The following is a 115,343-nucleotide window of genomic DNA, read 5'->3' as shown; positions in this document are numbered from 1 at the left end:
CTTGAATTGAAATTTGAGCGCCCGGAAAAGCGGTCAGAAACGCATTAATGCTTTCTCCGTTCGTGAGGTACCGTTCCAGCCTTTGCATATTCCCGTCTACGCTTTATCTATAATTACTCACGGCCTGTTTATGAAAACAGGCTTAACTTTGCCGACGCTTCTTAAAACCGAACGCGTCAGCAAATTTCAACCTTACAGCCCTTACCCGCAAAATGGCGATCCCCGTCACATTGTCTATACTTACTGACCGATGTCGATAAACCTGTTTAGGTTTTAATCAATTCTGGCATTTAATTAACCGGTAAGGAGGAGCGCCAAAGTGACAGTAGTAGCATCCGTTCCCCCCCTTAGCCCTGGCAGATACGCATTTTTCTTCGATCTTGACGGCACGCTGGCTGAAATTCAGCCCCATCCTGATAGCGTTTTAATACCTGATACCGTTAAGAAAACTTTAAAAAAACTGGTGGATTACTGCGATGGTGCGGTAGCGCTGGTGTCAGGGCGATCGATGACTGAACTCGACCACCTTTCTGCACCGCTGCATTTACCGCTGGCGGGGGTGCATGGCGCAGAAAGACGCGATGCCGCGGGAATATCGCACGCTACTCAATTCGATGCCGATCTTAAACGGCGGATAGCCAGCGCGCTGGCCACTGAACTCCAGCCTCTGAAAGGCGCGCATCTGGAAAAAAAGAGCGCGGCGTTCGCATTACATTATCGTCAGGCGCCTCAGTACGAGAAGGCTATCTGGCAAATTGCTGAATCACTGGCAGCAATTCATGAAGAGATTGACCTGCAACCCGGCAAATGTGTGATTGAGGTGAAGTTAAAGGGGAGTGACAAAGGTACGGCGATTGATGCCTTTATGCAGGAGGCGCCATTTATCGGGCGCATCCCGGTATTTTTAGGTGACGATCTTACGGATGAACTCGGATTTGACGCTGTAAACCGTCGGCAAGGGATTAGCATCAAAGTCGGTGACGGCGAAACCCGGGCGCAGCGGCGCCTGGAGGACGTTAGCGACGTCTGGAAATGGCTGGACAACACTGTTCGCCAGTTTAAAGAAATAGACGCAGGCAATCCTGAGGAGAACCGACAATGAGCCGTTTAATCGTGATCTCAAATAGGGTCGCTCCCCCTGATGATAAAAAAAGCGGGGCCGGCGGGCTGGCCGTGGGCATTCTCGGCGCGTTAAAAAGCGCGGGAGGCCTCTGGTTCGGCTGGAGCGGTGATACCGGTGATGAGACCGCCCCGCTAAATACAGTGACCCAGGACAATATTAGCTGGGCAACGTTTGATTTAAGTGAGCGGCATTACCAGGACTATTATTGCCAATTTTCAAATGCGGTGCTTTGGCCCGCCTTTCATTACCGATTGGATCTGGTGAATTATCAGCGCGAAGCGTGGGAAGGTTATCAGCAGGTGAATGCGCTACTGGCAGAAAAGCTCCTGCCGCTCATCGAGCCGGATGACGTACTGTGGGTGCATGATTATCATTTACTGCCGTTCGCTCATGAATTGAGGAAACGCGGCGTCAGCAACCGCATTGGCTTCTTTTTACATATCCCTTTTCCTACGCCGGAAATTTTTAGCGCACTGCCGCCGCACGCAGAACTATTGGAACAACTGTGCGACTATGATTTGCTCGGCTTTCAAACCCAAAGCGACAGCGCTGCCTTTTTGGATGGCGTAGCGATGAAAACCCGGCTTACAGGCAATGATGCCCGGGGGTATAGCGCCTGGGGTAAAAACTTCCGCACCGCGGTGTATCCGATAGGGGTTGAACCGCGTGACATTGCTGAGCAGGCCGCTGAGTCGCTTCCTCCTAAACTTGCGCAGATGAAGCAGGAGTTGATCAGCCTGAAAAATATCTTCTCCGTAGAGCGTCTTGACTACTCTAAGGGGCTGCCGGAGCGCTTCCTGGCCTTTGAATCATTACTGGAGCGTTACCCGGAGCATCACGGTAATATTCGCTATACGCAGATTGCGCCGACTTCACGCGGCGATGTACAGGCTTATCAGGATATTCGCCATCAACTGGAAACCGAAGCCGGGCGTATTAACGGTAAATACGGGCAATTGGGCTGGACGCCGCTTTACTACCTGAATCAGCATTTTGATCGACGTTTACTCATGAAAGTATACCGTCATGCGGATGTAGGGCTGGTAACGCCGCTGCGCGATGGGATGAATTTGGTCGCGAAAGAATATGTAGCGGCGCAGAATCCGGAAAACCCCGGCGTGCTGGTACTGTCGAAATTTGCCGGCGCGGCGCACGAGCTGACTTCCGCGCTTATCGTCAATCCTTACGATCGTGATGAAGTGGCCGATGCGCTGCATCGTGCGCTGACGATGCCGCTGGCAGAACGGCTGTCGCGTTACAGCGAAATGATGAAAATCATTGAACAAAACGATATTGACTGCTGGCAGCGCGCGTTTATACGCGACCTGAACGCGGTAATACCGCGCAGCCCGGAAAGCCAGTTACAGCAAAAAGTCGCGACATTTCCTCGCCTGGCATAATACTTAACCGCAACACAAGTCAGCCCGCCCTGGGCTGACTTCATGCATCCGGCGCGTTAATGAATAGCGTCTTTCCTACTTTAACCCCAGTCGCTTTGCAAGCCTGTGCAAATTGGCAACATTAACGTCTAGCTGCCGGGCCGATGCTGCCCAATTATTGTGATTTTCTGCCAGTGTATTTTGTAGCATCCTGCGCTGAAACTCATCCGTAGCGTGGCGTAGTGTGTCATTTGCCGACGTAGAGACTTCGGCTGTTTGCAGAGGACTTTCAGACCCGATGACGGTAGAGCTTTCTTCTGCCTGTAAAGCAAAGTGCGAAGGAAGTAAGCGAAGCTCGTCTCCGGCCTGCGCCGCGCGAGCGAGAACCACCGCCCGGTATAGCGTATGCGCCAGTTCGCGAACATTCCCGGGCCACGAATACCGTTTTAACAGGGTCAGCGTTTCCGCAGCCAGCGCGACGCGGGCCAATCCCAGCCGCGTGCGGCTGCGCTCACAAAAGAAGCCCGCCAGTAGCGCAATGTCTTCGCCACGCTCACGTAATGAAGGCACGCTAACCGGAAATACGCTCAAACGATGAAACAAATCGGCGCGGAAATTTCCGGCCAGGACCTCCTGCTTGAGGTCCCGATTGGTAGCGGCCAGGACGCGTACATCAACGTGCAGGCTTCTGTCATCTCCAACGCGCTGCAAATCGCCATATTGTAGTACGCGCAGCAGTTTGGCCTGAAGCGGCAGAGAAAGTTCACCGATTTCGTCGAGAAAAAGCGTGCCTTCATGTGCCATCTCAAATTTGCCACTGCGGTGGCTAATTGCGCCGGTAAAAGCCCCTTTGATATGACCAAACAGCTCACTTTCTGCGACGCTTTCCGGCAGCGCCGCGCAATTTAAATAGACCAGTGGTTTGTGCGCTCGCGTCGAGCCCAAATGGATGGCGCGCGCCACCAGCTCTTTGCCGGTACCCGTTTCCCCGCTGATTAACACATTCAAATCGGTGGGAGCGACCACATCAATCTCTTTTTTTAATTGCTGGATACCGGCCGAGAGGCCGATCATTTCATTAATTTCATTCTCCGGCCCGTCATCTCGTGCCGCGAGCGGTGCGGGCAGCCCGTTATAGTGCTCTAGTTTTTCCATTAATAGCGCATTGTGCAGCGCCCCGGCGGCCAGCACGCTAATCAAACGAAGCTCTTCATCGCTGAAGTTATCAAATTGATCGGGGCGTAATCCATCCAGCGTCAGGGCGCCAATAAGCGTGTGGCTATTAAAAAGCGGCAGCCCGACGCAGGCGTGCACTTTCAGGCTATCCTGCCCGGGAATTAGCCCGTCATAAGGATCGGGAAGAGTGCTATCGGCCGGGAAGCGCACTACGTCTCCCGCACGGGCAATGGCCTCCAGGCGAGGGTGGGCTTCCAGTCTGAAGCGACGCCCGAGTACATCGGGAGAGAGGCCGTCAATCGCGAGTGGCCGAAACTGCCGCTGCTCATAGCGAAGCAAAGCGGAAGCATCGCAATCTAATATCTCACGCAGTGTACTGATAAGACGCTGAAAACGGTCTTGATGAGAAATTCCGGTTTGTAGCTGAATGGCAATTCTTGCAAGGAGTGCGACGGAGAGACTCATAGTTTAAACTCGTAGTCATTTTGACAAAACGCAGTGTCATTAAGACTACCATAAAAATAGTCATTATGACTTAATATTTATATATGATTTTAAATAAATTCATTTTAAACAATAAGTTAATAAGTTGGCACGCATTTTGATATCTCATTAGCAACGTATTGATATTTCTACCATGCTACTGAGGTTAACGATGGCCATTCACGTAAAAAATAATATTCATTGGGTTGGGCAGCGCGATTGGGAAGTGCGTAACTTTCACGGAACAGAATATAAAACCTTAAAAGGCAGCAGTTACAACAGTTACTTGATCCGTGAAGAAAAAAATGTGCTGATTGATACGGTTGACCACAGGTTTGCGCGTGATTATGTGCAAAATCTACGGGCAGAAATCGACCTGAATGACATCGATTATATCATCATTAACCATGCAGAAGAGGATCACGCGGGCGCGCTTTCCGAACTGATGTCATACATTCCGAACACCCCGATTTACTGCACCGCTAACGGCGTAGATTCAATTAATGGGCACCACCATCACCCGGAATGGAATTTCAACATAGTGAAAACCGGCGACTCGCTGGATATTGGCAATGGAAAACAGCTCATTTTTGTTGAAACCCCAATGCTGCACTGGCCCGATAGCATGATGACCTATCTGACCGGTGATGCGGTATTGTTCAGTAATGACGCCTTCGGCCAGCACTACTGCGATGAACGCCTGTTCAACGATGAAGTCGATCAAAATGAATTATTTGAGCAGTGTCAGCGCTATTACGCGAATATCCTCACGCCATTTAGCCGCCTGGTCACGCCGAAGATTCAGGAAATTCTTGGGTTTAACCTACCGGTCGATATGATTGCGACGTCTCACGGCGTAATTTGGCGCGATAATCCCACGCAAATCGTTGAACTGTATCTGAAATGGGCGGCGGATTATCAGGAAGATCGTATCACCATTTTCTACGATACCATGTCAAATAATACCCGCATGATGGCCGATGCCATTGCCCAGGGGATCAACGAGGTTGATTCCCGAGTAGCGGTGAAGATCTTTAATATTTCACACAGCGATAAAAACGAAATCCTGACCAATGTATTCCGCTCTAAAGGCGTACTCGCGGGAACGTCAACCATGAATAACGTCATGATGCCGAAAGTCGCCGGGCTGCTGGAAGAGCTAACCGGGCTGCGCTTTCGTAATAAACGCGCCAGTGCGTTCGGCTCCCACGGCTGGAGCGGCGGGGCGGTTGATCGTTTGTCGACGCGCTTGCAGGACGCCGGATTTGAAATGTCCCTGAGCCTGAAGGCAAAATGGCGCCCGGATTTTGATGCGCTGGAAGTTTGCCGCCAGCACGGGCGCGATATTGCTCGCCAGTGGGCGCTGGCGCCGTTGCCCGATACTGCCCCCAGCGCCCAGCCCTCATCGCCCGCAGCTGCTGCAGATAAGGCTCCGCAAACGCGCGATTTAGGACCCTGCATGCAGTGTAGCGTATGCCAGTGGATTTATGACCCGCTAAAAGGGGAGCCGATGCAGGGCGTTGAGCCGAATACGCCGTGGACAGAAGTACCTGAAGGATTCCTGTGTCCGGAGTGCTCTCTCGGTAAAGAGGTCTTCGATGAACTGGCGCGGGAGGCGAAATGAATCACGGAATTGTGATTATTGGTTCGGGCTTCGCCGCCCGCCAATTGGTGAAAAATATCCGCAAACGCGACGGGGAAACGCCGATCGCGCTTATCGCTTCGGACAGCGCGGATGACTATAACAAGCCAGAGCTCAGCCACGCTATCAGCCAGGCGCAAACCGCTGCAGCGATGACGCGACAGCGCGCCGCAGAGTTTGCAAAGCAGTGTAATGTGCAACTATTCCCCCATACGGCGGTGACGAAGATAGACGCACAGGCTAAGCGAATCTTCAGTGAAGATAATCACTGGCAGTATGACAGCCTGGTGCTGGCTACCGGAGCCTGCGCTATTCGCCCGCCAATTCCGGGCGCGGATCGCCTGCTGACATTAAATAGCCTGTGCGAATACCAGGCGTGTGAACCGCGTCTTAGAAATTCCCGGCGCATTGTTATCATCGGCGGCGGCCTTATTGGCTGTGAATTGGCCATGGATTTTCGCCGGGCGGGAAAACAGGTAACGCTGATAGACCGCACTTCTTCTCTATTGGCTTCACTATTACCGGTTGAGATTAGCGCTCGTCTGATGCGGCGCTTGACGGAAACCGGAGTTGAGGTTCTGCTTAATCAAAGCGTGACTGAACTCACGCGGGATAGCGCGGCACTGCGCCTTTCTCTCGCTAGCGGGCGCGTTATCGAGGCGGATGAGGCGGTTGCCGCAGTGGGGCTGCGCCCGTGCGTAACGCTGGCGCAAAATGCGGGCCTGACCGTGAAGCGCGGTATTGTTGTAGATGAATCACTGTGCACCAGCCATGCAGGCATTTATGCGCTAGGCGACTGCGCGGAGATTAACGGCGCGGTGCGGCCTTTTTTACAACCGGCGCAGTTTGCGGCGATGGCGCTGGCAAAAACCCTGACCGGCGAGCCAACCCCACTGCGGCTGCCGGCGATGCTCGTCAAAGTGAAAACGCCTGAGCTACCGCTGCAGCTTGCGGGGGAAACGCAGCGCGAAGATTTGCACTGGCAGATAGCCACCGATGCCCATGGGCTGATAGCCAAAGGTTTCGATGCGATGAAAAGCCTGCGCGCATTTGTCGTCAGCGAAGATAATATGCCGGCGGCCTTTACGCTGCTGCGGGAGCTATCCGTTTAATCAAAAAGCTAACTGCAGACGCAGCGACGCAGGAGGCTTGGGTTAGGCGTCCTGCGCCTTGCTGCATTTAAGCGTGAATTTATCCGCTCCGAAAGAAGTATGGTGAAAATAAAAGCGCGTATTGCCAGACACAAAGCCGAGTTACGGCAAGATAAGGTTAAATTCCATTGATGCGGCGCGGAATGGCTGCATCGGGCATCCCACATTGCGACAGCATTAATGTGCAGAACGTAGGGGTGATTAATTTTGTTCTACGCGCGGGCTTGCAGCGCCTGTGAATCAAAGCCGCGCCTCGGCCCGCTTGAGGGGGGAAAGATATCAGGGGGAGCCGATTGGCTCCCCCTATGTCGATAGTTTCACGCCAGAAGCGCAGCGTGCGGTCAGGCGCCGGCAGGCACTGCGTGAGCGGTATTTTTCGGCGCGCTGGCCTGATATTTTTCAATCTCTAGCTGCGCCATATGGCCGCAGTTGCCCTGCGCCAGGCTTGAAGAGCCAATGTCAAATGTCAGACAGTTGACGTTGCCGTTTTTACACAGAGAGCCGGGCGTTGCCGGATTGATAGGATCGTACCACGCGCCTTCGCTAATACGCACCACGCCCTCGCGTACATCTTCGGTCACTACGGCACCGACCAGGATTTGCCCTCGTCCATTAAAGGCGCGAATAAGATCGCCGCTGGCGATACCGCGACGCTTCGCATCCTGCGGGTTGATCCAGATTGCTTCACGGTCTGCCACGGCGTATTTTTTGCGCAGCGGCGTATTATCTAACTGCGAATGCAGGCGGTTAACCGGATGTGCGGTATTAAGCGATAGTGGGTAAGACTGCGCTTCCGGCCCTTTGTACCATTCGTGCGGCGGCATCCAGGTGGGAATGCCTGGACAATCGGCGTAGCCCATTTTTGCCACCGCGTCGGAGTAGATCTCGATTTTGCCGGACGGCGTTCCCAGCGGATTAAGCAGCGGATTTTCACGGAAATCAGCGAAGCGTACCCACTGTTTATTCGCATCAGGAACCGGGAAACGGATGTAATTATTCGACGCCCAGAACATATCAAACGGCGGGAGCGCTACGTGCGCGTTTCTCGCCTGCGCTTTCATATCGTCATACATTCCCTTCAGCCACATCATCTCATCTTTGCCTTCGGTAAAGGCATCGCGAACGCCGAGTTTTTCCGCCAGGCCGATGAAGATATCAAGGTCATTACGAGATTCATGCTGCGGCGGAACGCACTGATGCATCGGGAATACATAAAGTTGGGAATAATCACCGCCCATTTCCAGATCGTTACGCTCATAGCTGGTGGTCGCTGGTAGTACGATATCCGCGAATTTGGCGGTTGCGGTCCAGTAAGGTTCGTTGACGACGATCGTTTCAGGATGCTGCCAGGCTTTCACCAGGTTATTGGTATCCTGATGCTGGTGGAAGGTATTTCCTCCCGCCACGTACACCATTTTTACATCCGGGTAAGTTACCTTCGCACCGTTAAAGTCGATAGTTTTGCCCGGATTTGCCAGGCAATCGGCAATGCGAGCGACGGGGATTGGCGACGGGCCATTTGCCGGCGCGTTGCCTGCGGAAATGCCGGCCAGGATACCGCCTCGCGCGGTTGGACTGCCGCCGGAAGAGTAATGGTAGCTAAAGCCGAATCCGCCGCCGGGCAGGCCAATCTGGCCAAGCATGGAGGCAACGGTCACCAGCAGCCAGTGGGGCTGTTCGCCGTGATGCTGACGCTGAATCCCCCAGCCGGCCATAATCATGGTGCGGCGTTTTGCCATATCTCTTGCGAGCCTGCGAATAGTTTCAGCGTCTACGCCGCAGATATCGGCGGCCCACTGTGCGTCTTTCACGACACCGTCGTCTTCGCCGTTTATATAGGCGGCAAATTTGTCAAACCCAACGGTCCAGTTTTGCAGAAAGTCGGCATTATGTAATTTTTCGGCCATCAGCGTATGCGCGATACCGATGAGCATTGCGCTATCGGTATAAGGGCGCGGTGCAATCCATTCGGCGTTCATGTATTTAGCGCTGTCTGAATGCACCGGGTCGATGCAGATAGCGCGAATACCTTTTTCTTTCAGCGCCTGGAAGCCGGATGGTCCGACATGGTCGGGAATATTCCAGCTATTTTTCAGCGTGACCATTGGATTGCAGCCCCAGAGAATGATTTGTTCGCTGTGTTCAATGACATTTGGCCAGGCGGTTTGCTGTTCATAAACCTCCATTGAGCCTACCACGTGCGACATGATCACCTGCGCCGCGCCGGTTGAGTAGTCGCCCGAATAATCTAAACACCCGCCGCACAGGTTCATCAGCCGCTGCAGCAGAGTGCGGCTATTGTGCAGCATGCCAACGCTTTTCCAGCCGTAAGAGCCGGCGTAGATAGACTGCGGGCCGTGCTCTTTTTGCAGCCGACCGATTTGTTGACTTACCAGGGTCAGCGCCTTATCCCAGCTCACGCGTACCCATTCATCTCTGCCGCGCAGTTCCGGGCGGCAATTCAGCGGGCCGCCTTCCAGCCAGCTTTTACGCACCATAGGATATTTCACGCGGTTCGGCGCATGCACCTGATGGGGCGCCATGGTTATCAAATCATTAGGGAAAGGGTCATCCTGAATAGGCTTAGTGTCGATCATTCGTCCGTTCTGGACGATGGCTTCAAACGCGCCCCAGTGGGCGCCGGTCAGGATACCGCGCTGGGCCTGCCGCAGCGCGGTGAATTGCGGCAATGCTTCCCCAATCGCCTGCGCCAGTACTGATTTTGGCCACAGACCGGACATTAGTGACATGCCCGCCAATGCGGCGGTTCCGGTCAGGAAGCGGCGGCGGCTCATCGATATAGCGCTCTGCGTCAGTTTTTTATTATTGTTCATTTTGATGGCTCCTTATTTATTCTCTGACGAAGTTTTAGGCATATCGCTGGCGTGTTGCTGGACATACTGCGTCAGCACGCGCAATTGTTCCTGACTCAGCGATGTGCGCGGAGCCATACCTTTTACTACGCCGATCCACTGGTTGGCATTAAAGCGATCGAGCGCCGTTAGCCCGTGGCAACCGGTACAGTTGGCAGACATCATATCGGCGGCGTAACGCCAGATTTTGTCGCGATCGCTGATGAGTTGCTGCTGTGGAACCCAAATTGTCAGCGCCACCTTATGCCAGATAAGCCCGGTGTCATCATCCTTACTGGTTTCCTGTGTTTTAAGCCGGGCGCGCGCTTTTTCATCTAATAGCGCGCTCAGGATGCGTTTCCCTTTTGCCGCATAAAAGACTTCTTTGACGCCGTCCTGCTGCCAGCCGCTAACTTCGGCCTGCACCATTTCACCATCACGCGTAATGACGCGCAGTGACGTTGAAGGCATCAGATTGCCGTCATTGTGCTCAGTTTTATCTTTCGTGAGCCAGAAAGGCTGCGTAGAAATCGCGTAGAGCGTAGTGGCCGTTTTCGGCGTATGGGCCGCTGCGGAAGAGAGCTCGCTGGCACCCGCGGCGGCCAGATTGCTCATATCGGGCAGAATATGTGCGACGCCTTTATGGCAGTCAATACACGTTTGGCCTTCTTTAATCGCGACGGGATGCTGCTGACGCGCTTCTGCACTCTGCGCCAGGATGTCCATAGCCTGAAAGCTGTGACATGAGCGGCAGGTTGCCGAATCGCTAGCTTTTAATGTTTTCCAGACGCTTTGCGCCATCTCCAGCTTGTGCGCTTCATATTTTTCCGGGGTATCAATTTTCCCGGTCATTTCGCCCCAGACATCTTTCACGGCCATTATTTTTGTTTTCATGTAATCGAGTGGCTGATGCGGGACGTGGCAATCGGCGCATTCAGCGCGTATGCCGCGGGGGTTTTGAAAATGGATGCTGCCCTGATATTCCGCCAGCGGGCGCTCCATGGTATGGCAGGACACGCAAAATTCGGTATCGCTGGTTTTGTGCATAACGGTAGCCCCGCCTGCCAGCAGTGCGGCTCCCAGCAGAATTCCGACCACCAGAATCCATAGCCATCCCAATCGACGGCCAGATGAAAATTTACTCTTGCTCATAAGTTATCCCTTAAAAAATAACGGCTGCGGAAGGTCACGTTGAGTCTGGCGCAGACCAAAAAATCCATACCATTGTAAAGTATTATTATTTTATCTCCCATAGGGAGTAGATGGTTTTTTGGGGATTATCTGATTTTTTTATTCAGAAATGCCGATCCGGACAGAAATGCGCCATGAGGAATACGCAATGTTGCCCCACAGTTTGATTTCTTTGAAAAAACGGCGTTATGTAAGAATTAATAACGGTTAAATTGCGCCCGTAAGCGATAGCGGGAGTGCGCGTTGTATCAGAGGGAATATCGGGGATTAAACCTGCATATGCTCTAAAGAGAAGGTGAATCTGAGGATCTATACGCGGCGGCGTATCACACAGGCGGGGCGGTGATTTAGCTCTGGCGTGTTAGATGTAGCTCGCCGGGCGCAAATTATGCATTGGGCAAGTATCCAGAAACTGGCCCTGCGAGTGCAGGGCCGATTAATGTGAGTTATCGGGTATACATTACATCCGTTCAACGGTTTCGATGCCCAGAGTATCTAACCCTAACTTCAGCGTCTTAGCGGTCAAATGCGCCAGTTTCAGGCGGCTTTGACGAACGGCATCGTTTTCTGCGCTTAAAATAGGGCAGTGTTCATAAAAACCGGAGAACAGACCCGCCAGATCGTATAGATAAGCGCACATCACGTGCGGCGTACCGTCGCGTGCCACAATTTGTAGCGTTTCTTCAAACTGCAGCAGGCGGGCAGCCAGCGCCGCTTCACGATCGTCGCTGATATGCACCGGCGACGTTAAATCGCCTTCACTCACGCCGGCTTTACGAAATACGGAAAGCACGCGCGTATAGGCATACTGCATGTACGGTGCCGTATTCCCTTCAAAGGCCAGCATATTGTCCCAGTCAAAAATGTAATCTGTGGTACGGCTTTTTGAGAGGTCGGCATATTTGACGGCACCGATGCCGACGGTATTGGCCAGCCGTTCAAGCTCTTCAGTCGGCATATCCGGGTTCTTTTCCGCAACCAGGCGACGAGCGCGCTCCAGCGCCTCGTCCAGTAAATCGGCAAGCTTAATTGTGCCGCCGCTGCGGGTTTTAAAAGGGCGCCCGTCTTTACCCAGCATCATACCGAACATATGGTGTTCCAGCGGCACGCTTTCAGGGACATAACCGGCTTTGCGTACGATGGCCCAGGCCTGAAGTAGATGCTGGTGCTGACGTGAATCGATGTAATACAGCACCCGATCGGCATGCAATGTTTCATAACGATATTTGGCACAGGCGATATCGGTAGTCGTGTAAAGGTAACCGCCGTCTTTTTTACGTACGATAACCCCCATAGCGTCGCCTTCCTTGTTTTTAAATTCATCAAGGTAGACCACCAGCGCGCCTTCACTTTCTACCGCCAGCCCCTTAGCCTGCAGATCGGCGACGATTTCGGGCAGCATTGGGTTATAGAGGCTTTCGCCCATCACATCGTCCTGAGTCAGCGTCACATTCAGGCGGCGATAGGTGAGCTGGTTCTGCTCCATAGTGATATCTACCAGCCTGCGCCACATTTTCAGGCAATATTCGTCGCCGCCCTGTAACTTCACCACATAGCCGCGGGCGCGCTCAGCGAAGGCGGGATCTTCGTCGTAATTTTTCTTCGCTTCACGGTAAAAATTTTCCAGATCGGCAAGCGCCATATCGCCAGCATTTTCATTTTGCTGCTTTTCCAGATAGGCGATAAGCATACCAAACTGCGTCCCCCAGTCGCCGACGTGATTCGCTCGAATAACGTGATGGCCCAGAAAGGAGAGCGTCCGCACAGCGGCATCGCCAATAATAGTGGAGCGTAAATGCCCGACATGCATCTCTTTGGCTACATTCGGCGCTGAATAGTCAATCACGATGGTTTGCGGTGCTTCAACGCTGGCAACGCCGGCACGCTCGTTGGCGAAAGCGGTTTCGATATGCCCGGCGATAAAGCCTCTGTCGAGAAAAATATTAATAAATCCGGGCCCGGCGATTTCAACTTTGGCGGCAATCCCGTCTAAATCCAGATGCGCAATCGCCTGCTCAGCTAACTGTCGCGGCGCCATGCCAAGCTGTTTAGCAATCGCCATAACGCCATTTGCCTGATAGTCACCAAACTGAGGCCTGGCCGATTGCCGAACCTGAGGTTCGCAATCGGCATCAGCGCCTGCGCTTATCAAAGCCTGACGGACTTTATCTGAGAGAAGAGCCTGAATATTCACCGGGTTACCTTACTTTTAGCACGCCTTGCGCCGCTGTGCGCAGGCGTGCGCGCGTGGAAAAAACAAAGGCGAAAGTATACTGTATTTCGCGCTCAGCGTCAGCATTCGCGGCGCCTGGCGTTGGGAGAAGAAAATGGGTAGATTAAGCGGCGGATCGGCGATACCCATCGTTTAACCGCACCGGTTATATGCGGGGGCCTGGCCTGCAACGTGCGATGTCGGGTTACCGTCACCGCGTATTGGCCTATGGCTGCGGCGTTTGCCGATAAAAACCACGAGCATCACCTAATGTCATGAAAGGAGCGTGTTATGCGCTGGGATAGTTGTCCGGAACTCCAGGATTTAGCGGTTGATTTGCCGCATTTTGAACGCGCACTTTTATCTCTAACGCGCCGTATTGGTCTCAATATCACGCCGCTATACGCCGATCATATTTCGCTGCGCTGTCATCAAAATAGTACCGCTGAGCGCTGGCGTGCGGGCCTGCTACGCTGCGGCGAATTAATGAATGAAAGCACGATCAACGGCCGGTTGATTTGTCTATTTCGCCTGCGGGAGCCGCTGTGCGTGGCGCACTGGCGCTTTACGCTAATCGAATTGCCCTGGCCGGGAGAAAAACGCTATCCACACGAAGGCTGGGAACACATTGAGATTGTACTGGAGGGCGAGCCGGGTGCATTAAATACGCGCGCGCTGAATTTGCTCAGCGATGAGGGGCTGCGCGAACCCGGTATTAGCGTGAAAATCAGCGCGCCGAAAGGGGCCGGAGAACGGCTGGAAAACCCTACATTTGCGGTTACGGACGGTAAAGTGACGATAAAATTTCATCCGTATGCGCTGGAGGATATTGTCGCCAGCGAACGTGTCCTTTCGGATGACGCATAAACTGTGTTTGTAACATTTAACTAAAACCTGCCAGATAGCGCGCGCGAGTGAGGTTACTATGGTGTTGCTGGAAATTTGTTGTTATGGCCTGGAATGTGCGGTCAACGCAGAGCGGGCCGGTGCCGACCGTATTGAATTATGTAGTGCCCCGAAAGAGGGGGGGTTAACCCCCTCCGTTGGTGTCTTACGCGGCGTGCGCCAGCGTGTATCGATTCCCGTTCATCCAATTATTCGACCGCGAGGCGGCGATTTTTGTTACACCCGCGATGAGTTTAGCGTGATGTTGGATGATATCGCTTTTGTGCGTGATGCAGGGTTCCCGGGGCTGGTTGTCGGCGCGCTTTCCGTAGACGGCGAGATTGATGTTCCACGCATGAAGCGCATTATGCAGGCGGCATCCGGAATGGCGGTGACTTTTCATCGCGCGTTCGATATGTGTCGCGATCCCCGTGCAGCAAGCGATTGTCTCGGAGAATTAGGGATTGCGCGTATTTTGACCTCCGGCCAGCAGCAGAACGCCAGCGCCGGTCTTGAATTAATCAGGGAACTAAATAAGCATTCCGGTGCTCCAATCATTATGGCCGGTGCGGGCGTGCGTCTGGCAAACCTGTCTGAGTTTATCGAAGCAGGTGTCAAAGAAGTCCACAGTTCAGCGGGGATGCAGGAACCTTCCCCAATGCGCTGGCGCCAGAGCGCTGTGTCAATGGCCTCTGGCGAAGTTGCCGACGAATACATGCGCTATCGTGTAGATCCTTCTGCGGTAGCCGCAATGAAAACCGCCCTCGCTGCGAAGTAGCGCGCAGCGACTGACCACACAGCCATTATCGCGCATCCTGTTGCCCAACAATGATGTTTGCAAGTACCAGGCCCCGGGTTTTCCGGGGCTTTTTTCTTTAATCTATTGATTCGCACCGGCTAAGCCCATTCACCCGGCAGCCGCAGCGTTTGGTGGCGCAGTGGCTCATTGAGCACCGCTCTGCTCAATTCGCAGCGATCCCTGGCCGCATCTTCGATATACCGTTTCTCATAAACTGGATTATTCGATAACACCACCGGTCGTTCATCCTGCATCTGTAATCGTTTAACGTGAAAGATACCCGTTAATCCAAAAATAGAGATGCCAGCGATGCTGAGTGGAACACTGAAATATCAACAAACGCTCTGCCGATGATATTTAGCGTGGGCGATATCTTATTGCCGATCGTGACCATTACTTTGCATATTCACTGCAGCCCAGCCAAACAGGGTTTATGCGTGCTGCGGCATAAATTCAATAGCACGTAAAACATGGCTATAAATCGGAAGCTTCATGGGCAGTGAAGGTTACTCCGGCAGAAGGCGCCTCAATCTGAAAGCATTCATTACCAGCAGAGTGCAAATACGGCGCTGTAATACCGTCACCAGTGGGGCACAGCAGGGATGGCGCGAGTGTTTCAATTATTATCACCGGTTTTAATAATTTCTCGCGCCTCAAAATTAATTCGTCATTCACGTATTTGCTTAATGCCTGCGGGGCAAAACCATATATGTTTGGCTATTGCCGCCAGGCGGCGATTGCTTTGCAAAATTTTTTTTCATAAGCCCGGTAAAATGTAATGAAAAGGCTTTACGTACATCCTTCGCCAGAACTATAGCGTTTAATCATATTTCTGCTTAACTGTACTTTCAGTGCTATCTTATAATGTACTAATTATACAATAATGTGATATAAGAACGGGGCGTGAAGCAAATTCTACTGGTTGACGCTTTGTTTTAATTCTGCAATTTCTTACATTTTATTTCGGATAAATGGCCGATGTATAACAATGTATATTAGTAATTTGATTTTACTTGTATAACGAATAACTGTGCCTTTCTACTTTTGTAATACATAAAATACAATAAAGGAGTTAATAATGAAGTTAAAACTGTTCACCGTAGTGATGGTTTGTATTGTACTTGCCGGTTGCACAACGCTGTATTATCGCTAAGGCATAAATAATGCGTAATGTATTAATTACTTTATGCGCGGTGAGTCTCGCAGGATGTATTAATGTGTACGGGCCAGTGAAAACCGGGATGCAAGATGCACCATCGGATATGCCCTCTGCTGGCATGAGTGCAGGCGCTCAGGCTGCCAAAATCGGTAACCGCAAACCTGATGAACTGTTTAATGCAGTAACTCAGCATTATCGGGAAAAAGGGCTGAATAGTACCGTTGAAGATAGCGGCACCGGGATTATCGCCGCCGCTGGCGATGATCCGGAGTTGAGCGCGCAGTATCTGGATTGTTCAATGTTAAGTCAGACGCAAAATATTCAGGAACACTATCGTATTGTGACGCAGGTATGGTCGGCCGGCGAGGGAAGCAATATCGCGGTTAGCGTTACGGGCGTAGCTGGCCTGACCGCGCCCGATGGAAATGACAAAGTAAAACCGGTTGAATGCAAATCTACCGGTGTTTTTGAAAGAGACTTGCTGGAGCGTCTTAAGAAATAAAGTGGATGAATATTCTACATCTGCAAATATAACTTTCATTAGGAACATACAAGGGAGTGCGATTGTGGTTATTTAATAATGAGCAATTTTCTTAATTACAATTAAGATTCCTTTATGGCTGCTATTTAATGCCGTTATTATAAATGGAATGACATGGCCATTTTGTATGACCATGTCATTTTCATGCTATTGGTTTAGAAATATTACCCGCTTTAATTGTTATAGCTGTGCATACATTAATCAGAATATTATGCATCGGACATCCTATTAAATATATACATTAGGCGCACTTATTCCGCGTGTCACTATAGTGTAGTGACCAATAATCGCGCATAAATTATCGGGATACTAACAACCGGATATTCCACTAAGCCTGGTCTATCCGGGAGGTGCTATTATTCTGGTTTTTTGGCGATAATAATGGCGCGCTGGGGGGCCGGGTATCCTTCTCGCGTAAGGGTTGGGTCCTGGGGATTAAGAAACTCCGCCAGCGATTCGGTTTCCATCCATGTGGTACGCCGCTGCTCCTGCGTTGTTGTTACGCTGCAGTCAACGATGCGCACATCGATAAAGCCGCATTTCTCCAGCCATAATTTAATGGCCGGCGCAGAGGGAATAAACCAGACATTCCGCATTGCGGCGTAGCGCTCGCCCGGCACCAGCACGGTTTGTTCATCGCCTTCCACAACCAGCGTTTCCAGAACTAATTCGCCGCCGCTGACAAGCTGATCTTTGAGTTGCCAGAGATGATCCAGCGGGGAGCGTCGATGGTAGAGCACGCCCATTGAAAAGACAGTATCAAACGCGGCCACCGGCGGAAGTTGCTCGATACCTAAAGGCAACAAATGCGCGCGGTCGTCGCTGCCCAACAGTTTACGCACCGCTTCAAACTGACATAAAAAAAGCGGCGTGGGGTCGATACCGACGGCAAAATGCGCGCCGGCGCCAATCATTCGCCACAGGTGATAGCCGCTGCCGCAGCCCACGTCCAGAATCGTGCGCCCCGCGAGCGGCGAGAGGTGCGGCAGCACGCGCTCCCATTTCATATCCGAGCGCCATTCAGTATCAATGTCGATACCGTAAAGGGAAAATGGCCCTTTGCGCCAGGGCTTGAGGCCGTGCAGCAGGCGCGTAATGCCGGTTTTTTGGCCTTCAGATAACGGCGATGCACTTTCAGCAATAACGCCGTGCAGTAAATCCAGCCTGTATGGCGTCATCAGCGGCAGATGCTCAATGGTGTTTTGCCAGGCTTTGAACTGGCCGTGACGTGTTTCACGCTGCCACTGCGCAATTAGTGCAGGGACGGTTTCAAGCCAGGGGGCCAGAGGCGTAACGGTGATTTGCTGCCAGAAGCGGGCGAATTCAGTCATGCCGTTTCCTCAGGTTTTAGGGCGACCAGCGAAGCAAAATTAAAGCACTGAAACCACAGCCCGGAGTGGGCAAATCCTGCGAGGCGCAGCCGCCGCTGATGGGCTTCGATGGAATCCGTCAGCATTACATTTTCCAGCATGCTGCGCTTTTGGCTAATTTCGAGTTCGCTGTAACCGTTCGCACGCTTAAAGTCGTGATGCATATCGAACAGAAGATCGCCAATGGTTTGATCCTCAAAACTTAATTTTTCTGAAAGCACCAGCGCACCGCCGGGTCGTAGCCCCTGATAAATGTTGTTCAAAAGTTGCTGGCGATCTTCTGGCTCTAAAAATTGAAGCGTGAAGTTAAGTACCACCAGCGACGCATTCTTAATTTCAATGTGGCGGATATCAGCTTCGATAACCTCTACCGGCGTATTGGCCTTAAATGCGCTTAAATGCCGGCGGCAGCGTTCAACCATGGCCGGAGAATTATCCACGGCGATTATCCGGCAGCCGTCATGTGCAATATTGCGACGAATGGAAAGCGTAGCTGCACCTAACGAACAGCCAAGATCGTAGATATTGCTGGCAGGCTGAACAAAGCGTTCGGTGAGCATGCCTATCATAGAAATAATGCTGGAATAACCAGGCACCGAACGTTGGATCATATCAGGAAAGACTTCTGCGACGCGTTCGTCGAACGTCCAGTCTCCCAGTTTATCTATCGGCGCTGAGAATAGCGTATCGCGGTTAGACATAGCGTAATCCGGAATATCGAAAGGGCGATATTGTGCGTTAATGGAGGACGAAAACCAACTCCCATGGCATAAACCTAAGGTTTGCAACGATCATGAGCAGCAGAGCGCCCCAGGTTGCATTCATGCCAAGCCGCCGCCAGCGGACCAGGCGATTATGAAAACCGTAATAGTGCATCAGGCGCCCGGCGATCATTAGGCCACCGCAAATATGCACCATCCAGGTTTCCGCGCCGTTCATTTCCATTAATAGCAGTAATAGAATTGCGACGGGAATATATTCTACGGCGTTGCCGTGAACGCGAATTGCGCTTTGCAATTCGGTAAATCCGCCGTCGCCGTAAGAGACGCGGTACACTCTGCGCAGGCGAACGACGTCGTAGGAAAATTTAATTAACAGTAACGCACCTAATACGGCATATAGCGCGCTAACCATAGCGTCTCCATGAAAAATCTTAATGATAGCAGCCCCATAATAGACTGCCGGGCGACAACTGTCGCTATTGCTATTCCTAAAATAGCGATGCCTGAATAGGAAATTTGGGGGCAGGCCCAAGCGAGGGAAATTGGGAAAGCAAGAGCGGCCATAGCGCATCAATTAAAGCAGGCGCGTGGGCGATATCCGGAGTATGCACGAACAGCCACGGTGAGCCTGCGCTTTCCCATTGCGCAAGTTTCTCAAGCCAGGAAGAAAAAAGTTGGGTATTCAGTGCCACATCTTCGCCACCGATAAAGCGTATTAACGGCGCACCCGCGGTGGCAATTGCATGAACCGGCAGCCGGGGCTTTTTACGCTGGGCTTCCCGCAGGGCGATGCTGGAAGGAGGTGATGTGTGTACAGGGCGGCTATCCAGTATCACGCGGTTAACTTTTCTGTCACGCAGCCCGCGATTAAGCGCGCGTTCCGCTTCGCCCTTCGCGAAAAAGTCGGGATGACGCACCTCCACGCCATAGCTAAATGCCGCGGGCAGGCTATCCAGGAATTGAAACAGCGCCGGAAGATTATCGGGAGCGAACGTTGCCGGAAGCTGAAGCCAGTATTGCCCAATACGGTGCGCCAGCGGCGATAAACGGGTAAAAAACTGCTGTACTAGCGCATCGCAGTCGCGCAGCCCGGCCTGATGAGAAATAGTCGCCGGGAATTTAAAACAGAAACGAAAATTATCGCTGGTCATATCGCGCCAGCGCGCGACATGCTCTGGCGAAGGGAGTGCGTACAGCGTCGTGTTCCCTTCAACGCAGTTAAAATAACGCGCGTAGTCTGCCAGGCTGTTTATTCCCAGGCGACCCCATCCGGGGTGAGACCACTGCGGCAGGCCGAGATAAAGCACGGATTATAATGCGTTCACAATTTCATCGACGCGGCTTATCCGGGCGATGCGGGGGAAAATATGCGTCATACTGTTTTGGTGCTGTTCGGCGCTGGCGGCGCTGCAGGCATCTTCGGCAATAATCAGATTAAAACCGAGTTCCCAGGCGTGACGAGCGGTAGACTCGACGCCAATATTAGTGGAAATACCACACAAAATAATAGTTTCTATGCCCCGGCGGCGAAGCTGTAGCTCAAGTTCCGTACCGTAAAATGCGCCCCACTGGCGTTTAGTTATTTCAATATCGCTTTCGCGTGCGCCAAGCGCGACGGGATAATGCCACCACTCTTCGGGCAGCGCTTTCGCAGGGGCGGGGGCGTCTACCGGCTGTTTTAACGCATCGGCAAAGTCGGTTGACCAACCCACACGCACCAGCGCGACCGGTGAACCGATGCTGCGACATTTCTCTGCCAGACGCGCTGCGCGTGCAACCACATCTTCGGCCGCGTGCGGGCCGCCTGCGAAGGGTAAAATACCTTCCTGCAAATCGATAACAACCAGTGCGGTTTTCTGTGCATTGAGCTGTAGCATAATGACTCCGTAGACACTTTTTCTTTTGATTTAACGGCGCTACCTTACCGGTAAAACCGATAGTGTGGTTTACACTTTTTGTTAATTTTTGTGTGAATAATGCGCTGAATAGATGAAACCTGGGCCAATAAAAGAGGCGAACGCAGGCAAATTTGGAAAAAACACGCGCCGCGAACGCGCGGCTGGCGGCTTCGGGCTTATCTCAACGTTGAAATTCCAGTATAATGCCCGCCTTTTTATATCAAATGTGACAATCGACATAAAGCCGCGTCGCGGTGCCTGTTAGCAGGCTGCCAGCCCCTGCGGCAAGTTAAAGGATATCTCATGCGTACAGAATATTGCGGGCAGCTACGGTTGTCCCACGTGGGGCAGCAAGTGACGCTTTGCGGTTGGGTGAACCGCCGTCGCGATCTCGGGAGTCTCATTTTCATCGATATGCGCGATCGTGAAGGGATTGTGCAGGTATTCTTCGATCCGGATCGGGAAGAGGCATTTCAACTGGCATCCGAGCTGCGTAATGAGTTCTGTATTCAAATAACCGGCACGGTACGCGCGCGCGAGGGGCGTAACGTCAACGGCGATATGGCGACCGGCGAAGTAGAAGTGTTTGCCACTGAACTGACCATTATTAATCGTGCGGAACCGCTGCCGCTGGACTCGAATCAGGTTAATACAGAAGAAGCGCGCCTCAAGTATCGTTATCTCGACCTGCGTCGCCCTGAAATGGCCCAGCGTTTGAAAACGCGCGCGCGTATTACCAGTTTCGTTCGTCGTTTTATGGATGACCACGGCTTCCTGGATATTGAAACGCCGATGCTGACCAAAGCGACGCCGGAGGGCGCTCGTGATTACCTGGTGCCAAGCCGGGTACATAAAGGTAAATTTTATGCCTTGCCGCAGTCTCCGCAGTTATTCAAACAATTGCTGATGATGTCCGGCTTCGATCGCTATTACCAAATCGTGAAGTGTTTTCGCGATGAAGATTTGCGCGCCGACCGTCAGCCGGAATTTACCCAAATTGATGTGGAAACCTCTTTCCTGACGGCGCCGCAGGTGCGCGCAGTGATGGAAAGCATGGTGCGTCAATTATGGCAGGAAATTAAAGGCGTAGATTTAGGCCCGTTCCCCGTCATGACCTTCGCCGAAGCAGACCGCCGCTACGGCTCTGATAAACCCGATTTGCGTAACCCGATGGAATTAGTCGATGTCGCCGATCTTCTGGCGCAGATTGAATTTAAGGTTTTCTCCGGGCCGGCTAACGACCCGAAGGGGCGCGTTGCCGCGCTGCGCGTGCCCGGCGGCGCTCAACTGAGTCGTAAGCAAATTGATGATTACGGCAAGTTCGTGGAAATCTACGGCGCGAAAGGGTTAGCGTATATTAAAGTCAATCAGCGCAGTGCGGGCATTGAAGGCATTACCAGCCCGGTGGCGAAGTTTTTAGATGCAAATATCGTTGAAGCGATTCTGGTGCGCACTCAGGCAGAAGATGGCGATATTATATTCTTCGGCGCCGATAAAGCGCGCGTGGTTTCCGATGCGCTAGGCGCGCTGCGTTTGAAGCTCGGCAAGGAATTGCAACTGACCGATGAAAGCGCCTGGGCGCCGCTGTGGGTTGTCGATTTCCCCATGTTTGAAGAAGACGGCGAAGGCGGCCTGGCCGCAATGCACCATCCGTTCACCTCGCCGCGCGATATGACGGCGGCGGAGCTGCACGCCCAGCCGGAAACCGCCATTGCCAACGCTTACGATATGGTAATCAACGGTTATGAGGTGGGCGGTGGCTCCGTACGTATTCATAATACTGAGATGCAACAGACGGTATTCGCTATTCTCGGCATTAATGAACAAGAACAGCGTGAAAAATTTGGCTTTCTGTTAGATGCGCTGAAATTCGGCACGCCGCCGCACGCCGGTTTGGCCTTCGGCCTCGATCGGCTGGTAATGCTATTAACCGGCACCGATAACATTCGTGACGTTATCGCGTTCCCGAAAACCACGGCGGCCGCCTGTCTGATGACTGAAGCGCCAAGCTTTGCAAACGATGCGGCGCTGAAAGAGCTAAGTATCACCGTGGTGAAAAAAGGCGAGAACGGCTGATATGCCTTATAAGCGCCCCGTTTCGGTATTGGTAGTTATTTATGCTCAGGATACCGGGCGGGTGCTGATGCTGCAGCGGCGCGATGATCCTGCTTTCTGGCAGTCGGTTACCGGCAGCCTGGAGGCAGGCGAAAGCCCGCGGCAAACCGCGCTGCGTGAAGTCATGGAAGAGGTGGCTATCGATATTAACGGCGAGCACTTGCCGCTTATCGATTGCCAGCGCCGCGTGGATTTTGAAATCTTTGCGCATTTGCGCCATCGCTACGCGCCGGGAGTGCAGCGAAATACCGAATCCTGGTTTTTGCTGGCATTACCCCACGAGCGCCCGGTTACCCTTAGTGAACACCTGGCGTGGAGGTGGCTCGATGCCCGGGAAGCCGCAGCGCTTACCCGTTCATGGAGTAACCGGCAGGCGATAGAAGAATATGTGATTAATTGCGCCTGTAATGGCGATTCTGGAGAGAAATATGGCAGGCCACAGTAAATGGGCTAACACCAAACATCGTAAAGCGGCGCAGGATGCTAAGCGCGGCAAGATCTTTACCAAAATTATTCGTGAACTGGTGACCGCCGCGCGTTTGGGCGGCGGTGACATCGCGTCCAATCCCAGGCTGCGGGCAGCCGTAGATAAAGCGCTGTCTAACAATATGACGCGTGATACCCTTAATCGTGCGATTCAGCGCGGGGTGGGCGGTGATGACGATGCGAATATGGAAACCATCATCTATGAAGGCTACGGCCCTGGCGGTACGGCGGTGATGGTTGAGTGCCTGAGCGATAACCGTAATCGCACCGTTGCTGAAGTGCGCCATGCGTTTAGCAAATGCGGCGGCAATCTTGGCACAGACGGCTCGGTCGCCTATCTGTTTAGTAAAAAAGGTGTGATCTCCTTTGCGCCAGGTGCTGCGGATGAAGATGCCGTAATGGAAGCGGCGCTGGAAGCCGGCGCGGAAGACGTTATCTCTTACGACGATGGTGCTATTGATGTTTACACCGCGTGGGAAGAGATGGGCGCGGTTAAAGACGCGCTGGACGCTGCGGGGCTGAAGGCCGAAGCGGCGGAAGTGGCGATGATCCCTTCAACCAAGGCGGACATGGATGCGGAAACTGCGCCTAAACTGCTGCGGCTGATTGATATGCTGGAAGACTGCGATGATGTTCAGGAAGTTTACCACAACGGCGAAATCTCCGATGAGGTAGCGGCCACGCTGGAATAATGGTGGCTGTCATCGTTATTAGCCGTAGTGAGGATATTTGCTTCGGCGCGAAACGGGGTCCGGAGAATAAATGGCAATAATCCTTGGCATTGACCCCGGCTCCCGTATTACCGGTTATGGCGTGATTCGCCAGGAAGGGCGCCAGCTACAGTATCTGGGCAGCGGCTGCATTCGTACTCGGGTGGATGATTTACCTGCGCGGCTCAAGTTGATTTATGCAGGCGTTACGGAAATTATCACTCAGTTTCAGCCCGATTTCTTCGCCATAGAACAAGTGTTTATGGCGAAGAATGCGGATTCGGCGCTTAAACTGGGGCAGGCGCGAGGAGTGGCGATTGTCGCCGCCGTTAACGGCAGCCTGCCGGTATTCGAGTACGCAGCCCGGCAGGTGAAGCAGACCGTTGTTGGCACCGGTGCCGCGGAAAAAAGCCAGGTCCAGCATATGGTGCGCAATCTGTTGCGATTACCGTCTAATCCGCAGGCAGATGCCGCAGATGCGCTGGCGATTGCGATTACACACTGTCACCTCAGCCAGAACGTTGTGCAACTGGGGGCAGGGCGTTTGAATCTGGCGCGCGGCAGGTTACGATAAGAAAAGGCTGGATATGCGTCCAGCCTTTTTTATATGATAAGCGCTGGCATTAGCCGTATTACCGGGGAAGCCCGTCGAAATGTACTGACGCAGGAGCAAAACGTGATTGGTAGACTCAGGGGCATTGTCCTGGAAAAACAGCCGCCGTTAGTGTTACTGGAGGCGGGCGGTGTAGGATATGAAGTCCATATGCCTATGACCTGCTTTTATGAATTGCCGGATGTCGGTAGCGAAGCGGTGGTATTCACGCATTTTGTTGTGCGTGAAGATGCGCAATTACTGTTTGGCTTTAATAATAAGCAAGAGCGCACGCTGTTCCGTGAATTAATAAAAGTGAACGGCGTAGGGCCAAAGCTTGCGCTGGCGATACTGTCTGGCATGTCCGCCCAGCAGTTTGTGAATGCGGTGGAGCGGGAAGAGCCGGCATCGCTGGTTAAATTACCGGGCATCGGTAAGAAAACCGCAGAGCGTTTAGTTGTCGAGATGAAGGATCGCTTCAAAGGTATGCACGGTGACTTGTTCACGCCGGCCGCGGACCTCACGCTTAGCGCCCCGGCAAGCCCGGTGAAAGATGACGCTGAAGCAGAAGCCGTTGCGGCGCTGGTGGCATTAGGCTATAAGCCACAGGAAGCCAGCCGTATGATAAGTAAAGTCGCCCGCGGTGACGCCGATAGTGAAACGATGATTCGCGATGCCCTACGCGCAGCGCTATGAGGTAAACAATGATTGAAGCCGACCGCCTGGTCTCTCCGGACATTAGCGTGCAGGAAGATGTGGCTGACCGTGCAATACGCCCGAAACTACTGTCTGAATATGTGGGGCAGCCGCAGGTGCGTTCACAGATGGAAATCTTTATCCAGGCGGCAAAACTGCGCGGCGATGCGCTCGATCATTTATTGATTTTTGGCCCTCCTGGTTTGGGTAAAACAACGCTTGCGAATATTGTCGCTAATGAAATGGGCGTTAATTTGCGCACAACGTCCGGGCCGGTGCTGGAAAAGGCGGGTGATTTGGCTGCAATGCTTACCAATCTTGAACCGCACGATGTTTTATTCATTGACGAAATTCACCGCCTTTCGCCCGTTGTGGAAGAGGTTTTATATCCGGCGATGGAAGACTATCAGTTGGATATCATGATAGGTGAGGGGCCAGCGGCCCGATCTATCAAGATAGATTTGCCTCCTTTTACGCTGGTCGGTGCTACTACCCGGGCAGGTTCTTTGACGTCTCCACTGCGCGACCGCTTTGGCATTGTGCAGCGGCTGGAGTTTTATCAGGTCGCGGATTTGCATCATATCGTGCAGCGCAGCGCGGGCTGCCTGGGGCTGGATATGGATGATGAAGGCGCCCTCGAAGTGGCGCGTCGCGCGCGGGGAACGCCGCGTATTGCGAACCGCCTGTTGCGGCGCGTGCGAGATTTTGCCGAGGTGCGACATAATGGCGCGATTAACGGTGACATTGCCGCGCAGGCCCTGGATATGCTTAACGTTGACGCGGAGGGTTTCGATTATATGGACCGTAAACTTTTGCTGGCAGTATTGGATAAGTTTATGGGCGGGCCGGTTGGGTTAGATAATCTGGCAGCCGCTATTGGCGAAGAGCGTGAGACTATTGAGGACGTTCTGGAACCTTATTTAATCCAACAAGGTTTTTTACAGCGCACACCGCGCGGGCGCATGGCGACGCCTCGCGCCTGGACACACTTCGGCATAGTTCCGCCTTCGGCCTGATTTAAGCGAAGCGCGCAAAAGCGAAAAGCCCATATAGCAAACTCCTGGCTATCAGCGATGAAACCCTTCCAACGTTCACGACTTTAGTGACGGACAGTAAGATTAATGAGTTAGCATTCGCGCGTTGAGCCCGATAGGTCACCGCTATTTTTATTTTCGCTAGTACGCTGCTGCCCCGTAAGCGGTGAGAAGTGGCTGTTGTTATCTGCCGGGTTAGTAAATGCGATTTGCCGGCAGGATATGCTGTCGAAAATGATACTTTGGTGGCCGGCTGAGCCGCTCTTTGCGATAGATCTGACGCCAGATATACTCACGGCGACGCCGTCGCCGCATACATGTACATCCTTAGGGGCCATTCCATTTAATTAACGTCAGAATACGTAATAAATACACCTGAAATAGCCCTAAAGCTGCTGCTCCGCTCGGCCTATGCTGTTTGCAAGGCTGAGCAGAGAATAAATGATGTCCTTCAGATTTTTTGAGGGCGAATGAGGCTAATAATAAAAAGCAGCGCGGCAACCAGAACGACAGATGGCCCTGCCGGTGTGTCCCATTGCGCAGAAAATGCCAACCCCCCCGTGACCGCGAGCATGCCAATAATTACAGCATTGCCTGCCATTTGTTCCGGCGTGCGAGCAAAGCGGCGCGCGGCGGCAGCGGGAATAATCAACAAGGAGGTAATAATTAACGCCCCAACAAACTTCATGGCGACGCCAATAGTTAGTGCGGTGACCAGCATTAAAAGCAATTTTACTCGCTGCAATTTTACCCCGTCGACAAAGGCCAGTTCGGGGCTGATGGTCATTGACAGAAGGTTACGCCACTGCCAGATAAGAATGCCAACCACCGCCGTGACGCCAATAGCAATAGCGATAAGATCGTCCGGGGTAACAGCCAGCAAATCACCGAATAAATAAGCCATCAAATCAATACGAATATTGGCCATTAGACTGACCACGACTAACCCTAGCGAAAGTGCGCTGTGCGCCATAATGCCGAGAAGTGTATCGATGGCGAGGTGCGGCCGCTTTTCCAGCCAGACCAGCCCTAACGCCAGTAACAGAGTTACAATAATCACTGCCCAAAATGGATTCACGTCGAGCATAAGGCCGAATGCGACGCCAAGGAGCGAGGCGTGAGCCAGAGTGTCGCCGAAATAAGACATGCGACGCCAGACGACAAAAGCACCCAGCGGGCCGGCTGCGCAGGCGATCAGGATTCCGGCCAGCCAGCCGGGAAGCAGTAGTTCAATCATGGCTGTTCGCCTCTTTACGCAAAATTATTTTTCCTTGTAAATCATGGCGATGATTATGATGATGCCGATAGAGTCCGATTTGTTCCGCTCCGCGTTGCCCAAACATCTCAATAAATTGCGGATGCGTTGAGACCACTTCCGGCGCGCCGCTGCAACAAATATGGTGATTCAGGCACATGACTTCGTCTGTTTTAGCCATCACCAAATGTAAATCGTGTGAAATCATAAGCACCGCACATCCCAGCTCCTGGCGTAAAGCATTAATCAGGTCGTATAACGCAAGCTGTCCGGTTACATCAACTCCCTGAGTAGGCTCATCCAGTACCAGCAACTGCGGCGCGTTGAGCAGCGCGCGGGCCAGTAATACGCGTTGATTTTCACCACCGGAAAGTTTTTGCATGGGAGCGCCGAGTAGATGCTCTGCGTGTACCCGTCGCAGCGCTGGTAAAATATCTGTGCGTTTTACGCCCGGTCGAAGTCGCATAAAGCGCTCTACGGTCAAGGGAAGCGTTGCATCTAAATAGAGTTTTTGTGGCACGTAGCCGATGCGTAAATTTCCGCTGCGTTGAATGCTTCCTTTATCGGGTGCAATTAACCCTAATACTACCCGTACCAGCGTTGATTTCCCTGCGCCATTTGGACCCAGTAGCGTCAATATTTTGCCCGGAGTCAGGGTAAGAGAAATATTCGACAATACGCTGCGGGTACCAAAAGAGACCGAAATGTTTTCCAGTGTGACCAGATTTTTCATAATAAATTTCTGATTGCAGAACGTAGCGAATGTTATAATATCACATTTCTTCGAACCGCTACGATGGATGGTTGCATTATGTTACATAAAAATACGCTTCTTTGCGCTGGTATTCTGACGGCGTTTGGGGGAGGTTTTTGCGTTACGGCTCAGGCAGACGTTGTTACCTCAATAAAGCCTTTAGGTTTCATCGCTGCGGCAATTGCCGATGGCGTCACCGACACCCAAGTGTTACTGCCGGATGGCGCTTCAGAACATGACTATGCGCTGCGACCGTCGGATATAAAACGCTTGCAAAACGCGGAGTTAGTGGTATGGGTTGGGCCGGAAATGGAAGCATTCATGCAAAAACCCGTCGCCCGACTTGAAGGCAAAAAAACATTGGCTATCTCAATGCTAAATGATGTTCATCCTCTACTCATGAAAGGCGATACGCATCATGAGAGTATCCCGAACGCCGATAAAAAAAATGACGAACACCACCACCACGGTGAGTATAACCTGCATATTTGGCTCTCCCCAGAGATAGCAAGGCTTGCAGCGGTTGCAATCCATGAAAAATTAGTGGAACTTATGCCGAAAAGTAAGACCAAACTGGATGCAAATCTGCTGCACTTTGAGACAGAATTAGCGCAAACGGATAAACATGTCGCCAGTGTGCTGTCACCGCTTAAGGGGAAGGGGTATTACGTTTTTCATGATGCCTATGGATATTACGAAAAACAGTATGGTTTAACGCCGCTCGGTCATTTTACCGTTAACCCTGAAATCCAGCCTGGCGCGCAGCGTTTACATGAAATTAGAACACAGTTGGTTGAGCATAAAGCGCAATGCGTTTTTGCTGAGCCACAATTCAGGCCGGCGGTCATTGAAGCAGTGGCCAGAGGAACACAGGTACGCATGGGTACGCTGGATCCTCTAGGGACGACCATCCCGGTAGGCAAGAGCGGCTATATGCAGTTCTTGACCCATCTAGCAGGGCAATATGCCGACTGCCTGAAAGGAGATTAATGAGGAAGTGAATACGTGCAACAGATAGCCCGCTCTGTCGCTCTGGCATTTAATAATTTGCCGCGACCCCACCGCGTGATGCTAGGGTCGCTTACCGTTCTTACCCTGGCAGTCGCCGTATGGCGACCCTACGTTTATCACCCTGAAGCTTCGCCGATTGTGAAGAGTATTGAGCTTGGGAAAAATGATATGCGTTCCTTGCTTCCTGAGGCCAGTGAGCCAATCGATCAGGGTGTTCAGGAAGACGAAGCGATTCCCCAGGACGAACTTGATGATAAAGTTGCTCCTGACACTGGCCTACACGAATATATCGTGTCCACTGGCGATACGCTTAGCAGTATCCTGAATCAGTATGGTATCGATATGGGCGAAATTGGGCTGCTTGCCCAGGTCGACAGGGATTTGCGTAACCTAAAAATAGGGCAACAGCTCTCCTGGACGCTGACTAATGATGGCGATTTAAAAAGCCTGACCTGGGAAATGTCTCGCCGTGAAACCCGCTCCTATGTTCGTGCGGGAGATACTTTTCGGATGACGCGGGAAACGCAGCAGGGTGACTGGGTGAATAGCCTGATTAAAGGCACTGTCGGCGGAAGTTTTGTTTCCAGCGCTCGCGACGTTGGCCTGACGCGTACAGAAATTAACGCGGTAATTAAAGCTATGCAGTGGCAAATGGATTTCCGCAAACTTAAAAAAGGCGATGAATTTGCGGTACTGATGTCCCGCGAAATGTTGGATGGCAAGCGCGAGCAAAGCCAGTTACTGGGTGTACGTATTCGTGCCAGTGGCAAAAATTACTATGGAATACGCGCCGAAGATGGTAAATTTTACGATCGCAGTGGCTCCGGGCTGGCAAAAGGCTTTTTACGTTTTCCAACCCAGCGTCAGTTTCGGGTATCGTCAAACTTTAACCCGCGCCGGCAGAATCCAGTTACAGGGCGTATCGCGCCGCATCGCGGCGTAGATTTTGCCATGCCTCAGGGAACGCCTGTTATGGCGGTGGGCGATGGCGAGGTTGTTATCGCTAAACGTAGCGGTGCAGCGGGATATTACATTGCAATCCGCCACGGACGTTCTTATACAACGCGCTATATGCATTTGAAAAAACTGTTAGTTAAGCCGGGGCAGAAAGTGAAACGGGGTGAACGTATTGCGCTTTCCGGCAATACAGGGCGCTCTACCGGCCCGCATTTGCATTATGAAGTGTGGATTAACCAGCAGGCGGTAAACCCATTAACAGCCAAACTTCCGCGTTCTGAAGGCTTAGCCGGTAAAGATCGCCGTGAATATCTGGCTCAGGTGAAGGACGTTATGCCGCAGCTGCGTTTGGACTAACCTTTGATAAATGAAAAGCCGGTCTTCAAGGCCGGCTTTTCTTTTTCTTAGATTGGGTAAACGCTAAAATAATAACGAAGAAGTAATAACCTTTGGCGGTGGCTTATACTGCATGGAAAAAGAAACAACCTCAAAAAGCGAATTTATCCCCAGGTTTCAAAACGCCTTTTTACATCCTCGTTATTGGGGTTCCTGGCTAGGAGTTATTGCATTTGCCGGGCTGGCGCTCACGCCGCCCGCGGTGAGGGATCCTTTGCTTGGCGCTATTGGCCGTGTTGCAGGTAAAGTAGCGAAAAGCGCGCGTCGTCGGGCGCGTATTAACTTATTGTATTGCTTCCCTGAGATGGCGGAACCGCAGCGTGAAGCGATCATTGATGGAATGTTTACTACGGCGCCGCAGGCGATGGCATTGATGGCTGAGCTTGGCGTGCGAAACCCACAGCGGGTGATGAAACGCGTGCGCTGGCACGGTAAGCCTATCATTGATGAGCTCTGTGCCCAAAACGAGCGCGTAATTTTCCTTGTGCCTCACGGTTGGGCTGTCGATATCCCTGCTATGCTGATGGCCGCTGGCGGTCAGAAAATGGCAGCGATGTTTCACAATCAGGGTAACATGCTATTTGATTATATCTGGAACCGCGTTCGCCGCCGCTTTGGTGGTCGTATGCATGCCCGTAATGATGGTATCAAGCCGTTTATTAGCTCGGTGCGACAGGGCTACTGGGGATATTATCTCCCGGATCAGGATCACGGCGCTGAGCATAGCGAGTTTGTGGATTTTTTCGGCACCTATAAAGCGACGCTGCCCGCTATTGGGCGCCTTATGAAAGTCTGCCGGGCGCGCGTGGTGCCTCTTTTTCCTGTCTATAATGGAAAAACACACTGTCTGGATATTTATGTACGCCCGCCGATGGATGATTTAGCGCAGGCGGATGATAATACTATTGCGCGCCGAATGAATGAAGAGGTTGAGATTTTCGTGGGGCCGCATCCTGAGCAATACACATGGATTTTGAAGCTATTGAAAACGCGGCTTAAGGGAGAAATACAGCCTTATAAGCGAAATGATTTGTGGCCTAAGGATAAATAACCAGAACGCGCCTCATATGAGGCGCGCTAATTTAATTCTCAAGCGCAGAGAAATATAGAATAAAACGGCGCTGGTTTATTTATAATAATCAGACAAGATGTCTGTCTACTTAGAGATTCTGTTAAAGAAGGGGAATAATAAATATTTTTTCCTAAATTCTCTTTTCTGGAAAGTCTTAGGGTTGCTAATTATTTAAAATAACCACTGGCAGATGTTTTAAGCTGAAACGTTTTCTCTTCCCGGTGAAGAAGACGGCGGCAACTGCATAGATGTCATTCAAAATGACACTTTGTTCATGCAGTCATATCTATGGCTGCGTTTTAAGCAGTGATTCGCGTTGAATGTCCCATGAAAGAAGATGTTATGAGAAAATTAGTTAATAATATATTTGAAATACAGAGTGTAAAATACTGGAATACCTTCTCCATGCGGGAGAAATAAACGTTTTAGCGCTGAGGTAATAACGTAAAAGATAACTTATGCGCGTAACATTTTATATATTTCGAATTCTTTCAGACTGATTAACCTATCATTTATCAGGTAAGCATTTTGAGCTGTATTAATGTACGCTAAGCATTAATGAGTGAGAGTTTAAATAAGAGAGTTTTACTTGGTATTTTCGCCTGCATTAAGAGGGTGAACTCAGCTTTTCGCTTCAGTATGCGAGGCAGAATTTAGGAGAAATAATGGTTTTATATATCAGTTTTATCTGTAGATATAAAATTTACCATGCGTGCCAACAATGGGATTAAAAACCGTCTGACATTTCAGACGGCGGATTACGCATGAACGTTATTAGTTTCTATTCAACGGTTAATAAACGGACTGTATTGGTACTGCCAATGGTGCTCATTACATCTCCCTGAGTCACGATAACACGATCGCCTGGCATCAGGTAGCCCTTGTCGCGCAGGCGGTTTACTGCATCCTGGGCCGCTGCAACGCCATCGTTTTCGCTATCGAAATAAACGGGGGTGACACCGCGGTATAGCGCAGTAAGATTCAGAGTGCGTTCATGTCGTGACATCGCGAAAATCGGGAGGCCGGAACTGATACGCGAAGTCATTAAAGCGGTACGTCCGGATTCTGTCATCGTAATAATCGCGGTAACGTCTCGCGTATGATTTGCAGCATACATGGCAGACATTGCAATCGCCTCTTCTACATTATCGAACTGGATATCAAGGCGGTGCTTAGAGACATTAAGACTGGGGATTTTTTCTGCGCCCAGACAAACGCGCGCCATTGCTGAGACGGTTTCTGAAGGATATTGTCCGGCGGCAGTTTCCGCTGAAAGCATGACGGCATCTGAACCATCAAGTACGGCGTTGGCCACGTCCATGACCTCTGCGCGCGTGGGCATTGGGTTGGTAATCATTGACTCCATCATCTGCGTGGCGGTAATCACTGCGCGGTTCAGGCGTCTTGCGCGCCGGATAAGGTTTTTTTGTATACCCACCAGTTCTGGATCGCCAATTTCTACGCCCAGGTCGCCGCGGGCGACCATCACCACATCCGATGCGAGAATAATATCGTCCATAGCCTCATCGCTGGCGACGGCTTCAGCTCGTTCAACCTTGGCGACAATATGCGCATCGCAGCCGGCATCGCGGGCGAGTTGGCGAGCGTAATTAAGATCTTCACCACAGCGTGGGAAGGAAACGGCCAGATAGTCCACGCCTATTTTCGCTGCAGTAAGAATATCGGCTTTATCTTTTTCAGTCAGCGCCTCGGCAGAAAGACCGCCGCCAAGTTTATTAATCCCTTTATTATTAGAAAGCGGACCGCCGACGGTGACTTCGGTAAATACCTTCATCCCCTGAACGTCAAGCACCTTTAACTGAACGCGCCCATCGTCAAGGAGTAAAATATCGCCGGGTACGACATCTGCAGGTAACCCTTTGTAATCAATACCAACCTTTTCTTTATCGCCTTCACCTTTTTCAAGATTGGCATCCAGCAAAAATTTATCGCCAATGTTTAAAAAGACTTTCCCTTCTTTAAATGTGGATACCCGAATTTTTGGTCCTTGAAGATCGCCTAAGATAGCAACGTGGCGACCTAATTTTGCCGCGATTTCACGAACTTTGTTTGCCCGAGCGAGATGGTCTTCGGCTGAACCGTGTGAAAAGTTCATACGAACCACATTAGCGCCTGCGGCAATAACCTTTTCAAGGTTATTATCGCGATCGGTCGCCGGGCCGAGGGTGGTTACGATTTTCGTTCTGCGTAGCCGTCTTGACATTGAATACTCCATTGGCTGAAACATTTCAGGCGTGTGGGAAGAGGCGTATATGAATAGTGCCCCACGACTTACTGACAAGGTAACTTAACGTATGCATGAGTTACAGTTTTTCTATCAAAGCGCGATTCAGCAAGCGCTTCTTTGACTCGCTTCAAGTTATTCCTGAATTATTATCAGTGCGTCTTACGAGACGTGATCGAGCTAATATTCTTGCCCGGTATCGTGGCTAAGTGAAAGGGCCGATCGTTTCATTAAAGGTAAACTGGGCAGGGCAGATATTAACGAAATCGCTACAAAGACGGTATTATGCGCGAGCATAATGACGGGTGGAAACACGTTATAAAGTATACAAAGACGGCGCCCGTGCGCCAGAATCTCGGTTTCTCTACCAAACGGCACGCGCTGTATTCCGATTCTGATACAAAATGAAGTACAGTGCTGCCAACAAAATGATAATTCAGCCCGGGGAATCGGGGCTGTGGCAACGAGGAGAATAACATGGCGCAAACGCAAACCTCGCAGGCGTGCGATCTGGTCATTTTTGGCGCAAAGGGCGATCTTGCGCGTCGGAAATTGCTGCCTTCATTGTACCAGCTTGAAAAAGCCGGCCAAATCCATCCTGACACGCGCATCATTGGCGTCGGGCGCGCCGAATGGGATAAAAAAACGTACACCGGCGTAATACGGGAAGCGTTGGAAACCTTTATGAAGGAGGAAATTGACGAAGCGCTGTGGGATAAACTTAGCGCACGGCTTGATTTCTGTAATCTGGATGTAAACGACAAAGCGGGTTTTGTTCGCCTTGGAAAACTGTTAGATCAAAAAAATCGCGTAACAATCAACTACTTTGCTATGCCGCCCAGCACCTTTGGAGCCATTTGCAAAGGGCTGGGGAGTGCGAAATTAAATACCAAACCCGCGCGGGTGGTTATGGAAAAACCGCTGGGTACTTCGCTTGAAACCTCACAAGAAATTAACGATCAGGTAGGGGAGTTTTTTGACGAAACTCAGGTGTACCGCATCGATCACTATTTGGGTAAAGAAACGGTATTGAATCTCCTGGCGCTGCGGTTTGCAAACTCACTGTTTGTCAATAATTGGGACAATCGCACAATCGATCACGTTGAGATTACCGTTGCGGAAGAAGTCGGTATTGAAGGGCGGTGGGGCTATTTCGACCAGGCGGGCCAAATGCGCGATATGGTACAGAACCACTTGCTACAAATACTTTGTATGATTGCTATGGCACCGCCGTCAGATTTAACCGCCGATCATATCCGCGATGAGAAGGTTAAAGTGCTACAGGCATTACGGCGCATTGATCGCGCTAATGTGCGGGAAAAAACGGTTCGTGGTCAATATACTTCCGGCTTTGCGCAGGGGAAAAAAGTGCCGGGCTATCTTGAAGAGGAAGGGGCAAATAAGAGCAGTAGTACGGAAACATTTGTCGCGATTCGCGTCGATATTGATAATTGGCGCTGGGCCGGAGTTCCATTCTATTTGCGCACGGGAAAACGCCTGCCCGCTAAATGTTCGGAAGTCGTGGTGTATTTTAAAAGCCCGGCGTTAAACCTGTTTAAAGAATCATGGACCGATTTGCCGAATAATAAGTTGACTATTCGTCTGCAGCCAGATGAAGGCGTGGATATTCAGATCCTGAACAAAGTGCCAGGCCTTGACCATAAACATAATTTGCAAACTACAAAGCTCGATCTGAGCTATTCAGAAACCTTTAATCAAACGCATCTGGCTGATGCATACGAGCGCCTGCTGCTGGAAACAATGCGCGGTATTCAGGCGCTATTCGTGCGCCGGGATGAAGTAGAGGCCGCGTGGAAATGGGTTGATTCTATTACCGAAGCCTGGGCGGCCGATAACGATGCGCCTAAACCTTACCAGGCTGGCACCTGGGGGCCGGTTGCTTCTGTGGCGATGATTACCCGTGACGGACGCTCGTGGAATGAATTTGAGTAACAGATAACCCTCTGGTATGTGATTTAATAATCATTATTTTACCGGTAACATGATCTGATTCACCCATTCGCTAATTTTTTTCTATTAAAGCCTCGCATTGATTCACCGGCGAGGTTTTTTTTATTACACTAGCTGAAGCGATTCTGCTTCTGGTATAAAAGCATTCAGAGGTAGGTGGTAAGATTTTTATAACCTGGATTTTTGGCGGGTAGCATAAATTATAAGGAGCTTTTATGAACTCAATATTGTTACGCGTAACAAACCGTATTATTGAACGTTCGCGCGCAACGCGGAAAGCCTACCTGGCAAGAATTGAGGCGGCCAAGGGTAATACCGTACACCGTGCGGAACTGGCCTGCGGCAATTTGGCTCACGGTTTTGCCGCCTGCCAGCAGGAAGATAAAGCGGGGCTGAAAAGCATGCTGCGCAATAATATCGGTATCATTACGGCTTATAACGATATGCTATCTGCGCATCAGCCTTATGAAAACTATCCCGGCTTAATCCGTGAAGCGCTGCATTCAGTTGGCGCAATTGGTCAGGTGGCCGGGGGAGTGCCGGCAATGTGCGACGGCGTGACGCAGGGGCAAGACGGCATGGAGCTATCGCTGCTGAGCCGTGAAGTGATTGCCATGTCTGCGGCCATTGGACTATCTCATAATATGTTTGACGGCGCGCTTTATCTCGGCGTATGCGACAAAATAGTCCCTGGGCTCATGATGGCGGCGCTTTCTTTTGGCCATCTTCCCGCCGTGTTTATTCCATCTGGCCCCATGACCAGCGGATTGCCAAACAAAGAAAAAGTACGTATCCGACAACTTTATGCCGAGGGCAAAGTTGACCGACGGGCGCTACTGGACGCAGAAGCCGCCTCCTATCATGAACCCGGTACCTGTACGTTTTACGGCACTGCGAATACCAATCAAATGGTGATTGAGTTTATGGGAATGCAGCTTCCCGGCTCCTCATTCATACATCCGGGAACCCCGTTACGCGAAGCCTTAACCGCCGCCGCGGCGCGTCAGGTTACCCGTCTAACGGGGAATGGCACAGAATGGATGCCATCCGGTAAGCTGTTTGACGAGAAGGTCGTTGTCAATGGCATGGTGGCTTTACTGGCAACCGGCGGGTCGACGAACCATACGATGCATTTGGTCGCGATGGCGCGGGCGGCCGGCATTGTGATTAATTGGGATGACTTTTCTGAACTGTCAGAGGCAGTGCCGCTATTAGCGCGTCTGTACCCGAACGGACCAGCGGATATCAATTACTTCCAGGCGGCTGGTGGCGTACCGATATTAATGCGCGAACTGCTGCAAGGCGGCCTGTTGCATGAAGACGTGAATACCGTTGTTGGTTTTGGTTTACGGCGTTATACCAAAGAGCCGTGGTTAAATAACGGTGTACTGGACTGGCGCGAAGGCTCAGAAAAATCGCTGGATGAAGACGTTATTGCATCACTGAAGACGCCGTTTTCACCGCATGGGGGAACAAAAGTACTCAGTGGTAATCTGGGGCGTGCAGTGATGAAAACGTCTGCGGTGCCAGTGGAGAACCAGATTATCGAGGCGCCCGCCGTCGTATTTGAAAGCCAGCATGATGTGGTACCTGCGTTCGAAGCCGGTCTGCTCGACCGTGACTGTGTGGTGGTAGTGCGTCATCAAGGACCAAAAGCGAACGGTATGCCGGAATTGCATAAACTGATGCCGCCGCTTGGTGTATTATTGGACCGTTGTTTCAAAATTGCATTAGTTACCGATGGCCGCCTGTCTGGCGCTTCGGGCAAAGTGCCTTCCGCTATTCACGTCACGCCGGAGGCCTATGATAATGGGCTGCTGGCGAAAGTACGCGATGGCGATATTATTCGCGTTAACGGGCAGACCGGAGAGCTGGCGTTACTGGTTGATGACGCTGAACTTGCCGCGCGTGACGCTTATCATCCGGATCTGAGCGCGCAGCGCTCGGGAACGGGGCGAGAGTTGTTCAGCGCGCTGCGTGAAGAACTGTCCGGCGCGGAGCAGGGGGCGACCTGTATTACTTTTTAAATTTCGTCCAGGCGAAATGACGGATATATTGTTACGGGAGAACATCTCTGATGAAAAACTGGAAAACAAGCGCAGAACAGATCCTGAAATCCGGCCCGGTAGTACCGGTTATCGTGGTAAAAAAACTGGAACATGCGGTGCCGATGGCAAAAGCGCTGATCGCTGGTGGAGTCCGAGTGCTGGAGGTGACATTGCGCACCGATTGCGCGCTGGAGGCGATTCGGCTGATCGCTAAAGAGGTGCCTGAAGCTATTGTTGGCGCAGGCACGGTCATTAACCCGCAGCAACTTGCACAAGTGGCCGAAGCGGGGGCACAGTTCGCTATTAGCCCTGGGTTGACTGAACCGCTGCTAAAAGCGGCGGTTGAGGGAAGCATTCCACTGATCCCCGGCATTAGCACCGTGTCAGAGCTGATGACCGGGATGGATTATGGGCTGCGCGAATTTAAGTTTTTCCCTGCGGAGGCTAATGGCGGTGTGAAAGCGCTGCAGGCAATTGCCGGGCCATTCCCGCAGGTTCGCTTCTGCCCGACAGGTGGGATTTCACCTGCCAACTATCGCGACTACCTGGCACTGAGCAGCGTACTGTGCATTGGCGGCTCCTGGCTAGTGCCAGTGGATGCTCTGGAATCCGGGGATTACAGCCGTATTACGCAGTTAGCTAAAGAAGCAGTTGAACGCGCTGAAAATTAATGTCTTTTAAGGGCAGATAACTCTTCGCTGTTGATAACGGAAATGGCGTTTAGCGAGCGATAGGCCAAACGCCATTTTACTTTGTAAAAGCTGTCCGTAAGCTTAGATTCGGTTAGCGAGAAGGCAGTAGAGCGTGCCTTGTAAAACATCATACCCGCAGGCGTCGACCCGCGCCGCCCTCTGAGGCGCTCTATCGCTAACTAAAAAACACGCGCAGTGAGCGTGACGCTGGATACCAATATCCTAATATGAATCGGATTTTATTTGTCCTTATACGACACAATCATTCCGACTTCTGTCTCAGTGAATATAGACCCTTCCCATATCGCGCCAGCCGGCTCCCTGTCTGACATAAGATATTTTAACCAGCCGTTTGCTGATGAGGCCGCGCACTGTGAGTGCGCGGCTAGAGTGACGGGAATGGCTCAGTCAGCGCACAGGTATAACCTCACCCTGCCAACCATTTCGTGAATGACGCCTGCCAATGACCAATAACTCCCCGGCTTCAGCGCGCACTACCAGCTGCCCAAATTCATCCCAGCAGGCGCTTCGCCCGACGCAGCGCGGTGAATCGCTTTCATTAATCTGATTTGCCATTAACACGGGCATATTGTATTTGTGCGCCCAATGTTGCAGATACATAACGTCATTTTGCCAGCTAGTTTCAGAAATGCGATGTCCGGTGACGTACAGATCTGCGCCCAAAAGCGCCGCGCTACGCGGCAGCGATTCATCGTTGCAGGCCGTATGCACTGCCATTGCAAAACTTCGCCCACGCTGACCTAAAACCGAGGTGCCGGGAATGGGGGAGCACCAGTCAGCGTGTGCCCCTCGGGGGCTTAAACAGGAAATACGCTTATTGTCAGGCATAAAACTGAGCGCGCCGGCGGGTTGGCCGCAGGCATCTTTGTGCACCAGCCCGACGACAATAGTCATTGCGTGCTTAACCGCTGCCTGCTGTAGCGGTGCCAGTAGAGGGGAGTGGAGTACATTCTCACAGCATTCCCGCATATCGTCGCCGTGTAATGACGCTTCAGGAAAGATGGGTAAGTCGACGCTCTCGCTGGCAGCACGCTCAATAAAATCGAGGTGGGGAACGATATTGGCACCTATCCCCCCAGAACGAGTGGCGTATTGTGCAGCAGCAATATTCCATAACAACATAACGACGTCCTTCTATCTTACACGTTGTGCGCGCATAAATGCCCAAAGCATGAATGGGTCGCTTTGGTGTGATGGTTTTAAAATGAGGAATTGCTTATTCCTGTCGTCGGTGATGAAACCTGCTGTTGTTATTTTGACTTTGGCTCATAGGGAAGACGAGACAAACTCACGGACACTAGCCGATGCTCGGCGAGCCGTTCCCGAAACCATGACCGCAGCGCTTCTGGTTGTTCTCGCTCAACCGCTTCAGCGACGACGGGCATATTATAGCGTTCTTTGAAAGCAACGCCTGCGGCGGCCAGATCAACATTGATTTTATCCATTTCGTCCTGGGGTAATAATGCAAGATTATGATTCATTCTGGCCTCCGTAATTCAGTAGCAAAACGTTACTGTTTACCATCAAAAATAACAAGTGTTTATGTCATCGAACGCCGTGATATCGCTGGATTTGTACTGTTTGACGGAGTTATGCTTTGTGGGTGATTGATAATAAAAAGGAATGTTTTAGATGAAAATGTGTAAAAAAGCGCTACTTGCTTTTAGCCTGTTTTTGGGGGGAATTCCGAGTGTGGCGCTGGCGCATGCCCATTTAGTAACTCAGCGGCCGGCGGCCGATAGCGTAGTAACCTCGGAAACTGATCGTCTGACATTAATTTTCTCCGAAGGTGTAGAGCGCGCTTTTAGCGGGGTCATTATTACAGGGGCCGGGCAGAAAGAAATTAGTACTGGAGCGTTAATCGTTTCCGGGGAACATCATACGCACGTTCAGGTACCTCTAAAGGCGAAGCTTGCGCCTGGTCAGTATCAGGTTGCCTGGCGCGTGGTGTCCGTGGACGGACATAAAACCCAGGGGCAGTACCACTTCAGTATAAAATAATATGCTCGCGCTGAGTTATGTAGTTCTCAGATTTCTCCATTTTGGTGCATTGATGCTGACCACCGGCGCGGCAGCGAGTGTGATTTTCCTGACGTATGGGCAGTTCGCTAAAGTGATGCAAGGCCGCTTACTCCGTTTTGGCAGGCCCGTTATAGGCATGAGCGCGCTGGCGGCAACCCTGATGCTATTCATTCAGGGGGGGCTTATGGGGCAAGGATGGCCAGATACCATTAACCCTGCAATTTGGCGCGCTGTCGTGGGCACTCACTTTGGGCAAATATGGATATGGCAAATTCTGCTGGCCTGGATATCGGTCGTTATTAGCATTATTTCATTACGCTATTTATCGCTATTGCTACTATGGATTGGCATCGTTCAGATAATACTATTGGCAGATATCGGGCATTCCGGCGCGCACGGTGGAATTTTGGTACTCACGGATATCCTGCACCTTTTGGCCGCTACCTGGTGGATTGGCGGATTACTGCCGCTACTGATCGGTATGCAGATGGCGAATAAGCCACGCTGGCGCCGGGCTGCGGTGCATGCCATGTTACGTTTTTCCCAATATGGCCATTTGGCGGTGGTTATGGTCATTATTGCCGGCATCGCCAACGCGGTATTGATTGCTGGCTGGCCGCCGGCGTGGGGAAGCGGCTATGTGCAGTTGCTTCTCTTTAAGTGTGGACTGGTGGCGTTGATGGTTTTCATCGCGCTGGTTAACCGATATTGGTTGGTCCCGCGCTTCTCTAAATGTGCGGATATGGCTCATCGCTATTTTATTCGAATGACAATACTGGAGTTTGCGCTGGGCATGGGCGCTATTGCATGTGTTAGTCTATTTGCCACGTGGCAACCTTTTTAATAATAGAAAAAGATATGATGAAGATAAGATGCGCGCTGGCGGTACTTTTATTAACTGTCGCAGGGTCTGCGTTCGCGAAGCCGCAGATCATTACCGTTAGCCGATTTGAAATCGGAAAGGATAATTGGCCATTTAACCGGGAAGAAGTGATGTTAGCCTGTCGACCAGGGAATGTGGTGTTTGTGATAAACCCTGCGACGTTAATGCAATATCCTCTTAATGCCGAGGCGGAAAAAGAGGTGGCGTCGGGAAAAACACGCGGTGAACCTATCGTGACAATTCAGGCTGACGATCCGCAGGTTAAAGGGCAGAAAAAGGATCTTCAGCCATTTATGGCGCGCGCGCAGCGGCTGTGCCAGTGACTTTATTGGATTCGATAAATAAATGGCCCCAAATGGGGCTGTTTTTTTATTGCCAACTAAAAACCACGTCCTATGGGCGTCGTCATCAACAGATTTTTGCTCTGCCTTATTGTTTTGGGATTTAAATCTCACCAGACTGGCAGAGACTTTTTTAAGAAATTTGGTATGCCCCACTGGGGCATCAAAGCAATACCGCCTTCTATGAAGGCGGATTTTTATTTATCGTAGCCTTGCAGGCTGGCAAAGCCTGGAGACTCATCTATGCTTATAAGGCAGGGCGATTAGCCTGCATTAATGCCAACTTTTAGCGCACGGCTCTCTCCCAAGAGCCATTTCCCTGGACCGAATACAGGAATCGTATTCGGTCTCTTTTTGTTATTTCTCCGCATATCTGTAACGGTAAGGAATGCAGACTGTTCTGTTACAATAATGTAAACTTTTTATTTTATGTGTCCAGGCATTTTTAACTTCGTCAGGTGAAAACAGATAGCCGCCGCGGCCATTTACTGGAAACAGAAGCTTAAGAGCTATTAACGACGACAAAAGAGCGGGAGTGGGAACCCCCGCCGCTTTCAATCATTCTTTTGTTAGAGCGTCAAAGCTTACCATCAGGTTGCGATAATCAGGAATATGCTTGCTAAACAGCGCGCCCAGGCCTTCGACATCGTTGCGCCAGTCGCGATGTAGTTCACAGGCAACGCCGAACCAGGTCATTAATTGTGCTCCTGCCTGAGTCATACGCTGCCAGGCAGCATTACGCGTAATTTCATTGAATGTGCCAGACGCATCGGTAACCACAAATACCTCATAGCCGGCTTCAATGGCAGAGAGTGCAGGAAAGGCAACGCACACTTCTGTCACTACCCCGGCGATAATAAGCTGCTTTTTCCCGGTTGCTTTTACCGCATTGACAAAATCTTCATTGTCCCAGGCGTTAATATTGCCGGGGCGGGCGATATAAGGCGCCTTCGGGAATTGCGCTTTTAATTCTGGGACCAGCGGGCCGTTAGGGCCGGTTTCAAAGCTGGTAGTCAGAATCGTGGGTAATTTAAAATATTCGGCTAAATCAGCCAGTGCCAGCACATTATTTTTGAATTTATCCGGATCGATGTCGCGCACCAGAGACAGCAGGCCCGTTTGATGATCGACCATTAATACTGCGGCATCATTTTTATCAAGGCGAACATAAGGTTTACTCATAGCGTATTTCTCCAGCCAGATGTGATTCAAGGTGAGTGTCGGTCACCGGCGGTGACCGACGTTTTTTAGACCGGCATGATGCCAAAGCGTCCCTGAGTGACATCATCAATTGCCTGTTCAATTTCCCGTTGGCTATTCATCACGAACGGGCCGTGACCGACAATAGGCTCATCGATAGGCTCACCGTTGAGCAGTAATACAATGGCCTCATTGTTTGCTTCCAGCGATAAGGCTTCCGCGCTGTTATCCAGAATGGCCAGCTGGCTTTCACGTATTACGGTCTCTTCGTTAAGCAACAGCGTTCCTTTCACAACAACCAGCGCGGTGGTCCAGCCTTGTGGCAAAGTAAAGGTGGTTTTACCTCCTTGCGCCAGTCGAATATCCCAAATATTCATCGGCGTATAAGTATGAGCCGGGCCAGAGTGGCCTTCACAGGTACCGGCAATAATCCGGATTTTCCCCGCCGCGTCGGGGAGCAAAATGTCCGGTATATCGCCGTTGGTAATGCTTTGGTAATTGGGCGGTGCCAGTTTATTTTTAGCCGGCAGGTTTACCCATAGCTGTATCATTTCCAGTTCACCGCCTGTTTGCGTGAACGCCGGCGAATGAAACTCTTCATGTAAAATACCGGCGCCAGCGGTCATCCACTGCACATCGCCGGGGCCGATTACGCCACCGCGCCCCGTCGAATCACGATGAGCGACTTCACCTTTATAAACAATAGTGACCGTTTCAAAACCGCGGTGCGGGTGCTGTCCAACACCACGCGGGGTCTGTGCCGGCTCAAACTGCGCTGGCCCCGCGTAATCCAGCAGTAAAAAAGGGCTCAATTGTTTACCCTGATTATGGTACGAAAACAGTGAACGTACCGGGAAACCGTTGCCTACCCAATGCGCTCGCGGCGCGTCATAGAGGCCGAGAATTTTTTTCATTGATTTGCTCCTTCGTATTTCTTTCTGTCATTAACGATAAAACAGGAACTATGAGCACATAAGATGGCTAAAATAGATAACAGTGTTCTATTTATGAGACAACAAAGTAATGATGCCTGATTTCAATGATCTGTACTTTTTTGTGAATGTGGTCGACCACGGCGGTTTTGCCCCCGCAGGGCGGGCGCTTGGCCTGCCAAAGTCAAAATTAAGTCGTCGCATTGCCGCACTTGAAGAGCGATTAAAAACCCAATTGATTCAGCGAACCACCCGGCGCTTTTATGTGACTGAAATTGGCCAGCAATACTATGAGCACTGCAAAGCGATGATAATTGAGGCTCAGGCGGCGCAGGATGTTATTGATAAGATGCGCGCGGTGCCGCAGGGGGTTATCCGTCTGTCCTGCCCGATTGCGCTATTACATTTGTACGCAGGCGAAATGCTGGCGGATTTTATGGCGCGTTATCCTCAAATCACTGTTCATCTGGAAGCAACTAACCGCCGCGTGGATATTGTGGGGGAGGGGCTGGATATTGCTATTCGGGTGAGGCCAGCACCTCTTCAGGACAGCAGCCTTATTATGCGCGTATTAGCGGAGCGTAAACAGTGCCTGGTGGCCAGCCCGGCATTAATAAAACAGTACGGTTTTCCGGAACACCCCGATGCGCTCGGTGCGTTGCCTGCAATGGGCAATAGCGACGGAGAGGGTAGTTATCACTGGTTACTTTATGGGCCCGATGATGAAGCGATGACGGTGACCTATCAACCGCGTTTTGTCACTTCGGATATGATTGCGCTATGCGAAGCTGCTACCGCTGGCGTAGGCGTGGTGCAGCTTCCTGCGCCAATGATAGCCGGTCATCTGGCGACAGGGAGATTAATCAGGATAGTTCCCGAATGGGCGCCACGGGTGGAAATAATTCATGCCGTATTTTCAAGCCGGCGGGGGTTGTTGCCTTCGGTACGCAAGCTAATTGATTATTTAGCGCAGCGTTTCGCCACTATATTTACAGAATAAACGATGCCGTCAGCCCCGTATAAGTGCGTGCCAGGAACATAACGTTTTATGGCGCGCGCAGATTTCTGATTTTAGAGATTAGGGTTTTCGGCGCTGGTATAAATAACCGTATGTCATCCATTATTTATAATCCTTGCATACGTTATCATTCCAGCGAAATATAATGTTTATTAACGTTATCTCGGCTGGTTGCTTATTGTCTGGAATGCTATGTTATTGCCATTTTGGGACACAGGAAAAGGTCAAATAATGTGGGTATTACTGGCTATATCATTATTATCGTTGCGCTTTAACCGGCTTATTGCTGTATTAATATTAGCCTGCAGTTGCGTATGGGGTTATATCAACGATGTTATCCAGCCTGTGGGCGCGGGGTTTATCATCGCTCTCGCCGCGCTGGCGCTAGTATCCACGCGTCTACAGCGCCGGCCGACGCTACGCATTGCCGTGGAGATTATCGCTTTGCTGGCGGCAGTGGCGTTAACAATGCATTGGATCCCTGGCTTTAATAACCCTCGCATCGTGGAAAATAGCGTACTGGGCCCGCGTAGCATTCCTTTTGGTTTTAGTTTTAATTTTGATAAGGCGCTGGTGCCGTTTATATTAATGATTGCACTACCGTCGCTGTTTGTCAGTGCGCCACCGGTAAGGGTTGCACGCTGGTGTTGGGGAGCGTTAATACTGTGCGTACCCGGCATTTTATTGATAGCCATGGGGGCCGGCGGGCTAAAACTGGAGCTGCACTGGCCGACATGGCTGCCGGCATTTGTTCTGGCTAACCTATTTTTTGTCTCGCTGGCGGAAGAGGCTTTATTTCGCGGGTATTTACAACAGCGTTTATCATTGATGATGCCGCCCGTCGTCGCTTTATGTCTGACTAGCATACTGTTTGGTGCACTGCATGCGGCTGGTGGGCCATTACTGATGCTATTCGCCGGGATTAGCGGGCTAGTGTATGGTTTGGCCTGGATGTGGAGCGGCAGGCTATGGGTGAGTACGCTGTTTCATTTTGGGTTAAATATGTGCCATTTATTACTTTTTACCTATCCTGCGCTGCGACATGCCATCAGTTAGGCGCCTGAAGTCTACGCGGCGGCTGGCAGATAACAAGCTGGCCGCTTAGCAGTGCGCCCTCAACGATAAATTTTTTATACCGAAAAGTATCTGTGTCATGAATGCGGTGCGGCGTTAATCACTGCCTTTTCTTAGGTGCGTATCCCGGCGCATAAACAGGGATATAGGGGATTAATATCTGCGCGTATAGCTCAGCACATAAAATAAAGCCTCACGCCTAAGGTGCTATTCCAGAAAACCTGAGCGACAGAAAGGCCAGACATTAAACAGCGGAAGTTTTTTTGAATACTCTCCGTATTACAGGTAGCGTTGAGCTATAGGCTAATATTTTCCTTTGGCGATGAGCTAATAATCGGCGGAGGTTTAATATTCGCGATTATACCGAGCGTAGTTATTGGCCGGTAGCTACATAAACAAAACCTATCCAGGAAAAGTAAAGCCGCTAATAATAAGCTGAAAAATAAATAACCGCCTTAATTAAAATATTACGGCCTGACCTATCGGTAAAACGGCGGGAATAGGTGCATCTCGGCGCTTGAAATAGTACTAAAATTAACCACCACTTTTTGAGTCACGCTATTTGTTTCAACCGATGCAGTGAATCTAGCGCCGCCAAATATCACTGTATTGCTGTGCAGGTTGCCAGAACCCACCAAAGGATTTATCCACTGGATAACACCCCCCATGCCGCATACGCTGATCGGCCATAGCGTTCAGGCACTGCTGCTCTGTGTTGTAAACATCGACGACCTTATCGTCACAGCCGCTGTGAAGATAACAAACAAATAATACCAGCGCGAACATGCCGCCCTCTGCCAAATCCATTGTGTGGCTAAGTGTAGGTGAGAATGGCGTTTTGTGTGGGAGAGATATAAAAATACCCGCCTGTTCGACGGGTATTATGGATTAAGCAAAGCGCATAATCCAGGCATCGGTATGGCTGTCATAGTGAGTGCGATAAAGGACGGAATGTTCACCATTTAGAAGCGCGGGAACGCTCGTTTCAGCATCCCATGCGTCCAGTTGCATGCATAAGTCCGGATCGGATTTGCATGGAATACTTAAGATTCTGGCTCCGGGTGGTTCCTGGATTAATTCGGCATCGTCAATTTCAAAGTTGCCGATTCTGACGCTGGTTTTCGTCATAACGTGCTCCGTGATTTGCAGTGATGGCCTGGTATGACCAGTAAAGGGCATACCTTATTTAGCCTAGACGAGCCCGTCGAAATTACCAGTCAGACAATGATGAATTTATTCGTCGGCAGTTTGTATAAGCAACCTGCCATCGCGAACCAGTTCCCGGGGATAATTATTCTTTAGGCGAGTACCTACCTTTTTTGCGATGCCCAGGATAGCGCCATTGTAGCTGAGTAAGGCTTCGCCCTCGGGTACAGGGCTGTCAGGGTAGATATCACGTCCACGGAACCATTCTTCGGCCTGCTCTGCGCTAAGCGCAATAGTGCCAGGCGCGCTGGTATCGCCAAGCGCAATAGCGGCCTCATGCTGCCAGCGATAGCCTTTGTTATGCTGCGTCGCTAAGTGAATACCGATGCGCGAAAAGCGAATCTTGCCCAGTAGTGGAGTAATGGTCTGTGGAAAAAGCCAGAGTTCCTTATCCCTCTGCCAAAGCGTTAGCGCAGAATCCCAGACAAGCCCTGCGCTTTTAGCGGCCTGCTCAACAAGGCGAGCGTCACGCTCGCGCAGCGGGGAGAATGGGAATGCGCCCATTCTGTAACGCGGCGGCTCCGGGGGCGGAACGGAGGCCGTTTTGCGAAATCTGGCGACAAAGAACCCTTCGCAGTCATAGTAATGAGGGAAAATATGTAGGAAACCTTCAGGCGTTAGCGCTTTGTTCGCCTCCGGAAATAAATCCTCCAGCGATTCAATTTCTATCGCCTGGGGGTATCGCTCAATCAGCCAGCGGCAAACCTGCTGATTTTCAAGCATATTTAACGTGCAGGTTGAATAGATTAATACGCCGCCTGGGCAAAGCGCATGAAAGGCGCTCTCAATCAGTTCGCGCTGCGTCTCTGCAATACTCTGATTACTGTCAACGGACCAGTTGCGTAAGGCATTGGGATCTTTACGCACGACGCCTTCGCCGGAGCAGGGAGCATCCAGCAGAATACTATCGAAACTTTCAGGGGCGGCGGCGCCAAATACGCGGCCATCAAAGTGCGTGAGCGCGACATTAGCGACTCCGCAGCGGCTTAAGTTTGCGTGTAACGCTTTTAAGCGGCTGGAAGAGAGTTCATTGGCTAAAATAGCGCCGCGATTATGCATGTTTGCCGCAATCTGCGTCGTTTTCGAGCCGGGGGCTGCGGCAACGTCCATCACACGCTGAGGGGCGTTTCCTCTGGAGAACAGCGCGCTCACTGGCAGCATCGAGCTGGCTTCCTGAATGTAGAATAATCCACACAGATGCTCAGCAACGCTGCCGGGTGGAGCGATATTTTCATCAATGGATTCAACCCAGAAACCTTCGGGGCACCAGGGAATTGGCGTTAGCTGCCAGCCTAAGGGCGCGATGCGAATTAAGAAATCTGCCACGCTGATTTTCAGCGTGTTGACGCGCAGGCTGCGTCTTAATGGCCGCTGGCAGGCAGCAATAAAATCGTTGAATCCGGCGGTGTCCGGAATGGCAGAGCGCATAGCGCTAAGAAATGCGTCGGGGAAAAATACAGCGGAGGTGGTGGCCACGAGTCGTCGGTCTCTGCAAATTAAGAGCGCGCAGTGTAGCATAAACGCCCCGGGTCGGTCGCCGGGGCGTTTATCGCGTCAGTGCGGCAGGGCGGTTCCCCATTCGCGCCACTCTTTGGGTTCATTATCGAGCAGCAGGAAGTGTTTACCCGGCTGCGCATTGGGCGCTAAAGGTGTGCCGGGCGGTGTGGCAAAAGCGATACCGCCGCGAATAAACTGGTTGAATGTACCGGTTTTCACCACGCCGCCTACCAGACCGAAGTCAAGGCTGTAGCCTGAGGCCAGCCAGAATACGGAGTTATTGCGCACCAGATGCTGGTAGCGCTTACTGATGCGCAGGCCAATCATGACCCGATCGGATAAATTGCCGAGATGCATGCCGGTTACTGTGCCCACTTCAATGCCGCGGAATAGCACCGGAGTGCCGATATTGAGCGAGCCGGCATCCGGCACTTCAACGATAATGCTTAGCCCGTCGAGATAGCGGGAGTCGGTAATTGTCGCCTCTTGCAATTCAAAACTGCGCAGCGGTTTCCCTCGTCCAGGTTCAACGTTGATGTAAGGCTGCAGCAGGCTATCAAGATGTTCGACTCCGCCGGCGGAAATTTGCGGGCTAATTACTGAGAAGCGGGTGCCGGCGCGGGAAAACGTATTGACATACTGCGGATATAATACGGCTTTAGCCTGCACTTCGTTGCGTTCCGTTATAAGCTGCAGTGACTCAAGCTGACCAATATCGATGCCTAAATAACGGATAGGCATACCCGGTGCCAGCTTATCCGCATCGAAGGCGTGGAGCGTTATTTGACTGCCGACGGCGCGGGCAGACGTCTCTGATGGATAGAGCATCCGCTTACCGCCTTTAGCCACGTTAGCAGCAGCGCCGGAAAGATTATCGAAGCTAATCGCGCCTTTCAGCGCCCGGGAAAGCGGCGATGCCTGGACTGTAAGCCCGCTGCCGTTAAGCTGCACACGTGCGCCGCCTTCCGCCCAGAATACGCTGTCTTGAGATAAGAGATGGCGATATTGCGGTTTTACATAAACTTCAATATCAAACGCGCTGGTACGTGGTCGAATAGCGATAACTTCGCCGACCTCGAATTTTCGGTACAGAACAACGGAGCCAGCCTGAACATCGGGTAAACTTTGCGCCGTCAACGTTAGTGTAGGGATAGGCACATCGCCCTGGCTATTCTCAATGGCCTTTTCGATATTGGCATATAAGGGATAACTGGTTTTGGCTCCCCCGCTTTTCCCGGGAATAACTCGAATACCGCCGTTAACCCACTCGCTCGCGCTGGCGGCTAAAAACTCAACGCCATCGAACCCCATTTTTACGTCAATGCGGCTATTCACCACAAACTTACTGTCTGCTTTGATGAGTGCCCGATACTGTGGGTCGATGGCGATAGAAAATGTAACGCCGCGCTGGGTGAGTTTGCGCTCAATGACTTGCCCAATCTGGACGCCGTGCAGGCTTACCGGTTGCCCGCCTTCAACCCCAAAACTATCGGGAGCGGTAAGCGTCAGCGTGAGCACATCCGGGCGCTGTAATGGCGTTTTATTCGCGGCCGCAACGACAAAATGGTGCTGCGGCTCACCGGTTCCCGGCACCAGTTCCAGCGTGCTTCCGGTAAGCAGGCGACTTAGCTGAGGATTATCCAGCGCGAGACGCGGATTTTTTAGTTCAATGCGCGTGCCGGTGCGCATAAGCGATACCACGCTGGGATCGACCGTGAGTTCACCCGTGACCGCACCGCCATCATTAAGCGTAATTTTGGTCAGCGTTCCGACTTCAAGCCCTTGATACATTAGCCGCGTAGAGTCTGCCTTAAGGCCATTGCCGTCAGGAAGTTCCAGTGTCACCAGCACGCCGCGCTGGCTATGGGCTAAATCTTCATAGAGCGAATAGGTCTCATCCTGTTTTGCAGCCGGTGCATCGTCCGGTGAGTCGAAGGCGATAGCGCCATTGACCAGCGCGGCTAAACTTTCCAGCTGTACTTTGGCCCCGCCCAGCCCGACATCGGCCTTCATCCCTGATACATTCCAGAAGCGGCTGCTTTTTTTCACAAGAGTGGCAAAACGCCGGTCAATAAGTACATCGATTGTCACGCCCTGTTTATTATTATTTATCGTGTAATCGTAGACATGACCAACCGGTATTTTGCGAAAGTAAACCTGAGAACCGCTATTGAGCGATCCGAGATCGGGCGCATTCAAATGCACCATGAGTTCGCCGCTGTTAATGCGATATTTGGGCTGGGTGTCCAGTGCGGAAAAATGATCCTGAGGTTTACCTTTGCCTGGCATCATTCCAATATAGTTGCCGCCAACCAGCGCATCCAGCCCGGAAACCCCGGCCAGAGATGCTTTTGGGGTAACCAGCCAAAACTGTGTCTCTTCGCGCAGCGCATCTTTCATATCGCTTTTAATACTGACTTTGACTTCGATTTTCCGAAGATCTTCGCTTGGCGTTACGCTCTGGACTGTACCCACCTCGACCCCCTGATAGCGAACTGGCGTGCGGCCCGGCACGATGCCGTCGGCGGAAGTGAAATCGATTCTGATAGTTGAACCGTGTTCCTGCCATGTATTCCAGATAAGCCATAGCGCAATGAGTAGCGCAATAACCGGTAGCAGCCAGAAGGGTGAAATACGGCGTTTTGTTTTAACCTTGGCCTCAGTCGGTGAAGCGTGCATTTCCTGACTCATGTGCGTCCCAAAGTAAGCGGCTGTCCAGCCATTCCACGGCAAGGATAGTCAAAATAACCGCTGCGCCGAAATAAAATGCAGCGGGACCCATAGTAAAAGCTAGCAGTTGATCGCGGTTAACCAGCGTCATAGTGAGTGAGATAACAAAGAGATCGAGCATAGACCAGCGGCCAATCCAGGTGACAAAACGCAGCAGTAATATGCGCGTCTTTAAGCCTTGCTCACATTTAAAGTGAATGCTTAATAGCAGTGTAATCATCACAATAACTTTGGTAAAAGGCACCAAAATACTGGCGATGAATACCACGCCGGCCACGGCAATGTTGCTGGAAGCGAGCGATATTATCCCGGAAAGTATTGTGTCTTCCTGACGTGCGCCGTTAACGTAAATAACTGAAATTGGAAGGAGATTTGCCGGCAGTAACAGAATGAGTGAGGCAATCAGCGCCGCCCAGCTTTTCTGCAAGCTTTGCGGGCGCCGGAAATAGAGCGGGGTGTGGCAACGCGGGCAGCGCCCGTGTTTATCCGCGAGCCCGGTAAAATGGCATCCCAGACAAACGCGCAGCGCCTCGGCGTGATGACGCGCAGCGCGCTGGGGATAGAACCGCTCCCACAGTTCATCAACGTTCAGATGGATTAAAGTCAGAATACTTAACAGCGTCAGTAGGATGAAAGCATATAAGCCAATGCCGGGCTGGAGCCAGGCGTATTCTTTGACTTTAATAGACGCCACGCCGATGCCGATTAGGTAGATATCCAGCATAACCCACTCTTTTAAGCGGTGCAGCATGAGTAATACCGGGCGCAGGTTAGCGCCCAGTGCGCCGCCCAGCCAAAGCCAGAGAATCGCAACCACCAGCGTAACAGGCGCGCCGGCCGCACAAAAAAGTACCATAGCGGCGGTAATAGGATCGCCCTGACGCGCCATTTGCCAAATTCCTTGCAGCATTGAGGCTTCGATATGGCTACCAAGAAGCCAAAAATGCAAAACCGGCTCGTTCTAGGCGATCGGCATAAGTATCAACATCATTACCGCCATTACGCCGAGGCGGGTTAACGACCAGTCGCGCCCGTTGTGGACTTTGGCGTGGCAGCGGGGACAAAACGCATTCTGATTCGATTTCACCGTCGGTAACAGAAAAAGAGTGTCGCATTCCTGGCAGCGCTGATACCGTGCCCGAGGTAGGCTGTTGCCGATAGTGTGGATAATTAAAGGCTGGCCTGTTGGCATGCCTTTGGGTTTCAGTGCCATAGTCGCCTTAAAGGCCAATCCCGTTAGTCTGTTTTTATGTGTTTGCTGGATTCAGAGTATGGGTCATCGTACCGCGTTTGCTCCGAATACTTGTTGCCGTCCGTGTCCACACTGCCAGCAACAATTACGTCTGCCGGGAGAGGCTCTTGATATGATTATTTGGTTAATGAATATTAACTCAGTAAATCTGTCGCTTGAGCATGACAGCATTTAATGTTTATTTAAACTGTTACTGTATTAAAGATAAAAAGACGGATTGTTTTCATGAGTGTAAGTAAAACGCAGTTCTATGCGGAGTTAACGCGGGATTTTCAGGCATTAATGGCGGGTGAAACCAGTTTTTTGGCTATGCTGGCTAATACCAGTGCGCTACTGTTTTCCCGGTTGGATGACGTTAACTGGGCCGGTTTTTATTTGATTGACGGCGATACGCTAGTATTAGGGCCATTTCAGGGGAACATTGCCTGTGTGCGTATTCCCGTTGGCAAAGGCGTGTGCGGGGCAGCCGCCGCCAGCGCTAAAATTCAGCGCGTCGGCGATGTACATACTTTCGATGGCCATATTGCCTGTGATGCAGCCAGTAATGCAGAAATTGTGCTGCCACTACGAGTTGGAAATCAGATAATTGGCGTATTGGACATCGATAGTACCCGTTACGATCGCTTTGATTCGCAGGATGAGTCCGGGCTTAGCGCGCTGGCTGAGGCTCTTCAGGAGGCGATTGTTGCGACCGATTTCAAAAAAATTCTTGCGCCTTGATGCATAAGAAACAACGGTTAACGTAGCATTTGCTGAATGCGTCATTATAATGACGCCTGTTCATGCCTGCGGCCTGGCCGGCAAAGTCCGTTGTAATCAGGAAATTTCATGGAAAATCAACCTAAGTTGAATAGCAGTAAAGAAGTTATCGCTTTTCTTGCCGAACGCTTCCCCCAGTGTTTTAGTGCAGAAGGTGAGGCGCGCCCGCTCAAGATTGGTATCTTTCAGGATCTTGTCGCGCGCGTAGATGGGGAAATGAGCCTCAGTAAAACACAGCTGCGCTCTGCGCTGCGTTCGTATACGTCTAGCTGGCGCTACCTGTATGGTATTAAGCCCGGTGCGACTCGCGTTGATTTAGATGGCAACGCCTGCGGTGAGTTGGAAGAGCAGCACGTTGAGCATGCTCGCAAACAGCTTGAAGAGGCGAAAGCGCGGGTACAGGCGCAGCGCCAGGCGAAAAAACGCGCTTCCGCTGAATCGGCTGGTGGAGAAGAGGCGCCGCGCCGCGAGCGTAAAGCGCGTCCCGCACCGCGTCGCAAGCCTGATGGCGACCGCAAACCGCGCGCGGCTAAACCCACAGCTGCCCGTCAGGAAAGTGAGCATAAGCCAGTAACGGATGTCTCGCAGCTTAAAACAGGCCAGACTGTCAAAGTCAAAGCGGGTAACAATGCAATGAGCGCCGTTGTTCAGGAAATTACCAAAGACGGCGTCCGCGTGCAGTTGGCTTCCGGTATGTCAATGAGTGTACGCGCAGAACATCTGTTGTTCTGAAACGGAGGTCAACCAGGGCATGAACGCTTTTTGTAAACTTACCGCAGTGGCGGCAGCGCTTTTTCTGGCTGTAAGCAGTGCGCAGGCTACTGACGTGATAACGCGCGCCGATCTGCTTCCTGTATTAAAGGAAGAGCCTCAGCATCCCACCGTGAGCGAGCGCGTAACGTCTCGTTTTACTCGCTCTCATTATCGTCAGTTCAGTCTCGATAAAGCTTTCTCCGCTAAAATCTTTGATCGTTATTTGAATCTGCTGGATTACAGTCACAATATTTTACTGGCGTCCGACGTTGAGCAGTTCGCCAGTAAAAAGAATGAGGTGGGTGATGAACTGCGCAGTGGCCGGTTAGACATCTTTTACGAGATGTTTAACTTGGCGCAAAAGCGTCGCTTTGAGCGTTACACCTACGCGCTGCAGACTTTAGAGCATCCCGTGAATTTTAATGGCCAGGATACGTTTAATCTTGACAGAAGCAAGGCGCCCTGGCCGGAAAACGCGGCGGCTTTGAATACGCTATGGGACGCAAAAGTTAAATATGATCGGTTAAGCCTGAAGCTTGCAGGTAAATCGGATAAAGAGATTCATGACACGCTCACTCGTCGCTATAAGTCCGCGATACGACGCCTTGCTCAGACCAAAAGCGAGGATGTGTTTTCGCTGGCGATGACGGCCTTTGCGCATGAGATAGACCCCCATACGAACTATTTATCGCCCCGTAATACCGAGCAGTTTAATACTGAAATGAGCCTGTCGCTTGAGGGGATTGGCGCCGTATTACAGATGGATGATGATTATACCGTAATCAACTCCCTGGTTGCGGGCGGCCCGGCGGGAAAGAGTAAGGCTATTTCCGTCGGCGATCGCATTGTTGGCGTCGGTGAACCGGGTAAACCTGTTCAGGATGTCATCGGCATGCGCCTGGATGATGTCGTCGCCCTGATCAAAGGACCGAAAGGTAGCAAGGTGCGCCTTGAAATTCTGCCTGCCGGTAAAGGAACAAAAACGCGTTTTGTGAGTTTAACGCGCGAGCGCATTCGTCTCGAAGATCGTGCTGTAAAAATGTCGGTTAAGACCCTCGGTAAAGAAAAAGTGGGGATACTTGATATTCCTGGTTTTTATGTAGGCTTGACCGATGATGTGAAAGCACAGCTACAGAAGCTGTCACGCCAGCATGTCAGTAGCATTATCATTGATTTGCGTACCAATGGCGGCGGGGCACTCACCGAAGCCGTTTCGCTCTCCGGTTTGTTTATCCCCGGTGGCCCGATAGTTCAGGTACGGGATAACAATGGTAAGGTACGCTCTGACAGCGATACGGATGGCGTTGTGTATTACAACGGCCCGCTCGTGGTATTGGTCGATCGTTTTAGCGCTTCAGCATCGGAAATTTTTGCTGCGGCAATGCAGGATTATGGTCGGGCGCTGATAGTAGGTGAGCCTACCTTTGGTAAAGGTACGGTACAGCAATACCGTTCGTTAAATAGAATCTATGACCAGATGCTGCGTCCTGAATGGCCGGCGTTAGGTTCGGTGCAATACACCATACAGAAGTTCTATCGCATCAACGGTGGCAGTACGCAGCGTAAGGGCGTGACGCCTGATATCCTGATGCCGACAGGCAGCGAAGAAACGGAGACCGGTGAAAAATTCGAGGACAACGCGCTGCCCTGGGATAGCATTAAGCCGGCCAGTTGGGTGAAAGCAGGGGATCTGAATGCTTTTGAGCCTGATTTATTGCGTTTGCATCAGCAGCGTATTGCGAAAGATCCCGAATTTCAGTACATCATGAAAGACATTGCGCGCTATAACGCGATGAAGGCTAAGCGGGATATCGTTTCGCTCAATTATGCGCAGCGTGAAAAGGATAATGATGAAGAGGATGCGCTTCGATTGCAGCGTATTAATGAACGACTGAAGCGTGCCGGAAAACCCGCCCTGAAAAAACTGGATGATGTTCCCAAAAATTATCAGGAACCGGATCCGTATTTAGACGAAACGGTGCATATAGCAAGCGATTTGGCCCGTCTTGAAAAAAAACGGCCGGCTGAAAACCCTGCTCCGTTAAAGTAGGGTAATTCCGACAAAAAAGGCACAAGGAATTGTGCCTTTTTCTATTTAGCTTTGCCACTGAAGTCAGGATGTCAGTTATAGATTAAAAAATGTAAAGTTGTGTCTTTTTAGCGATTTAGTCGCGTCTGATAGTTGAAAATAAGGGCTTTCCTCCGCACGATATATTTCATCGCACACTGCGTTTGTTAAACAGAGGTAATAAGTACTATGATGCGAATTGCGCTTTTCCTGCTGACCAACCTTGCGGTTATGGTGGTTTTTGGGCTGGTGCTGAGCCTGACAGGGATCCGGTCGAGCAGCGTGCAGGGGCTAATGATTATGGCGCTGCTCTTTGGTTTCGGTGGCTCGTTTGTTTCACTTTTAATGTCCCGATGGATGGCTCTGCGCTCTGTCGGGGGCGAGGTTATCGAACAGCCGCGTAATGATACTGAACGCTGGCTGATGAATACGGTAAGCCTTCAGGCTCGACAGGCCGGGATTGCCATGCCGCAAGTAGCCATTTATCACGCGCCGGATATTAATGCGTTCGCGACCGGCGCCCGCCGGAATGCATCGCTGGTCGCCGTGAGTACTGGCCTGCTTCAGAATATGAGTCAGGATGAAGCTGAAGCCGTTATTGCGCACGAAATAAGTCATGTGGCAAACGGCGATATGGTGACCATGACGTTGATTCAGGGCGTGGTTAATACTTTTGTTATTTTTATTTCGCGAATACTCGCGCAAGTTGCTGCAGGTTTTCTGGGCGGAAATCGAGATGATGGCGAAGAGAGTAACGGCAACCCGATGATTTATTTTGCCGTCGCCACGGTACTGGAGCTGGTATTCGGTATTTTGGCAAGCATCATAACTATGTGGTTCTCGCGCCACCGTGAGTTTCATGCGGATGCTGGCTCAGCAAATCTTGTTGGCCGTGAAAAAATGATCGCAGCGCTGCAAAGACTAAAAACCAGCTACGAACCCCAGGAAACGGGGAGTTTGATGGCTTTTTGTATAAACGGTAAAGGAAAATCGCTTGGTGAGCTTTTTATGACGCACCCGCCGCTGGATAAGCGTATCGAGGCACTTCGCAGCGGGCAATATCTGAAATAGAATAAAATCAATGCATAATAAAAAAACGCGCTTCGGCGCGTTTTTTTACATTTATAAAATCGACGCTGCGCCGGGATTGTCGCTGGTAATCAGGATATTTATACTGCGGGGCACTTGGTTATTCTGGCATTATTGAAAGTGAGGTAAAAATGGCCGCGACTGAGTCACAGAAACAGCCCGATTCCGTGGCGTCCGTAGTGAAAGTATTCACGATACTTCAGATGTTAAGTGCGGAGAAATCCATTGGTATCACTGACCTTTCTCAGAGGATAGTGATGTCCAAAAGTACCGTCTATCGTTTTTTGCAAACGATGAAAACACTGGGGTATGTGGCTCAGGAAGAGGATACGGAAAAATATTCGCTGACGCTAAAGCTCTTTGAATTGGGCGCCAGCGCGTTACAGCATACGGATTTGATCTCTTTGGCGAATACTGAAATGTGTGAGCTAGCGAAATTAACCAAAGAGGCGATACATTTAGGCGCCCTGGATGGTGATAGCTTTATCTATATTCATAAAATTGATGCGCAGTACACGCTGAGGATGTATTCCCGCATCGGTCGCCGTAATCCACTATACAGTACAGCAATAGGAAAAGTATTGTTGGCCTGGCGTGAGTCGGAAGAGGTGCTGGCAATCATGGCCGCTGTTGATTATCAGGGAAGTACGCCGCGTACTGTAAGCAGTACACAGGCACTCTTGCCCATTCTGGCGCACGTCAGGCAGCAAGGGTTCGCAGAAGATAATGAAGAGCAGGAAGAAGGCATTCGTTGCCTTGCAGTACCCGTATTCGATAGATTTGGTGCCGTAGCGGCCGGGTTAAGTATTTCACTTCCAACCCTTCGTTTTTCAGAACAGAAAGCGGAGGAGTATGTCAGGTTATTACACGCTGGCGCGCGACGAGTATCGGCTGCAATGGGCTTTCATCACTATCCGTTTTAAATCAGAATCATGTTTATTGATTACCGTCCGTTATCAATTGTTGTTTCTATTTTGCGCAGAATAGGGCAGTTGGTTACCCCGATAATACCGCTTTCGGTATGCACGTATTCTGCTGCCATTACGCCCCGTGCCGCTAAATATTGGCATTTTAGCCCCAACCCTGCGGCATTTTCTTTGCTTCCAACCAGGAAGCCATAGCCACTGAATAACAGTGCTCCCCAAACTAATGCGAATGCGATCATTGTACGAATGATAATGCGCATAAATTCCTCTAAGGCCTCTCTTATGACTGCGCGCAATATCCCATATTGGATAGGCCATAACAATATGATGATTCCTAAAGGAAAAAGAGGTATGTGAAGATTGGTTTAAGTTTCAAGTGATAGTCTTTGCCGTGTTGGATGTAAATATGGGAGAGTGCAGTGAGAAGATATCGGTGGATTATCCTGATTGTGCTGGTTATCACCTGTTTGCTACTCTGGACGCAGGTGCTTAACGGGTTGTGCGATCAGGATATGCCATTCTTCAGTGGAATATGTGTAGTTAATAAGTTTATTCCGTGGTAACGGGAGCGTCCGGGCGTTTTGTGAGCCAGCCGATGACAAAGAGGGAAACCTCTAAGAGGATGTAATGGTTGATTTGGGGCTGTCATCTTTAAACTTAATATCGCTTGCGGCGTACACGGCTTTTTTTTGTCTGGGTTTATTTATCTGGTTTAGGGTGAATCGCGCCAGCGTTAGAGCAAATCGGCAAATTGCGTTGCTGGAGGCGATACTTGAACAGGAAAAACGGCAAACTGCGTTACTGAAACGCCTGTATGAAGCATCTGGCCATAAAAATGTTGAGCCCAAAGTTACGTTGGCTGCTGAGCAGGAGGACGAATTTATGCGCCTGGTTGCCGAGCGCTAAGTAACGTTTCCTTGAGTATGTTAACAATAAGGGCAGGGGTATGGTCTGGAAAAATCCTTGGTATAATTCTGCAATGCCCCATCATCGCCCAGATGGTTTTTGCAATCCGGCGCCCCAAACTCGGGAGGATGGCGACGTGCAGCGCTGGCGTAAAAATCGGCGTCAGCAGCGGCTTCCTTATCCTCCAAAGGAAGGGTATGCAGCATTTCAGGATAGCTGGTGGCAACCCGTTGATTTTAATGCTCAAGGCGACGGCGTATGGTGGTTGGGGCATGCCTCATTATTGCTGCGCCTGAGCGGGCAATATCTCTTAACCGATCCCGTATTTTCCCGCCGCGCTTCGCCTCTCACGTTTTATGGCCCCGAACGTAAAACGCCGTCGCCCATAACGCTGAGTGAGTTACCGCATCTGGATGCCGTGCTAATTTCTCATAATCATTACGATCACCTTGATAAACATACTATTATGGAAATCTCCCGCCGGTTTCCAGAGGCTTATTATTATGTTCCATTGGGGTTAAAGCCTTGGTTTTTGCGGCTAGGAATAAAGCAGGTCGTTGAGCTTGACTGGTGGGAATCAAAGTTGCACTCGTCTTTGTCCATTTGTGCGGTACCCGCCAGGCACTGGAGTATGCGCACATTGTGGGACCGTAATCGGACATTATGGTGTGGCTGGGTGATTGGACATGCTGGAAAACGGTTTTGGTTTAGCGGTGATACAGGCTATAGCAAGCAATTACTTGAGATTCCTGAGCGGCTCGGTGTAATTGATGCTGCGGCTATCCCCATTGGCGCTTATGCGCCGCGTTGGTTTATGGGCGATAATCATATGGCACCGGAACAGGCCGTGTTACTTTGGCAAAAAATAGGTAAACCGCTGGCTATTCCCATTCACTGGGGCGTATTCGAATTGGGTGACGAATCATTAGACGAACCTCCGCAAGTCTTACTCGATACGTTAATTGCTGCCGGAGAATCATTGACGCGCTTTGCTCCCGTGCGCATTGGCGCATTTATCTCTATGCCGTAAACTATGCTTATGAATAAATAATATGATTTTAAAATGAATTTTTTTCATAATAGTACCGATCTAACTTCATAAAATATCATTAAAACTCATTTCTATGTCTGGGGAAATCAATACCTCGTAACAAAAAAAAACATCTTAACTATTTGCATATTTAATGAATGCCTTTCAAATGAATTGAATTTTTTAATTTTATAAAAAAGAATGATGCTACTTTTTAGTCTTCATCACTGGACGAAATCTGGTTTTTCACCTATTTTACTACAGTCCACATTTGGAAATATCGCTGCCCGCAGTGTGACACAATACCTAGCATTGAGAATATGCTAATGTATGTAATGTGTGCAAACGCGTCAGCGCTTTCCGAAATTGTGCGGCAGATCGAGACGCGCCTAAAAATGGCTTGCCATTCCAGGCGTTGTGTGTGATAACCCTTGCGGGTTAAACGAGGTACCGTTCTGTTTATGTGTGGCGTTTTCAGTAAAGAAGTTTTGAGTAAACACGTTGTCGTTGAATACCGCTTCTCTGCCGAGCCTTATTTCAGTGCCTCATTATGTAACTCTTTTGTTTTATCAAAAATTATGCCTTTTATTGGCATAGAAACACGTTAAGGAATTTGTAAATGGCAAAGATCAAAGGTCAAGTTAAGTGGTTCAACGAATCTAAAGGCTTCGGTTTTATTACTCCCGCTGACGGCAGCAAAGATGTGTTTGTACACTTCTCTGCTATCCAGGGGAATGGTTTTAAAACGCTGGCTGAAGGTCAGAACGTAGAGTTTGAAATTCAAGATGGTCAGAAAGGTCCTGCAGCGGTTAACGTTGTAGCAATCTGATGCATTTAATCACTGACATTAGTCAGTGTGTAATAAGCCTCGTTAACATGCGGGGCTTTTTTTTGTTTTAGAAAAAAGAACGATTGCGTTCCTGAAACAAAATACGAGTTTGTTAAAAGTTGGAATATTTTTCTTTAAACCAGAAACTATGATTCTGTAACTCCTCTCGTTAATTTTAATTTCTGCTGCGTTCCCGTCATTTCTCTCCATACTGCTATCTCTGAAATGAAATTTGTATTTTCTTCTTATTTGGGCTGAAGCCTGAACTATATCTTCAAAACTTCTAGTGCGGAGACGATTTTTTCTTCAATCGACAAAATCTATACAGCAATGACTAGAATAAAGAATAATCCTGACGAACATACGGTATATCAGGATCGAAGTCGCTTTTGACGGCAGTGATTATTATAAATGAGGTAAAGCTAAGCATTTGAGCCGCATGGTAGAGCTTGCCCGCAGCGCCGCCATTTCGTTAACGGTTGATTAGCGGTAAACTTGCGGTCAATCGCCCACGCTCGGAGTTATTATGTCTTTTAGTTGTCCACTATGTCACGCTGCGCTAACTGAACGTTCAGGCGCGTTTTGCTGTCCGCAGGGGCATCAGTTTGACAGAGCGAAAGAGGGTTATGTAAATCTATTGCCCGTCCAGCATAAACGTTCACGAGAGCCGGGAGATAGCATTGAAATGATGCGTGCACGCCGGCATTTTCTTGAGGCGGGACATTATGCGCCACTGAGAGATGAGTTAGTTCAAGTTCTGACGCGTCTGTCCGTAATAAATGCTCCTCAGTACCTGGATATAGGCTGCGGCGAAGGTTATTACACCTCTGCCTTTGCAGCGCTTGCAAAACGGCAGGGGGGGCTTTGTTACGGGCTTGATGTATCAAAAGCGGCAATACGCTATGCGGCACGGCGTTATCCGGAAGCCATGTTTTGTGTGGCCTCCAGTTATCGTTTGCCATTCCACGCGCATACTTTTGATGGTGTTATCCGTATCTATGCCCCCTGTGAGGCTGCTGAATTGGCACGGGTTATTAAACCCAATGGTTTATTACTTACCGTGTCGCCCGGGCCACGCCATTTATACCAGCTTAAATCACTTATTTATCGTGAAGTGCAATTACATGCGGCGCGACAGGAAATGTTAGAGGGGTTTTCTTTAGAAGAAACCTACACTCCCGCATGGACAATGACACTGAGTGGCGATAGCGCTGCGGCATTGCTGCAAATGACACCCTTTGCCTGGCGTGCCCGTCCGGAGGTGCCTGGCAATCTATTACAGCGGGTAGATTTTTCCTGTGAAACTGATTTTCTTATCCACGTCTGGCGGCGCAATGCCTGATTATCCGTAAAAGTGGCTATACAGGATCTGAACCCCAATCCCGATTAACACTATGCCGCCAAGAATCTCGGCGCGTTTTCCCAGCAGCGGGCCGATGAAGCGCCCCAGCATGATACCCAGCGTTGACATCACGAGCGTCGAGCAGCCTATAGCAAATGCGGTAAAAATAATATTCACCTTGAGAAATGCCAGACCGACGCCGACGGCCATCGCATCCAGGCTGGTAGCAATTGCCGTTGTGACCAACAGCCAAAAGCCATGATGCTGCCGCGGCGCGGCGTTTTCATCGGTATTGCCGCGAATACCTTCAATAACCATGCGCAGGCCGAGAAATAAGAGCAGAGTAAAGGCTATCCAGTGATTCCATGCGAGCACAAACTGGCTGGCCAGAAGACCTAATCCCCAGCCGAGTAAGGGAGTTATAGCCTCGATTATGCCAAAAATCAGACCAGTGCGTAGCGCTTCGCGAAAGTGCGGACGTTGGAGCGTAGCGCCTTTACTGATGGATACGGCAAAAGCGTCCATCGACATACCAAGCGCAAGAAGAAGTGTAGAGGAGAGGTTCATATATAAAGCCTGACCGGGGCTATAACCATACGCATATCGCCGCCCCCGATATCGCGACAAATGCGTTATGGTCTCACCAGACTGAAACGTTGTTCAGCCCGTACGCACCACGCTGTAATAACAGCGAGTATGTTGATACGTACCTTTCCGCAAAATACTACGGAATTCGGCTACTCCCCAATAGACGGGCGCCACCTTATCATATTTTTTCAGGAAGTCTCAATTCATGAGAGCCTTATTTTTTCTTTTTGAGAATGCTTTTCATTAAAAAGTAAAAATAAGGTTAAAAGGAAAAAAATGCGTAATCATCATGTTAAATGTAGCAAAGGTTATATTTAAACTTGCCAATCTAATATATTTATTTTGAATTCACGTTATGCCTGCGGGAGGCTAACCAGAAATTGATATATTGATTCTAAATCGTCTATATTTCTGACGCGAATATAAAGTTGACGTTTTTCAAGTGTGATGAGTAAAACACCGTCTTCTGATAAATTCATTTTCCGTATTCGTGAATAATCAACCCATAACCCGGCATAGAAAAAACCGGTGGTTTTAAAACGCAGCATGGATTGGCGAAACCACCCAAGCCAAATTGCCAGCAGCGCTAGTCCGCCAAGTAACCATGCGGTGAGCTGAGGCCCGTGGCGCAAACTGTTCTGATACAGCAGAATCGCAGTGAGCAGTACAAATATAGCGCTATCTATGGGACTGCGGCGTAAAAGAGGGACCTTTAACTGGGTTTTACCTCGCAGTAAGTCGAGAATTATTACGTCATATACGGCCCAGCCGGTGGCGAGTAAAATAAATATAATGAGTAAAGAATGGGTCAGGGGAAGAGACACGGTGGTAAAATTTTCCTATATGGTGCGCATAATAAACCCAAGTTTACTCGTTGGGCTGTATGCGTTTTAAGCCATTATAAGCCAGGTATATGTGCAATATAATTACGTTACTTAATTGGCGATGTCAGTCTAAGCAGGTGGGTGTGTTAGTCAAAAAAACCGGGGCGAGCCCGGTTTTTTTGCGCCGATATTACACGCCGAGCAGGCCCACAGCGTAACCCGCAATCCCGATAACAAAGAAACCGCAGATTATCCACAGTGCGTTGACTTTCTTACGCAATAACCACATGCATGCAAAGGTCAACAGTAGAGGCACCAGACCGGGCATCAATTGATCGAGGATATTTTGTATCGTCGTCACTTTTTCTGCGCCAGTTTGATCGGTGACTTTAGACACTACCAGAGGAATATTTACATGCGTCCATTTATTCACCAGCGCGCCCATGACAAACAGACCGAGAATTGAAGCCCCTTCGGTCAACTTTTGTAAGAAGCCGCCGCCCATGTCTTTCACGATATCTACGCCTTTGCGATAGCCGTATGCTACGCCGTAATAGCGAGTCAGCAGCCGCACCAGATTAAATAACACGAAGAACAATATTGGGCCGAGCAGGCTGCCGCTCATGGCAATCCCTGCGCCAAGCGCGGCAAATACCGGGCGCACCGTTCCCCAAAAAATAGGATCTCCAACCCCTGCGAGCGGCCCCATTAAGCCGACCTTGATGCCGTTTATCGCGCCGTCATCGATTTCTGCACCGTTCGCGCGTTGCTCTTCCATCGCAAGCGTAACGCCAAGCACGGGGGCGGCAACATAAGGATGGGTATTAAAAAATTCGAGATGGCGTTTAATGGCCTGGCGCCGTTCCTCGTTATTTTCCGGATACAGGCGGCGAATTGCCGGAATCATTGAGAAACAGAAACCTAACGCCTGCATGCGTTCGAAGTTCCATGAGCCCTGAAAAATATTAGAGCGTAAAAATACGCTGCGAATATCGCCGGGAGTCAATTTTCTTTCCGTTGAGATTTTAGTCGTATCAACCATGTCGCTCACCTGTTAATCCAGTTCATTATCGAGGTCGTTATTAGCGTCGGCCTGCGCTGGCGCCGCGGCAGAACGGTTATATTTAGGGCTAAGCTGAATATACAGAATTGCCATCACGGCACCGATGACGCCGAGGGCGACCAGGTTAAAATCTGTAAATGCTGCGGTGACGAAACCCAGGTAGAAAAATGGCATCAAATAGCCTGCGCGCATCATATTAATGACCATCGCGTAGCCGACCACGACTATCATACCGCCGGCAATATTTAACCCGTTGGTGACCACTTCCGGAATCGCATTCAGCATATTCTGGACTTCACTGGTACCCACCGAAATAGTGACAATAACCGCGGGTATAGCGATACGCATAGCCTGTAAAAACAGGGAAGAGACGTGAATCCATGACAGCGCGGACAAATTGCCTTTCTCGGCCGCGCTATCCGCGGCGTGCTGAAAACCAACGGTAATGGTGCGGACAATAATAGTTAATACCTGGCCCGCAGCGGCAAGCGGTATTGCCAGCGCAATGCCTGCGCCGATACTTTGGCCATCGGCAATAACCAGAATGGTCGAAATAATAGAGGCGAGGGCGGCATCAGGCGCTACGGCCGCACCGATATTCATCCAGCCGAGTGCTATCATTTCCAGCGTCCCGCCGATGATTATCCCTTTTTGCATATCGCCCAGAACAATACCTACTAATGTACAGGCCACTAACGGGCGATGGAACTGAAACTCATCGAGTATCGACTCCATACCGGCGATACATGCGACAATAAATACCAGTACAATTTGAAGCGTGGTTATCTCCATTGCACTTCTCCTGTCAAATTCTATTGTGTGAAAGCTGAGTAATTAAAATAAAAAACGCACTGCGTTATTTCACCTTACTAATTAGGTCCAGCATTTTCAGTTTCTGATCGCTTGCGACTTTACGAACTTCCAGTTCGATTCCGCGTTTATTAAGCTCGTTAAAAGCCGCGATATCTTTATCATCAACAGAAACGGCGTTATTAACCTGCGTTTTTCCTTGTCGGAAGGCCATGCCACCGATATTTACGCTGGTGATGTTTACACCACCTTCAACCAGACGCAGCACATCGGTCGGATTTGTGAATAACAGCATGACGCGCTGACCCGCATATTTAGGGTTGTTGTATACACGGATCATCTTCGCGATATCAACAACATGTGCCGTAACGCCGGGAGGGGCAACCTGCGTTAGCAGCGTTTTACGCACGGTATCGGCCGCTACCTCATCGCTGACGACAATAATGCGCGTAACGTTGGTATCCTTCGTCCAGCGCGTTGCCACCTGCCCGTGAATAAGGCGATCGTCGATGCGGGCCAGGCCGATTACCATGTAGTCGTTTGGCCCCATCGGTTTCGCCGGGGCGACAGGTGCTGATGGCGTCTTAACTATCGGAGCCGCTGGCGCGGGTGCCGCCGTTTTTGCTTTCAGCGCTTTAACGCCTTCTCGCCCGGTTTCCAGCGCAAGGGCAATCAGCTCATCGAATGAAGGATCGTCGTCACGCGCCATAAAGGTTTCTACCAGCATCGGAATATTAACGCCGGCGATAACCTCATAATGTTCTTTGTCAACGACGATACGGCTAGCCGCATTAAATGGGCTACCTCCCCAAGTATCGACGAGAAATAAGACGCCTTTTGATGTATCAAGTTTTTCCAGTTGAGCGGTATATTTTTCGATAAGGGTTTCTGCGTTCTCCCCCGGCACGAAATCAATCCAGCCCACGTTTTCCTGCTCGCCAAGCAGCATTTCAGCCGTTTTGAGTAACTGCTCGGCTGCCCAACCGTGCGTGCCTATGACAATAGCAATAGTCACTTGCTACCTCCTGTTTTGTCTGTTGACTCCTCTGGCTGGACTGGCAGAGTGAATCGTTTCAGACAGGGTTTATTATAGGAATGCCTTAAGATCGGGATTTATTTTAGATAGTGAAAAAATAATTATTGTGATGGGCTTCCGTAATTTATCCACAAATAGCCAATAATATTTTTTACTGTAAAATATGTCCGCCGAGGTCACAAATATAGTGCAAAGTTTGGAAAAAATTTTTCCAAATGCGAAAACCCTTTGCTATGTTAACGGACTATTTATCAACTGAAGGAGCTTTGGGCAGCCGCCCGCCGTATGGACCGCCACCGACGTTTTTTCTCTTTGCGTCCTAAAGCCGGAAGTATTATTCGGCACATTACGTATCACATCGCTTTTTTCTGTCTCTTTTTTGCGCCTGAGTATCGCCAGGCGGCATTGAATCTTTCTTGTTTCAGGAGCCTGCAATGGAATTCTTAATAGACCCCTCTGTTTGGGCGGGCCTGTTTACGCTCATCGTTCTTGAGATAGTTCTGGGAATCGATAACCTGGTTTTCATTGCGATTCTGGCGGATAAACTGCCGCCGAAGCTGCGCGATAAGGCGCGTATACTTGGACTGTCGCTGGCGCTGATTATGCGGCTTGCTTTACTGTCGCTGATTTCCTGGCTGGTAACCTTAACGCAACCGCTGTTTAGCCTGTGGGCGTTTACCTTTTCCGGGCGCGATCTCATTATGCTGGTGGGGGGGCTATTTCTCTTATTTAAGGCGACAACAGAGCTGCATGAACGCCTGGAGAATCGTCAGCATGATGACGAACACGGTAAGGGATATGCCAGTTTCTGGGTTGTCGTGCTGCAAATTGTCGTGCTGGACGCCGTATTTTCACTGGACGCTGTGATTACAGCGGTCGGTATGGTTAATGATTTACCCATCATGATGGCGGCGGTAGTTATCGCCATGGCGGTGATGCTGCTGGCGTCTAAAGCACTCACGCGTTTTGTTAACGCACATCCTACCGTCGTGGTTTTATGCCTGAGCTTTTTGCTGATGATTGGCCTAAGCCTGGTCGCTGAAGGGTTTGGTTTCCATATACCTAAAGGCTATCTCTATGCGGCTATTGGTTTCTCAATTGTGATTGAATTTTTCAATCAGGTTGCCCGCCGTAATTTTATACGGCATCAGGCCCGGCGTCCGTTACGCACACGTACTGCGGAAGCTATCCTGAAATTAATGGGCAACCACCGCATGCCACGTTCGGAATCCAGTATCGATACGGATAACCCGGTAATGGTTCCCGCCCGCGCCGAAGCTTTTGCAGAAGAAGAGCGTTATATGATAAACGGCGTGCTGACTTTGGCATCTCGCTCCCTGCGCAGCATTATGACGCCGCGCGGGGAAATTAGTTGGGTGGACGCAACGCTGCCGTTAGACGCTATTCGGGAACAATTGCTCTCTTCGCCACACAGTTTATTCCCCGTTTGTCGTGGCGAACTTGATGAGCTGATAGGCATTGTGCGCGCGAAAGAATTATTGATGGGGCTATCTGAAGGCGTCAATGTGGAAGCAATCGCTGCGGCGTCACCGGCCATTGTGGTGCCAGAAACGCTGGACCCCATTAACCTGCTGGGCGTACTGCGCCGCGCGCGCGGCAGTTTTGTTATCGTCACCAATGAATTTGGCGTTGTGCAGGGGCTGGTAACGCCGCTGGACGTGCTGGAGGCGATAGCGGGTGAATTTCCGGATGCCGATGAGACGCCTGAAATCGTGCATGACGGAGATGGCTGGCTGGTTAAAGGTTCGACAGATCTGCATGCTCTACAGCAACAGCTTGGTCTTGAAGACTTGACGGATGAGCATGCCGATATTGCTACGGTCGCCGGGCTGGCGATTGCGCAACATGGGCAAATACCGAAGGTGGGTGATGAAATTGTGCTGCCGGAAATAACAATACGGATTCTGGAAGCGAACGATTATCGTATCGACTTGGTTCGTATCGAAAAGCAGCGCCGGAATCAGGATGAAGAAGAGTAATTAAATTTCTGTAATAAAAAACGGCGCCGGGTGCGCCGTTTTTTACATCCGCTCCGTGAGAAGAAAGAAGCGCCGTGCTCGGTTACAACAGCCGGGTTCCCTTCATGCAGGCGCAGATAATTATGATTAGGGCTTCGGGTCAATGAGAAATCGACTGCCCGGTTTTTAATCATGCCGTCCTGGATATCAGCGCTGCGGCTTAGCTTATACATCATCAAACGGTAAAATAGCCGCATCTGGCGCGAACGCGCCGGATGCATATATCATCTCCACCGCGTTAGCCTTGCATTAATCGCACTGAACTTTAATCGCCAGCCCGCCGCGTGAGGTTTCCCGGTATTTAGCATTCATATCCTTTCCTGTCTCATACATGGTTTCAATCACCTTATCGAGGGAAACACGCGGCTCACTGGTGCGCCGGAGCGCCATTCGGGCAGAGTTAATCGCTTTTACCGATGCGATAGCGTTACGTTCAATGCAGGGAACCTGCACCTGCCCTGCTACAGGATCGCAGGTCAGACCAAGATTATGTTCCATACCGATTTCCGCTGCGACGCATACCTGCTCGGGGCTTCCGCCCTGAAGCTCCGCGAGACCAGCGGCGGCCATAGAACAGGCGACGCCCACTTCCCCCTGACAGCCAACCTCTGCGCCGGAAATTGAAGCATTCATTTTATACAGGATGCCGATAGCGCCGCAGGCCAGGAAATAGCGTAGATAAATATCCGGAGTGACGGTTTCAATAAAGCGATCGTAATAGGCGAGCACCGCAGGAACAATGCCGCAGGCGCCGTTGGTTGGGGCCGTTACTACGCGGCCGCCGGCGGCATTTTCTTCATTGACGGCCAGGGCGAACATATTTACCCAGTCAACCACATTCATTGGATCGCTGGAAAGTTTACCACTGGAGATCAGCATTCGGCGCAGCGCCTGCGCGCGGCGCGGTACGCGCAGCGGGCCAGGCAATACGCCTTCAGTATTGAGCCCCCGATCAATACAGGCGCGCATTGTTGACCAAATATCGGCGAAGTAGGCATCAATTTCCGCTTTGCTATGCAGCGCCAGTTCATTTTGCAGGACGAGCCCGGAGAGCGATAAACCGCTTTCTTTGCAGTGCGCCAGCAATTCCTGGGCGGAATGATAAGGCCAGGGAACTGGAGAATCATCAGACGGAGCCTGACCAAAGTGCTCTTCATCAACGATAAAACCACCGCCTATTGAGTAATAGGTTTTACTGTATATCAGTTCGGGGCCGGCCCAGGCATGGATCTGCATGCCGTTTTCATGAAGCGGCAAATTTTCATTATGAAAACGCATTCCCTCATCATTCGGGAAATCCACTTCCTGCCTGCCGTTAGCCAGCATCAGCCGCTGGCGATGCTGTACATCACGGATAAACAGGGGGATATTATCAATGTCTACATTATCCGGGCGGTTGCCTGCCAGCCCCATAATAATAGCAATATCAGTGTGATGCCCTTTACCGGTCAGTGAAAGTGAGCCATAGACGTCTACTGCGATACGCGTGACGCACTCAAGTAGCCCGTTTTCGGCCAGGTCATCGACAAATTGCTTACCTGCTTTCATCGGGCCGACGGTATGAGAGCTTGAGGGTCCGATGCCTATCTTAAACATGTCGAAGATGCTAATCACAATGACTCCTGCCAAAGGCGTATGCCATAAAATCTTTGAATATTGCCTAGTTTACGGGGAAGGGGCGCGTTACTGGCAACTATTCACATGAATTAAACTAATCAGCAAAGTTAGTTTTTCTTGCCCACCATCGGCGTGAAATGCGGCGCAAACTTTCTATATGGGGGCGGGAGCGGAAGAAATATATGGGCAATCATCTTTTATTAAAAAGATCGTCCGGAACATCGCCGATTTGCAGCGCCAGCGCGCGAATAATGTCTGCCGTCATCCCCCAGATGAAATAATGTTGATACCAGGACAGCCACACGCGTCGCTCATTGCCGCGTCGATAGATGTTTAAGGGATGATAACGGCCAAGCCTGAGTGCCTCATCAAGGGGCATTTCAAAAACGGCGGCGACTTCATCAACGCTGAGGGACCAGGCGATATCGGCGGGGATCAGGCCGACAACCGGCGTAACCTGAAATCCACTTATGCTGTCAACCGGGGGCAGAATACCCATGACTTCCACCCGCTGGGGCAGAATGCCGATTTCTTCATACGTTTCACGCAGAGCGGCAGCAATGAGTGAATCATCGCTTTTATCAACGGCCCCGCCGGGAAACGCTACCTGCCCGGCATGTTTGCGTAAAGTAGAGGCTCGCAGAGTCAGCAATAAGCCGGGCTGAGGGCGCTTTACTATGGGGATAAGTACCGCCGCCTGACGTAAATTATGTGAAGCCTTACGATGAACCGGCTGTAATAATTGAAAACGAGATAAAAAAGTGTCGAGCGATAGCGATAAATGAGGCATTACAGTTTCTCGGTCAGGCGCAGAATGCGATTTACTTTGGCAAGCGTTTCCTGGTACTCAGCCTCTTCGCTACTGTCCGCAACGATGCCGCCTCCGGCGGAGCAATATAGCGAGCCGTCCTGTGCCGTAAGCGTGCGTATAGTGATACTGGTATCCATGCGCCCGCAGCTGCTGATATAACCAATGCTTCCGCACCAGGCGTTGCGACGCTGCGGCTCGAGTGTTTCAATAATTTCCATGGCGCGGATTTTCGGCGCGCCGGTAATAGATCCGCCAGGGAATGCGGCGCGCAATAGCTCAGTCGCGTGGCGATGAGGGGGCAGGCGTGCGGTCACCGTGCTGACCAGATGATGTACAGCAGGAAAAGGCTCCACCGCGAATAGCTCCGGTACGCGTACGCTGCCCGGTTCGGCAACGCGGCCAATATCGTTACGCAGAAGGTCGACAATCATTAAGTTTTCAGCTCGGTCTTTCGATGAGGCAGCCAGCCGACGCGCCTGCTCTGCGTCTTGTGCGGCATCTGCAAGGCGAGGCAGTGTGCCCTTAATCGGGCGAGTTTCTATCTGCGAGCCGCAAAGGTGAATAAAACGCTCCGGCGATACGCTGAGAATCGCACAGCCGTTCAGGCGCAAAAATGCGCTGAACGGCGCCCGGTTATCCGCATTAAGCGCGACGAAGGCCTGCCACTCATCGCCCTGATAAGACGCATTAAAGCGCTGAGCTAAATTTACCTGATAGCAGTCACCGCTGTGTAGCCAGGCCTGAATGCGGCGAAAACGTTCGCCATAGCCCGCTCGGCTCATGTTGGCGTGCCACGAAGTGGTTAACTGGAATCTGGAGCACTGTGCGCTCCGCTGAGTATTGAGCCAGTTAAGCCGTGCCTCCGGGCACCCATAACTGATAAGCGTAAGGCGCTGGAGATGATGATCGGCAATCAGCGCCCAGTCATAAAGCCCTATCGCCATATCCGGCGCATGGAGATCGGCCTCGGCGCGGGTGGGTATTTTCTCAATGCGACGGCCAAGATCATAGCCGAACAGCCCCAACGCGCCGCCCTGAAACGGAATATCAGAGGCTTGTCGGGGAAGCCATCCCATTTTATGCATCTCACGGGTAACCAGATGAAATGGGTCGTCGTTATGATATTCATGATGATCATCCGTATAGGTAATCTGTGTGGTGGCCCCGTGCGTTTGAAGACGCACCTTTGGGTCGGCGACCATGATATCAAAGCGGCTACTGGCATGCTGCGCGTAACCGGAGTGCAGCATCATCGCCCACGGCTGGTGCTGCACTCGGGAAAAATAGTATTCAATCGCATCGCTGCGCCAGGGCAACGTCAAACGGGCCGGACTGATTGAAGCAGTAGATATCATGGATTTAGGGCTTACCTGGGCTGCACGGATAAACGTTAGCATGCCATAATAGATTCTATCTGACATCTGCTATAAAAGACGGTCAGCGCAGCTATTTATCAGGAGTTATCATGTTTACAGGATTACCCGCGTTATCGCATGACCAGCAGCAGCAGGCGGTTGAACGTATCCAGGAGCTAATTTCACAGGGTATGAGTAGTGGAGAAGCGATTACCCGCGTAGCTGAGGAAATCCGCAATACGCATCGCGGGGAACGTATCGTTGCTCGCTTTGACGATGAAGAGGATGAGAGTGAGCGCTAAGCGCGTTGGCTAATTTTACGTGTGAGTTAGTGTAACTTTAGCCGCAATAACCGGACGTTGTTCTTCCGTTGAATTTGGCTCGCTCACCCGCTGTGGGTTTGATTGATAATATCCGCAGCCTATCAACATGCTTTAATAATGTCAGATGGCAGGTATAGTACTTGCCGCGGGCCGACTGTGAGGTGCGGTTCGCGGCATGTTTTACTTCGGCTCGAAGATAAAAGTCAGTCTACGGCGGCGATAATTTTAATTTCGACTTTGTACGTCGGTTTCATCAGCGTGGCCTGTATAGTGCAGCGCACAGGCGCATGGCCAGGCACTACCCAAGCATCCCACGCGCGGTTCATTTCGGCGAAATCATCGGCGTTTGCGAGGATAATAGTCGCGTCCAGAATTTTGCTCTTATCGCTTCCCTGTTCTTTCAGCATATCTTCAATTTGTTGTAGCGTGTTCTGCGTCTGTTCAAAAGCGCCAGCGGTCAGATTTTCTGGCACGCCGGTATAATATAGCGTGTGGTTATGGATTACGGCATCAGACCAGCGGGCTTCCGGTTTTACGCGCACAATAGACATTTTTATTTCCTTTTTAACGGTGGATCGTGGCGTAAGCCTGCCATAAGCGCGACCCGGCGTCACCTGTTCTGGCGTTCGGTAGATGTCCCTGACATAATCTTGCGTAATTCAAAGGGGGATGCGTGACGGACGATTTTGCAACAGACGGGCAGCTTGCTAAAGCAATCCCTGGATTTAAACCGCGCGAGCCACAGCGAGTTATGGCGCAGGCGGTAACTAAAGCTATCGCTCAGGGAACCCCGCTGGTGGTTGAAGCGGGAACCGGAACCGGAAAAACGTTCGCCTATCTGGCACCGGCGCTGCGTGCGGGGAAAAAAGTTATTGTATCCACCGGTTCGAAAGCGTTGCAGGATCAGCTCTTCAGCCGAGATTTGCCTACCGTGCGCCGGGCGCTGGAATATTCGGGGAAACTGGCGTTGCTGAAAGGGCGTTCCAACTATTTATGTCTGGAACGCCTGGAACAACAGGCGCTGGCGGGTGGGAATTTGCCGGTTCAGGTATTAAGCGACGTAATGCGTTTGCGCAGCTGGGCGGTGGAGACGGAGGAGGGGGATATCAGCCACTGCCCTGAAGTGGCGGAGGATGCGGAGGTATGGCCACTGGTCACCAGTACCAATGATAATTGTCTGGGCGCCGACTGCCCACTTTATAAAGAATGTTTTGTCGTTAAAGCGCGTAAAAAGGCGATGGATGCCGATATTGTGGTGGTGAATCATCATCTGTTTCTGGCGGATATGGTAGTGAAAGAGAGCGGCTTTGCTGAGCTTATCCCTGAGGCGGAAGTGACGATTTTTGATGAGGCGCATCAAATTCCTGATATTGCCAGCCAGTATTTCGGCGAATCGCTTTCCAGCCGTCAGTTGCTCGATTTAGCAAAAGATATCTCCATGGCCTATCGCACAGAGCTGAAGGATACCCAGCAGTTACAAAAATGTGCCGATCGTTTGGCACAGAGCGCGCAGGATTTTCGTTTGCAGCTTGGCGAACCCGGTTACCGGGGAAATTTACGCGAGCTCCTGTCCGATGCCAATATACAGCGCGCCTTACTGCTGCTCGATGACGCGCTGGAGCTCTGCTATGACGTGGCAAAACTCTCCCTGGGCCGCTCCGCGCTGTTAGATGTTGCATTTGAGCGCGCTACTCTCTATCGCGCCCGCTTAAAACGACTTAAAGAGATTAACCAGCCCGGCTACAGCTACTGGTATGAATGCACCTCCCGCCATTTTAAACTTGCGCTGACGCCGCTTTCTGTTGCTGACAAATTTCATGAAGCAATGGCGAAAAAGCCGGGTAGCTGGATTTTTACCTCAGCAACGCTCTCTGTTAATGAACAGCTTAGCCATTTTACCACCCGGCTTGGCATTGAGCAGGCCGAAACATTGCTTCTGGCAAGCCCTTTTGATTATTCCCGCCAGGCGCTGCTTTGCGTGCCCCGCGGGCTGCCTCAAACCAATCAGCCCGGCAGCGGCCGCCGGTTGGCGGCAATGCTGCGCCCGCTTATTGTCGCCAATAACGGACGCTGTTTTATGCTGTGCACTTCCCACGCCATGATGCGGGATTTAGCGGCGGAGTTTCGCGCTTCCTTAACGCTGCCGGTATTATTGCAGGGGGAAACCAGCAAAGGGCAGTTATTGCGCCAGTTTGTCGAGGCTGGCAATGCCTTATTAGTAGCCACCAGCAGTTTTTGGGAAGGCGTAGATGTGCGCGGTGACGCACTATCATTGGTGATTATCGATAAACTGCCGTTTACTGCGCCGGACGATCCGCTATTAAAAGCGCGCATGGAAGATTGCCGGTTGCGCGGCACCGATCCGTTCACAGAAGTGCAGTTACCGGAAGCGGTTATTGCATTGAAACAGGGCGTTGGGCGCTTAATCCGCGACGTAGACGATCGCGGTGTGTTAGTTATCTGCGATAATCGCCTGGTCATGCGCCCATATGGCGCCGTATTTTTGAATAGCCTGCCTTTAGCGCCGCGCACGCGTGACCTTGGGAAAGCGGCGGCTTTCCTGACCGCACCTACGCAGTCGTAATGTGTTATTATGCGCGCCGTTTTTTCACCGCACAGTTACCGGGAGCCACTGAGCCATGCAAATCCTCGCGATTGATACCGCTACCGAAGCCTGTTCTGCCGCGCTCTGGCAGAATGGTACGGTCCTGAGCCGTTTTGAGGTCTGCCCGCGCGAGCATACGCAGCGTATTTTGCCGATGGTTCGGGACATTTTGAACCAGGGAAGTATTGCCTTGTCAGAATTACAGGCACTGGCGTTTGGTCGCGGCCCCGGTAGTTTTACCGGTGTGCGCATTGGCATTGGAATGGCGCAGGGGCTTGCCCTGGGGGCGGATTTACCGATGGTCGGCGTTTCGACGCTGGCGACGCTTGCGCAGGGGGCCTGGCGTCAGACCGGCGCAACGCGGATATTAGCGGCAATAGACGCTCGCATGAATGAGGTGTATTGGGCAGAATATCAGCGTGATGCCCACGGTGTCTGGCACGGTGAGGCAACCGAGGCCGTGCTGTCACCACAGGCCGTTGCTCAGCGCCTACAGGCTCTGGATGGTGCATGGGCAACAGCAGGAACGGGCTGGCAGGCCTGGCCCGAACTCGGAAGCGGGAGCGGGTTAACGCTGCAGGACAGCGGCGTACTGTTGCCGGCGGCGGAAGATATGCTGCCGCTGGCGTTAATACAGGTAGCGCATGGCGAAACCGTGGCTGCTGAAGTGGCAGAGCCTGTCTATCTGCGTAATAACGTCGCCTGGAAGAAACTTCCGGGCCGGGAATAGCCTCGGCAGGGCGCGACGAGCGAAAACGCGGCGTAAGGAGAAAGCATGGCGATTCATTGGAAGAGGAATTGTTGGGGCATAGTGGTGCTACTTGCGACAATCGGGCTTAGCGGTTGTGTCACTATACCGGATGCGATTAAAGGCACCTCTGAGCACCCTCAGGATGATTTAGCCCGTGTAATGAATGCGCCTGCGTTATATACCGGCCAGGAGGCGCGCTTTGGTGGAAAAGTGGTTGGAATGCACAATTCGCAGGGTAAAACGCGGCTTGAAATTGCTACGGTGCCGCTGGATGCCGGCGCAGCGCCGGTATTAGGGGCGGCTTCACGCGGGCGAATTTACGCGGATGTGAACGGTTTTCTCGACCCGGTTGATGTTAAAGATCGGTTAATTACCGTAGTTGGCCCAATAACCGGTACTGAAAAAGGCGTTATTGGTAACGCTCCTTATACCTTCATGGTGATGCAGGTTAACGGATTTAAGCGCTGGCGTATCATGCAGCAGGTAGTTATGCCGCCTCAGCCTATAGATCCCTGGATGTGGGGGCCGCCTGGGCGGTGGCATAGGCATTACGGCGGCTGGGGCTGGTATAACCCAATGCCAGCGCAGGTACAGTCCGTTGTTACTGAATAATTCATTATTATACTGGTGATATGGCGGGCGCTGCGAATAACAGCAGCGTCCGTGCAAGCCTCGCAGTTCAATACTGTTTGAGCGAGTACGTATTTACCGGCCATGTCATCCGAATGGCCATTTTGGGATATAAAAATTTAGTGACGCACTTCTCAACCCTATCTCAGCTGAAGCAAGAAACTGGTACGCTGAGTTAATATTATGTTAATTAAAGCGGTGGGTGGGGTTGCGATGACAATAAATAATAATTATAGAGGTGATTCTTTGAATAAGATCTGGCTTAACCGCTACCCAGCCGATGTGCCCGCGGATATTAACCCCGATCGTTATTTGTCTCTGGTTGAGATGTTTGAACACGCAGCGAATCGCTATGCCAACCGGCCCGCGTTTGTCAATATGGGCGAGGTCATGACGTTTCGGCAGCTCGAAGAGCGCAGCCGCGCTTTCGCTGCCTGGTTACAGCATGGATTAGGCTTGCAAAAAGGGGATCGCGTCGCGCTGATGATGCCGAATCTGCTGCAATACCCCGTGGCGCTATTTGGTATTTTACGCGCAGGGTTGGTCGTGGTGAACGTTAACCCACTTTATACGCCGCGTGAACTTGAGCATCAGCTTAATGACAGCGGTGCCAGCGCAATTGTGATTGTGTCGAATTTTGCCCATACGCTGGAAAAGGTCGTTGAGAAAACGGGCGTTCGCCACGTCATTTTGACTCGAATGGGCGATCAGCTTTCGACTGCGAAGGCAACGCTTGTTAACTTCGTCGTAAAATATGTGAAAAGGCTGGTGCCTAAGTATCATCTTCCTGACGCTATTTCGTTTCGCCGCGCGCTGCAAGCCGGCAGCCACATGCAGTATGACAAACCTGCGTTGAACGGCGATGATATCGCATTTTTACAATACACTGGCGGTACGACAGGCGTTGCAAAAGGCGCGATGCTAACGCACAGAAACATGCTGGCCAACCTCGAACAGGTAAAAGCGGCTTATGGGCCGCTATTGAACGCGCGCCGCCAGTTAGTCGTCACCGCATTACCGCTTTACCATATTTTCGCGCTCACCATGAATTGTCTGCTGTTTATCGACCTGGGGGCGCAGAATTTGCTGATAACCAACCCGCGGGATATCCCCGGTATGGTAAAAGAGCTGGCGAAATATCCATTTACGGCCATTACCGGTGTAAACACGCTATTTAATGCTTTACTCAACAACGCTGACTTCAAACGACTGGATTTTTCAACCCTGAGCCTTGCCGCTGGTGGTGGAATGCCGATACATCACGCGGTAGCTGAGCGCTGGGAAAAATTAACCGGCCGCTATTTGCTTGAGGGATATGGCCTGACGGAATGTTCGCCGCTGGTCAGCGTAAATCCTTATGATATTGAATATCATAGCGGAAGCATTGGCCTGCCCATCCCTTCAACTGAAGTGAAGCTGGTCGATGATGAAGGACAAACGGTAGCCGCCGGGAATCCGGGCGAGCTTTGCGTGCGTGGCCCGCAGGTGATGCCGGGATACTGGCAGCGCCCTGAAGAAACCGGTGATGTCCTGAGAGATGGCTGGCTTTACACCGGTGATATTGCCGTGATGGACGAAGAGGGCTTTATGCGCATTGTCGATCGTAAAAAAGATATGATCCTGGTATCCGGCTTCAATGTATATCCGAATGAAATTGAAGATGTAGTAATGCAGCATGAGGATGTGCTGGAGGTGGCGGCCGTGGGCGTTGCTGCGGAAAATAGCGGGGAGAGCGTAAAAATTTTCGTCGTGAAAAAAGAGGCGCGCCTAACGGAGGAAGAGCTTATTGCGTTTTGTCGACGCCATTTAACGGCCTATAAAGTTCCCCGTCAGGTAGAATTCCGTAATGAATTGCCAAAATCGAACGTCGGTAAAATATTGCGGCGAGAACTGCGTGACGAAGCGCGCAATAAAGGCAACAATACGGCCTGAAACCGATGCAGTCCTCCCAACGCCGGCGCTGCCGGCGTTTTTTATGGGCGAGAAGCAAAGAGAGAGTACATTGAATTACCAGATAATTACGACAACCGCACAGTTACAGCAGGTTTGTGAGCAGGCGCGCAGCGCGTCAACCGTTGCGTTGGATACCGAGTTTGTCCGTACGCGCACCTATTACGCTCAGCTAGGGCTTATTCAGCTCTTTGACGGCACTCAGGTATCGCTTATCGATCCGCTGGCCATTGAGGATATGTCAGCGCTGAAAGCGCTATTACAGGATGAGCAGGTATTAAAGTTTCTCCATGCTGGCAGTGAGGATCTGGATGTTTTTCAGCACGCGTTTGGCGTCATGCCGACGCCGTTTATTGATACGCAAATCGTTGCGGCGTTTTTAGGGCATCCATTGTCCTGTGGGTTCGCAAATATGGTTGAAACGTACAGCGGCATAGCGCTTGATAAAAGCGAATCGCGTACCGACTGGCTGGCGCGCCCGCTTTCCGAGAAACAATTAGCCTACGCGGCCGCGGATGTTTGGTACTTACTGCCACTGGCGCGTCGGCTGATGGATGATATCTCCAGCAGCGGCTGGCTGGCGGCTGCGCAGGATGAGTGTGCGCTGATGGCGCGCCGCCGGGCGGAAGTGGTTTCTCCACGGGAAGCCTGGCGCGATATTGGCAATGCCTGGCAGTTACGCACCCGCCAGCTAGGTTGTTTACGGCTGCTGGCAGCGTGGCGTCTTGAGGAAGCGCGCCGTCGCGATTTAGCCGTTAATTTTGTCGTACGAGAAGAGCATCTTTGGCAGGTTGCGCGTTACATGCCGGGATCGCTGGGAGAGCTGGATAGCCTGGGGCTTTCCGGTAGCGAAATCCGCTTTCACGGTAAAATGTTGATAACACTGGTTGAACAGGCGCAGGAACTCCCGGAGTCTGCTTTGCCTGAACCACTTATCAATCTGATTGATATACCAGGCTATCGCAGTATTTTTAAATCGATTAAGCAGGTCGTTCAGGAAACGGCGGCGGAAAATAAACTGGGGCCAGAACTAATTGCCTCGCGCCGGCAAATAAATCAACTGCTTAACTGGCACTGGGGATTAAAAGCTGCGTATCCAGAGCTGCTTAGCGGCTGGCGGGGAGAGCTGCTGGGAGAAAAACTACGCGCCGTGCTATCCGCGCTCCAGTAAGGGAAATGGGTGTACATCCGCGCCTGTAGCGGCTGTGCGCCTGCGCTCCAGTCATTATCCATGGAGCAAACCTTTACAGGCTTTTGGGTAAATAGAGATAGTCGCTCTCGCGGTGCCTGTAGGTAATTCGCATTCTCAGTTGATGAATATCCGTGGGACAGAGCGCAACCGCGCGCTGCGTTTTTACTGCTACCAATGAGAGACGGTTGCGCGTGATCAAAACAGAAATAAGCGCTGAGTCCGCATGCTGAAGAAAAGGCGTGTCGCTGCGGCCCCTGGACAAACGCCCAGGGGAGATGAGATTACTTCGTCTCTTCAGTTTCCGGCAGGGTAACGTTAAGTTCGAGAACAGAGATATCGTCACCTTTTTGATCAAGCTGTACGGTGACCATCTCAGGATCGATTTGCACGTATTTGCAAATAACGTCCAGGATATCACGCTTCAACTGAGGTAAATAATGCGGCTCGGAATCACCTCGACGGCGTTCCGCCACAATAATTTGTAAACGCTCTTTGGCGATATTGGCGGTGTTCTTTTTCCGTGAAAGAAAAAAGTCGAGTAATGCCATAATTTATCCTCCGAACAGGCGTTTGAGAAAACCTTTCTTCTCTTCTTCTATGAAGCGGAAAGGGCGTTCTTCACCAAGCAGGCGATCTACCGCATCTGAATAGGCTTTGCCGGCGTCGGACGTATCGTCGAGAATAACGGGTTCTCCCTGGTTAGAGGAGCGTAGCACCGATTGATCTTCAGGAATTACGCCAATCAGAGGAATACGCAGAATTTCCAGTACATCTTCCATACTTAACATATCGCCTCTGCTTACCCGGCCCGGATTATAGCGGGTCAGCAGCAGATGCTCTTTAATGGGCTCTTCACCTTTTTCAGCGCGGCGCGATTTGGACGAAAGAATGCCGAGAATCCGATCGGAGTCGCGTACTGAAGAGACCTCAGGGTTAGTCGTAATGATGGCTTCGTCAGCGAAGTAGAGCGCCATTAGCGCGCCTGTTTCAATTCCCGCGGGAGAGTCGCAGACGACAAAATCAAACTCCATCTTCGATAAATCGTCGAGCACTTTCTCGACGCCGTCACGCGTAAGCGCATCTTTATCGCGCGTTTGTGAGGCGGGCAGAATATAGAGATTCTCGGTGCGTTTATCTTTAATCAGAGCCTGATTCAACGTGGCATCGCCCTGAATAACATTAACGAAGTCATACACGACGCGTCGCTCACATCCCATAATCAGGTCGAGATTACGCAGGCCAATATCGAAATCGATAACGACGGTTTTCTTGCCCTTTAGGGCCAGACCCGTAGCGATGGCCGCGCTGGAGGTCGTTTTGCCAACGCCTCCTTTACCTGATGTAACTACAATAATGCGTGCCATAAGGAATTCCTTGTTAAAAGGGCTTATTAATTTAAAGGTTCAACGGTCAGAGCACCGCCCGCGAGACGCAGACGCGCCGCCTTGCCGTAAAAATCGGCCGGGAGTCTATCGCTAAGCCAGTAGACGCCGGCAATGGAAACCAGTTCGGCGGTTAAAGCAGTACAAAATATTTGCGCATCGCGATCGCCGCTGGCACCTGCCAGCGCTCGTCCGCGCATTCCGCCGTAAATATGTATATTGCCATCAGCGATGAGTTCTGCTCCGGCGCTGACGTGGCTGGTTACCACTAAATCGCTGTTTGGCGCATACACGCGCTGGCCGGACCGCACCGGCGTATCGATAATGCGCGTTTTTGTAGCGACGCTTGCCACCGGCTCTGCCGGTGCCTGAGGCACCATAGGCCGCACCTTATCTTTGCCTTCGGTAAGCAGCGGTAGCCCCGCGCGTTCAATCTCGGCGCGTAGAATGCTGTCTTTACAGCCGCTTACGCCAACGACGTGCAGACCAGCGTCAGTGATGATTTGTAAAATCTGCCCCCAATCACCAGCCTTATCATTTAGACTTGCGACATTGAGTACGACAGGCGCATGTTTCAAAAACGCGGGTGCCTGCGCAATTTTATCCTGAAGCGCTTCGCGGATAACGGCGGGCTGCGTCTCATGTAAATGAACTACAGAGAGTGTGAAACTGCTACCTTTCAGCTCGATGGGCGTATTTGACATCCTGGCCTTACTCAATTCAGTTTTTAATACCCACGGCGTGGATACAATATTCCGATGTACAACAAGCATGTTATAGTCAGTGCTATATTCAGGCAAGTAACCACTAATGAAATTAGAGCAAAAGTATGCATTGTGTGATCTATCGGAGTATGAAACGCGATCAGACATATCTCTATGTCGAAAAAAAAGGCGATTTTTCCCGAGTGCCGGAAGAATTGATGTTGAGTTTTGGTCAACCGAAACTGGCAATGATGATACCTTTGGACGGCAGCAAACGCCTGGCGAATGCAAGTTTAGATAATGTAAAACAGGCATTGAAAGATCAAGGGTATTATTTACAATTGCCGCCGCCTCCGGAAAGCTTGTTAAAAACACATCTTTGTGAGCAGACAAAAAAATAAGCGCTTTGAACCCTGTAATAAACAATAATTGCTATTTACTACCGCTGAGATCTATCAGCGGTAGAATAAATCTTCATCGCCTGATATTGCGTTGATTCATAATTACCGTTTTTTCCGAATATGTTGTTTGCGGATAATCGGTATCTCTTTTGCTAACGCATAAATAAGCCATAGGTCATAAGTTATTATCGTGAGTAACTGCGCGCAGCCAGATTGACAATCCCCCCGGCGCACGGGGATAGTGAGAGCTTATTGTACATAACAATAGGGCAGGGATTATGTATCAACATCGTCACTGGCAGGGCGCGCTGCTGGATTATCCGGTTAGTAAAGTCGTTTGCGTAGGCAGTAACTATGCGCGTCATATCAAAGAAATGGGTAGCCGAACCCCGGAAGAGCCCGTCTTATTCATGAAGCCCGAAACGGCACTTTGCGATTTGCATCAACCGCTAAAACTCCCCGAAGGTTTTGGTGCCGTTCATCATGAAGTTGAGCTGGCGGTTCTGATTGGCGCCACTTTACGACAGGCAAAGGAAGAACATGTGCAGCAGGCGATCGTCGGCTATGGCGTAGCGCTTGATTTAACGTTACGCGATCTCCAGAGCGAATTAAAGGCAGCAGGGCGTCCGTGGGAAAAAGCGAAGGGATTTGATAACGCATGCCCCGTTTCCGGTTTTATACCGGTTTCAGAGTTTGGCCACGATCCTCAAAACCTGTCATTGTCATTAGAGATAAACGGCGAGCAGCGCCAGCGGGGTAATACCGCTGACATGCTACATCCTATTTTGCCGCTTATCGCCTATATGAGCCGGTTTTTCACTCTGCGTGAAGGGGATATTATTTTAACCGGCACACCGGAAGGCGTGGGGCCGCTTCACGGTGGCGATGCGTTAAAAATCGGTTTGGGCGACCGCTTTCTCACCGCGCGGGTTCTGTAAATCCCGGTTAGTTCTCGGCGCCTGGGCTTGCATCTGTGGGCTATTCTCTTTATAACGGCGCCAGATAATCTATCTTTGGAATTTCCGCGAATGAATGACACCCCCTTTTGGCAAACTAAAACGTTGGATGAAATGAGCGATCGGGAGTGGGAGTCGCTCTGCGACGGCTGCGGGCAATGCTGCCTGCATAAACTCATGGACGAAGATACAGACGAAATTTATTTTACCAATGTGGCCTGCGCTCAGTTGAATATCAAAACCTGCCAGTGTCGCCACTACGCCCGCCGTTTCGAATATGAGGCCGATTGCATCAAGCTAACGCGCGCAAACCTTCCTGAATTTGAATGGCTGCCGCTGACCTGTGCCTATCGGCTCCTTGCTGAAGGAAAGTCGTTACCCGCCTGGCACCCGCTGCGCGCTGGCTCCAAAGAAGTGATGCATGCTCAGCGTATCTCGGTGCGCCATATTGCAGTGAAAGAGAGCGAAGTGCGCGACTGGCAGGATCATATCCTTAATAAACCAGACTGGGCGGAGTAAAGACCGGGCGAAGTCAACGTGTGCATTAAATGGCGAACCCGGCCCGCATTCGGGCCGACGGCGCAGTAATAGCTGGCTATTTTGTCGGCGGTGCTTTTAGGGTTTTCCATTATCTTATCGTTAATTTAATGGGCGCAGGCATATACCTGGCTGATGGGTTAATAACATGGTGCATTTGGTTCATTAATTTCAGGATCTATAACTTTACTTAAAAGAAGTAATTCATGGGGGGGAATCCAATATTCCTTTTACAGGTAGAATTGATTGAGGCATTAATTCATTGGCCTGTAAGAGACTAATCGTTCCACTCTCCATGTAATGTGACTTTTTTTACCTGAAAATGCGTCAATATTCATTATATGGTTAAAAAGAGGATGCTCCCAGTTCAGAGATGAATAATATGAGAAAAGTTCGAAAGGTAATGAAATATATCGAGTAACCTTTACCTGATAGATATATGCTTATCTTTATATTGCTGAGATTATATGAACACGCTAATAGAGGTGAGCAATGATCGTTTATTGGCTTTACATCAATGCTATTGGTGTAAATATTACTTTCATCAGGTGGAATGAGCGTTCATTTTTGGTAACGCGATTGTATAGTTGTCCTAATCGCATTGATTTATCTGCCAGAAATGGCCCTATGCGCATAGCCATTTTGTGAGAGTAATAAGTTAAGCATAAAGATATTTTTTATGGTTGAATGAAAATGAGAGTGCGCTGTATTTAGTAATAAATACAGCGTTGGTTTGAAAGCAGATATGCCGATATTCTAATAAATCAGAGGTTTTGTCGGTGGCCGCTATACCGCGAGCGGTTATGGGGAAAGATAATGATACCTTGAGGCGTGCAGGCTGCGCTGTGGGGCTTTAACAATAATTTGCGATGCTACGTTAACTTAGCGCTTAACCTTAATTACGTCTTGCGGGCTGCTGTTCGGATAATAACCATTTTACTTCGCTAAGAAATATTAAGATTTGCCTCGGTATACTTAATGTATATTAGTGAAATCACTAATCGTCTGATTATTAATCCCGGGCCAGGAATGACGCTTTACTTTTTTGATTTTTTTGCCAGACTTAAGACTGGAGTAAGGGCATGGGCCCAATAACCATTCAGGAGACGATATGGGACTGTTTAATTTTGTAAAAGAAGCGGGTGAGAAACTGTGGGATTCCGTAACAGGAAACAGTGATGATGCGCGTAAAAGTAAAATTGAAGAGCATTTGAAAAAAGCAGGCGTACCGGATGCTGATAAAGTTCAGGTAAGCGTTCAGGGCGATAAGGTCGTTGTTAGCGGTGATGGCCTGAGCCAGGAAGCGAAAGAAAAAATCCTGGTTGCTGCGGGCAATGTGGAAGGCATCAACAGCGTAGAAGATAAAGTCGCTGTTGCAGCCGGCGCTACTGAAAGCAAGTTCTACACCGTCGAGAAAGGTGATACGCTAAGTGCGATTGCGAAAAAAGTGTATGGCAACGCCAATGATTACAATAAAATCTTTGAAGCAAATAAGCCCATGCTGAGCCATCCGGATAAAATCTATCCGGGGCAGGTACTGCGTATTCCGCAGTAATAACCTTATAGGTTCGACTGCTGTAGTAAGGGCCTCATTAGAATGAGGCCTTTTTACTGCCGCGCTGTAAAATCGTAGTGCAAAAATGTTGAGTAAAATACTACGCTGATATTCACCGGCAGCGCTCCGTTCGCTGGCGGATCATCCATCTACTCTTTTCGCTAATATGTGCGTCAGCTACCAGCCAGTCAGCAGAATATTACACTAAGAGATAATCAAACATTGGCAGCCAGAACGGGCTGGCGGGGCGAACAGACTCAGGCTAAGAGACCTTTTATTCAACTCCTGGCGTCTTTGCGACGCTGCGCCAGTTTTAAGCGTAATAATCGCTTTGTAAGCAATGCCGATCCCTATTTACGATATAAGCGCTGACGCGGCGTCTATATAAAATGAAGGCGAATTTTTTGCGCACAGCGTCAGCGCTGCGCGCAAAAGGATACTAGCGTGCCCGACGGCAAAACTGAGCTAAGACTATCAGGACGGCAATGGCGAAATAGGCAATGAAAATGCCCAGCAGCCACTGAGGCATTTCAAGATCCAAAAAAGACCACTGACGCACGGAGCAGTCGCCGGTGGCGACAAAAACCTGCGGCAGCCATTTATCCAGCGGCAGCCCTGCGGGGAAGCGCGCCATAAAATCGCAGGTTTGAAACGGCGAAGGGTGAAGCTGCATCATAGTATGCTGCCACGCCAGCGCGATACCTTTTCCCGCGCTCCAAAGCCACACCGCTAACGCAATAAATCGTATCGGTGAGCGAGGAGCGATAGCCCCGAGAAGCCCGGCGCCCATAATGCCAAATAGCGCGCAGCGTTCGTAAATGCAGAGCACACACGGTTGAAGCTTCATCACATGCTGGAACCACAGCGCTACCAGCTCCAGGGCGAAAGCGGTAAACGCCATAAGTAGCCAGGCTCCGCGTCCTCGCGATTGCTGATTAAGATATCGCAACATAATCTCATTCCCTGTAAAAATAGATGTGGCGCAGTGTAAACCAATTTACCTTACGCGCCACTATGGACATCGCAATAATAAGGATATTGTCGCCACCTGGCGATGGAAATGTAGCCATTCCCGACCTTAGTGATTACAGCAGCGGCGTCGCTATCCAGCCGTGAGACAGCATCCAGTCGGTTGCCGGTGCCAGCGTATAAATCACGCATAACAGGCCCACCAGTGTTAAAACCAGCGTATAAGGTAGCGCCATCAGAACCATACGTCCGTATGATAAACGGATCAGCGGTGCCAGTGCCGAAGTCAGTAAAAATAGGAATGCGGCCTGGCCGTTCGGCGTCGCGACGGAGGGTAGATTTGTGCCGGTATTAATGGCGACGGCCAGCTCTTCGAACTGGCGAATATCTATTAGCCCGTGCTCCAGCGCGGTTTTCACTTCATTTATATATACAGAGCCAACGAAAACGTTATCTGAGATAGAAGAAAGCAGGCCGTTAAAAATATAAAATAGCGGCAATTGCGCCTGCGGCGGAGACTTTAGTACATAGTGAATAAGCGGCGCAAAAAGCTGGCCGTCGACAATTACTGCGACGATAGTAAAAAAGACTGTTAGCAGAGCGGTAAACGGCAGAGCCTCAGTAAAGGCGCGGCCTATCGTATGTTCATCGGTAATGCCGCACAGGGCAGTGGCGAAAATAATGACGGATAAACCAATAAGCCCAACTTCCGCCAAATGAAACGCCAGCGCAATAATTAGCCACAGACCGATAACCGCTTGTACTACCAGGCGTGCATTATCCAGCCGCGTTCGTTGGCGGCTATTCTGTCTATCCCAGGTCTGCAGTACTTCTCGTACTGGCTCAGGAAGCGGTGCGCCATAGCCGAGGATTTTGCTGTATTCCAGTATGCAGCAGGTGAGTAGGCCGCATACCAGCACCGGCAGTGTTACCGGTGCCATGCGCAGGAAAAAATCGCTAAAGTGCCAGCCTGCTGCACGGGCGATAATCAGGTTCTGCGGTTCGCCGACCATGGTCATTACTCCGCCCAAAGCGGTGCCGACCGCGGCATGCATCATTAGGCTGCGTAAAAAAGCGCGAAACTGCGCCAGCGTTTCTCTATGCTCGTGCGTCAGTGCGTCATCGCTATGAAGTTCACCGTGATTATCGCCTGATGCGAATCGATGATAAATTTCATAAAATCCCAACGCGACGCTGATAACTACGGCTACAACGGTTAAGGCGTCTAAAAAGGCGGAAAGGAATGCGGCAGCCACGCAAAAAGCGAGTGATAGCACTAGCTTAGAGCGCACGCTTAGCAGCAGTCGGGTAAAAATAAGCAGCAGAAGCTGCTTCATAAACCAGATCCCAGCCACCATAAAAATCAATAGCAGCAGGACTTCTATATTAGCAACCACTTCATGACGCACCCGGTCGGCGCTGGTCATGCCAATAAACACGGCCTCGATAGCCAGAAGCCCACCGGGCAGTAGAGGGTAGCATTTGAGCGCCATCGCCAGTGTAAAAATAAATTCGCCGACCAATAACCAACCGGCGGCAAAAGGACTGATGCAAAAAAACACTAGCGGATTAAGTATTAAAAAAAACAGAATAGTGAGTTTATAACTATTCGGTGAGGCACCTAAAAAATTGCGGTAAAACGCGCGCGCAAGTGAGATATTCATCGTCGACTCTTTTTATGTTTTGCGTGATTATTCAGAAACAGAGAATTAGCCTACCTTGCGTAATATTAGCTGGCAAGGTGATTAGCGCAGGGCTACGGGGAAGCCCTAAAAAATAAAATCTGGCTCCAATTTTGGATAATCTCTTAACTATCTGCCCGAATGCGCATCTGGTATGATGAGTAAATATTGTAAAATTCGGAAACATGGACAATTGCTATGGTCATAAAGGCGCAAAGCCCGGCGGGTTTCGCGGAAGAGTATATCATTGAAAGCATATGGAATAATCGCTTTCCACCGGGTTCAATATTGCCAGCAGAGCGTGAACTTTCGGAACTTATTGGCGTAACGCGCACGACTTTGCGCGAAGTATTACAGCGCCTTGCGCGTGACGGCTGGTTGACCATCCAGCACGGTAAACCGACGAAGGTGAATAATTTCTGGGAGACGTCGGGTTTAAATATTCTGGAAACACTGGCGCGTCTCGATCATGACCGAGTACCGCAACTTATCGATAATTTACTTTCTGTGCGTACCAACATTGCCACTATCTTTATCCGCAATGCGCTTCGCCTGCATCCAGAAGATTCGCAGAAAGTTCTGGATAGCGCGGAAGAGGTGCAGGATCACGCGGATGCCTTTGCCGAACTTGATTACGGTATCTTTCGCGGCCTGGCGTTTGCCTCCGGCAATCCGGTATACGGATTGATATTAAACGGTATGAAAGGGCTATATACCCGCATCGGCAGACACTATTTTTCCAGCCCGGATGCCCGCAGCCTGGCGCTGGGCTTTTACCATAAGCTTGGGCAGCTCTGTCGCGAAGGCCTGCACGCGCAGGTGTATGAAGTCGTGCGTAATTATGGGCGTGAAAGCGGGGAAATTTGGCACCGTATGCAAAAAAATATGCCCGGTGATTTAGCCCTGCATAGCCGTTAATTAGCGTAGCCTTCTGCCGCCGTTGTGATAATAGGGCGAAATAGCATATCGGCGTGGTTTAACTCTAAGGCAGGGGTAATGGTTTATCTCATTCTGAGAGCATTTTGTATCAGCCATAAAAAAGCCGCTTTCGCGGCTTTTTTCGCTACAGCGCGGCGTTTCGCGGGGGGCAGCGTTCCAGTAATTCAATGCTGCCATCTTCATTTTGCTGCTCCAGCAGCACGTCGAATCCCCATAGTCGATGTACGTGCTTTAGCACTTCCCGCCTTCCTTTATCCAGCGGTGCCCGGTTGTGAGGGACGTAGCGCAGCGTAAGCGAACGATCGCCTCTCAGGTTGACATTCCACACCTGAATATTCGGCTCCAGATTACTCAGATTATATTGTGCAGAAAGCTGATTGCGGATTTCACGATAGCCTTCTTCATTATGAATGGCGGAGATTTCCAGATAATTATGGCGGTCGTCATCCAGCACGGTGAATAGGCGGAAATCGCGCATCAGCTTAGGTGAGAGAAATTGGCTGATAAAGCTTTCGTCTTTAAAATCACGCATCGCGAAGTGCAGCGTCTCCAGCCAGTCTTTACCCGCGATATCAGGGAACCAGTGGCGGTCTTCCTCGTTGGGCGTCTGGCAAATGCGCTTAATATCCTGATACATCGTAAAGCCCAGCGCATAAGGGTTAATCCCGCTATACCAAGGGCTATTGTAAGGTGGTTGAAATACCACATTCGTATGGCTGTGCAGGAATTCCAACATGAACCGGTCGGTAACTTTTCCTTCGTCATATAAGTGGTTAAGAATGGTGTAATGCCAGAAACTGGCCCATCCTTCATTCATGACCTGCGTCTGTTTCTGGGGATAAAAATACTGGCTGACCTTACGCACAATACGCAAAATCTCGCGCTGCCACGGCTCCAGTAAAGGTGCATTCTTCTCCATGAAATACAATAAATTTTCCTGCGGTTCTTCAGGAAAACGGCCGCTTGACTGGGCCAGCCGCTCTTCCTCACGTTTCGGCAGGGTGCGCCAAAGCATGTTTACCTGGCTTTGCAAATACTCTTCACGGCTTTTTTGGCGCGCTTTTTCCTCCTGCAGGGAGATTTTTTGTGGGCGCTTATAGCGATCTACGCCGTAATTCATCAGTGCGTGGCAGGAGTCCAGCAGTTTTTCGACCTCTTCCACGCCGTACCTTTCTTCACATTCACTGATATAGTTTCGGGCAAAGATAAGATAATCGACAATCGAACTGGCATCCGTCCAGCTGCGGAATAGATAGTTATTTTTAAAGAAAGAATTATGTCCATAACTGGCATGCGCTATCACCAGCGCCTGCATGGTAATCGTATTTTCTTCCATCAGGTACGCAATGCAGGGGTTGGAATTAATCACTATTTCATACGCCAGCCCCTGCTGCCCTTGCTTATAACGCTGCTCATTCTCGATAAATTTTTTACCGAATGACCAGTGGGTATAGTTAATGGGCATACCTACGCTGGAATAGGCGTCCAACATTTGTTCTGATGTAATCACTTCAATTTGATGCGGGTAAGTATCGAGGCGGTAATATTTTGCTACCCGGTCGATTTCACTCAGATAGCTTTCCAGTAGCCCAAACGTCCAGTCGGGACCATCGCTCAGTCGAGTTATTCCCCTGACGGAGGCGGAGGTATCGGTCACAGTAGCCATTAGCGCGCCCTCATTGTTAGTGATTCTCTTTGAATGGAGAACCTTCTTTCAAGCATAGAACAGAGGTTGCAGACCTGAGCCAGGGAGGATCTTTTTTTAACGCCATTTGCAGGGTGTTTCTATGGTGCTATGGTTTTTACCCGGCATTTAATGCTGTTGCATTTATGGCGGCAGCAGGAGGTGCTGAAATGCGCGTTTCCAGCTATATCGGCGATGCTGTGAGCTACGTCACCATAGCTATTCTGTATGTTGAATAATATTTTCTTTCAGGTTATCAGTCTGTATCCAGAATATTGCGCTTTTAATACGGGAGGGGGAATGCACGTCATCATTTTAGGTAGCGGCGTAGTGGGTGTCACCAGCGCATGGTATTTGCGACAGGCGGGGCATGATGTCACGGTTATCGACAGGGAAGGTGGCTCTGCGCAGGAAACCAGCGCAGGCAACGCCGGGCAAATATCGCCGGGATATGCCACGCCGTGGGCGGCGCCGGGTATCCCTCTGAAAGCCATAAAATGGATGTTTCAGCGTCACGCGCCGCTGGCTGTCCGGCTGGATGGCACTGCGGCGCAGCTTAAATGGATGTGGCAAATGTTGCGCAACTGCGATGCTCGCCACTATGTGGAAAATAAAGAGCGCATGGTGCGACTGGCAGAATACAGTCGCGATTGCCTGAAGGCGCTGCGTGCCTCCACCGGGATTAATTATGAAGGGCGTCAGGGCGGTACGCTGCAGCTTTTTCGCAGCGCCAGCCAGTATGAAAACGCATCAAGGGATATCGCGGTACTTGAGGACGCGGGGGTGCCTTATCAGCTTCTGGACGCCCAAGCTCTGGCGCAGGTGGAACCGGCGCTCGCGGAGGTGGCGCATAAATTGAGCGGCGGACTGCGGCTTCCTAACGATGAAACGGGTGATTGTCAGCTCTTTACGCAGCGTTTAACGGAAATGGCGCGCGCGGCCGGCGTGGTGTTTCGGTTTTCCACATCGATTGACCGGCTGCTTTATGAAGGCGATCGGATAAGCGGCGTGAAGTGTGGTGACGAGGTAGTGAAGGGAGATGGCTATGTGATGGCGTTGGGTTCTTACTCAACCGCCATGCTAAAAGGACTTATCGATATTCCCGTTTATCCGCTTAAAGGCTATTCACTGACAATTCCTATTGCGGATGAAGCGGGGGCGCCGGTATCCACCGTGCTGGATGAAACCTATAAAATTGCGATTACGCGCTTCGATAAACGCATTCGGGTGGGGGAATGGCGGAAATCGTAGGTTTTAATACCGGTCTGCACGCCTCCCGCAGAGAAACTCTGGAAATGGTCGTTCGGGATCTTTATCCGCGCGGCGGTCACGTGGAGCAGGCGACATTTTGGGCGGGCTTAAGGCCAATGACGCCAGACGGTACGCCAATTGTCGGTAGAACACCCTACAAGAATTTGTGGTTGAACACCGGGCATGGAACGCTGGGCTGGACGATGGCCTGCGGCTCCGGGCAAATGCTGAGCGATATTATGTCCGGGCGGACGCCGGCCATTTCATTTGAAGATCTTTCCGTTGCCCGCTATCGGCGCCACGCTGGCGGCTCTTCGTCGACGCGTTTGCACGGCGCGCACCGTTAACGGAACAGGAGAACCTTACATGACACGACCTATTCAGGCGATTATCCATCACGATGCGCTACGCAATAATTTACGCCAGGTACGCACGGCAGCCCCGCAGGCGCGCGCGTGGGCGGTAGTAAAAGCCAGTGCTTATGGGCACGGGCTGGCTCGCGCCTGGCCTGCGCTGTGCGATGCGGACGGTTTTGCGCTACTGAATATAGAGGAGGCCGTTTTGTTACGGGAGCAGGGGTGGAAAGGGCCAATATTACTGCTGGAAGGCTTTTTCTACGCTGAAGAATTGAAACTGATTGATGAGTATCGGTTGACTACCAGTATTCACAGTAACTGGCAGTTAAAAGCGCTGGCCGATGCCCGCCTGAAAGCACCCGTCGATGTTTATCTCAAGATGAACAGCGGGATGAACCGGCTGGGATTCGCGCCTGACAGGGTTCACACGGTCTGGCAGCGGCTGCGCTACCTGGGGAATGTTGGCACCGTTACGTTAATGTCCCATTTCGCCAATGCTGACAGCCCTGACGGCATCGCCCGGCCGCTTCAGGTGATTGAGCAGGCGCTGGAAGGCATCGACGCGCCGCGTTCGCTGGCTAATTCCGCGGCGACGCTCTGGCATCCTGAAACCCACCATCAATGGGTACGTCCGGGCATTGTTTTGTACGGCGCTTCCCCATCCGGCCGCTGGCAGGATATTGCCGGATGCGGTTTGCAGCCGGCAATGACGCTAAAAAGTGAGATTATCGGCGTGCAGACGCTGAAAGCCGGGGACGGCGTGGGATACGGAAGCCGCTGGCGCGCGCGGGGTGAGCAGCGCATTGGTATTGTTGCCTGCGGCTATGCGGATGGATACCCGCGCACGGCGCCGAACGGCACTCCGGTGCTGGTTGACGGCAGCCGCACCGGCACATTGGGTATGGTTTCCATGGATATGCTCGCGGTGGATTTAACGCCCTGTCCGCAGGCCGGGATCGGCAGCCCGGTAGAACTGTGGGGTAGCCAGATAAAAATTGATGATGTCGCGGCGGCGGCGGGGACTATCGGTTATGAGTTAATGTGCGCGCTGGCGCCGCGCGTACCGGTTGTGACGGAATAAGAATTACAAGGGATAATCAGGCCTGCTAGCCCTGCGCAAAACGTCGCGGCACTGTGTCATATTTCGCCCGCGCTAAATACTTACTCTGGCACCTGTTTAATCTCAGGGCTGGTAGGTTATACCAGCGCACCGTGAGAGTCCGATGCCGGGGGAAAGCGTTTGGCTCAGGCTTTATCCGCCTCATCGACGGCAACGCGTACCCCGACCTTACGCACACTATTCTCTTCTTTTTCCGCCACGCTCCAGAGCATACCGGCGAATTCTATTTGATCGCCAACCACCGGTGCCCCGCCTAGTTGGGCGGTGATCATTTCCCCCAGTGTCTGCTGCACATTCATTTCATCCGGCAGATCCAGCCCGTAAATCGTAGCGACATCGCTTAAATGCGCGTTGGCTTCAAGAATAAAATCGCCGAAAAAGCGCTGGTCCATATCCTCTGGCGGTGACTGGCTAAACAGTTTTCCCAGCGCGGGTAAATCGCGCTCGCGCCCAATAACGCACAGGATATCGCCTTCAAGCAGGCGGGTACTGCCGGTTGGGTGTAACAGCTTGTTATTACGAAAAAGCGCTGCAATGCGGGTATCATTCGGCATTTGCAAATCGCGCAGAGCCGCGCCAACGCACCACTTCTCCGCATCCAGCCGATACACAAATTGTTCCCACGGACTTTTGGGGTGCAGGTCTAATCCCAGCCGCGATACCGGCCAGCCGACCAGCGGTACCACCAGGCGCGCGCGCCTGGCGGCCCAGCTAAGAGTAGACCCCTGCAGCAGCAGAGAAACTAAAACCACGAAGAAGGCGACATTGAAAAACAGATGGGCGTTCTCAAGCCCGGCCATCATTGGAAATACGGCGAGGATAATCGGCACTGCTCCGCGCAGGCCAACCCAGCTAATAAAAATACGTTCGCGCAGGTTAAAACTGCGGAACGGCAGCAGCCCAACGAAAACCGACAGCGGGCGGGCGACAAAAATAAGCCAGAGTGACAGCAGCAGCGCGGGAATGGCGATAGGTAAAATGCTGGACGGCGTCACCAGTAGTCCCAGTACCAGGAACATGCCTATTTGCGCCATCCAGGCGATACCGTCAAAGGTTTGCAGTATGCCAAAACGGTTGCGTACCGGGCGATTACCAAGGAAAAAACCGCACAGATACACGGCCAGAATGCCGCTGCCGTCCAGCGCCGTTGTGACGGCGAACACCAAAATCCCGCCGCTTAATGCCAGCAGCGGGTATAACCCCTGCGGTAGCGTAATGCGGTTAATCGTTTGCTGCAGTAAAAAGCCGCCCGCGACGCCGAGGGTAATGCCTAACCCGAATTGCTGCAGCAGGTGCGAGATAAAACCACCGGCGGAAAAGCTCTGATGATATTGAATGATTTCAATCAGCGTGATGGTTAAAAAGACCGCCATGGGATCGTTGCTGCCGGATTCAATTTCAAGCGTTGCGCTAACGCGTTCGTTAAGCCCTTTACCGCCGAGCAGTGAAAATACCGCTGCGGCGTCGGTAGACCCGACAATCGCGCCAATCAATAAACCGTTAATCGGGCTGAGATCGAACAGCCAGGCCGCGGCCATGCCGGTAAGACCGGCGGTAATGGCAACGCCGACGGTCGCCAGCGATAGCGCTGGACCCAGCGCGACGCGCAGCGATCCCGCGCGGGTGCGCATACCGCCGTCCAGCAGAATAACCGCCAGTGCGAGGTTGCTGATTAGCCAGGCAAAAGAATAATTATCGAAGGGAATGCCGCCCGGGCCGTCGATGCCGGCGAGCATACCGATAGCGAGGAAGATAACCAGAATAGGGATGCCCAGACGGGATGAGAACGTGCTCAGTAGAATACTGAATGTAACCAGTGCGGCGGCCACAATAAACAGATTAATGATTGTCCCGGCATCCAAGATAGTTTATCTCCCATAAAGTTAGGATAAGACGGTAGCATAATTTTGGCTTATGAATGGACGGATTAGCGGGACAGAGCGCGCTTTTTTTAACGTTACGCATAATACGGCGTCGGCAAAGCGTTTTTTCGCCCCCGAATCGTTGGCAATTTTTATTCGTCGCATTGACGCCGGGGCATAGCAGAAATTATTACTAACCGCGTGTTCGCCAGGGTTTGGCGCGCAGCTCGACGCAAACTGGCCGCCGGCCCGTTAATTTATCGGCAGAGTGGGATGACCGCTTAACGTTAACGCGGCCTCGTTGCCGCTGTGGCAGAGCTCGCCGCAGGCGCCGAGTGGCAGCGTAACCGTATCCGGTTCGTGGCCGAAGCATAAACCGTCGATAATCGGAATATCCAGACGCCGGCGCAGCGTATCTCGCACGCTTTGCAAATCAAAACCGGCGTCATAATCATTGGTTTTCGCTGCGCTAAAGCTACCGAAAACAAGCGCGCGCTGGCGGGGCAGCACCCCGGCATCCAGCAATTGCAGCAGCATGCGTTCAATGCGGAATGGGTGTTCATTGATATCTTCTATCACCAAAATGCCATTCGTAATCTGCGGGAACCACGGCGTTCCTAATAGCGAGACCAGCATGGCTAAGTTACCGCCCCACACCGTACCCGTAGCGATAAACGGCGCGTGTTGAGAGCGCCATGTCAGTGTGAAACGCGGTGAGTGCAGCGCCTGCCAAAAGTGACGCTCGGTAAACTCGCTGGGCGCGGCCGCGCCAAAGTTGCCGGCCAGCATTGGGCCGCTAAAAGTTACGGCGTTTTCCTTAGCTAAAAGAGCCAATTGAAAGGCGGTAAAATCGCTGTGGCCGCACACGATAAGCGGGGACTGCCGCAGCCGGGCGGCGATGGCGGCAAACTGAATGTTTGGTAATAATCGCGTGACGCCGTAACCGCCACGCACTGCCAGCGCTATCTGAGGCGTACTCTCCAGCCTGGCTAATGCGTTGAGATCGGCAAGTCGTTCGGCATCGCCGCCGGCGAAACGCTGCTCGCGGCGCGAAATAACGTCACTATGACGAACCGAGTGGCCCTGAGCCCGCAGTCTCTCGACGCCGCGTATTGCCGCGTCCTGCTGTATACAGTATCCGGAAGGCGCTATCAGATGAAAAATCGCCATGGCAATTCCTTGCTGAATTAAATTTTGAATTGGTTATCATGCCGATTAGCGCCGCGGTTGTCATCCGTCGGGAGTTGTCATGGGCCGTTAATACAGGGAGCGGATACTGTGAAGTTAAGATGGGTAATTGTGTTAGGCCTGCTACTGGTGGGCTGTTCCGGGAAAACGCCGCATCGGGAAAACGGATGGACGCCCCAAAGGCCGGTTTCCGGGGCGCAAACCTGGATGCCGCTGTCGGAAGAGGCGGGGGAGAACTGGGGCGTTAGCCCAAGGCTGATAACGGCTATTATTGCCGTGGAGTCCGGCGGTAATCCGACGCTGGTAAGTTCCTCTAACGCCGTGGGTCTCATGCAAATAAAAGCCTCTACCGCCGGGCGGGAAGTGTGGCGCCAGCAGGGTAAAAGCGGGCAGCCCAGCGCGCGCGAGCTAAAAGATCCGGCGCGTAATATTGATATCGGCGCGGCCTATCTCAGTATTTTACAGTCAGGCATTTTACGCGGTATTGAAAATCCACAGACCATGGAATATGCGCTGATAGTGGCCTATGTCAACGGAGCCGGCGCGCTGCTGCGGATATTTTCATCGGATCGCAATAAGGCGATAGCGCAGATAAACGCGCTGTCGCCGCAGGATTTTTGGCAATATGTAATGGATAATCATCCTTCATCACAGGCTCCGCGCTATTTATGGAAAGTTAAGCGCGCGATGGAGAACGTCTGAGTTTGGAGTAAAATGACGGGAGCCAGCGTTACGGACTCCCGCTTTACATTGGGCTGTGGCTTCAGAGAGTATTCTCCTGAGCGACAATTCCGGCCGGTGGCTGCTTCGGTACGTTATCGCAGGGCCTGGTCTCCTGGCACAGCAGCTCTAGTATTTTCAGCGTGACGCCATTGCTCCAGCCGAAACCGTCCTGAAGCGGATATTCCCCGCCGCCGCCCAGGCCCGGCGCTGTGACATTATATTTCTCAACCAGCTTGCGTTCCCGGTTAAAGGTATTTTGTACCGTGTTTAAGAATCGCCACGCGATATCCTGCGCCAGCGCCTCATGGTGATAACGATTGAGGCCTTCAATGGCGACCCACTGTAATGGCGCCCATCCGTTTGGCGCGTCCCACTGCTGGCCGGTATTTTCCGTGGTGGTGACAAGCCCGCCCGGTTTCAGCAGCCCGTTGCGCACGGCGCGTGCCGTTTTATCCGCGCGCGCATCGGGCGCCAGCCCGACATAAAGCGGGAACAGCGTTGCAGCAGTTAGCTGACTGCGCGTTTTTTCACGGCGTAAGTCGTAATCGGCGTACCAGCCCGCGTCGTCATTCCACAGATGGGTTTCAATTGCGCGCTGGCGCGCCTGTGCAAGCGTCTTATAGCGCTCGCTCAATGCATTATCCCCCGCAGCCTCGGCCGCACGAGCCAGTGTCTTTTCAAGCTGCCAGAGCAGGGCGTTTAAATCGACGGGGACAATCTTTGTGGTATGAATGGTGCTGAGTTTTGCCGGATTGTCCAGCCAGCGTGAACTGAAATCCCATCCCGATGCGGCGCCTGCCCGCAGGTCGCGATAGATATCGGCGGCGGAGCGCTTGGGATTATCGTGCGCGGTCTGAATATCTTCTGCCCATGATTCGGGGCGAGGCAGCGCCCGATCGTCCCAATATCGGTTTAATAAACTGCCGTCGCGCAATTTAACGACGCGCAGCCGCGCGTGGCCGTTATCCACTTCCTCTGCGCCGTCCATCCACCATGCATGCTCTTTTTGTAACTGAGGCAGGTAACGTACCAGCGTCTTTTCTCCCTCATGGCTGGCCAGGAGATCCACCATTAGTGCAAAAAACGGCGGTTGTGAACGGCTGAGATAATAGCTGCGATTCCCGTTGGGAATGTGCCCCCAGCGGTCTATCTCCCAGGCGAAGTTATCAACCATATGGCGTACGCTTTCCCAGCGCCCGCTTTGCGCGAGGCCAAGCATGGTAAAGTAGCTGTCCCAGTAATACACTTCCCGGAAGCGCCCGCCCGGAACCACATACGGGTGAGGCAGTGCGAGAAGCGAACCTCCGCGCGGCGTGGTTTTGGTTTCCCGCGTAAGCACCGGCCATAGATTATTGATATGTGTACGCAGGCTTTCTCCCTGCGGCGGGGTATATTTTTTCGGCGCAGGGGGCAGGTTAAAGTTGAATTCGATAAAATGGCGCAGGTTGAAGCCAGAAAGGTGGCGCTGCATTTGCCAGTCGGCAACGATCGCTGAGGGGGCGTGTTTCGGTATCGCATCGGCGAAGATTTTTTGATCGTTAAATAAGCGGGCGCGCTGGACCGCATCGAATAAAGGACCTAACAGAACGTCCGGCGGTGATGGCAACGCGGTTTCCTGCTGCGGCTTTTCACCGTCAGCCGCGATGAGCGGTAGCGGAGCTGCGATAAAAAGTAGCGATGCGCTAAGTAGCAGGCTGCGTGGGAGCCAGAAAGTGGCAGGCATCATCCTGAGAGTCTCCTTAATCGTTGAGTTTGACTTTTGGCACGCGCTAACAAAATCAGGAGTGTTTTACGCGCCGGCGCCTCCGGGCCGCAATATCAAGTCATTTCGTCATCGCTTTTAATCACCCAAATGCCGGCGCATGCGGCCGTGGGCGCACAGACGGCACCCTAAAACCTTAGACGAGTTTCGCGGGGGGGGCGGGATAAGAAACCGAAAAGTGCGAGGCGGATTGGAATATAGAGAGAGACGTTAAGACGGCGCAGGCGGTGCGCCGTCGTAGTATTAACCGTTGAGTTCTTTCCAGCGCTGATAAACGCGGATCGCCGTGGCGTCTTTATGCTGCGTCATTGGCAGGCGTCGCTCGGCAACGGGTTTTTTATATTCGTCATAGAAGGTTTCAAGTTCAAAGTATTTACGATCGTCGCGGTAGTAAGGCGCGTAATCTTCCCGGGCGGTGATATAGGTTACCTGCCTTGGGCTGCAGTAATACAGCGAGCCAAGGCACATCGGGCACGGGCTTGCGAGAATATAGATATCGCAGTCGGTTAAATTTTCGGTTTGTAACTTTTGACAAGCGGCGCGAATGGCCAGAATTTCCGCATGCGCGGTGGGATCGTGCGTTTGTGCAACCAGATTCGGGCTTTCGGCCACAATTTCGCCGTTGCGGACGATGACGGTAGCAAAGGGGCGGCCGCCGGCTTCTACATTTTTCATGGCAAGATCGATAGTGCGTTGAATGTAATCCACGTTATCTCCTCACTTTCTGAAACAGGTCTTTAAACATAGAAGCAGGTTTCTATAACTTCCAGTGCCGCTTTATTATTAGGTTTATCAATTTTCATTATGAAAATCAGCGATATTACCACTCGGCAATGCGCGCGGCGTCGGGGGATGTGAATACGGTAACGCCTGCCCGTAGTCGCCCAATAAATAAACCGGGTAAACGTATCCAGAAGACGATGTCGGGCGTTTATTAGGCCAGGTACCCCGCGCCTGCAGCTAGCAAAGATGTGGGATAATGACAGGTAACTATCTGTATTTTATGGAAAAGGTGTGATGCTGAGATAATTGCCGGAGCAGGCAAACCGATCGGTATCCCGCTGCTTTAACCGAGGCATAAAATTGCCATGAATACGCGGTATTTAAGCGGTAATAAGCGATGCGGCAGGTAATTGCACAGATAGCCTGCGGCGACTATCACGCCCCATTTTGTAATAACCCTTTGAGGCAGCCATTAAGTAGATAACTATTCGCAATAAAGGCCGGATTAAAGGCGTGCTGACACGATGGAGGATTGCGCTGCTTACTGTTCATGCATCTCGCGGGGCGTAACGTGCTCGCTGCTTCATCGTTACGCCAGGATTGCTACTTCCCGCAAAATTGGGTACCGCCTGAGAAAATATACTATGGGGTGAAAGCCGCAGGGGCGTTCGGTGGCGGGAGAATGTGCTATCTGTGGGTAATCAATCGGCACCGGCTCGGGCGAACATATGCTCCGGTGGCATTTCCGTTCCCTGCAGCCCTGAATGGTCTGAGTGATGAGATAAATTAATTAATCAATTTACAGGTCGACGGTGAGTAATCTCATTTTGGACTGCGCTTGTCTCAACGATGAGCGTACCCACAGATGAGCGTGGCGTTAGCGGAAATAGGACGCTGCCTAATCAAATCAATGGAAAAATTAATAATAAGTATCTTAGAGTATTTAAGCCGCTGTGAATAAAAAAACTTATAGCATGAAGCGCTGTGCGGGGCCGTTGTCTGGTGCGGATGTTGGCGGAGCGGGCGCATGCGCGCTGGAGCCGGGTATTCAGCGGCTGCCGTAGCTGGCAGAGAGGGTATTTCGTTAAAGCCCGCCCTTATAGATTTATGCGGTGAACTACACCTGATATCTCATGTGCTAAGCGCCGTCTGTTAGGGGGCGTCAAACGGATATGCCTGGCAAACAGGTATTGTGCACGTGCATGCAATACAAATCTGCATGCCATCAATATTCATATAGCCCTCTATTTCACATACGAAAGGCGTATTTATCCGATGTGTTTATGTGAGCCATAATTCTGGGTGCTCTGCGAAAAGTATACGACGGCTGTTTAGGATAGAAGCTAAAGTTTTATGTAGGAGATAATTATCCCTCTGAGATTGTCATGAATGTTTGGTTTAACCCTTTTTTTCTTATTTTTTTCACTCTTTAAGGTTTGGAAATAGGTGTAACAGCGGCGCATAATAAGCAAAGTAATAGTTGGATTAGTTGGTGTATTATTCCTTTTGTGAATGATTTTTATTGATGTAATTCTTCTCGGTTATTATTAATTTCAGTGTATTCATATTTTATATGAAATTTTGTTAAGAGTACGATAGTTTTGGTCTGGGTGAATTCTTATTTTTGCATGGTGATTTACTAGTTACATTCTTATGTTTGTTATTTCTTTTTTCCTCAAAAAAGGTTGCGATAATATTATTATTAATTAACTCAGACTGCGGATAGTTGATCTTGTGTCACACTCTGTTTTATATTGTTGTTAATTTGAACAAGGAAAGAAGTTGGATGCGCAGTATTGGCATAGGACGGTGCTCATGCATTTTGTCTGGCGCTCAGTGGGAAAGTGTTTTCGCACAACGCTGGTCGCGTTATTTGCCATCTCGCACCCTCATAGCCGCCGGTTGTAACTTTTATCTCCTTTTAGCGCCAACGCGTTATATTACTTTTTTTAACCGGAACCATTCGATATTCGTAGTGAATATGGACATATTCAGAAACTTCAGAATATCAGTTGATTTTCTATGGCAGGCGCGTCGGTGTGGAATCATAAAACGATTACGCACTGAGATTTATTACTCTTATTAATATGTAAATATAAACACCCTCTTCTAATAAATATGCCAAATGAAGAGTGTTACGGGATGCCATATTTATGATATCTGCATAATTCTCCGGGTGTGGGGGCTTTTCCTGAATTAGAAAAGCTCTGGCGCTGTGGGCAGGTTGATATAACGGCTTAAGAATGGATGCTTCAGCAGAAATTGCGTAGATAATGAATAAGAAAACATTAAAAAAGGCCGCAATAGTCCTGGCGTTAGGATTGTTGCAGGGATGTACCGTGATGCCAGGCCAGGGATTCAATACCTTTGGCAAAAATGTTATTCCACCTCCCGACGGTAAGATGGATATTAACGCCATGGTGGATGTTTATACGGTCACGCCGGGCTTAATTGAAACGCTTCGTCCTCAAACGGTGACTTCCCGAACCAATATGGCGCTAGACGCGCAGTTAAAGGGCTATGAATATCGTATTGGCGTCGGCGATGTGTTAATGGTCACCGTTTGGGATCACCCTGAGTTAACCACGCCTGCCGGGCAATATCGCAGCGCTAGCGATACCGGTAACTGGGTTAATTCAGACGGCACAATCTTTTACCCCTATGTCGGTAAACTTCGGGTGGCTGGAAAAACTCTGCCTGAAGTGCGCGATATCATCACATCACGGCTGGATGCGGTTATCGAAAGCCCGCAGGTTGATGTCAGCGTGGCGGCGTTCCGCTCCCAAAAAGTGTATGTGACCGGGGAAGTAACAACTTCCGGGCAGCAGCCGATTACGAATATTCCTTTGACTATTATGGATGCGATTAATGCCGCTGGTGGGTTAACCGTAGATGCCGACTGGCGCAATGTGGTGCTAACTCACGACGGAAAAGATACTCGCATCTCTATTTATGCGCTGATGCAATACGGTGATTTAACCCAAAACAGGCTGCTTTATCCCGGCGACATTCTGTACGTTCCGCGCAATGACAATATGAAAGTTTTTGTGATGGGAGAGGTGGGCAAACAAAGCGTATTGAAAATGGATCGTACCGGTATGACGCTGGCTGAAGCATTAGGAAAAGCCGATGGCATGAAGCAGGAGTCTTCCGATGCTACCGGCATTTTAGTTATCCGTTCGGTTAAATCCAAACGGGGCGGAAAAATCGCAAATGTTTATCAACTTAATGCGAAAGACGCATCGGCGATGGTATTAGGAACTGAATTTCTCCTTGAGCCTTACGATATTGTTTACGTAACCACCGCACCGCTAACGCGCTGGAATCGCGTGATTTCTCAGCTGGTGCCGACTATTACCGGCGTTCATGATTTGACAGAAACAGGTCGCTATATCAGGACGTGGTCGAATTAATATGCTGAACTCCATTTTGGTTATTTGTAGCGGCAATATTTGCCGCTCGCCTACCGGCGAACGCCTGCTGCGCCAGGCGTTGCCGCAGCTTAAAGTCAATTCTACCGGGCTTTGTGGTATGCCAGGCCATCCTGCTGATAGCCTTGCTTGTGAAGTAGCAGCGGCGCACGGCGTCGATCTTGACGATCACGTTGCCAGCCGTTTCACGCCGGAAATGGCGCGTGATTATTCGTTGCTATTAGTAATGGAGCGCAGCCATCTCGGTCAGTTAACGGCCATGGCACCGGAGATCCGTGGGAAAACGATGCTTTTTGGGCAGTGGCTGGACAGCAAAGAAATTCCGGACCCCTACCGTAAAAGTTACGCTGCATTTGAATATGTGTATTGCCTGCTTGAACTGGCCAGCCAGGAATGGGCCAAACGTCTCCAAAAATAATATGGGAAGTTAATACGTTATGTCGACAAACGTCGTTAATACGCCGGGGGCGCCTGCGGCTGAGCGAGAAGTGGATCTTCTTTTGTTATTGGGGCACATACTTGACCATTTTAAATTAATCATTGGGATTACCGCCTGCTTTGCGCTGGCGGCGCTGATGTACGTTTTATTTGCTACCCCGATTTATTAGGCAGATGCATTAATTCAGATTGAGCAGAAGCAGGGAAACACGCTGCTCAGCAATCTGAGCCAAATGATGCCGACTTCTTTACCCGAATCCGCGCCGGATATTCAGCTACTGCAGTCGCGGATGATTTTAGGGAAAACGATTGATGATTTACGCCTGCGTAATAGCGTCCGGCCGGCCTATTTCCCGTTTTTTGGGCGCGGCTGGGCCAGATTAACCGGCAAACAGCCGGGGAGGGTGGCGATTTCTCAGCTTGCCATACCGCAAGTGCAAGGGGCGTCGCCAAAAATTATTCTGATTGCCGGCAGGCATAATCATTATCGGATTGAAACACCGCAGTTTATTGCCCGAATTGCTCTCGGAGAGCGCTTTGAAAAGCAGGGGCTGGTGATTCAGGTTTCCGATATTTCCGCCCGGCCGGGCGAGCGGTTTGAAGTAATGCAGCAGACGCAGTTAGAGGCAATTAACGATCTCCAGCAGCGCTTTTCAGTAACAGAAAAGAGTAAAAACAGTGGAATACTTTCTGCGACTATTACCGGCAGCGATCCGGAACAAAATGCGCAGATACTCGATCACATTGTTAATAACTATTTACAGCAGAATATCGAGCGCCAGGCGGCACAGGACTCTAAAAGCCTTGAGTTTTTAAAGAAACAATTGCCCCAGGTACGCCAGGAATTAGATACCGCAGAAAATAAGCTGAGCGCCTATCGTAAACAGCAGGACTCCGTTGATTTAAATCTGGAGGCGAAATCAGTTCTTGAGCAAATCGTCAATACTGATAATCAGCTTAATGAATTAACCTTTCGCGAAGCTGAAATTTCCCAGCTTTACAAAAAAGATCATCCGACTTATCGGGCGCTGATTGAAAAGCGCCAGACGCTGGAGCGTGAAAAATCGCGGCTTAATAAGCGCGTATCGGCAATGCCTTATACGCAGCAGGAAGTATTGCGCTTAAGCCGCGACGTTGAATCCGGACGGGCGGTTTATTTGCAGCTCCTTAACCGCCAGCAGGAGTTGAGCATCGCAGAGTCAAGTGCGATAGGTAATGTGCGGATTATCGATCCGGCGGTTAGCCAGCCAAAGCCGATAAAGCCGAAAAAGGTTCTGGTAGTGGTGCTGTTTTCGCTGCTTGGCGGAATATTTTCTGTTGGTGTGGTACTCGCCATGGTGTTCCTGCGTCGCAGTATTGAGTCGCCTGAGGAACTGGAGGAACAGGGTCTTAATGTTTACGCGACCGTGCCAGTATCTGAATGGTTACAAAAACGAAACCGCCGCCGCAACCGGAATACGCTAATGGGACGCTTTCGTAAGCCGGTTAAAGTGGAACCTTTTCTGGCCATGGACAACCCGGTTGATATTTCCGTGGAAGCTATCCGCGGGCTTAGCACCAGTCTCTATTTTACGATGCAGGATGCGCCAAATAATATTCTGATGGTGTCGGGGGCGACGCCGGGTAGCGGAAAAACATTTGTGAGCAGTACGCTTGCGGCCATCATTGCGAATACCGAGCAGCGGGTATTGTATATCGACGGCGATATGCGCCGCGGATACTCGCACAATCTTTTTAAAGTTAGCAATACCATCGGGTTATCCACGGTACTTATGGGGAAAGCTGAGTTTGCTGATGCCGTTCAGCCTTTTAATGCGAACGGCGGTGATATCATCACGCGCGGCCCGATCCCCGCTAACCCAGCTGAGTTACTGATGCATGAACGCTTTCGCAAACTATTGCGCTGGGCGAATGAAAACTACGATGTAGTAATTATCGATACGCCACCCGTATTAGCTGTTACCGATGCTTCATTAGCAGGACGGCTGGCTGGAACCAATTTGCTCATTGCCAGGTTTGGGATGAACACGACAAAAGAAGTGATGACCAGTATTCACCGGCTGGAAACCAGCGGTGTTGGTGTGAGAGGCGTTATCCTTAATGGCGTAGCCAGGCGTGCCGGGAATTACCACGGCTACTATCATTATAGCTATACGTCTGATACTGAGAGTCGTACATAACGCTCTACGCGGGAAAACCGTGGAAAATGGATCGGGGACAAAATGGATTTTGTAATGGTGTTATTGAGCGCTGTTGCGGGGCTCGCGATTGCGGAATATAGCGCGCCGGTGCTTGGGCTGGTAGATAAACCGGACGCGCGTAAAGTGCATGAAGGACATATACCCCTGGTCGGGGGGATCTCTATCTGGGTTGCCATGAGCGCGCTACTGTTCCTCAAGCCTGACTGGCTACCGGCGCATTATGCATTCTGGACCTGTATTACCATGTTATTGATTGTCGGCGTTCTCGATGACCGCTTTATGCTGCCGGTATTTCCGCGGATAGTGGCACAGGCGGTTGCGGCGTTGATTATGATGCACGCTGATTTATGGCTATCTACGTTTGGCGAGCTATTCCCGGGTTATGTCGTTACGCTCGGCGCGGCGGGGTATTTTGTTACGCTGGTAGCGATTTGGGCTTCGATTAATGCGTTTAATATGGTCGATGGTATTGATGGTTTGCTGGGGTCGCTTTCCTGCGTCACTTTCGGCTCGCTGGGCGTGCTATTTTACTGGCAGGGTGATAATGAAATTTGGAAATGGTGTTTTGCGCTGGTTTTGTCGCTAATGCCCTACATGGCCGCCAACTTTGGCCTGCTGGGCGGTATGAAGCATAAAGTTTTTATGGGCGATGCCGGCAGCACTGTTATCGGTTTTGCCGCAATCTGGGTATTGGTCGTGGCCACTCAATCAGACTGGCGCGTCATTGCGCCTGTTACCGCGCTGTGGCTCATTGCGCTCCCGCTGATGGACCTGTGCGCAGTGTCGGTTAGGCGCCTGCGCAGCGGCGTCAGTCCATTTCATCCGGACCGGGGACACATCCATCATATTATTATGAAATGCGGCTTTAGCAGCCGCCAGACGCTGCTTATCCTGTTTTCAGCCGCGCTGGTGTGCGCGATCGTCGGTATTCTCTTCGAGCACCTGCAGGTACCAAACTGGATAAGTTTACTTTCGTTTTTATTGCTCTTCGCCGCATGGCTGAAGTTCTCATCGCATATTTATCGGCGCTAAAGTTTATTCGTAAAAATAAAATGCGGGCTGAGTGATGAAAGAGCTGATGTAGAAAATAGAAAAGCGTTTTAGTTACATTTATAGGATTGGCGAGGATGACATTGAGATTTTTAACGTTATTTGCAGTGTTTTCTACTATGCCCCTATTTGCTGAAGATCGTGATTATGGTCCTCCAGTCGCTATATGCCTAAATAAAAATACTATTCCATATATCAATACGAGAACTGCAGCGGTAGACATCGTTAACGACGCTTACAAAGCGTGCGCGGAAATTGTTGATGAGTGGAAAAATGAGCGAGTATCCTTGCCAGAGAGAATGATAATCAAGCAGGATAAGGCGCTTCGAGATATGTATATCCGGATGATTGAAATCCGCCGGAAAGCAGATATTCTCAAAAAATGAACATGCTTTTATTTTAGATTAAATTGAATTGTCCCCATAATCGTAGATAAATTCTGACCTCACGCCCGTGTCTTTTTGAGCGTACTGACATGACTCGTTATGGAAATAAAAAATCCACGCATTAGCGTGGATTTTTTATGAGGCTTTTGAGTTTCATGGGCATTAGTCAGTCCCATGAAATCATAGGGCTAATTAGACGTTAAATAAGAAATTCATCACATCGCCATCTTTCACGATGTACTCTTTCCCTTCTGCGCGCATTTTGCCGGCTTCTTTCGCCCCCTGTTCGCCTTTATAGGTGATAAAGTCGTCATAGGAGATAGTCTGAGCGCGGATAAATCCTTTCTCGAAATCGGTGTGAATTTTCCCAGCGGCCTGCGGCGCGGTAGCACCAACGGGGATAGTCCAGGCGCGAACCTCTTTCACCCCGGCGGTAAAATAAGTTTGCAGGTTTAGCAGAGCGTAGCCCGCGCGGATAACGCGGTTCAGGCCCGGTTCTTCAATGCCAAGCTCGGCCATGAATTCATCGCGTTCGGCATCGTCCAGCTCGGCGATGTCAGACTCGACCGCCGCGCATACCGGAACCACAGCGGAACCCTCTTTTTCTGCGATAGCGCGTACCTGGTCCAGATAGGGATTATTATCGAATCCATCTTCGTTGACGTTAGCGATATACATCGTGGGTTTTAGCGTCAGGAAGCTCAGATAGCGGATTGCCGCTTTTTCCTCGTGCGATAAATCAAGCGCGCGCAGCATACCGGCATTTTCCAGGTGTGGCAGGCATTTTTCCAGCGCGGAAAGTTCGGCTTTAGCGTCTTTATCGCCGCCTTTGGCTTTCTTCTGCACCCGGTGAATAGCGCGCTCACAGGTATCCAAATCGGAGAGGGCCAGTTCAGTATTAATAACGTCGATATCTTCCGCCGGGTTAACTTTTCCGGCCACGTGAATGATATTGTCGTTTTCAAAGCAGCGTACTACGTGACCAATCGCTTCGGTTTCGCGGATGTTGGTCAGAAACTGATTTCCCAGGCCTTCCCCTTTAGAGGCGCCTTTGACCAGCCCTGCGATATCCACGAACTCCATCGTCGTTGGGAGAATGCGCTGCGGTTTTACGATTTCAGCCAGTTTATCGAGACGTGGGTCTGGCATTGGGACTACGCCAGTGTTGGGTTCGATAGTACAAAACGGGAAATTGGCCGCCTCGATACCTGCTTTTGTTAATGCGTTAAATAGGGTGGATTTCCCGACGTTCGGCAGACCGACGATACCGCATTTAAATCCCATGGTTTACATCACCTTAAATTGCTTGATTATTCCGGCTAAAAATGCGCTCAGCCGGTGGTAAAATTGGACAAAACTTCCCGTAGTATACACGTAATCACTGCCAGGATGGAGAGCAGATCCGCTGGCTATTGAGCCTTAAAGGTATGCAGGCGGCTGGTTGCCTTCGCAAGCCCGTCTTTCAGCCAAACTTCAGTACAGCGCGCGGCTTCATCAACGGCCTCGTCAATAAGCGTTTGTTCGCTAAGGAGCGGTTTACCCAGCACAAAACCAACCACTTTGCTTTTATCGCCTGGATGGCCGATGCCAATGCGTAATCGGTGGAAATTGGGGTTGTTACCGAGCCGGCTGATAATGTCTTTTAAGCCATTGTGGCCGCCATGCCCGCCGCCTAATTTGAATTTGGCTACCCCGGGCGGCAAATCCAGCTCATCGTGAGCGACCAGAATTTCTTCCGGCGCAATACGGTAAAAGGTAGCCAGCGCGGCAACCGCTTTTCCGCTCAGGTTCATAAATGTCGTTGGTACTAACAGGCGCACATCCTGGCCTGCAAGAGAAATTCGCGCGGTATATCCAAAGAATTTCGCTTCTTCTTTTAACGATTGACCGTGGCGCTCAGCCAGAAGATCAACATACCAGGCGCCCGCGTTATGTCGCGTTGCCGCATATTCCGCACCGGGGTTGGCCAGCCCAACAATCAATTTAATGGTCACAGTGACATCCTGACAAAGGAAAGATGGCGCGTAGTTTACTGTGTGCGCCAGCGGATGACAAAGTGCAGGGAAATAGCGCGATAATGAAATAATAATGAAAGGTGATCATTAGAAGGTTTTGCTATTCAGCGGGTTAAATGTAAATTTATGTAGTTTAAAAGCGCATGATTGTGATCGGTGCCGCAACGGAGAAAATATTACGTTAGCTATACTTCACGGACAAGGAGAGGGGATATTCCTCGTCAAATCCGGATTCGGAGGTGCAAGATGAGACGCAAACACGCTTCGCTGGTTGGCAATACATTGATGGGGATAGGCCTGGCTATCATGGTTGGCGGCGTAGGATATTCGATTTTAAATCGGTTGCCGCAGTTCAGCCTGCCGGAATTATTCTCCCATGGGCCATTCTTGGGATTTTTATCGGTGCGGTATTGTGGCTTGCAGGCGCGCGCATTAGCGGACGCGAACAGGTGGCCGATCGCTACTGGTGGCTGCGTAATTATGATAAGCGCTGCCGCCGGGGTGGGCACCACCACCACGGGTAATTTATCGCTGCGCTGCTGCAGGTTATTTTTAGCAATACAGCGCTTTTGCGGCATTGATGGCGACGAGATAATTAGAGTCTATATTTTCTCTTTTTATTAAGCGGTGCCTTTCGGCGCCGCTTTTGCAGGCACCCGATCATTGGGGGCTGCAAACATAACGCATAATCCCATGCTTCACATCTTTAATAATCAGCTAAATCTTCACTTTTTTACTCATTTCGTGAATGAGAAACGCTGCGGCATTGAGGGCTAACGTTTTTGCGTTTGTCAGCTGAAACGCACGTTCGGTGGGATCGCGCGATTTAGTGAAGGTTAGCGGAGTGGGATTGATACATATAGCCTGATAGCCAGAGTTAAAAAAACCCGCCGTAGCGGGTTTTTTTAACGAGCTGTTCGATTAGTGATCGAACATAGCGGAGATTGATTCTTCGTTACTGATACGGCGAATCGCTTCGGCCAGCATACCTGAGAGCGTCAGTGTACGTACGTTTGGCAGCGCTTTAATCTCATCTGAGAGAGGGATGGTGTCGCACACCACGACTTCATCGATCACCGAATTACGCAGGTTGGTCACCGCGTTGCCGGAGAAAATGGGGTGCGTGGCATAGGCAAAGACGCGTTTAGCTCCGCGTTCTTTTAACGCTTCCGCTGCTTTACACAGCGTACCGCCGGTATCAATCATGTCATCTACCAGTACGCAGTCGCGGCCGGCGACGTCACCGATAATGTGCATGACCTGCGCCACGTTAGCGCGCGGGCGACGCTTATCGATAATCGCCATTTCTGTGTCGTTAAGGAGTTTAGCCACCGCGCGGGCGCGAACCACGCCGCCGATATCGGGTGAAACCACGATCGGATTGTCCAGATCCTGCTGCAGCATATCCTCCAGCAAAATGGGGCTACCGAAAACATTATCGACCGGTACGTCAAAGAATCCCTGAATCTGTTCCGCGTGCAGGTCCACAGTCAGAACGCGATCGACGCCGACGCTAGAGAGGAAGTCGGCGACAACTTTCGCGGTGATTGGAACGCGGGCAGAACGCACGCGCCTGTCCTGGCGGGCATAGCCAAAATAGGGAATAACTGCGGTTATACGGCCTGCGGAAGCACGGCGCAGGGCGTCAATCATGACGACCAGCTCCATCAGGTTATCGTTAGTAGGGGCGCAGGTAGACTGGATAATGAAAATATCGCCACCGCGAACATTTTCATTAATTTGTACACTCACTTCACCGTCGCTAAAACGACCAACGGCGGCGTCTCCAAGGGATGTGTACAGTCGGTTGGCAATACGTTGTGCCAATTCCGGGGTGGCGTTACCAGCAAAAAGCTTCATATCAGGCACGAGAAGAACCTCAGGCATGCGTCCAGTAGCGGATGGCGCTTACCACAATTAATGCGGGCGGAGGCGCGCGCCATCCAGGCGGTGTATTAAAGAGCACGATGCAACGTCTGAAACAAGGTGACGCTGTCACCAATGCGCAATTTGCCCGGAAATGATCTTGTGTAGCGCTGACACGTTGGCGCCGCGCGCCACAAAACCCTGCGACCAGTCCGGGGCTTGTTCCAGCACCCGACGGGCAGAGGCTTCGGTGTCGAATTCAGCAAACACGCAAGCTCCTGTGCCGGTCAGGCGCGACGGCGCGTATTCTAACAGCCAGGAAAGCAGCGCATCAACCTCGCTAAAACGTTTTCTTGCGATAACTTCGCAATCGTTGGAGAACTCACAATTCATTAACGTATCCATTGACCGGGCAGGGGTATTGCGAGGTAATTCCGGATCCTGAAATATCTGAGGTGTGGATATACTTACGCCAGGATGCAAAACCAAATACCATTTTTCTTGCGGCTCGACGGGGGTAAGCCGTTCACCAATGCCTTCGGCGAAGGCGGCGTGCCCGTGTACGAACACGGGGACATCGGCGCCCAGCGTCACGCCAAGTTCCGCAAGTTCAGACAGGGCGAGGCCACAGTTCCAAACGGTATTGAGCGCCAGCAGCGTGGTCGCTGCGTTAGAAGAGCCGCCCCCAAGCCCACCGCCCATCGGCAGGCGTTTTTGTACGCCAAGCGTCGCGCCAGGAATAACAATACCGCGCTGCCGCGACTCCTGCGCTAAAAGTTGTGCCGCGCGCAGAATCAGGTTATCGGCATCCGCTACGCCGGCAATTGACGTATTCAGCATGATTTTTCCGTCCTGGCGCGGCGCAATGGAAAGCGTATCGCCGTAATCCAGAAACTGAAATAACGTCTGCAATGTGTGGTAGCCGTCGGCGCGCTGCCCGGTAATATATAAAAACAGGTTCAGTTTGGCCGGAGAAGGCCAGTACGAAACGGTCATTTAACGATCCAATTTTCCATTTTTAACTTAATGCGCTGTTGCCCGTTATTTAGCTCCAGAGCTGAAGGAAAATTCGGCTGTACGCTTTCGCTGTATCCGCTGTAGGTAACATCCCAGGTTTTACCGTTCTGACGATAATGGAGCTCACGCAGGCGATAATGCTCATCAAGGGTGTAATCGGCGGCATCGCCAGGTAAACCCAATATCCACTGGCGCAGACTGTCCAGTGGAATCGGCATACCGGTCATCTGCTCCAGCATTTTTTCAGCATCCTGTGCCTGATAGCGCTGACCTTTGTTATCTACCAGCTCGGCATCACCCGGGCGGGCGCTAAGCTCAAGCTCCCGACTCCCCAGAGGGTTGGTGAGTAACAGGCGATATTGACTCTGCCCCGTCTGCTGCCAGAAGAAGTGGGCATAAACTTTTTCTTTATCGGAAAGTAGCGCAAAAGCGCCTCGGGTTTGATACTGCTTTAACGCTTTAACGGCTGCGACATGCTGGCGCCACTGCGGTGCGTCCGGGCTTTTGCCCGGCTGTGCTGGCGGGTGACTCATACACGCGGTAAGTAATAGGCTGGCTAGCGGTAACAAACGGGAAGGGCGAAGATTTATCATGGCGGCGGCTTAAATCCTTGAGATGCGTCAATGGTATAACTTTTCATACTGGCGCGCTGGCGGGAAGTCGTCAATGGTGAAATTATCCTGAAAAACTATCTGTAAGGTATCTTCTATTGCTATGAAAAAGGCGGTTCCCTTTTATTGCACGCATGCATCCTGTATTATGTGAGCAGAAATCCTTATCAAGACCGGTATTACTCCCGCACCCATGACGCTATTAGCCCTCGGTATTAATCATAAAACGGCGCCGGTATCACTGCGAGAACGCGTGACGTTTTCGTCCGATGTGCTTGACTGTGCGCTGGACAGCCTGCTGTCGCAGCCGATGGTGCAGGGAGGCGTCGTGCTTTCAACCTGTAATCGTACGGAATTGTATCTTAGCGTGGAGCAGCAGGAGAACCTGCGTGAAACGCTGATGCGCTGGCTGTGCGATTTTCACGGCCTGAATGAGCAGGATGTGCGTAATAGCCTTTACTGGCATGAAGACAACGACGCGGTGAGCCATCTGATGCGCGTTGCCAGCGGGCTTGACTCTATGGTGCTCGGCGAGCCGCAAATCCTGGGGCAGGTTAAAAAGGCGTTTGCCGACTCCACGCGCGGGCATCTTCACGTCAGCGAACTGGAGCGCATGTTCCAGAAGTCTTTTTCCGTCGCAAAGCGGATACGCACTGAAACAGAAATTGGCGCCAGCGCCGTTTCTGTTGCCTTTGCCGCCTGTACGCTGGCGCGTCAAATATTCGAATCTCTTAGCGAAGTAACGGTGCTGCTCATTGGTGCGGGAGAGACGATTGAACTTGTAGCCCGCCATTTACGCGAACATAACGTCAGCCGCATGATTATTGCTAACCGCACTCAGGCGCGGGCGCGGGCGCTTGCCGATGAGGTCGGCGCTGAAGTCATCGGTCTTGGCGATATTAATGAGCGTTTGCAGGAAGCCGATATCATAATTAGCTCTACCGCAAGCCCGCTACCCATTGTAGGTAAGGGCATGGTGGAACGCGCGCTAAAGGCTCGTCGTAATCAACCTATGCTGTTAGTCGATATCGCCGTCCCGCGCGACGTCGAACCCGAGGTCGGTAAGCTTGCGAATGCGTATTTATACGGCGTTGACGATCTGCAGGCGATTATTCAACATAATATGGCTCAGCGCCAGGCAGCCGCAGTGCAGGCAGAAACTATCGTCGCGCAGGAAACCCGCGAGTTTATGGCGTGGCTGCGAGCGCAAAGTGTAAATGAAACCATACGCGACTACCGAAGCCAGGCAGAGCAAATTCGCGACGATCTGTTATCCAAAGCGCGGGCCACTCTGCAGCAAGGTGCTGATGCCGAATCCGTGCTTCAGGAACTGTCCTGGAAATTAACCAATAAACTGATTCACGCCCCTACCAAATCATTGCAGCAGGCTGCTCGCGACGGTGACGATGAGCGGCTGCATATTCTGCGCAACAGCCTTGGGCTGGATTAGCAGATCCTATTCTTATCTAGTCAAAGGTAACGTTAACACCTATGAAGCCTTCTATTGTTGCCAAACTGGAAGCTCTGCAAGAGCGTCACGAAGAGGTACAGGCGCTGCTGGGCGAAGCCGATATTATTGCGGACCAGGAGCGCTTTCGCGCACTTTCTCGCGAGTATGCGCAGTTAAGTGATGTATCTCGCTGCTTTTTGCAGTGGCAGCAAACCCGCAGCGATATTGAAACCGCACACACGCTGTTGGATGACCCGGAAATGCGCGATATGGCGCAAGAGGAACTGACGGCGGCGCAGGCGCAGGAAACCCTGCTTGAGCAACAACTGCAAGTTTTGCTCCTGCCGCGCGATCCCGATGATGAGCGTAATGCGTTCCTGGAAGTGCGCGCCGGCACGGGCGGCGATGAAGCAGCGCTTTTTGCCGGCGATCTCTTTCGTATGTATAGCCGCTATGCGGAAAGCCGTCGCTGGCGTGTAGAAATTATGAGCATGAATGAAGGCGAGCACGGCGGTTATAAAGAAATTATCGCCAAGATTAGCGGTGAGGGCGTATACGGGCGGCTGAAGTTTGAGTCTGGCGGTCATCGCGTGCAGCGAGTGCCTGCGACTGAGTCGCAGGGGCGTATTCATACCTCTGCCTGCACGGTAGCGGTAATGCCTGAATTGCCTGAAGCTGAATTGCCGGATATTAATCCGGCGGATTTACGTATCGATACCTTCCGCTCTTCAGGCGCGGGCGGGCAGCACGTCAATACCACTGATTCTGCTATCCGCATTACACACTTGCCTACAGGCATTGTTGTCGAGTGCCAGGATGAGCGTTCTCAGCATAAAAACAAAGCGAAGGCGCTGGCGGTGCTCGGTGCGCGCATCCGCGCGGCGGAGGTGGCGAAGCGGCAGCAGGCAGAGGCCTCTACGCGTCGTAACCTGCTTGGCAGCGGCGATCGCAGCGATCGTAATCGGACATATAATTTTCCCCAGGGGCGGGTAACC

Annotated in this window: 104 protein-coding genes, 4 pseudogenes and 1 riboswitch (2 of these 109 only partly in view); of the genes and pseudogenes, 61 read left to right on the top strand and 47 right to left on the bottom strand. The window is 51.1% G+C overall.

The features are described from left to right. From SFA31_RS16100 to otsA, 3 genes are all read left to right on the top strand, one after another. On the top strand, positions 1-48 hold the final stretch of the coding sequence (locus SFA31_RS16100) for a DUF2766 family protein (RefSeq protein ID WP_322838904.1). It extends 213 nt beyond the left edge of the window; the window shows 48 of its 261 coding nt (coding positions 214-261); the start codon falls outside the window, past its left edge; the stop codon is at positions 46-48. Positions 49-319: 271 nt separating this feature from the next. Beyond that, on the top strand, positions 320-1,102 hold the full coding sequence (otsB, locus tag SFA31_RS16095; RefSeq protein WP_322838903.1) for a trehalose-phosphatase: 783 nt from the start codon (positions 320-322) through the stop codon (positions 1,100-1,102). After that, on the top strand, positions 1,099-2,523 hold the full coding sequence (otsA, locus tag SFA31_RS16090) for an alpha,alpha-trehalose-phosphate synthase (protein WP_322838902.1): 1,425 nt from the start codon (positions 1,099-1,101) through the stop codon (positions 2,521-2,523). The genes otsB and otsA overlap by 4 nt, the downstream gene beginning before the upstream one ends. Before the next feature lie 75 nt (positions 2,524-2,598). On the opposite strand, the gene norR is transcribed toward otsA, so the two are convergent. After that, positions 2,599-4,143, bottom strand: a complete 1,545-nt coding sequence (gene norR, locus SFA31_RS16085; RefSeq protein WP_322838901.1) for a nitric oxide reductase transcriptional regulator NorR — start codon at positions 4,141-4,143, stop codon at positions 2,599-2,601. A gap of 190 nt (positions 4,144-4,333) precedes the next feature. Between norR and norV the strand changes: the two genes are divergently transcribed. Both norV and norW read left to right on the top strand, forming a co-directional pair. Beyond that, on the top strand, positions 4,334-5,785 hold the full coding sequence (gene norV / locus SFA31_RS16080; protein WP_322838900.1) for an anaerobic nitric oxide reductase flavorubredoxin: 1,452 nt from the start codon (positions 4,334-4,336) through the stop codon (positions 5,783-5,785). Next, on the top strand, positions 5,782-6,915 hold the full coding sequence (norW, locus tag SFA31_RS16075; protein ID WP_322838899.1) for an NADH:flavorubredoxin reductase NorW: 1,134 nt from the start codon (positions 5,782-5,784) through the stop codon (positions 6,913-6,915). Before norV ends, norW begins: the two co-directional genes overlap by 4 nt. Before the next feature lie 380 nt (positions 6,916-7,295). Here the strand turns inward: norW and torA are convergent, their stop codons facing one another. From torA to argS, 3 genes are all read right to left on the bottom strand, one after another. Continuing rightward, positions 7,296-9,788, bottom strand: coding sequence for a trimethylamine-N-oxide reductase TorA (torA, locus tag SFA31_RS16070; protein ID WP_322838898.1), 2,493 nt, complete (start codon positions 9,786-9,788; stop codon positions 7,296-7,298). Between the two features lie 12 nt (positions 9,789-9,800). Next, complete coding sequence (locus SFA31_RS16065) at positions 9,801-10,958, bottom strand: NapC/NirT family cytochrome c (RefSeq protein ID WP_322838897.1); 1,158 nt, start codon at positions 10,956-10,958, stop codon at positions 9,801-9,803. 499 nt (positions 10,959-11,457) lie between these two features. Next, entirely contained in the window at positions 11,458-13,191 is a 1,734-nt protein-coding gene (argS, locus tag SFA31_RS16060; protein WP_322838896.1) for an arginine--tRNA ligase, read from the bottom strand. A gap of 309 nt (positions 13,192-13,500) precedes the next feature. Here argS and SFA31_RS16055 point away from each other — a divergent pair, with 309 nt between their 5' ends. Both SFA31_RS16055 and cutC read left to right on the top strand, forming a co-directional pair. After that, on the top strand, positions 13,501-14,076 hold the full coding sequence (locus SFA31_RS16055) for a VOC family protein (RefSeq protein ID WP_322838895.1): 576 nt from the start codon (positions 13,501-13,503) through the stop codon (positions 14,074-14,076). A 58-nt stretch (positions 14,077-14,134) separates the two neighbouring features. Beyond that, a complete protein-coding gene (gene cutC, locus SFA31_RS16050; RefSeq protein ID WP_322838894.1) occupies positions 14,135-14,872 on the top strand; it encodes a copper homeostasis protein CutC in 738 nt (245 codons plus the stop codon). 119 nt (positions 14,873-14,991) lie between these two features. On the opposite strand, the gene SFA31_RS16045 is transcribed toward cutC, so the two are convergent. Continuing rightward, a complete protein-coding gene (locus SFA31_RS16045; protein ID WP_322838893.1) occupies positions 14,992-15,147 on the bottom strand; it encodes a hypothetical protein in 156 nt (51 codons plus the stop codon). Positions 15,148-16,056: 909 nt separating this feature from the next. Here SFA31_RS16045 and SFA31_RS16040 point away from each other — a divergent pair. Next, positions 16,057-16,554 (top strand): hypothetical protein, encoded by a 498-nt coding sequence (locus tag SFA31_RS16040; protein WP_322838892.1) that lies wholly within the window; start codon positions 16,057-16,059, stop codon positions 16,552-16,554. Positions 16,555-16,949: 395 nt separating this feature from the next. Here SFA31_RS16040 and cmoB read toward each other — a convergent pair whose 3' ends face one another. From cmoB to SFA31_RS16015, 5 genes are all read right to left on the bottom strand, one after another. Further along, entirely contained in the window at positions 16,950-17,924 is a 975-nt protein-coding gene (gene cmoB, locus SFA31_RS16035) for a tRNA 5-methoxyuridine(34)/uridine 5-oxyacetic acid(34) synthase CmoB (protein WP_322838891.1), read from the bottom strand. Next, a complete protein-coding gene (gene cmoA / locus SFA31_RS16030) occupies positions 17,921-18,664 on the bottom strand; it encodes a carboxy-S-adenosyl-L-methionine synthase CmoA (RefSeq protein ID WP_322838890.1) in 744 nt (247 codons plus the stop codon). Before cmoA ends, cmoB begins: the two co-directional genes overlap by 4 nt. 37 nt (positions 18,665-18,701) lie before the next feature. Next, entirely contained in the window at positions 18,702-19,097 is a 396-nt protein-coding gene (locus tag SFA31_RS16025; RefSeq protein WP_322838889.1) for an MAPEG family protein, read from the bottom strand. 76 nt (positions 19,098-19,173) lie between these two features. After that, complete coding sequence (locus tag SFA31_RS16020; RefSeq protein ID WP_322838888.1) at positions 19,174-19,992, bottom strand: DUF72 domain-containing protein; 819 nt, start codon at positions 19,990-19,992, stop codon at positions 19,174-19,176. 3 nt (positions 19,993-19,995) lie between these two features. Further along, the gene (locus tag SFA31_RS16015) at positions 19,996-20,562 is read right to left on the bottom strand and encodes a hydrolase (protein WP_322838887.1); all 567 of its coding nucleotides are present in this window, start codon (positions 20,560-20,562) and stop codon (positions 19,996-19,998) included. A 324-nt stretch (positions 20,563-20,886) separates the two neighbouring features. On the opposite strand from SFA31_RS16015, the gene aspS reads away from it, so the two are divergent. From aspS to ruvB, 6 genes are all read left to right on the top strand, one after another. Continuing rightward, positions 20,887-22,659 (top strand): aspartate--tRNA ligase, encoded by a 1,773-nt coding sequence (gene aspS, locus SFA31_RS16010; protein ID WP_322838886.1) that lies wholly within the window; start codon positions 20,887-20,889, stop codon positions 22,657-22,659. Position 22,660: 1 nt separating this feature from the next. Further along, positions 22,661-23,143, top strand: coding sequence for a dihydroneopterin triphosphate diphosphatase (nudB, locus tag SFA31_RS16005; RefSeq protein ID WP_322838885.1), 483 nt, complete (start codon positions 22,661-22,663; stop codon positions 23,141-23,143). Continuing rightward, positions 23,127-23,876, top strand: coding sequence for a YebC/PmpR family DNA-binding transcriptional regulator (locus SFA31_RS16000; RefSeq protein WP_322838884.1), 750 nt, complete (start codon positions 23,127-23,129; stop codon positions 23,874-23,876). Before nudB ends, SFA31_RS16000 begins: the two co-directional genes overlap by 17 nt. Positions 23,877-23,946: 70 nt before the next feature. Further along, positions 23,947-24,468 (top strand): crossover junction endodeoxyribonuclease RuvC, encoded by a 522-nt coding sequence (gene ruvC / locus SFA31_RS15995; RefSeq protein ID WP_322838883.1) that lies wholly within the window; start codon positions 23,947-23,949, stop codon positions 24,466-24,468. Positions 24,469-24,570: 102 nt separating this feature from the next. Further along, on the top strand, positions 24,571-25,182 hold the full coding sequence (ruvA, locus tag SFA31_RS15990; protein WP_322838882.1) for a Holliday junction branch migration protein RuvA: 612 nt from the start codon (positions 24,571-24,573) through the stop codon (positions 25,180-25,182). An 8-nt stretch (positions 25,183-25,190) separates the two neighbouring features. Beyond that, positions 25,191-26,198, top strand: a complete 1,008-nt coding sequence (gene ruvB / locus SFA31_RS15985; protein ID WP_322838881.1) for a Holliday junction branch migration DNA helicase RuvB — start codon at positions 25,191-25,193, stop codon at positions 26,196-26,198. A 469-nt stretch (positions 26,199-26,667) separates the two neighbouring features. Here the strand turns inward: ruvB and znuB are convergent, their stop codons facing one another. Continuing rightward, on the bottom strand, positions 26,668-27,453 hold the full coding sequence (gene znuB / locus SFA31_RS15980) for a zinc ABC transporter permease subunit ZnuB (protein WP_322838880.1): 786 nt from the start codon (positions 27,451-27,453) through the stop codon (positions 26,668-26,670). Further along, positions 27,446-28,204: a zinc ABC transporter ATP-binding protein ZnuC gene (gene znuC, locus SFA31_RS15975; protein WP_322838879.1), complete on the bottom strand. Its 759-nt coding sequence runs from the start codon at positions 28,202-28,204 to the stop codon at positions 27,446-27,448. The genes znuB and znuC overlap by 8 nt, the downstream gene beginning before the upstream one ends. Before the next feature lie 78 nt (positions 28,205-28,282). Between znuC and znuA the strand changes: the two genes are divergently transcribed. The 3 genes from znuA (at position 28,283) to lpxM (ending at position 31,640) form a co-directional block, all read left to right on the top strand. Further along, the gene (znuA, locus tag SFA31_RS15970) at positions 28,283-29,215 is read left to right on the top strand and encodes a zinc ABC transporter substrate-binding protein ZnuA (protein WP_322838878.1); all 933 of its coding nucleotides are present in this window, start codon (positions 28,283-28,285) and stop codon (positions 29,213-29,215) included. Between the two features lie 15 nt (positions 29,216-29,230). Continuing rightward, positions 29,231-30,550: a murein DD-endopeptidase MepM gene (mepM, locus tag SFA31_RS15965; RefSeq protein WP_322838877.1), complete on the top strand. Its 1,320-nt coding sequence runs from the start codon at positions 29,231-29,233 to the stop codon at positions 30,548-30,550. A 112-nt stretch (positions 30,551-30,662) separates the two neighbouring features. Then, the gene (gene lpxM / locus SFA31_RS15960; protein WP_322838876.1) at positions 30,663-31,640 is read left to right on the top strand and encodes a lauroyl-Kdo(2)-lipid IV(A) myristoyltransferase; all 978 of its coding nucleotides are present in this window, start codon (positions 30,663-30,665) and stop codon (positions 31,638-31,640) included. 802 nt (positions 31,641-32,442) lie between these two features. On the opposite strand, the gene pyk is transcribed toward lpxM, so the two are convergent. Beyond that, entirely contained in the window at positions 32,443-33,885 is a 1,443-nt protein-coding gene (pyk, locus tag SFA31_RS15955) for a pyruvate kinase (protein WP_322838875.1), read from the bottom strand. Between the two features lie 498 nt (positions 33,886-34,383). Between pyk and zwf the strand changes: the two genes are divergently transcribed. The 3 genes from zwf (at position 34,384) to SFA31_RS15940 (ending at position 38,596) form a co-directional block, all read left to right on the top strand. Next, positions 34,384-35,859 (top strand): glucose-6-phosphate dehydrogenase, encoded by a 1,476-nt coding sequence (gene zwf / locus SFA31_RS15950; RefSeq protein ID WP_322838874.1) that lies wholly within the window; start codon positions 34,384-34,386, stop codon positions 35,857-35,859. Positions 35,860-36,092: 233 nt separating this feature from the next. Then, positions 36,093-37,904, top strand: a complete 1,812-nt coding sequence (gene edd / locus SFA31_RS15945) for a phosphogluconate dehydratase (RefSeq protein WP_322838873.1) — start codon at positions 36,093-36,095, stop codon at positions 37,902-37,904. A 50-nt stretch (positions 37,905-37,954) separates the two neighbouring features. Continuing rightward, positions 37,955-38,596, top strand: coding sequence for a bifunctional 4-hydroxy-2-oxoglutarate aldolase/2-dehydro-3-deoxy-phosphogluconate aldolase (locus SFA31_RS15940; protein WP_322838872.1), 642 nt, complete (start codon positions 37,955-37,957; stop codon positions 38,594-38,596). A 429-nt stretch (positions 38,597-39,025) separates the two neighbouring features. Here the strand turns inward: SFA31_RS15940 and SFA31_RS15935 are convergent, their stop codons facing one another. Beyond that, positions 39,026-39,760, bottom strand: a complete 735-nt coding sequence (locus SFA31_RS15935) for a carbon-nitrogen hydrolase family protein (RefSeq protein ID WP_322838871.1) — start codon at positions 39,758-39,760, stop codon at positions 39,026-39,028. Between the two features lie 128 nt (positions 39,761-39,888). Then, positions 39,889-40,119: a DNA polymerase III subunit theta gene (locus SFA31_RS15930; protein ID WP_322838870.1), complete on the bottom strand. Its 231-nt coding sequence runs from the start codon at positions 40,117-40,119 to the stop codon at positions 39,889-39,891. A 151-nt stretch (positions 40,120-40,270) separates the two neighbouring features. Here SFA31_RS15930 and copC point away from each other — a divergent pair, with 151 nt between their 5' ends. From copC to SFA31_RS15915, 3 genes are read left to right on the top strand one after another with little or no spacing between them, the layout of a single operon-like run. Then, positions 40,271-40,639 (top strand): copper homeostasis periplasmic binding protein CopC, encoded by a 369-nt coding sequence (copC, locus tag SFA31_RS15925; protein ID WP_322838869.1) that lies wholly within the window; start codon positions 40,271-40,273, stop codon positions 40,637-40,639. Between the two features lies 1 nt (position 40,640). After that, entirely contained in the window at positions 40,641-41,504 is an 864-nt protein-coding gene (gene copD, locus SFA31_RS15920) for a copper homeostasis membrane protein CopD (protein WP_322838868.1), read from the top strand. A 14-nt stretch (positions 41,505-41,518) separates the two neighbouring features. Next, positions 41,519-41,866 (top strand): YebY family protein, encoded by a 348-nt coding sequence (locus SFA31_RS15915; RefSeq protein WP_322838867.1) that lies wholly within the window; start codon positions 41,519-41,521, stop codon positions 41,864-41,866. Between the two features lie 576 nt (positions 41,867-42,442). Here SFA31_RS15915 and ycaC read toward each other — a convergent pair. Together ycaC and SFA31_RS15905 are read right to left on the bottom strand one after the other, a co-directional pair. Continuing rightward, positions 42,443-43,066: an isochorismate family cysteine hydrolase YcaC gene (gene ycaC / locus SFA31_RS15910; protein ID WP_322838866.1), complete on the bottom strand. Its 624-nt coding sequence runs from the start codon at positions 43,064-43,066 to the stop codon at positions 42,443-42,445. A 65-nt stretch (positions 43,067-43,131) separates the two neighbouring features. Next, positions 43,132-43,998: a pirin family protein gene (locus tag SFA31_RS15905; RefSeq protein WP_322838865.1), complete on the bottom strand. Its 867-nt coding sequence runs from the start codon at positions 43,996-43,998 to the stop codon at positions 43,132-43,134. 112 nt (positions 43,999-44,110) lie between these two features. Here SFA31_RS15905 and SFA31_RS15900 point away from each other — a divergent pair, with 112 nt between their 5' ends. Then, complete coding sequence (locus tag SFA31_RS15900; protein ID WP_322839396.1) at positions 44,111-45,016, top strand: LysR family transcriptional regulator; 906 nt, start codon at positions 44,111-44,113, stop codon at positions 45,014-45,016. Between the two features lie 249 nt (positions 45,017-45,265). Beyond that, positions 45,266-46,090 carry a CPBP family intramembrane glutamic endopeptidase gene (locus tag SFA31_RS15895; protein WP_322838864.1) on the top strand — a complete coding sequence of 275 codons (825 nt, stop codon included), beginning with the start codon at positions 45,266-45,268 and terminating at the stop codon, positions 46,088-46,090. A 603-nt stretch (positions 46,091-46,693) separates the two neighbouring features. On the opposite strand, the gene SFA31_RS15890 is transcribed toward SFA31_RS15895, so the two are convergent. The 5 genes and pseudogenes from SFA31_RS15890 to yebS form a co-directional block, all read right to left on the bottom strand. Next, a complete protein-coding gene (locus tag SFA31_RS15890) occupies positions 46,694-46,894 on the bottom strand; it encodes a YebW family protein (protein ID WP_322838863.1) in 201 nt (66 codons plus the stop codon). Between the two features lie 102 nt (positions 46,895-46,996). Beyond that, positions 46,997-47,236, bottom strand: coding sequence for a DUF1480 family protein (locus tag SFA31_RS15885; protein ID WP_322838862.1), 240 nt, complete (start codon positions 47,234-47,236; stop codon positions 46,997-46,999). A gap of 105 nt (positions 47,237-47,341) precedes the next feature. Further along, positions 47,342-48,832, bottom strand: a complete 1,491-nt coding sequence (gene rsmF, locus SFA31_RS15880; protein WP_416208338.1) for a 16S rRNA (cytosine(1407)-C(5))-methyltransferase RsmF — start codon at positions 48,830-48,832, stop codon at positions 47,342-47,344. Positions 48,833-48,868: 36 nt separating this feature from the next. After that, the gene (locus tag SFA31_RS15875) at positions 48,869-51,502 is read right to left on the bottom strand and encodes a PqiB family protein (protein ID WP_322838860.1); all 2,634 of its coding nucleotides are present in this window, start codon (positions 51,500-51,502) and stop codon (positions 48,869-48,871) included. Next, a pseudogene (gene yebS, locus SFA31_RS15870) lies at positions 51,471-52,733 on the bottom strand (membrane integrity lipid transport subunit YebS). Before yebS ends, SFA31_RS15875 begins: the two are co-directional and overlap by 32 nt. 79 nt (positions 52,734-52,812) lie before the next feature. Between yebS and SFA31_RS15865 the strand changes: the two are divergent. From SFA31_RS15865 to kdgR, 6 genes are all read left to right on the top strand, one after another. Continuing rightward, on the top strand, positions 52,813-52,968 hold the full coding sequence (locus tag SFA31_RS15865) for a hypothetical protein (protein ID WP_322838859.1): 156 nt from the start codon (positions 52,813-52,815) through the stop codon (positions 52,966-52,968). 50 nt (positions 52,969-53,018) lie between these two features. Beyond that, positions 53,019-53,513 (top strand): GAF domain-containing protein, encoded by a 495-nt coding sequence (locus tag SFA31_RS15860; protein ID WP_322838858.1) that lies wholly within the window; start codon positions 53,019-53,021, stop codon positions 53,511-53,513. A 108-nt stretch (positions 53,514-53,621) separates the two neighbouring features. Beyond that, a complete protein-coding gene (proQ, locus tag SFA31_RS15855) occupies positions 53,622-54,284 on the top strand; it encodes an RNA chaperone ProQ (RefSeq protein ID WP_322838857.1) in 663 nt (220 codons plus the stop codon). Between the two features lie 19 nt (positions 54,285-54,303). After that, positions 54,304-56,355 (top strand): carboxy terminal-processing peptidase, encoded by a 2,052-nt coding sequence (prc, locus tag SFA31_RS15850; protein ID WP_322838856.1) that lies wholly within the window; start codon positions 54,304-54,306, stop codon positions 56,353-56,355. A 207-nt stretch (positions 56,356-56,562) separates the two neighbouring features. After that, the gene (htpX, locus tag SFA31_RS15845) at positions 56,563-57,444 is read left to right on the top strand and encodes a protease HtpX (protein ID WP_322838855.1); all 882 of its coding nucleotides are present in this window, start codon (positions 56,563-56,565) and stop codon (positions 57,442-57,444) included. A gap of 149 nt (positions 57,445-57,593) precedes the next feature. Continuing rightward, positions 57,594-58,385, top strand: coding sequence for a DNA-binding transcriptional regulator KdgR (gene kdgR, locus SFA31_RS15840; RefSeq protein ID WP_322838854.1), 792 nt, complete (start codon positions 57,594-57,596; stop codon positions 58,383-58,385). A gap of 20 nt (positions 58,386-58,405) precedes the next feature. Here the strand turns inward: kdgR and SFA31_RS15835 are convergent, their stop codons facing one another. Next, positions 58,406-58,648: a YobH family protein gene (locus SFA31_RS15835; protein ID WP_322838853.1), complete on the bottom strand. Its 243-nt coding sequence runs from the start codon at positions 58,646-58,648 to the stop codon at positions 58,406-58,408. Between the two features lie 159 nt (positions 58,649-58,807). Between SFA31_RS15835 and mgrB the strand changes: the two genes are divergently transcribed. From mgrB to rlmA, 6 genes are all read left to right on the top strand, one after another. Next, a complete protein-coding gene (gene mgrB, locus SFA31_RS15830) occupies positions 58,808-58,951 on the top strand; it encodes a PhoP/PhoQ regulator MgrB (RefSeq protein ID WP_322838852.1) in 144 nt (47 codons plus the stop codon). Positions 58,952-59,015: 64 nt separating this feature from the next. Beyond that, positions 59,016-59,294, top strand: a complete 279-nt coding sequence (locus SFA31_RS15825) for a YebO family protein (RefSeq protein WP_322838851.1) — start codon at positions 59,016-59,018, stop codon at positions 59,292-59,294. Positions 59,295-59,334: 40 nt separating this feature from the next. Then, on the top strand, positions 59,335-60,324 hold the full coding sequence (locus tag SFA31_RS15820) for an MBL fold metallo-hydrolase (RefSeq protein WP_322838850.1): 990 nt from the start codon (positions 59,335-59,337) through the stop codon (positions 60,322-60,324). Positions 60,325-60,785: 461 nt separating this feature from the next. Continuing rightward, positions 60,786-60,932, top strand: coding sequence for a DUF2627 domain-containing protein (locus SFA31_RS15815; protein ID WP_322838849.1), 147 nt, complete (start codon positions 60,786-60,788; stop codon positions 60,930-60,932). A gap of 11 nt (positions 60,933-60,943) precedes the next feature. Beyond that, positions 60,944-61,153, top strand: coding sequence for a transcription antiterminator/RNA stability regulator CspE (cspE, locus tag SFA31_RS15810; RefSeq protein WP_004386688.1), 210 nt, complete (start codon positions 60,944-60,946; stop codon positions 61,151-61,153). 526 nt (positions 61,154-61,679) lie between these two features. Continuing rightward, on the top strand, positions 61,680-62,495 hold the full coding sequence (rlmA, locus tag SFA31_RS15805; RefSeq protein WP_322838848.1) for a 23S rRNA (guanine(745)-N(1))-methyltransferase: 816 nt from the start codon (positions 61,680-61,682) through the stop codon (positions 62,493-62,495). On the opposite strand, the gene mntP is transcribed toward rlmA, so the two are convergent. From mntP to manX, 5 genes are all read right to left on the bottom strand, one after another. Continuing rightward, positions 62,496-63,062, bottom strand: coding sequence for a manganese efflux pump MntP (gene mntP, locus SFA31_RS15800; RefSeq protein ID WP_322838847.1), 567 nt, complete (start codon positions 63,060-63,062; stop codon positions 62,496-62,498). A gap of 6 nt (positions 63,063-63,068) precedes the next feature. Then, positions 63,069-63,254, bottom strand: a riboswitch (yybP-ykoY riboswitch). A 182-nt stretch (positions 63,255-63,436) separates the two neighbouring features. Continuing rightward, positions 63,437-63,907, bottom strand: coding sequence for a DUF986 family protein (locus tag SFA31_RS15795; RefSeq protein ID WP_322838846.1), 471 nt, complete (start codon positions 63,905-63,907; stop codon positions 63,437-63,439). A 190-nt stretch (positions 63,908-64,097) separates the two neighbouring features. Continuing rightward, the gene (locus SFA31_RS15790; RefSeq protein ID WP_322838845.1) at positions 64,098-64,949 is read right to left on the bottom strand and encodes a PTS mannose transporter subunit IID; all 852 of its coding nucleotides are present in this window, start codon (positions 64,947-64,949) and stop codon (positions 64,098-64,100) included. A 12-nt stretch (positions 64,950-64,961) separates the two neighbouring features. Next, a complete protein-coding gene (locus SFA31_RS15785; protein ID WP_322838844.1) occupies positions 64,962-65,762 on the bottom strand; it encodes a PTS mannose/fructose/sorbose transporter subunit IIC in 801 nt (266 codons plus the stop codon). 64 nt (positions 65,763-65,826) lie between these two features. Then, positions 65,827-66,795, bottom strand: coding sequence for a PTS mannose transporter subunit IIAB (gene manX / locus SFA31_RS15780; RefSeq protein ID WP_322838843.1), 969 nt, complete (start codon positions 66,793-66,795; stop codon positions 65,827-65,829). A 455-nt stretch (positions 66,796-67,250) separates the two neighbouring features. Between manX and yoaE the strand changes: the two genes are divergently transcribed. After that, a complete protein-coding gene (gene yoaE, locus SFA31_RS15775) occupies positions 67,251-68,816 on the top strand; it encodes a CNNM family cation transport protein YoaE (protein WP_322838842.1) in 1,566 nt (521 codons plus the stop codon). Between the two features lie 288 nt (positions 68,817-69,104). On the opposite strand, the gene sdaA is transcribed toward yoaE, so the two are convergent. The 3 genes from sdaA to pabB form a co-directional block, all read right to left on the bottom strand. Next, complete coding sequence (sdaA, locus tag SFA31_RS15770; RefSeq protein ID WP_322838841.1) at positions 69,105-70,469, bottom strand: L-serine ammonia-lyase; 1,365 nt, start codon at positions 70,467-70,469, stop codon at positions 69,105-69,107. Between the two features lie 193 nt (positions 70,470-70,662). After that, positions 70,663-71,262, bottom strand: a complete 600-nt coding sequence (locus tag SFA31_RS15765; RefSeq protein ID WP_322838840.1) for a CoA pyrophosphatase — start codon at positions 71,260-71,262, stop codon at positions 70,663-70,665. Next, the gene (gene pabB / locus SFA31_RS15760) at positions 71,262-72,638 is read right to left on the bottom strand and encodes an aminodeoxychorismate synthase component 1 (RefSeq protein WP_416208360.1); all 1,377 of its coding nucleotides are present in this window, start codon (positions 72,636-72,638) and stop codon (positions 71,262-71,264) included. The genes SFA31_RS15765 and pabB overlap by 1 nt, the downstream gene beginning before the upstream one ends. A gap of 110 nt (positions 72,639-72,748) precedes the next feature. Here pabB and SFA31_RS15755 point away from each other — a divergent pair, with 110 nt between their 5' ends. Further along, entirely contained in the window at positions 72,749-72,940 is a 192-nt protein-coding gene (locus SFA31_RS15755) for a YoaH family protein (protein WP_322838838.1), read from the top strand. Between the two features lie 224 nt (positions 72,941-73,164). On the opposite strand, the gene SFA31_RS15750 is transcribed toward SFA31_RS15755, so the two are convergent. Beyond that, positions 73,165-73,512, bottom strand: a complete 348-nt coding sequence (locus SFA31_RS15750) for a RidA family protein (RefSeq protein WP_322838837.1) — start codon at positions 73,510-73,512, stop codon at positions 73,165-73,167. Between the two features lie 122 nt (positions 73,513-73,634). Here SFA31_RS15750 and SFA31_RS15745 point away from each other — a divergent pair, with 122 nt between their 5' ends. The 5 genes from SFA31_RS15745 (at position 73,635) to rnd (ending at position 80,068) form a co-directional block, all read left to right on the top strand. After that, on the top strand, positions 73,635-75,545 hold the full coding sequence (locus tag SFA31_RS15745) for an ATP-dependent DNA helicase (protein ID WP_322838836.1): 1,911 nt from the start codon (positions 73,635-73,637) through the stop codon (positions 75,543-75,545). Positions 75,546-75,600: 55 nt separating this feature from the next. Then, on the top strand, positions 75,601-76,296 hold the full coding sequence (gene tsaB, locus SFA31_RS15740; protein ID WP_322838835.1) for a tRNA (adenosine(37)-N6)-threonylcarbamoyltransferase complex dimerization subunit type 1 TsaB: 696 nt from the start codon (positions 75,601-75,603) through the stop codon (positions 76,294-76,296). A gap of 45 nt (positions 76,297-76,341) precedes the next feature. Then, positions 76,342-76,929: a Slp family lipoprotein gene (locus tag SFA31_RS15735; protein WP_322838834.1), complete on the top strand. Its 588-nt coding sequence runs from the start codon at positions 76,342-76,344 to the stop codon at positions 76,927-76,929. A 264-nt stretch (positions 76,930-77,193) separates the two neighbouring features. Further along, positions 77,194-78,879, top strand: coding sequence for a long-chain-fatty-acid--CoA ligase FadD (gene fadD / locus SFA31_RS15730; RefSeq protein WP_322838833.1), 1,686 nt, complete (start codon positions 77,194-77,196; stop codon positions 78,877-78,879). Between the two features lie 70 nt (positions 78,880-78,949). Continuing rightward, the gene (gene rnd, locus SFA31_RS15725; protein WP_322839395.1) at positions 78,950-80,068 is read left to right on the top strand and encodes a ribonuclease D; all 1,119 of its coding nucleotides are present in this window, start codon (positions 78,950-78,952) and stop codon (positions 80,066-80,068) included. 302 nt (positions 80,069-80,370) lie between these two features. On the opposite strand, the gene minE is transcribed toward rnd, so the two are convergent. Genes minE through minC form a run of 3 tightly spaced genes read right to left on the bottom strand, consistent with a single transcriptional unit; the run spans position 80,371 to position 82,175 of the window. Further along, complete coding sequence (gene minE / locus SFA31_RS15720; RefSeq protein WP_322838832.1) at positions 80,371-80,637, bottom strand: cell division topological specificity factor MinE; 267 nt, start codon at positions 80,635-80,637, stop codon at positions 80,371-80,373. Positions 80,638-80,640: 3 nt separating this feature from the next. Further along, positions 80,641-81,453, bottom strand: a complete 813-nt coding sequence (gene minD / locus SFA31_RS15715) for a septum site-determining protein MinD (protein ID WP_322838831.1) — start codon at positions 81,451-81,453, stop codon at positions 80,641-80,643. Positions 81,454-81,479: 26 nt separating this feature from the next. Then, positions 81,480-82,175 carry a septum site-determining protein MinC gene (gene minC / locus SFA31_RS15710; RefSeq protein WP_322838830.1) on the bottom strand — a complete coding sequence of 232 codons (696 nt, stop codon included), beginning with the start codon at positions 82,173-82,175 and terminating at the stop codon, positions 81,480-81,482. Between the two features lie 125 nt (positions 82,176-82,300). On the opposite strand from minC, the gene SFA31_RS15705 reads away from it, so the two are divergent. From SFA31_RS15705 to lysM, 4 genes are all read left to right on the top strand, one after another. Then, positions 82,301-82,576, top strand: a complete 276-nt coding sequence (locus SFA31_RS15705) for a YcgL domain-containing protein (RefSeq protein ID WP_322838829.1) — start codon at positions 82,301-82,303, stop codon at positions 82,574-82,576. A gap of 278 nt (positions 82,577-82,854) precedes the next feature. Further along, the gene (locus SFA31_RS15700) at positions 82,855-83,514 is read left to right on the top strand and encodes a fumarylacetoacetate hydrolase family protein (RefSeq protein WP_322838828.1); all 660 of its coding nucleotides are present in this window, start codon (positions 82,855-82,857) and stop codon (positions 83,512-83,514) included. A 90-nt stretch (positions 83,515-83,604) separates the two neighbouring features. Continuing rightward, on the top strand, positions 83,605-84,051 hold the full coding sequence (locus SFA31_RS15695) for a YcgN family cysteine cluster protein (RefSeq protein ID WP_322838827.1): 447 nt from the start codon (positions 83,605-83,607) through the stop codon (positions 84,049-84,051). Between the two features lie 1,129 nt (positions 84,052-85,180). Further along, positions 85,181-85,624 (top strand): peptidoglycan-binding protein LysM, encoded by a 444-nt coding sequence (lysM, locus tag SFA31_RS15690; RefSeq protein WP_322838826.1) that lies wholly within the window; start codon positions 85,181-85,183, stop codon positions 85,622-85,624. A 439-nt stretch (positions 85,625-86,063) separates the two neighbouring features. On the opposite strand, the gene dsbB is transcribed toward lysM, so the two are convergent. Both dsbB and nhaB read right to left on the bottom strand, forming a co-directional pair. Continuing rightward, positions 86,064-86,576, bottom strand: coding sequence for a disulfide bond formation protein DsbB (gene dsbB, locus SFA31_RS15685; RefSeq protein ID WP_322838825.1), 513 nt, complete (start codon positions 86,574-86,576; stop codon positions 86,064-86,066). Positions 86,577-86,709: 133 nt separating this feature from the next. After that, positions 86,710-88,257, bottom strand: coding sequence for a sodium/proton antiporter NhaB (nhaB, locus tag SFA31_RS15680; protein ID WP_322838824.1), 1,548 nt, complete (start codon positions 88,255-88,257; stop codon positions 86,710-86,712). A gap of 216 nt (positions 88,258-88,473) precedes the next feature. On the opposite strand from nhaB, the gene fadR reads away from it, so the two are divergent. After that, positions 88,474-89,193, top strand: a complete 720-nt coding sequence (gene fadR, locus SFA31_RS15675; protein WP_322838823.1) for a fatty acid metabolism transcriptional regulator FadR — start codon at positions 88,474-88,476, stop codon at positions 89,191-89,193. Positions 89,194-89,338: 145 nt separating this feature from the next. On the opposite strand, the gene SFA31_RS15670 is transcribed toward fadR, so the two are convergent. Then, a complete protein-coding gene (locus SFA31_RS15670) occupies positions 89,339-90,880 on the bottom strand; it encodes a SpoVR family protein (RefSeq protein ID WP_322838822.1) in 1,542 nt (513 codons plus the stop codon). Between the two features lie 29 nt (positions 90,881-90,909). Here SFA31_RS15670 and SFA31_RS15665 point away from each other — a divergent pair, with 29 nt between their 5' ends. The 3 genes and pseudogenes from SFA31_RS15665 to dadX all read left to right on the top strand — a co-directional run bounded on the left by SFA31_RS15665 (position 90,910) and on the right by dadX (position 93,586). Further along, positions 90,910-91,137 carry a hypothetical protein gene (locus SFA31_RS15665; RefSeq protein ID WP_322838821.1) on the top strand — a complete coding sequence of 76 codons (228 nt, stop codon included), beginning with the start codon at positions 90,910-90,912 and terminating at the stop codon, positions 91,135-91,137. A 61-nt stretch (positions 91,138-91,198) separates the two neighbouring features. Further along, positions 91,199-92,496: pseudogene (locus SFA31_RS15660) on the top strand (D-amino acid dehydrogenase). 19 nt (positions 92,497-92,515) lie between these two features. Beyond that, complete coding sequence (dadX, locus tag SFA31_RS15655; protein ID WP_322838820.1) at positions 92,516-93,586, top strand: catabolic alanine racemase DadX; 1,071 nt, start codon at positions 92,516-92,518, stop codon at positions 93,584-93,586. A 164-nt stretch (positions 93,587-93,750) separates the two neighbouring features. Here the strand turns inward: dadX and SFA31_RS15650 are convergent, their stop codons facing one another. After that, positions 93,751-95,487, bottom strand: a complete 1,737-nt coding sequence (locus SFA31_RS15650) for a potassium/proton antiporter (protein ID WP_322838819.1) — start codon at positions 95,485-95,487, stop codon at positions 93,751-93,753. Positions 95,488-95,739: 252 nt separating this feature from the next. After that, positions 95,740-96,657, bottom strand: a complete 918-nt coding sequence (gene ldcA / locus SFA31_RS15645; protein WP_322838818.1) for a muramoyltetrapeptide carboxypeptidase — start codon at positions 96,655-96,657, stop codon at positions 95,740-95,742. Positions 96,658-96,765: 108 nt separating this feature from the next. Between ldcA and emtA the strand changes: the two genes are divergently transcribed. After that, a complete protein-coding gene (gene emtA, locus SFA31_RS15640; protein WP_322838817.1) occupies positions 96,766-97,377 on the top strand; it encodes a membrane-bound lytic murein transglycosylase EmtA in 612 nt (203 codons plus the stop codon). A 61-nt stretch (positions 97,378-97,438) separates the two neighbouring features. On the opposite strand, the gene treA is transcribed toward emtA, so the two are convergent. Both treA and SFA31_RS15630 read right to left on the bottom strand, forming a co-directional pair. After that, a complete protein-coding gene (gene treA, locus SFA31_RS15635; RefSeq protein WP_322838816.1) occupies positions 97,439-99,124 on the bottom strand; it encodes an alpha,alpha-trehalase TreA in 1,686 nt (561 codons plus the stop codon). Positions 99,125-99,403: 279 nt separating this feature from the next. Beyond that, a complete protein-coding gene (locus tag SFA31_RS15630) occupies positions 99,404-99,868 on the bottom strand; it encodes a nucleoside deaminase (RefSeq protein ID WP_322838815.1) in 465 nt (154 codons plus the stop codon). 2,288 nt (positions 99,869-102,156) lie between these two features. Here SFA31_RS15630 and SFA31_RS15625 point away from each other — a divergent pair. The 5 genes and pseudogenes from SFA31_RS15625 (at position 102,157) to SFA31_RS15605 (ending at position 107,389) form a co-directional block, all read left to right on the top strand. Further along, entirely contained in the window at positions 102,157-103,296 is a 1,140-nt protein-coding gene (locus tag SFA31_RS15625; RefSeq protein WP_322838814.1) for a polysaccharide export protein, read from the top strand. A 1-nt stretch (position 103,297) separates the two neighbouring features. Continuing rightward, positions 103,298-103,732 carry a protein tyrosine phosphatase gene (locus tag SFA31_RS15620; protein WP_322838813.1) on the top strand — a complete coding sequence of 145 codons (435 nt, stop codon included), beginning with the start codon at positions 103,298-103,300 and terminating at the stop codon, positions 103,730-103,732. 19 nt (positions 103,733-103,751) lie between these two features. Continuing rightward, positions 103,752-105,932, top strand: a pseudogene (locus tag SFA31_RS15615) (polysaccharide biosynthesis tyrosine autokinase). 54 nt (positions 105,933-105,986) lie between these two features. Beyond that, entirely contained in the window at positions 105,987-106,985 is a 999-nt protein-coding gene (gene wecA, locus SFA31_RS15610; RefSeq protein ID WP_322838812.1) for a UDP-N-acetylglucosamine--undecaprenyl-phosphate N-acetylglucosaminephosphotransferase, read from the top strand. A 95-nt stretch (positions 106,986-107,080) separates the two neighbouring features. Beyond that, positions 107,081-107,389, top strand: a complete 309-nt coding sequence (locus tag SFA31_RS15605; RefSeq protein WP_322838811.1) for a hypothetical protein — start codon at positions 107,081-107,083, stop codon at positions 107,387-107,389. Positions 107,390-107,581: 192 nt separating this feature from the next. Here the strand turns inward: SFA31_RS15605 and ychF are convergent, their stop codons facing one another. After that, positions 107,582-108,673, bottom strand: coding sequence for a redox-regulated ATPase YchF (gene ychF / locus SFA31_RS15600; protein ID WP_322838810.1), 1,092 nt, complete (start codon positions 108,671-108,673; stop codon positions 107,582-107,584). Between the two features lie 125 nt (positions 108,674-108,798). Beyond that, positions 108,799-109,383, bottom strand: coding sequence for an aminoacyl-tRNA hydrolase (pth, locus tag SFA31_RS15595; RefSeq protein ID WP_322838809.1), 585 nt, complete (start codon positions 109,381-109,383; stop codon positions 108,799-108,801). Between the two features lie 267 nt (positions 109,384-109,650). On the opposite strand from pth, the pseudogene ychH reads away from it, so the two are divergent. Beyond that, a pseudogene (gene ychH, locus SFA31_RS15590) lies at positions 109,651-109,928 on the top strand (stress-induced protein YchH). Positions 109,929-110,325: 397 nt separating this feature from the next. On the opposite strand, the gene prs reads toward ychH, so the two are convergent. The 3 genes from prs to lolB form a co-directional block, all read right to left on the bottom strand. Next, complete coding sequence (prs, locus tag SFA31_RS15585; RefSeq protein WP_322838808.1) at positions 110,326-111,273, bottom strand: ribose-phosphate diphosphokinase; 948 nt, start codon at positions 111,271-111,273, stop codon at positions 110,326-110,328. Between the two features lie 126 nt (positions 111,274-111,399). Beyond that, on the bottom strand, positions 111,400-112,266 hold the full coding sequence (gene ispE, locus SFA31_RS15580; protein ID WP_322838807.1) for a 4-(cytidine 5'-diphospho)-2-C-methyl-D-erythritol kinase: 867 nt from the start codon (positions 112,264-112,266) through the stop codon (positions 111,400-111,402). Beyond that, positions 112,263-112,880 carry a lipoprotein insertase outer membrane protein LolB gene (lolB, locus tag SFA31_RS15575; RefSeq protein ID WP_322838806.1) on the bottom strand — a complete coding sequence of 206 codons (618 nt, stop codon included), beginning with the start codon at positions 112,878-112,880 and terminating at the stop codon, positions 112,263-112,265. The genes ispE and lolB overlap by 4 nt, the downstream gene beginning before the upstream one ends. Positions 112,881-113,091: 211 nt before the next feature. Here lolB and hemA point away from each other — a divergent pair, with 211 nt between their 5' ends. Next, complete coding sequence (hemA, locus tag SFA31_RS15570) at positions 113,092-114,348, top strand: glutamyl-tRNA reductase (RefSeq protein WP_322838805.1); 1,257 nt, start codon at positions 113,092-113,094, stop codon at positions 114,346-114,348. Between the two features lie 41 nt (positions 114,349-114,389). Further along, positions 114,390-115,343, top strand: partial view of a peptide chain release factor 1 gene (gene prfA / locus SFA31_RS15565; protein WP_322838804.1) — the 5' portion only. It continues 129 nt past the right edge of the window; 954 of the gene's 1,083 nt are visible here — the first part of the coding sequence; it begins with the start codon at positions 114,390-114,392; the stop codon falls past the right edge of the window.

It is taken from the genome of Erwinia sp. HR93, from assembly GCF_034555055.1.
Taxonomy (GTDB): domain Bacteria; phylum Pseudomonadota; class Gammaproteobacteria; order Enterobacterales; family Enterobacteriaceae; genus Apirhabdus; species Apirhabdus apintestini.
This window is presented reverse-complemented; position numbering and strand designations above follow the sequence as displayed.

Bases quoted from the DNA above. Each gene is read 5' to 3' on its own strand.
- SFA31_RS16065 (WP_322838897.1), bottom strand. From the start codon at position 10,958: ATGAGCAAGAGTAAATTTTCATCTGGCCGTCGATTGGGATGGCTATGG.
- SFA31_RS15785 (WP_322838844.1), bottom strand. From the start codon at position 65,762: ATGGAGATAACCACGCTTCAAATTGTACTGGTATTTATTGTCGCATGT.
- minD (WP_322838831.1), bottom strand. From the start codon at position 81,453: ATGGCACGCATTATTGTAGTTACATCAGGTAAAGGAGGCGTTGGCAAA.
- SFA31_RS15905 (WP_322838865.1), bottom strand. From the start codon at position 43,998: ATGAAAAAAATTCTCGGCCTCTATGACGCGCCGCGAGCGCATTGGGTA.
- minC (WP_322838830.1), bottom strand. From the start codon at position 82,175: ATGTCAAATACGCCCATCGAGCTGAAAGGTAGCAGTTTCACACTCTCT.
- otsA (WP_322838902.1), top strand. From the start codon at position 1,099: ATGAGCCGTTTAATCGTGATCTCAAATAGGGTCGCTCCCCCTGATGAT.
- SFA31_RS15915 (WP_322838867.1), top strand. From the start codon at position 41,519: ATGATGAAGATAAGATGCGCGCTGGCGGTACTTTTATTAACTGTCGCA.
- rsmF (WP_416208338.1), bottom strand. From the start codon at position 48,832: ATGCTACACTGCGCGCTCTTAATTTGCAGAGACCGACGACTCGTGGCC.
- SFA31_RS15625 (WP_322838814.1), top strand. From the start codon at position 102,157: ATGAATAAGAAAACATTAAAAAAGGCCGCAATAGTCCTGGCGTTAGGA.
- SFA31_RS15755 (WP_322838838.1), top strand. From the start codon at position 72,749: ATGTTTACAGGATTACCCGCGTTATCGCATGACCAGCAGCAGCAGGCG.
- znuB (WP_322838880.1), bottom strand. From the start codon at position 27,453: ATGATTGAACTACTGCTTCCCGGCTGGCTGGCCGGAATCCTGATCGCC.
- norW (WP_322838899.1), top strand. From the start codon at position 5,782: ATGAATCACGGAATTGTGATTATTGGTTCGGGCTTCGCCGCCCGCCAA.
- ispE (WP_322838807.1), bottom strand. From the start codon at position 112,266: ATGACCGTTTCGTACTGGCCTTCTCCGGCCAAACTGAACCTGTTTTTA.
- prc (WP_322838856.1), top strand. From the start codon at position 54,304: ATGAACGCTTTTTGTAAACTTACCGCAGTGGCGGCAGCGCTTTTTCTG.
- pyk (WP_322838875.1), bottom strand. From the start codon at position 33,885: ATGTCAAGACGGCTACGCAGAACGAAAATCGTAACCACCCTCGGCCCG.
- SFA31_RS15930 (WP_322838870.1), bottom strand. From the start codon at position 40,119: ATGAATCATAATCTTGCATTATTACCCCAGGACGAAATGGATAAAATC.
- SFA31_RS15765 (WP_322838840.1), bottom strand. From the start codon at position 71,262: ATGCCTCATTTATCGCTATCGCTCGACACTTTTTTATCTCGTTTTCAA.
- cspE (WP_004386688.1), top strand. From the start codon at position 60,944: ATGGCAAAGATCAAAGGTCAAGTTAAGTGGTTCAACGAATCTAAAGGC.
- SFA31_RS15885 (WP_322838862.1), bottom strand. From the start codon at position 47,236: ATGACGAAAACCAGCGTCAGAATCGGCAACTTTGAAATTGACGATGCC.
- ruvB (WP_322838881.1), top strand. From the start codon at position 25,191: ATGATTGAAGCCGACCGCCTGGTCTCTCCGGACATTAGCGTGCAGGAA.
- treA (WP_322838816.1), bottom strand. From the start codon at position 99,124: ATGATGCCTGCCACTTTCTGGCTCCCACGCAGCCTGCTACTTAGCGCA.
- ychF (WP_322838810.1), bottom strand. From the start codon at position 108,673: ATGGGATTTAAATGCGGTATCGTCGGTCTGCCGAACGTCGGGAAATCC.
- SFA31_RS15895 (WP_322838864.1), top strand. From the start codon at position 45,266: ATGTGGGTATTACTGGCTATATCATTATTATCGTTGCGCTTTAACCGG.
- wecA (WP_322838812.1), top strand. From the start codon at position 105,987: ATGGTGTTATTGAGCGCTGTTGCGGGGCTCGCGATTGCGGAATATAGC.
- SFA31_RS15900 (WP_322839396.1), top strand. From the start codon at position 44,111: ATGCCTGATTTCAATGATCTGTACTTTTTTGTGAATGTGGTCGACCAC.
- dadX (WP_322838820.1), top strand. From the start codon at position 92,516: ATGACACGACCTATTCAGGCGATTATCCATCACGATGCGCTACGCAAT.
- SFA31_RS15935 (WP_322838871.1), bottom strand. From the start codon at position 39,760: ATGTTGTTATGGAATATTGCTGCTGCACAATACGCCACTCGTTCTGGG.
- lolB (WP_322838806.1), bottom strand. From the start codon at position 112,880: ATGATAAATCTTCGCCCTTCCCGTTTGTTACCGCTAGCCAGCCTATTA.
- lpxM (WP_322838876.1), top strand. From the start codon at position 30,663: ATGGAAAAAGAAACAACCTCAAAAAGCGAATTTATCCCCAGGTTTCAA.
- tsaB (WP_322838835.1), top strand. From the start codon at position 75,601: ATGCAAATCCTCGCGATTGATACCGCTACCGAAGCCTGTTCTGCCGCG.
- nhaB (WP_322838824.1), bottom strand. From the start codon at position 88,257: ATGAATATCTCACTTGCGCGCGCGTTTTACCGCAATTTTTTAGGTGCC.
- SFA31_RS16045 (WP_322838893.1), bottom strand. From the start codon at position 15,147: ATGCAGGATGAACGACCGGTGGTGTTATCGAATAATCCAGTTTATGAG.
- SFA31_RS15825 (WP_322838851.1), top strand. From the start codon at position 59,016: ATGGTTGATTTGGGGCTGTCATCTTTAAACTTAATATCGCTTGCGGCG.
- SFA31_RS15605 (WP_322838811.1), top strand. From the start codon at position 107,081: ATGACATTGAGATTTTTAACGTTATTTGCAGTGTTTTCTACTATGCCC.
- SFA31_RS15705 (WP_322838829.1), top strand. From the start codon at position 82,301: ATGCATTGTGTGATCTATCGGAGTATGAAACGCGATCAGACATATCTC.
- SFA31_RS16025 (WP_322838889.1), bottom strand. From the start codon at position 19,097: ATGGTTAGCGCGCTATATGCCGTATTAGGTGCGTTACTGTTAATTAAA.
- pabB (WP_416208360.1), bottom strand. From the start codon at position 72,638: ATGATATCTACTGCTTCAATCAGTCCGGCCCGTTTGACGTTGCCCTGG.
- cmoB (WP_322838891.1), bottom strand. From the start codon at position 17,924: ATGACTGAATTCGCCCGCTTCTGGCAGCAAATCACCGTTACGCCTCTG.
- norR (WP_322838901.1), bottom strand. From the start codon at position 4,143: ATGAGTCTCTCCGTCGCACTCCTTGCAAGAATTGCCATTCAGCTACAA.
- dsbB (WP_322838825.1), bottom strand. From the start codon at position 86,576: ATGTTGCGATATCTTAATCAGCAATCGCGAGGACGCGGAGCCTGGCTA.
- cutC (WP_322838894.1), top strand. From the start codon at position 14,135: ATGGTGTTGCTGGAAATTTGTTGTTATGGCCTGGAATGTGCGGTCAAC.
- SFA31_RS15890 (WP_322838863.1), bottom strand. From the start codon at position 46,894: ATGTTCGCGCTGGTATTATTTGTTTGTTATCTTCACAGCGGCTGTGAC.
- hemA (WP_322838805.1), top strand. From the start codon at position 113,092: ATGACGCTATTAGCCCTCGGTATTAATCATAAAACGGCGCCGGTATCA.
- SFA31_RS15620 (WP_322838813.1), top strand. From the start codon at position 103,298: ATGCTGAACTCCATTTTGGTTATTTGTAGCGGCAATATTTGCCGCTCG.
- copD (WP_322838868.1), top strand. From the start codon at position 40,641: ATGCTCGCGCTGAGTTATGTAGTTCTCAGATTTCTCCATTTTGGTGCA.
- ruvC (WP_322838883.1), top strand. From the start codon at position 23,947: ATGGCAATAATCCTTGGCATTGACCCCGGCTCCCGTATTACCGGTTAT.
- htpX (WP_322838855.1), top strand. From the start codon at position 56,563: ATGATGCGAATTGCGCTTTTCCTGCTGACCAACCTTGCGGTTATGGTG.
- zwf (WP_322838874.1), top strand. From the start codon at position 34,384: ATGGCGCAAACGCAAACCTCGCAGGCGTGCGATCTGGTCATTTTTGGC.
- SFA31_RS15865 (WP_322838859.1), top strand. From the start codon at position 52,813: ATGGGTCATCGTACCGCGTTTGCTCCGAATACTTGTTGCCGTCCGTGT.
- aspS (WP_322838886.1), top strand. From the start codon at position 20,887: ATGCGTACAGAATATTGCGGGCAGCTACGGTTGTCCCACGTGGGGCAG.
- yoaE (WP_322838842.1), top strand. From the start codon at position 67,251: ATGGAATTCTTAATAGACCCCTCTGTTTGGGCGGGCCTGTTTACGCTC.
- znuA (WP_322838878.1), top strand. From the start codon at position 28,283: ATGTTACATAAAAATACGCTTCTTTGCGCTGGTATTCTGACGGCGTTT.
- SFA31_RS16040 (WP_322838892.1), top strand. From the start codon at position 16,057: ATGCGTAATGTATTAATTACTTTATGCGCGGTGAGTCTCGCAGGATGT.
- SFA31_RS15835 (WP_322838853.1), bottom strand. From the start codon at position 58,648: ATGCGCATTATCATTCGTACAATGATCGCATTCGCATTAGTTTGGGGA.
- SFA31_RS15790 (WP_322838845.1), bottom strand. From the start codon at position 64,949: ATGGTTGATACGACTAAAATCTCAACGGAAAGAAAATTGACTCCCGGC.
- kdgR (WP_322838854.1), top strand. From the start codon at position 57,594: ATGGCCGCGACTGAGTCACAGAAACAGCCCGATTCCGTGGCGTCCGTA.
- SFA31_RS15815 (WP_322838849.1), top strand. From the start codon at position 60,786: ATGTGTGGCGTTTTCAGTAAAGAAGTTTTGAGTAAACACGTTGTCGTT.
- ycaC (WP_322838866.1), bottom strand. From the start codon at position 43,066: ATGAGTAAACCTTATGTTCGCCTTGATAAAAATGATGCCGCAGTATTA.
- minE (WP_322838832.1), bottom strand. From the start codon at position 80,637: ATGGCATTACTCGACTTTTTTCTTTCACGGAAAAAGAACACCGCCAAT.
- proQ (WP_322838857.1), top strand. From the start codon at position 53,622: ATGGAAAATCAACCTAAGTTGAATAGCAGTAAAGAAGTTATCGCTTTT.
- lysM (WP_322838826.1), top strand. From the start codon at position 85,181: ATGGGACTGTTTAATTTTGTAAAAGAAGCGGGTGAGAAACTGTGGGAT.
- rlmA (WP_322838848.1), top strand. From the start codon at position 61,680: ATGTCTTTTAGTTGTCCACTATGTCACGCTGCGCTAACTGAACGTTCA.
- cmoA (WP_322838890.1), bottom strand. From the start codon at position 18,664: ATGTCTAACCGCGATACGCTATTCTCAGCGCCGATAGATAAACTGGGA.
- copC (WP_322838869.1), top strand. From the start codon at position 40,271: ATGAAAATGTGTAAAAAAGCGCTACTTGCTTTTAGCCTGTTTTTGGGG.
- SFA31_RS15750 (WP_322838837.1), bottom strand. From the start codon at position 73,512: ATGTCTATTGTGCGCGTAAAACCGGAAGCCCGCTGGTCTGATGCCGTA.
- norV (WP_322838900.1), top strand. From the start codon at position 4,334: ATGGCCATTCACGTAAAAAATAATATTCATTGGGTTGGGCAGCGCGAT.
- SFA31_RS15700 (WP_322838828.1), top strand. From the start codon at position 82,855: ATGTATCAACATCGTCACTGGCAGGGCGCGCTGCTGGATTATCCGGTT.
- SFA31_RS15860 (WP_322838858.1), top strand. From the start codon at position 53,019: ATGAGTGTAAGTAAAACGCAGTTCTATGCGGAGTTAACGCGGGATTTT.
- torA (WP_322838898.1), bottom strand. From the start codon at position 9,788: ATGAACAATAATAAAAAACTGACGCAGAGCGCTATATCGATGAGCCGC.
- SFA31_RS16015 (WP_322838887.1), bottom strand. From the start codon at position 20,562: ATGCTACAGCTCAATGCACAGAAAACCGCACTGGTTGTTATCGATTTG.
- edd (WP_322838873.1), top strand. From the start codon at position 36,093: ATGAACTCAATATTGTTACGCGTAACAAACCGTATTATTGAACGTTCG.
- ldcA (WP_322838818.1), bottom strand. From the start codon at position 96,657: ATGGCGATTTTTCATCTGATAGCGCCTTCCGGATACTGTATACAGCAG.
- fadR (WP_322838823.1), top strand. From the start codon at position 88,474: ATGGTCATAAAGGCGCAAAGCCCGGCGGGTTTCGCGGAAGAGTATATC.
- mntP (WP_322838847.1), bottom strand. From the start codon at position 63,062: ATGAACCTCTCCTCTACACTTCTTCTTGCGCTTGGTATGTCGATGGAC.
- SFA31_RS16055 (WP_322838895.1), top strand. From the start codon at position 13,501: ATGCGCTGGGATAGTTGTCCGGAACTCCAGGATTTAGCGGTTGATTTG.
- SFA31_RS15875 (WP_322838860.1), bottom strand. From the start codon at position 51,502: ATGAGTCAGGAAATGCACGCTTCACCGACTGAGGCCAAGGTTAAAACA.
- SFA31_RS16000 (WP_322838884.1), top strand. From the start codon at position 23,127: ATGGCAGGCCACAGTAAATGGGCTAACACCAAACATCGTAAAGCGGCG.
- SFA31_RS15735 (WP_322838834.1), top strand. From the start codon at position 76,342: ATGGCGATTCATTGGAAGAGGAATTGTTGGGGCATAGTGGTGCTACTT.
- SFA31_RS15670 (WP_322838822.1), bottom strand. From the start codon at position 90,880: ATGGCTACTGTGACCGATACCTCCGCCTCCGTCAGGGGAATAACTCGA.
- SFA31_RS15695 (WP_322838827.1), top strand. From the start codon at position 83,605: ATGAATGACACCCCCTTTTGGCAAACTAAAACGTTGGATGAAATGAGC.
- SFA31_RS15940 (WP_322838872.1), top strand. From the start codon at position 37,955: ATGAAAAACTGGAAAACAAGCGCAGAACAGATCCTGAAATCCGGCCCG.
- nudB (WP_322838885.1), top strand. From the start codon at position 22,661: ATGCCTTATAAGCGCCCCGTTTCGGTATTGGTAGTTATTTATGCTCAG.
- znuC (WP_322838879.1), bottom strand. From the start codon at position 28,204: ATGAAAAATCTGGTCACACTGGAAAACATTTCGGTCTCTTTTGGTACC.
- SFA31_RS15820 (WP_322838850.1), top strand. From the start codon at position 59,335: ATGGTCTGGAAAAATCCTTGGTATAATTCTGCAATGCCCCATCATCGC.